At 64.1% G+C, this 110,143-nt stretch carries 109 protein-coding genes and 2 tRNA genes (2 of these 111 only partly in view); 49 read left to right on the forward strand and 62 right to left on the reverse strand.

Translation table 11 applies throughout. The annotated features are described in order from the left end of the window. Positions 1–1,933, reverse strand: the 5' portion of a protein-coding gene (acs, locus tag IVB54_RS00270) for an acetate--CoA ligase (RefSeq protein ID WP_247295805.1). Its footprint begins 14 nt before the window's first position; only the first 1,933 of its 1,947 coding nucleotides appear in the window; it begins with the start codon at positions 1,931–1,933; its stop codon lies off the left edge, out of view. Positions 1,934–2,333: 400 nt separating this feature from the next. On the opposite strand from acs, the gene IVB54_RS00275 reads away from it, so the two are divergent. Further along, positions 2,334–3,503, forward strand: a complete 1,170-nt coding sequence (locus tag IVB54_RS00275) for a DNA topoisomerase IB (protein WP_018459695.1) — start codon at positions 2,334–2,336, stop codon at positions 3,501–3,503. 11 nt (positions 3,504–3,514) lie between these two features. Here the strand turns inward: IVB54_RS00275 and IVB54_RS00280 are convergent, their stop codons facing one another. Next, positions 3,515–3,970, reverse strand: coding sequence for an SRPBCC family protein (locus IVB54_RS00280; RefSeq protein ID WP_018459696.1), 456 nt, complete (start codon positions 3,968–3,970; stop codon positions 3,515–3,517). Positions 3,971–4,071: 101 nt separating this feature from the next. Here IVB54_RS00280 and IVB54_RS00285 point away from each other — a divergent pair, with 101 nt between their 5' ends. Next, a complete protein-coding gene (locus IVB54_RS00285) occupies positions 4,072–5,166 on the forward strand; it encodes an adenylate/guanylate cyclase domain-containing protein (RefSeq protein WP_018459697.1) in 1,095 nt (364 codons plus the stop codon). 81 nt (positions 5,167–5,247) lie between these two features. Here the strand turns inward: IVB54_RS00285 and IVB54_RS00290 are convergent, their stop codons facing one another. Genes IVB54_RS00290 through tsaD form a run of 3 tightly spaced genes read right to left on the reverse strand, consistent with a single transcriptional unit; the run spans position 5,248 to position 7,720 of the window. Then, complete coding sequence (locus IVB54_RS00290) at positions 5,248–5,661, reverse strand: EVE domain-containing protein (protein WP_026233864.1); 414 nt, start codon at positions 5,659–5,661, stop codon at positions 5,248–5,250. Positions 5,662–5,663: 2 nt separating this feature from the next. Then, the gene (locus IVB54_RS00295; protein ID WP_018459699.1) at positions 5,664–6,644 is read right to left on the reverse strand and encodes an NAD(P)H-dependent glycerol-3-phosphate dehydrogenase; all 981 of its coding nucleotides are present in this window, start codon (positions 6,642–6,644) and stop codon (positions 5,664–5,666) included. A gap of 2 nt (positions 6,645–6,646) precedes the next feature. Then, positions 6,647–7,720 carry a tRNA (adenosine(37)-N6)-threonylcarbamoyltransferase complex transferase subunit TsaD gene (tsaD, locus tag IVB54_RS00300; RefSeq protein WP_018459700.1) on the reverse strand — a complete coding sequence of 358 codons (1,074 nt, stop codon included), beginning with the start codon at positions 7,718–7,720 and terminating at the stop codon, positions 6,647–6,649. Between the two features lie 163 nt (positions 7,721–7,883). Here tsaD and IVB54_RS00305 point away from each other — a divergent pair, with 163 nt between their 5' ends. The 4 genes from IVB54_RS00305 (at position 7,884) to IVB54_RS00320 (ending at position 11,974) form a co-directional block, all read left to right on the forward strand. Then, positions 7,884–8,630 (forward strand): uroporphyrinogen-III synthase, encoded by a 747-nt coding sequence (locus tag IVB54_RS00305; protein ID WP_018459701.1) that lies wholly within the window; start codon positions 7,884–7,886, stop codon positions 8,628–8,630. A gap of 69 nt (positions 8,631–8,699) precedes the next feature. Further along, entirely contained in the window at positions 8,700–9,962 is a 1,263-nt protein-coding gene (locus IVB54_RS00310) for a hypothetical protein (protein ID WP_018459702.1), read from the forward strand. A 36-nt stretch (positions 9,963–9,998) separates the two neighbouring features. After that, a complete protein-coding gene (locus IVB54_RS00315; RefSeq protein ID WP_018459703.1) occupies positions 9,999–11,798 on the forward strand; it encodes a heme biosynthesis HemY N-terminal domain-containing protein in 1,800 nt (599 codons plus the stop codon). 100 nt (positions 11,799–11,898) lie between these two features. Further along, positions 11,899–11,974 (forward strand) — tRNA-Thr (locus tag IVB54_RS00320). Between the two features lie 194 nt (positions 11,975–12,168). Here IVB54_RS00320 and IVB54_RS00325 read toward each other — a convergent pair. Further along, on the reverse strand, positions 12,169–14,187 hold the full coding sequence (locus IVB54_RS00325; protein WP_157643122.1) for a hypothetical protein: 2,019 nt from the start codon (positions 14,185–14,187) through the stop codon (positions 12,169–12,171). 523 nt (positions 14,188–14,710) lie between these two features. Between IVB54_RS00325 and IVB54_RS00330 the strand changes: the two genes are divergently transcribed. Then, positions 14,711–15,094 (forward strand): hypothetical protein, encoded by a 384-nt coding sequence (locus tag IVB54_RS00330; RefSeq protein WP_018459732.1) that lies wholly within the window; start codon positions 14,711–14,713, stop codon positions 15,092–15,094. A 75-nt stretch (positions 15,095–15,169) separates the two neighbouring features. Here the strand turns inward: IVB54_RS00330 and IVB54_RS00335 are convergent, their stop codons facing one another. Continuing rightward, positions 15,170–16,216 (reverse strand): polysaccharide deacetylase family protein, encoded by a 1,047-nt coding sequence (locus tag IVB54_RS00335; protein ID WP_247295801.1) that lies wholly within the window; start codon positions 16,214–16,216, stop codon positions 15,170–15,172. Positions 16,217–16,471: 255 nt separating this feature from the next. Here IVB54_RS00335 and IVB54_RS00340 point away from each other — a divergent pair, with 255 nt between their 5' ends. Together IVB54_RS00340 and IVB54_RS00345 are read left to right on the forward strand one after the other, a co-directional pair. Beyond that, positions 16,472–16,783, forward strand: a complete 312-nt coding sequence (locus tag IVB54_RS00340; protein ID WP_018459734.1) for a hypothetical protein — start codon at positions 16,472–16,474, stop codon at positions 16,781–16,783. A gap of 180 nt (positions 16,784–16,963) precedes the next feature. Then, complete coding sequence (locus IVB54_RS00345; protein ID WP_018459735.1) at positions 16,964–17,176, forward strand: hypothetical protein; 213 nt, start codon at positions 16,964–16,966, stop codon at positions 17,174–17,176. A 24-nt stretch (positions 17,177–17,200) separates the two neighbouring features. Here IVB54_RS00345 and IVB54_RS00350 read toward each other — a convergent pair whose 3' ends face one another. Next, positions 17,201–18,889, reverse strand: coding sequence for an MFS transporter (locus tag IVB54_RS00350; protein WP_018459736.1), 1,689 nt, complete (start codon positions 18,887–18,889; stop codon positions 17,201–17,203). A gap of 150 nt (positions 18,890–19,039) precedes the next feature. Here IVB54_RS00350 and IVB54_RS00355 point away from each other — a divergent pair, with 150 nt between their 5' ends. The 7 genes from IVB54_RS00355 to IVB54_RS00385 all read left to right on the forward strand — a co-directional run bounded on the left by IVB54_RS00355 (position 19,040) and on the right by IVB54_RS00385 (position 26,900). Further along, entirely contained in the window at positions 19,040–20,407 is a 1,368-nt protein-coding gene (locus IVB54_RS00355) for a twin-arginine translocation pathway signal (protein ID WP_018459737.1), read from the forward strand. Positions 20,408–20,441: 34 nt separating this feature from the next. Further along, positions 20,442–21,809: a cytochrome P450 gene (locus IVB54_RS00360; RefSeq protein ID WP_018459738.1), complete on the forward strand. Its 1,368-nt coding sequence runs from the start codon at positions 20,442–20,444 to the stop codon at positions 21,807–21,809. Between the two features lie 50 nt (positions 21,810–21,859). Then, positions 21,860–23,269 (forward strand): adenylate/guanylate cyclase domain-containing protein, encoded by a 1,410-nt coding sequence (locus tag IVB54_RS00365; RefSeq protein WP_018459739.1) that lies wholly within the window; start codon positions 21,860–21,862, stop codon positions 23,267–23,269. 287 nt (positions 23,270–23,556) lie between these two features. Next, positions 23,557–24,045: a TerB family tellurite resistance protein gene (locus IVB54_RS00370; RefSeq protein ID WP_085359631.1), complete on the forward strand. Its 489-nt coding sequence runs from the start codon at positions 23,557–23,559 to the stop codon at positions 24,043–24,045. 231 nt (positions 24,046–24,276) lie between these two features. Then, complete coding sequence (locus IVB54_RS00375; protein WP_026233870.1) at positions 24,277–25,056, forward strand: SDR family oxidoreductase; 780 nt, start codon at positions 24,277–24,279, stop codon at positions 25,054–25,056. 127 nt (positions 25,057–25,183) lie between these two features. Further along, a complete protein-coding gene (locus tag IVB54_RS00380) occupies positions 25,184–25,978 on the forward strand; it encodes a glutamine amidotransferase (RefSeq protein ID WP_026233871.1) in 795 nt (264 codons plus the stop codon). A 109-nt stretch (positions 25,979–26,087) separates the two neighbouring features. Next, the gene (locus IVB54_RS00385) at positions 26,088–26,900 is read left to right on the forward strand and encodes an enoyl-CoA hydratase (RefSeq protein WP_018459743.1); all 813 of its coding nucleotides are present in this window, start codon (positions 26,088–26,090) and stop codon (positions 26,898–26,900) included. 108 nt (positions 26,901–27,008) lie between these two features. Here the strand turns inward: IVB54_RS00385 and IVB54_RS00390 are convergent. Then, positions 27,009–27,084, reverse strand: a tRNA-Ala gene (locus tag IVB54_RS00390). A 204-nt stretch (positions 27,085–27,288) separates the two neighbouring features. Here IVB54_RS00390 and IVB54_RS00395 point away from each other — a divergent pair. From IVB54_RS00395 to folD, 3 genes are read left to right on the forward strand one after another with little or no spacing between them, the layout of a single operon-like run. After that, the gene (locus IVB54_RS00395) at positions 27,289–27,579 is read left to right on the forward strand and encodes a YggT family protein (protein ID WP_007598721.1); all 291 of its coding nucleotides are present in this window, start codon (positions 27,289–27,291) and stop codon (positions 27,577–27,579) included. 20 nt (positions 27,580–27,599) lie between these two features. Beyond that, positions 27,600–27,944: a DUF167 domain-containing protein gene (locus IVB54_RS00400; protein WP_247777021.1), complete on the forward strand. Its 345-nt coding sequence runs from the start codon at positions 27,600–27,602 to the stop codon at positions 27,942–27,944. A gap of 10 nt (positions 27,945–27,954) precedes the next feature. Next, the gene (gene folD / locus IVB54_RS00405) at positions 27,955–28,839 is read left to right on the forward strand and encodes a bifunctional methylenetetrahydrofolate dehydrogenase/methenyltetrahydrofolate cyclohydrolase FolD (RefSeq protein ID WP_018459745.1); all 885 of its coding nucleotides are present in this window, start codon (positions 27,955–27,957) and stop codon (positions 28,837–28,839) included. Between the two features lie 37 nt (positions 28,840–28,876). On the opposite strand, the gene ppa is transcribed toward folD, so the two are convergent. Beyond that, entirely contained in the window at positions 28,877–29,413 is a 537-nt protein-coding gene (gene ppa, locus IVB54_RS00410) for an inorganic diphosphatase (protein WP_007604168.1), read from the reverse strand. A 175-nt stretch (positions 29,414–29,588) separates the two neighbouring features. Next, on the reverse strand, positions 29,589–30,098 hold the full coding sequence (locus IVB54_RS00415) for a GNAT family N-acetyltransferase (protein ID WP_007598725.1): 510 nt from the start codon (positions 30,096–30,098) through the stop codon (positions 29,589–29,591). Positions 30,099–30,360: 262 nt separating this feature from the next. On the opposite strand from IVB54_RS00415, the gene IVB54_RS00420 reads away from it, so the two are divergent. Both IVB54_RS00420 and IVB54_RS00425 read left to right on the forward strand, forming a co-directional pair. Then, on the forward strand, positions 30,361–31,248 hold the full coding sequence (locus tag IVB54_RS00420; protein WP_018459747.1) for an alpha/beta fold hydrolase: 888 nt from the start codon (positions 30,361–30,363) through the stop codon (positions 31,246–31,248). A 42-nt stretch (positions 31,249–31,290) separates the two neighbouring features. Then, on the forward strand, positions 31,291–31,698 hold the full coding sequence (locus IVB54_RS00425; protein WP_018459748.1) for a thiol-disulfide oxidoreductase DCC family protein: 408 nt from the start codon (positions 31,291–31,293) through the stop codon (positions 31,696–31,698). A 7-nt stretch (positions 31,699–31,705) separates the two neighbouring features. Here IVB54_RS00425 and IVB54_RS00430 read toward each other — a convergent pair whose 3' ends face one another. The 9 genes from IVB54_RS00430 to IVB54_RS00470 all read right to left on the reverse strand — a co-directional run bounded on the left by IVB54_RS00430 (position 31,706) and on the right by IVB54_RS00470 (position 41,433). Beyond that, the gene (locus IVB54_RS00430) at positions 31,706–32,989 is read right to left on the reverse strand and encodes a type II restriction endonuclease (RefSeq protein ID WP_247375669.1); all 1,284 of its coding nucleotides are present in this window, start codon (positions 32,987–32,989) and stop codon (positions 31,706–31,708) included. Beyond that, complete coding sequence (locus IVB54_RS00435; protein WP_346658287.1) at positions 32,935–33,396, reverse strand: very short patch repair endonuclease; 462 nt, start codon at positions 33,394–33,396, stop codon at positions 32,935–32,937. The genes IVB54_RS00430 and IVB54_RS00435 overlap by 55 nt, the downstream gene beginning before the upstream one ends. Next, positions 33,389–34,651 (reverse strand): DNA (cytosine-5-)-methyltransferase, encoded by a 1,263-nt coding sequence (dcm, locus tag IVB54_RS00440; protein WP_247360614.1) that lies wholly within the window; start codon positions 34,649–34,651, stop codon positions 33,389–33,391. Before dcm ends, IVB54_RS00435 begins: the two co-directional genes overlap by 8 nt. 94 nt (positions 34,652–34,745) lie before the next feature. Beyond that, on the reverse strand, positions 34,746–35,987 hold the full coding sequence (locus IVB54_RS00445; RefSeq protein ID WP_247364509.1) for an NAD(P)/FAD-dependent oxidoreductase: 1,242 nt from the start codon (positions 35,985–35,987) through the stop codon (positions 34,746–34,748). A gap of 125 nt (positions 35,988–36,112) precedes the next feature. Then, a complete protein-coding gene (gene typA / locus IVB54_RS00450; RefSeq protein ID WP_018459751.1) occupies positions 36,113–37,939 on the reverse strand; it encodes a translational GTPase TypA in 1,827 nt (608 codons plus the stop codon). A 256-nt stretch (positions 37,940–38,195) separates the two neighbouring features. Then, a complete protein-coding gene (locus IVB54_RS00455) occupies positions 38,196–38,465 on the reverse strand; it encodes a hypothetical protein (protein WP_018459752.1) in 270 nt (89 codons plus the stop codon). Next, positions 38,462–39,892 (reverse strand): radical SAM protein, encoded by a 1,431-nt coding sequence (locus IVB54_RS00460; RefSeq protein ID WP_018459753.1) that lies wholly within the window; start codon positions 39,890–39,892, stop codon positions 38,462–38,464. The genes IVB54_RS00455 and IVB54_RS00460 overlap by 4 nt, the downstream gene beginning before the upstream one ends. After that, complete coding sequence (locus IVB54_RS00465) at positions 39,873–40,589, reverse strand: prolipoprotein diacylglyceryl transferase family protein (protein ID WP_018459754.1); 717 nt, start codon at positions 40,587–40,589, stop codon at positions 39,873–39,875. Before IVB54_RS00465 ends, IVB54_RS00460 begins: the two co-directional genes overlap by 20 nt. Before the next feature lie 79 nt (positions 40,590–40,668). Continuing rightward, positions 40,669–41,433, reverse strand: coding sequence for a Crp/Fnr family transcriptional regulator (locus IVB54_RS00470; RefSeq protein ID WP_018459755.1), 765 nt, complete (start codon positions 41,431–41,433; stop codon positions 40,669–40,671). A 156-nt stretch (positions 41,434–41,589) separates the two neighbouring features. On the opposite strand from IVB54_RS00470, the gene IVB54_RS00475 reads away from it, so the two are divergent. Beyond that, positions 41,590–41,991 carry a response regulator gene (locus IVB54_RS00475; RefSeq protein WP_026233873.1) on the forward strand — a complete coding sequence of 134 codons (402 nt, stop codon included), beginning with the start codon at positions 41,590–41,592 and terminating at the stop codon, positions 41,989–41,991. A 10-nt stretch (positions 41,992–42,001) separates the two neighbouring features. Here IVB54_RS00475 and IVB54_RS00480 read toward each other — a convergent pair whose 3' ends face one another. Continuing rightward, positions 42,002–43,543: an alkaline phosphatase D family protein gene (locus tag IVB54_RS00480; protein WP_018459757.1), complete on the reverse strand. Its 1,542-nt coding sequence runs from the start codon at positions 43,541–43,543 to the stop codon at positions 42,002–42,004. Between the two features lie 103 nt (positions 43,544–43,646). Then, a complete protein-coding gene (locus IVB54_RS00485; RefSeq protein ID WP_247777022.1) occupies positions 43,647–45,092 on the reverse strand; it encodes a TAXI family TRAP transporter solute-binding subunit in 1,446 nt (481 codons plus the stop codon). Between the two features lie 154 nt (positions 45,093–45,246). On the opposite strand from IVB54_RS00485, the gene IVB54_RS00490 reads away from it, so the two are divergent. Together IVB54_RS00490 and IVB54_RS00495 are read left to right on the forward strand one after the other, a co-directional pair. Continuing rightward, the gene (locus IVB54_RS00490) at positions 45,247–45,549 is read left to right on the forward strand and encodes a 4a-hydroxytetrahydrobiopterin dehydratase (RefSeq protein ID WP_018459759.1); all 303 of its coding nucleotides are present in this window, start codon (positions 45,247–45,249) and stop codon (positions 45,547–45,549) included. Positions 45,550–45,640: 91 nt separating this feature from the next. Then, positions 45,641–46,030: a YkvA family protein gene (locus IVB54_RS00495; protein ID WP_018459760.1), complete on the forward strand. Its 390-nt coding sequence runs from the start codon at positions 45,641–45,643 to the stop codon at positions 46,028–46,030. A gap of 144 nt (positions 46,031–46,174) precedes the next feature. Here IVB54_RS00495 and IVB54_RS00500 read toward each other — a convergent pair whose 3' ends face one another. The 3 genes from IVB54_RS00500 to IVB54_RS00510 all read right to left on the reverse strand — a co-directional run bounded on the left by IVB54_RS00500 (position 46,175) and on the right by IVB54_RS00510 (position 49,584). Beyond that, positions 46,175–47,341 carry a TAXI family TRAP transporter solute-binding subunit gene (locus IVB54_RS00500; protein ID WP_247338184.1) on the reverse strand — a complete coding sequence of 389 codons (1,167 nt, stop codon included), beginning with the start codon at positions 47,339–47,341 and terminating at the stop codon, positions 46,175–46,177. 18 nt (positions 47,342–47,359) lie between these two features. After that, positions 47,360–48,391, reverse strand: coding sequence for a hypothetical protein (locus IVB54_RS00505; protein WP_346658843.1), 1,032 nt, complete (start codon positions 48,389–48,391; stop codon positions 47,360–47,362). Between the two features lie 218 nt (positions 48,392–48,609). Continuing rightward, positions 48,610–49,584 carry an NADPH:quinone oxidoreductase family protein gene (locus tag IVB54_RS00510; RefSeq protein WP_018459762.1) on the reverse strand — a complete coding sequence of 325 codons (975 nt, stop codon included), beginning with the start codon at positions 49,582–49,584 and terminating at the stop codon, positions 48,610–48,612. A 214-nt stretch (positions 49,585–49,798) separates the two neighbouring features. Between IVB54_RS00510 and IVB54_RS00515 the strand changes: the two genes are divergently transcribed. The 6 genes from IVB54_RS00515 to argG all read left to right on the forward strand — a co-directional run bounded on the left by IVB54_RS00515 (position 49,799) and on the right by argG (position 55,706). Further along, complete coding sequence (locus tag IVB54_RS00515; protein WP_018459763.1) at positions 49,799–50,638, forward strand: SDR family oxidoreductase; 840 nt, start codon at positions 49,799–49,801, stop codon at positions 50,636–50,638. A 117-nt stretch (positions 50,639–50,755) separates the two neighbouring features. Continuing rightward, positions 50,756–51,418, forward strand: coding sequence for an invasion associated locus B family protein (locus IVB54_RS00520; RefSeq protein ID WP_018459765.1), 663 nt, complete (start codon positions 50,756–50,758; stop codon positions 51,416–51,418). A gap of 169 nt (positions 51,419–51,587) precedes the next feature. Further along, positions 51,588–52,790, forward strand: coding sequence for a 23S rRNA (adenine(2503)-C(2))-methyltransferase RlmN (gene rlmN, locus IVB54_RS00525; protein ID WP_018459766.1), 1,203 nt, complete (start codon positions 51,588–51,590; stop codon positions 52,788–52,790). A gap of 157 nt (positions 52,791–52,947) precedes the next feature. Beyond that, the gene (locus tag IVB54_RS00530) at positions 52,948–53,442 is read left to right on the forward strand and encodes a hypothetical protein (protein WP_018459767.1); all 495 of its coding nucleotides are present in this window, start codon (positions 52,948–52,950) and stop codon (positions 53,440–53,442) included. A 56-nt stretch (positions 53,443–53,498) separates the two neighbouring features. Beyond that, complete coding sequence (locus IVB54_RS00535; protein WP_018459768.1) at positions 53,499–54,275, forward strand: phosphatase PAP2 family protein; 777 nt, start codon at positions 53,499–53,501, stop codon at positions 54,273–54,275. 93 nt (positions 54,276–54,368) lie between these two features. After that, entirely contained in the window at positions 54,369–55,706 is a 1,338-nt protein-coding gene (gene argG, locus IVB54_RS00540) for an argininosuccinate synthase (protein WP_018459769.1), read from the forward strand. Between the two features lie 77 nt (positions 55,707–55,783). On the opposite strand, the gene IVB54_RS00545 is transcribed toward argG, so the two are convergent. The 11 genes from IVB54_RS00545 to sdhC form a co-directional block, all read right to left on the reverse strand. After that, a complete protein-coding gene (locus IVB54_RS00545) occupies positions 55,784–57,034 on the reverse strand; it encodes an OmpA family protein (protein WP_085395264.1) in 1,251 nt (416 codons plus the stop codon). Between the two features lie 1,104 nt (positions 57,035–58,138). Further along, the gene (locus IVB54_RS00550) at positions 58,139–58,381 is read right to left on the reverse strand and encodes a hypothetical protein (RefSeq protein ID WP_018459772.1); all 243 of its coding nucleotides are present in this window, start codon (positions 58,379–58,381) and stop codon (positions 58,139–58,141) included. Then, positions 58,381–58,866: a pyridoxamine 5'-phosphate oxidase family protein gene (locus tag IVB54_RS00555; RefSeq protein WP_018459773.1), complete on the reverse strand. Its 486-nt coding sequence runs from the start codon at positions 58,864–58,866 to the stop codon at positions 58,381–58,383. Before IVB54_RS00555 ends, IVB54_RS00550 begins: the two co-directional genes overlap by 1 nt. Positions 58,867–58,938: 72 nt before the next feature. Further along, positions 58,939–59,325 carry a VOC family protein gene (locus IVB54_RS00560; protein ID WP_007598770.1) on the reverse strand — a complete coding sequence of 129 codons (387 nt, stop codon included), beginning with the start codon at positions 59,323–59,325 and terminating at the stop codon, positions 58,939–58,941. Positions 59,326–59,347: 22 nt separating this feature from the next. Then, positions 59,348–60,172 (reverse strand): FkbM family methyltransferase, encoded by an 825-nt coding sequence (locus IVB54_RS00565; protein WP_018459774.1) that lies wholly within the window; start codon positions 60,170–60,172, stop codon positions 59,348–59,350. Between the two features lie 127 nt (positions 60,173–60,299). After that, positions 60,300–62,255, reverse strand: a complete 1,956-nt coding sequence (locus IVB54_RS00570; RefSeq protein WP_026233875.1) for an ABC transporter ATP-binding protein/permease — start codon at positions 62,253–62,255, stop codon at positions 60,300–60,302. Positions 62,256–62,308: 53 nt separating this feature from the next. Then, on the reverse strand, positions 62,309–64,480 hold the full coding sequence (locus IVB54_RS00575; protein WP_247295784.1) for a hybrid sensor histidine kinase/response regulator: 2,172 nt from the start codon (positions 64,478–64,480) through the stop codon (positions 62,309–62,311). 189 nt (positions 64,481–64,669) lie between these two features. Then, positions 64,670–65,452: a succinate dehydrogenase iron-sulfur subunit gene (locus IVB54_RS00580; protein ID WP_018459776.1), complete on the reverse strand. Its 783-nt coding sequence runs from the start codon at positions 65,450–65,452 to the stop codon at positions 64,670–64,672. A 42-nt stretch (positions 65,453–65,494) separates the two neighbouring features. Continuing rightward, positions 65,495–67,330, reverse strand: a complete 1,836-nt coding sequence (gene sdhA, locus IVB54_RS00585; protein WP_018459777.1) for a succinate dehydrogenase flavoprotein subunit — start codon at positions 67,328–67,330, stop codon at positions 65,495–65,497. Between the two features lie 4 nt (positions 67,331–67,334). Continuing rightward, on the reverse strand, positions 67,335–67,751 hold the full coding sequence (gene sdhD / locus IVB54_RS00590; protein ID WP_007598776.1) for a succinate dehydrogenase, hydrophobic membrane anchor protein: 417 nt from the start codon (positions 67,749–67,751) through the stop codon (positions 67,335–67,337). Further along, entirely contained in the window at positions 67,748–68,146 is a 399-nt protein-coding gene (sdhC, locus tag IVB54_RS00595) for a succinate dehydrogenase, cytochrome b556 subunit (RefSeq protein WP_018459778.1), read from the reverse strand. Before sdhC ends, sdhD begins: the two co-directional genes overlap by 4 nt. A 522-nt stretch (positions 68,147–68,668) precedes the next feature. Here sdhC and IVB54_RS00600 point away from each other — a divergent pair. Beyond that, a complete protein-coding gene (locus IVB54_RS00600) occupies positions 68,669–69,529 on the forward strand; it encodes a sulfite exporter TauE/SafE family protein (RefSeq protein ID WP_018459779.1) in 861 nt (286 codons plus the stop codon). Here IVB54_RS00600 and IVB54_RS00605 read toward each other — a convergent pair. Together IVB54_RS00605 and IVB54_RS00610 are read right to left on the reverse strand one after the other, a co-directional pair. After that, a complete protein-coding gene (locus tag IVB54_RS00605) occupies positions 69,526–70,035 on the reverse strand; it encodes a hypothetical protein (protein ID WP_204512880.1) in 510 nt (169 codons plus the stop codon). The two genes, IVB54_RS00600 and IVB54_RS00605, sit on opposite strands and share 4 nt — an antisense overlap. Before the next feature lie 28 nt (positions 70,036–70,063). Then, a complete protein-coding gene (locus tag IVB54_RS00610) occupies positions 70,064–71,593 on the reverse strand; it encodes a malonyl-CoA synthase (protein ID WP_018459781.1) in 1,530 nt (509 codons plus the stop codon). Positions 71,594–71,703: 110 nt separating this feature from the next. Here IVB54_RS00610 and IVB54_RS00615 point away from each other — a divergent pair, with 110 nt between their 5' ends. From IVB54_RS00615 to IVB54_RS00630, 4 genes are all read left to right on the forward strand, one after another. Then, positions 71,704–72,465 (forward strand): SDR family NAD(P)-dependent oxidoreductase, encoded by a 762-nt coding sequence (locus tag IVB54_RS00615; protein WP_018459782.1) that lies wholly within the window; start codon positions 71,704–71,706, stop codon positions 72,463–72,465. 300 nt (positions 72,466–72,765) lie between these two features. Then, a complete protein-coding gene (locus tag IVB54_RS00620; RefSeq protein ID WP_018459783.1) occupies positions 72,766–73,320 on the forward strand; it encodes a fasciclin domain-containing protein in 555 nt (184 codons plus the stop codon). 183 nt (positions 73,321–73,503) lie between these two features. Then, the gene (locus tag IVB54_RS00625; protein WP_018459784.1) at positions 73,504–74,133 is read left to right on the forward strand and encodes a cytochrome b/b6 domain-containing protein; all 630 of its coding nucleotides are present in this window, start codon (positions 73,504–73,506) and stop codon (positions 74,131–74,133) included. Positions 74,134–74,147: 14 nt separating this feature from the next. Beyond that, positions 74,148–74,930, forward strand: coding sequence for a molybdopterin-dependent oxidoreductase (locus tag IVB54_RS00630; RefSeq protein WP_204512876.1), 783 nt, complete (start codon positions 74,148–74,150; stop codon positions 74,928–74,930). A gap of 138 nt (positions 74,931–75,068) precedes the next feature. Here IVB54_RS00630 and IVB54_RS00635 read toward each other — a convergent pair whose 3' ends face one another. Beyond that, complete coding sequence (locus tag IVB54_RS00635) at positions 75,069–76,259, reverse strand: YbfB/YjiJ family MFS transporter (protein WP_247777023.1); 1,191 nt, start codon at positions 76,257–76,259, stop codon at positions 75,069–75,071. Positions 76,260–76,391: 132 nt separating this feature from the next. Here IVB54_RS00635 and leuB point away from each other — a divergent pair, with 132 nt between their 5' ends. Continuing rightward, positions 76,392–77,504 (forward strand): 3-isopropylmalate dehydrogenase, encoded by a 1,113-nt coding sequence (leuB, locus tag IVB54_RS00640; protein ID WP_247777024.1) that lies wholly within the window; start codon positions 76,392–76,394, stop codon positions 77,502–77,504. 148 nt (positions 77,505–77,652) lie between these two features. On the opposite strand, the gene IVB54_RS00645 is transcribed toward leuB, so the two are convergent. After that, the gene (locus tag IVB54_RS00645; protein ID WP_018459788.1) at positions 77,653–78,039 is read right to left on the reverse strand and encodes a hypothetical protein; all 387 of its coding nucleotides are present in this window, start codon (positions 78,037–78,039) and stop codon (positions 77,653–77,655) included. Positions 78,040–78,195: 156 nt separating this feature from the next. After that, positions 78,196–78,984, reverse strand: a complete 789-nt coding sequence (locus tag IVB54_RS00650) for a hypothetical protein (protein WP_018459789.1) — start codon at positions 78,982–78,984, stop codon at positions 78,196–78,198. 116 nt (positions 78,985–79,100) lie between these two features. Between IVB54_RS00650 and IVB54_RS00655 the strand changes: the two genes are divergently transcribed. Beyond that, on the forward strand, positions 79,101–80,135 hold the full coding sequence (locus tag IVB54_RS00655) for an aspartate-semialdehyde dehydrogenase (protein ID WP_018459790.1): 1,035 nt from the start codon (positions 79,101–79,103) through the stop codon (positions 80,133–80,135). A gap of 115 nt (positions 80,136–80,250) precedes the next feature. On the opposite strand, the gene IVB54_RS00660 is transcribed toward IVB54_RS00655, so the two are convergent. After that, positions 80,251–80,895, reverse strand: a complete 645-nt coding sequence (locus tag IVB54_RS00660) for a carbonic anhydrase (protein WP_018459791.1) — start codon at positions 80,893–80,895, stop codon at positions 80,251–80,253. Positions 80,896–81,005: 110 nt separating this feature from the next. Between IVB54_RS00660 and IVB54_RS00665 the strand changes: the two genes are divergently transcribed. Both IVB54_RS00665 and IVB54_RS00670 read left to right on the forward strand, forming a co-directional pair. Continuing rightward, positions 81,006–81,887, forward strand: a complete 882-nt coding sequence (locus IVB54_RS00665) for a CoA ester lyase (RefSeq protein WP_018459792.1) — start codon at positions 81,006–81,008, stop codon at positions 81,885–81,887. A gap of 108 nt (positions 81,888–81,995) precedes the next feature. After that, a complete protein-coding gene (locus tag IVB54_RS00670) occupies positions 81,996–83,690 on the forward strand; it encodes a caspase family protein (RefSeq protein WP_247295776.1) in 1,695 nt (564 codons plus the stop codon). Between the two features lie 51 nt (positions 83,691–83,741). On the opposite strand, the gene IVB54_RS00675 is transcribed toward IVB54_RS00670, so the two are convergent. From IVB54_RS00675 to IVB54_RS00690, 4 genes are all read right to left on the reverse strand, one after another. Next, positions 83,742–84,161 (reverse strand): hypothetical protein, encoded by a 420-nt coding sequence (locus tag IVB54_RS00675; RefSeq protein WP_026233876.1) that lies wholly within the window; start codon positions 84,159–84,161, stop codon positions 83,742–83,744. A 225-nt stretch (positions 84,162–84,386) separates the two neighbouring features. Beyond that, the gene (locus tag IVB54_RS00680) at positions 84,387–85,172 is read right to left on the reverse strand and encodes a hypothetical protein (protein WP_018459794.1); all 786 of its coding nucleotides are present in this window, start codon (positions 85,170–85,172) and stop codon (positions 84,387–84,389) included. A gap of 136 nt (positions 85,173–85,308) precedes the next feature. Beyond that, positions 85,309–85,914 carry a 3-isopropylmalate dehydratase small subunit gene (gene leuD, locus IVB54_RS00685; RefSeq protein ID WP_018459795.1) on the reverse strand — a complete coding sequence of 202 codons (606 nt, stop codon included), beginning with the start codon at positions 85,912–85,914 and terminating at the stop codon, positions 85,309–85,311. 106 nt (positions 85,915–86,020) lie between these two features. Beyond that, a complete protein-coding gene (locus tag IVB54_RS00690; protein ID WP_247777025.1) occupies positions 86,021–86,422 on the reverse strand; it encodes a metallopeptidase family protein in 402 nt (133 codons plus the stop codon). Between the two features lie 154 nt (positions 86,423–86,576). Between IVB54_RS00690 and IVB54_RS00695 the strand changes: the two genes are divergently transcribed. The 3 genes from IVB54_RS00695 to IVB54_RS00705 all read left to right on the forward strand — a co-directional run bounded on the left by IVB54_RS00695 (position 86,577) and on the right by IVB54_RS00705 (position 87,896). After that, complete coding sequence (locus tag IVB54_RS00695; protein ID WP_018459797.1) at positions 86,577–86,858, forward strand: hypothetical protein; 282 nt, start codon at positions 86,577–86,579, stop codon at positions 86,856–86,858. A 57-nt stretch (positions 86,859–86,915) separates the two neighbouring features. After that, entirely contained in the window at positions 86,916–87,176 is a 261-nt protein-coding gene (locus IVB54_RS00700; protein ID WP_026233878.1) for a hypothetical protein, read from the forward strand. A 159-nt stretch (positions 87,177–87,335) separates the two neighbouring features. Continuing rightward, complete coding sequence (locus IVB54_RS00705) at positions 87,336–87,896, forward strand: hypothetical protein (protein WP_026233879.1); 561 nt, start codon at positions 87,336–87,338, stop codon at positions 87,894–87,896. A 53-nt stretch (positions 87,897–87,949) separates the two neighbouring features. On the opposite strand, the gene IVB54_RS00710 is transcribed toward IVB54_RS00705, so the two are convergent. From IVB54_RS00710 to ffh, 7 genes are all read right to left on the reverse strand, one after another. Continuing rightward, a complete protein-coding gene (locus tag IVB54_RS00710; protein ID WP_018459800.1) occupies positions 87,950–88,159 on the reverse strand; it encodes a hypothetical protein in 210 nt (69 codons plus the stop codon). Positions 88,160–88,254: 95 nt separating this feature from the next. Further along, positions 88,255–89,661, reverse strand: a complete 1,407-nt coding sequence (gene leuC / locus IVB54_RS00715; protein WP_026233880.1) for a 3-isopropylmalate dehydratase large subunit — start codon at positions 89,659–89,661, stop codon at positions 88,255–88,257. Between the two features lie 323 nt (positions 89,662–89,984). Beyond that, the gene (gene rplS / locus IVB54_RS00720) at positions 89,985–90,368 is read right to left on the reverse strand and encodes a 50S ribosomal protein L19 (protein WP_018459803.1); all 384 of its coding nucleotides are present in this window, start codon (positions 90,366–90,368) and stop codon (positions 89,985–89,987) included. 110 nt (positions 90,369–90,478) lie between these two features. Beyond that, positions 90,479–91,234 carry a tRNA (guanosine(37)-N1)-methyltransferase TrmD gene (gene trmD, locus IVB54_RS00725; RefSeq protein WP_018459804.1) on the reverse strand — a complete coding sequence of 252 codons (756 nt, stop codon included), beginning with the start codon at positions 91,232–91,234 and terminating at the stop codon, positions 90,479–90,481. Between the two features lie 118 nt (positions 91,235–91,352). Then, positions 91,353–91,898, reverse strand: a complete 546-nt coding sequence (rimM, locus tag IVB54_RS00730) for a ribosome maturation factor RimM (RefSeq protein WP_018459805.1) — start codon at positions 91,896–91,898, stop codon at positions 91,353–91,355. A gap of 9 nt (positions 91,899–91,907) precedes the next feature. Continuing rightward, positions 91,908–92,240 (reverse strand): 30S ribosomal protein S16, encoded by a 333-nt coding sequence (rpsP, locus tag IVB54_RS00735; RefSeq protein WP_007598827.1) that lies wholly within the window; start codon positions 92,238–92,240, stop codon positions 91,908–91,910. Positions 92,241–92,326: 86 nt separating this feature from the next. Continuing rightward, complete coding sequence (gene ffh, locus IVB54_RS00740) at positions 92,327–93,874, reverse strand: signal recognition particle protein (RefSeq protein WP_018459806.1); 1,548 nt, start codon at positions 93,872–93,874, stop codon at positions 92,327–92,329. A 330-nt stretch (positions 93,875–94,204) separates the two neighbouring features. Here ffh and IVB54_RS00745 point away from each other — a divergent pair, with 330 nt between their 5' ends. Beyond that, positions 94,205–95,269 carry an MBL fold metallo-hydrolase gene (locus tag IVB54_RS00745; protein ID WP_018459807.1) on the forward strand — a complete coding sequence of 355 codons (1,065 nt, stop codon included), beginning with the start codon at positions 94,205–94,207 and terminating at the stop codon, positions 95,267–95,269. A gap of 88 nt (positions 95,270–95,357) precedes the next feature. Here IVB54_RS00745 and IVB54_RS00750 read toward each other — a convergent pair whose 3' ends face one another. Then, complete coding sequence (locus tag IVB54_RS00750) at positions 95,358–96,077, reverse strand: SIMPL domain-containing protein (protein ID WP_018459808.1); 720 nt, start codon at positions 96,075–96,077, stop codon at positions 95,358–95,360. A gap of 5 nt (positions 96,078–96,082) precedes the next feature. Then, entirely contained in the window at positions 96,083–96,856 is a 774-nt protein-coding gene (locus tag IVB54_RS00755) for a GyrI-like domain-containing protein (RefSeq protein ID WP_026233881.1), read from the reverse strand. A gap of 220 nt (positions 96,857–97,076) precedes the next feature. Here IVB54_RS00755 and dapF point away from each other — a divergent pair, with 220 nt between their 5' ends. Beyond that, positions 97,077–97,952: a diaminopimelate epimerase gene (dapF, locus tag IVB54_RS00760; RefSeq protein WP_018459810.1), complete on the forward strand. Its 876-nt coding sequence runs from the start codon at positions 97,077–97,079 to the stop codon at positions 97,950–97,952. Further along, complete coding sequence (gene mtaB / locus IVB54_RS00765; protein WP_247777026.1) at positions 97,952–99,205, forward strand: tRNA (N(6)-L-threonylcarbamoyladenosine(37)-C(2))-methylthiotransferase MtaB; 1,254 nt, start codon at positions 97,952–97,954, stop codon at positions 99,203–99,205. The genes dapF and mtaB overlap by 1 nt, the downstream gene beginning before the upstream one ends. A 162-nt stretch (positions 99,206–99,367) precedes the next feature. On the opposite strand, the gene IVB54_RS00770 is transcribed toward mtaB, so the two are convergent. Beyond that, positions 99,368–100,477: a DUF2336 domain-containing protein gene (locus IVB54_RS00770; protein WP_247295774.1), complete on the reverse strand. Its 1,110-nt coding sequence runs from the start codon at positions 100,475–100,477 to the stop codon at positions 99,368–99,370. Between the two features lie 136 nt (positions 100,478–100,613). Next, positions 100,614–101,315 (reverse strand): RNA pseudouridine synthase, encoded by a 702-nt coding sequence (locus IVB54_RS00775; protein WP_026233882.1) that lies wholly within the window; start codon positions 101,313–101,315, stop codon positions 100,614–100,616. Positions 101,316–101,375: 60 nt separating this feature from the next. Here IVB54_RS00775 and ftsY point away from each other — a divergent pair, with 60 nt between their 5' ends. Together ftsY and IVB54_RS00785 are read left to right on the forward strand one after the other, a co-directional pair. Further along, positions 101,376–102,323 (forward strand): signal recognition particle-docking protein FtsY, encoded by a 948-nt coding sequence (ftsY, locus tag IVB54_RS00780; RefSeq protein ID WP_018459814.1) that lies wholly within the window; start codon positions 101,376–101,378, stop codon positions 102,321–102,323. A 3-nt stretch (positions 102,324–102,326) separates the two neighbouring features. Further along, positions 102,327–102,929, forward strand: a complete 603-nt coding sequence (locus IVB54_RS00785; RefSeq protein WP_007598838.1) for a septation protein A — start codon at positions 102,327–102,329, stop codon at positions 102,927–102,929. Positions 102,930–103,108: 179 nt separating this feature from the next. On the opposite strand, the gene IVB54_RS00790 is transcribed toward IVB54_RS00785, so the two are convergent. The 5 genes from IVB54_RS00790 to ccmA all read right to left on the reverse strand — a co-directional run bounded on the left by IVB54_RS00790 (position 103,109) and on the right by ccmA (position 106,337). Beyond that, positions 103,109–103,705, reverse strand: coding sequence for a DsbE family thiol:disulfide interchange protein (locus tag IVB54_RS00790; protein WP_018459815.1), 597 nt, complete (start codon positions 103,703–103,705; stop codon positions 103,109–103,111). 24 nt (positions 103,706–103,729) lie between these two features. Next, a complete protein-coding gene (ccmD, locus tag IVB54_RS00795; protein WP_018459816.1) occupies positions 103,730–103,915 on the reverse strand; it encodes a heme exporter protein CcmD in 186 nt (61 codons plus the stop codon). Next, the gene (locus IVB54_RS00800; RefSeq protein WP_018459817.1) at positions 103,912–104,700 is read right to left on the reverse strand and encodes a heme ABC transporter permease; all 789 of its coding nucleotides are present in this window, start codon (positions 104,698–104,700) and stop codon (positions 103,912–103,914) included. Before IVB54_RS00800 ends, ccmD begins: the two co-directional genes overlap by 4 nt. Positions 104,701–104,791: 91 nt before the next feature. Next, positions 104,792–105,460, reverse strand: coding sequence for a heme exporter protein CcmB (gene ccmB, locus IVB54_RS00805; protein ID WP_018459818.1), 669 nt, complete (start codon positions 105,458–105,460; stop codon positions 104,792–104,794). Between the two features lie 274 nt (positions 105,461–105,734). Continuing rightward, positions 105,735–106,337 carry a heme ABC exporter ATP-binding protein CcmA gene (gene ccmA / locus IVB54_RS00810; protein WP_026233883.1) on the reverse strand — a complete coding sequence of 201 codons (603 nt, stop codon included), beginning with the start codon at positions 106,335–106,337 and terminating at the stop codon, positions 105,735–105,737. 242 nt (positions 106,338–106,579) lie between these two features. Here ccmA and acnA point away from each other — a divergent pair, with 242 nt between their 5' ends. Then, the gene (gene acnA, locus IVB54_RS00815) at positions 106,580–109,300 is read left to right on the forward strand and encodes an aconitate hydratase AcnA (protein WP_018459820.1); all 2,721 of its coding nucleotides are present in this window, start codon (positions 106,580–106,582) and stop codon (positions 109,298–109,300) included. Positions 109,301–109,534: 234 nt separating this feature from the next. Continuing rightward, positions 109,535–110,143 carry the 5' portion of a DUF1223 domain-containing protein gene (locus IVB54_RS00820; RefSeq protein ID WP_026233884.1) on the forward strand. Its footprint extends 168 nt past the window's final position, so only the first 609 of its 777 coding nucleotides appear in the window; its start codon is at positions 109,535–109,537; its stop codon lies off the right edge, out of view.

A 110,143-nucleotide genomic window follows, 5' to 3' on the forward strand; every position in this document is an offset into this window, starting at 1 on the left:
TGTTCTGACGGTTCTTGACGAGGTCGTCGACCACGCCGGGATCGGCCAGGGTCGAGGTGTCGCCCAGGCTGCCCGGTTCGTCCTCGGCGATCTTGCGTAGGATGCGGCGCATGATCTTGCCGGATCGGGTCTTGGGCAGGCCGGGCGAGAACTGGATCTGGTCGGGCGCAGCGATCGGGCCGATCTCCTTGCGCACCCAGGTGACGAGCTCCTTGCGTAGATCCTCGGTTGGCTCGATGCCGGCCATCAGGGTCACATATGCGTAAATGCCCTGACCCTTGATGTCGTGCGGGTAACCGACCACGGCGGCTTCCGAGACCTTCTCATGCGCCACCAGCGCGCTTTCGACTTCGGCGGTACCCATGCGGTGGCCGGAGACGTTGATGACGTCGTCGACGCGGCCGGTGATCCAGTAATAACCGTCCGCATCGCGCCGGCAGCCGTCGCCGGTGAAGTACTTGCCCTTGTAGGTCGAGAAATAAGTCTGCTCGAAGCGGGCGTGGTCGCCATAGACCGTGCGCATCTGGCCCGGCCATGACCGCGTCAGGCACAGATTGCCTGATGTCTCGCCGTCCAGCACGTTGCCGTCGGCGTCGACGATCTCAGGCACCACGCCGAAGAACGGCTGCGTCGCCGAGCCCGGCTTGAGCTTCGTGGCGCCGGGCAGCGGCGTGATCAAAATGCCGCCGGTCTCGGTCTGCCACCACGTATCGACGATCGGGCAGCGGTCGTCGCCGACGACGCGGTGATACCACTCCCAGGCTTCCGGATTGATCGGCTCGCCTACCGAGCCGAGCAGGCGCAGGCTGGCGCGCGAGGTCTTCTTCACGGGCGCGTCGCCGCTCCGCATCAGCGCGCGGATCGCGGTCGGCGCGGTGTAGAAGATGTTGACCTTGTGCTTGTCGATGACGTTCCAGAATCGCGAATTATCCGGGTAATTCGGCACGCCTTCGAACATCAGCGTGGTCGCGCCGTTGGCGAGCGGTCCGTAGAGAATGTAGCTGTGGCCGGTGACCCAGCCGACGTCGGCGGTGCACCAGTAGATGTCGCCGTCGTGATAGTCGAAGACGTATTGATGCGTCATCGCGGCGAACACGAGATAGCCGGCGGAGGTGTGCAGCACGCCCTTGGGTTGGCCGGTCGAGCCCGAGGTGTAGAGGATGAACAGCGGATCCTCGGCGTGCATGTGCTCGACCGGGCACTCGGTCGTCACCATCTTGGCGGCGTCGTGGTACCAGAGGTCGCGCGAGGGATTCATTTCGACCGCGCCGCCGGTGCGCTTGACCACGACGACCCAGTCGACGCCGTCTGCCTTGGCGAGCGCCGCGTCGACATTGGCCTTCAGCGGCACCTTCTTGCCGCCGCGCAGGCCCTCATCGGCGGTGATGATCACCTTGGACTGGCAGTCGTTGATGCGCTGGGCGAGGCTGTCGGGCGAGAAGCCGGCGAACACCACGGAGTGAATCGCGCCGATCCGCGCGCAGGCCAGCATCGCGTAGGCCGCCTCCGGAATCATCGGCAGGTAGATGGTGACGCGGTCGCCCTTCTTGACGTTCCGGGTGCGCAGGATGTTGGCCATCCGGCAGACCTCGTCGTGCAGCTCCTTGTAGGTGATGTGCCGGGATTGGGAGGGATCGTCGCCTTCCCAGATGATCGCGGTCTGGTTGGCGCGATTGTGGAGATGCCGGTCGATGCAATTATGGGCAACGTTGAGAACGCCGTCCTCGAACCATTTGATGGAGATGTTGCCGGGCGCGAAGGAGACGTTCTCGATCCTGGTCGGCGCGTGCATCCAGTCGATGCGCTTGGCCTGCTCCGCCCAGAAACCGTTCGGGTCCGAGATCGAGCGGGCGTACATGTCCTTGTACTTGGCCTGGTCGACCCAGGCGCGCTTCGCCCATTCTGCGGGGACGTCGTAGATCTTCTCGGACATGTTTCCCTCCACATACGGCGAGCCGAGCACGGACCACTGGCGAGCCGACTTGATCGTTGAACCGATTATGCGTCGGGCTAACCGGACCCGACAAGGTGCACAAGCTGGACCTTCGGCGAGCAGCCTGCCATGCGGAGGATCAAGCCGTTTCGTGCGACTGTCGCAGTTTTGAAACAGGGCGACGGGCGGCTTTGGGGTCTTCACCCAGATGCTCGGAATGGGCCCGCGCAGAGCGCCATGCATTCAGCAGAGGTATTTAGAAACCGCCTCTCACTGATTCGGGACTCGCAATGCGGTTCGGAACACCCTAAATGGCCAACCCGGGTCCAACGAGACCCCTTGGAACAAAAATCAGAACAGCGGCATTGACCGACAACAGACAGGGCTAAGGCATAAGACTATGATGGATCAGCAGAATCTCGGGACGATACGGCCCGCTTCAGCCGATCCTGCAGCCATCGCGCTGGCCAAAGCCCTCGGACAATGGCCGAAACCGGCCGGTTCCGGCCGTCCCAGCCCGAAGAAAGTGTTCGACGCGGCGCCGTCGACGACGGTCGAGGCCCTCGCCAAGGAACTGGGCCTGCGGCTCGGCGACCAGAACGAGCTGACCATCCGCCGCGTCAGGCGCGGCAAGGGCTATTCGTTCGTGCGGCCTAACGGCGTCCACATCCGCGATGCCCGCACCATTCGGCGGCTGCATTCGATGGCGGTGCCGCCGGCCTATCGCGAGGTGCGCTACTCGGCCGATCCGAGCACGCATCTCCAGGCAGTGGGACGCGATGCCGCGGGCCGGCTGCAATATCGCTATCACGCCGATTGGGAGAAGGTCCGCGAGCAACGCAAGGCGCATCGCCTGGAAAAGCTCGTCGGCGCGCTGCCCAAGATCCGGCGCAAGGTCTCGGCGTTCCTGTCGGGCGACGAGCCGACCCGCGAGTTCGCGCTCTCCGCCGTCATCGAATTGATCGCGCGCACCGCGATCCGCCCCGGCAACGAATCCTATGCCCGTCTCAACGGCACCCGCGGCGCCACCACGCTGCTGAAGTCCAACGTCTCGCTGGAAGACGACAGCTTCGTGCTGACCTTCAAGGCGAAGGGCGGCAAGGCGGTGCGCAAGGAGTGCGACGCGGCCAAGCTCGTGCGCGCCATCGGGATCTTGCAGGGCGTTCCCGGCAAGCGCATGTTCCAGTATCGCGATCCCTATGGCATCGTGCGCGCGGTCAGCACCACGCAGGTGAACGCGTTTCTGCGCGAGATCGCCGGCATCAAGATCTCGCTGAAGGATTTCCGCACGCTGATGGCCTCTGCCGTCGTCGTGGAATCGCTGTCGCGGATCACGCCGGCGACGAGCCAGCGCGGCCGCAAGAAGCAGGTGCTGGAGGCGATCCGCGGCGCTGCCGACCAGCTCTCCAACACGCCGGCGATCTGCCGCAAGAGCTATGTTCACGATACCATCGTCACCGCGTTCGAGGACGGCATCCTGGAACGCTTCGCCGCGACCATGAAGGGCCAGCGCTCGCAGGCCAGGCGCGAGCAGCTTTTGCAGCAGGTGGTGGCGACCGCGGCGGTCTGACCTCGGCGTCGTTACGCCTTGTTGGAAACGCCGTTGTCGGGACCGGGATCGCCGCCCGCGGCTGCCGCCGTGAGCCGTCCCAGATAGTGCGCCCATCCCGTCGCGTGGGCGGCCGCCTGTTCCTCGGTCGGCAGCCCGCTATGGGTCATGCGCAGCAATGTGCCGCCGTCGCGTTCGATCAGGTCGATCTCGATCAGGCTTGAGCCGGGCGGCACTTCCTGGCCGCCCTCCCATCCAAACGTGTAGGCGAGCCGATGCACCGGCACGACTTCGCGGAATGCGCCGCGGGCAACGCCGCCGCGGGGGCCGATGCCTTTGAGCAGATACAGCCCGCCGGGATGTGGCTCCGTGGTCGCGTCGGAACCCATCCAGCTCAAAATCTTCTCGGGGTCGGTCAGGTAGGCGAAAACGGTGGCGCGTGGGGCCGCGATCTGGGTCTCGCGTCGCACTATGAACGGTTCGGTCATCGACGATCACCCCTGGGCTGACACTGGGACATGGCGGCGCTCGAGCGGCCCGTCAAGGATTGCCCGTGACAAAGACCGCCTGCCTTCGTCATGATCGGGCCATGCACCTCTCGCCGACACTCGCCTGGCTTGTCGATGCCGCCGCCGATAGCGCCGGCGCCGACCGCCTGCTCGCGGACCTTGGCGCACATCTGGTCGCCGATGGCGTGCCGCTTGCGGCGGGCAGCCTGACGCTGGAGGTGCCACATCCGCTGATCGCGAAACGGACCTGGTTGTGGCGCGCGGAGAACGGCCGGGTGATCGAAGCGCTCGGCTTCGCACCAGGCGGCCTCGCGCCCGACCCGCCCAACGATGCCGGCCGCCGCTGGCTGCGCGACATCGCGGAGGGTGAAGTGCACGAAGATTTGGTCGGACGGCCCGACGGGCCGTTGCTCGGCTGGATCGGGCCGCGTCCGTTCACCGCGGACGAGACCGAGCAATTGCGCCAGGCCGCGCGCTTTGCCGCCACACCCCTTGCCGTACTTGCCGCGCGTGCAACGTTGCGCGCGACGCTGGATGCCTATCTCGGCAAGCGCAGTGCGGAGCGGGTGCTGGCGGCACCCCTGCGGCGCGACCTCGGCGAGACCATACAGGCCGCGCTGCTCTATGCCGATTTGCGCAACTTCACGCTCCTGTCGGAAACCAATCCGCCTGCCGAGGTCATCGCGGCGCTCGATGCCTGGTTCGATCGCATCGCCGGCGCGGTCCACGCCTTCGGCGGCGAGGTGCTGAAATTCATCGGCGACGGTGTGCTCGCGATCTTTCCGGTGGTCAGGCCGTCACCGCGCCAAGCGTCCGATGCAGCTCTGCGTGCCGCGCGCGCAGCCGAAGCCGGGATGGTGTATCTCAACGCGGAGCGCCGTGCTCAAGGTCTGCCGCCGCTCGCGTTCGGCGCGGCGCTGCATCTCGGCGAGATGCTATGGGGCAATATCGGTGCCGCCAATCGGCTGGATTTCACCGCAATCGGTCCCGCCGTCAATCTCGCCAGCCGGCTCGAAGGATTGTGCAAGCCGCTCGGCAGAACCGTGCTGGTGTCGGGCGCGCTCGCCGCGGAAACCGACATGCCTCTGATCGCGCTCGGATCGCATTCGCTGCGGGGCATCGCCGCGCCATGCGAGATATTTGCGCTGCCGGAGAAACAAGCTCCGATGTCGTAGCCCGGATGAGCGTAGCGACATGCGGGATCGCAGCAGTAGTCCCGGATATCGCTTCGCTCATCCGGGCTACAGCACCCAAGCCTACATCCCGCCCATCTTGCAGACGAGCTTCCATTCCTCGGCCGTCACCGGCTGCACCGAAAGGCGCGAATATTTCACCAGCGCCATGTCGGCGAGTTTCTTCTCGGCCTTGATCGCGGCCATCGTCACCGGAATCTTCAACGGCTTGTCGGCCTTGATGTCGACGCAGACGAATTTCTCGGTCTTGTCGGTCGGATCGGGGTAGGCTTCCTTGATAATCTCCGCGATGCCGACGATCTCCTTGCCCTCGTTGGAATGATAGAAGAACGCCTTGTCGCCCTTCTTCATGGCGACGAGGTTCTGGCGCGCGGTGTAATTGCGCACGCCGGTCCAGGCTTCGCCCTTGGCGCCTTTCGCCACCTGCTGGTCCCAGGACCACACCGATGGTTCGGATTTCACCAGCCAGTACGCCATGTTCATTCCTCCGCCTTGAAAGGTCGCGTCATGAGCCCCGAGATCGCGGCGTCGATCGTGCTTCTGCCGGTCAGGATCGATGCGACGGCTTCCGATACTGGCATTTCGATGTTTTGCGAAGCCGCGAGCTCGATCAGTACCGGCGCGGTGAATTCGCCTTCGGCAAGCTTGCCGGCGGGCGGCTGCTCGCTGCGGCCAAGCGACAGGCCGAGCGCAAAATTGCGCGATTGTGGGCTCGAGCAGGTCAGGATCAGATCGCCGAGGCCAGACAAGCCCGTGAGTGTTTCGCTGCGTGCGCCGAGCGCGCGGCCGAGGCGTGTCAGCTCGGCAAAGGCGCGGGTGGTAAGTGCGGCCTGGGCGGAAGCGCCGAGCTTGCGCCCGACCGCGATGCCGACCGCGATCGCCAGCACGTTCTTGGCGGCGCCGCCGATCTCGACGCCGCGGACATCGGTGGAGTGATAGGGCCGGAACGTCGGCGAGCCCAGCGCCTGCACCAGGTGGCTCGCCAAGGCGTCGTCCTTTGCGGCCAGCGTCACCGCCGTCGGCAGGCCACGCGCGACATCGTCGGCAAAGCTCGGGCCCGACAGGATCGCCGGCTGCGCGTGAGGCGCGGCCTCGGCGATCACGTCGGTCATGAATTTATGGGTGCCGTGCTCGATGCCCTTGGCGCAGGCAATGATCGGCACCGGCTTTTCCAGGTGCGAGGCGAGCATGTTGACAGCACCGCGCAGATGCTGCGCGGGCACTGCGATCAGCAGCATGTCCGCGCGTGCGGCGAGGGCCAGGTCGCTCGTGACGATGATCTCCGGCGCAAGCCGCACGCCCGGCAGCCGCGGATTGTCGCGGCTCGATGCGATTCGCGTCGCGTGCTCGGAATTGCGCGCACACAGCGTCACGTTCCGTCCGGCCCGCGCCGCCACCATCGCCAGCGCCGTGCCCCAGGCGCCCGCGCCGATCACCGCGACAGATCGGAACGCTGTCATTGCTAGAATCCCGCGCGTGTCTTGCCGTATCCGGCCGGTGCCGTCGCGTTCGCATCGAGCAGCCAGCGCGCGCGAGGCTGTGCTTCCATCGTGTCGGTCATGCCGAGCGCGAGACGTTCCGCGCCGGCCCAGGCGATCATTGCACCATTGTCGGTGCAGAGCGCCGGCGGCGGCATGATCAATTGTGTTCCGGCTTTCCTCGCAACGTCATGCAGCGCGCCGCGGATCGCCTGATTGGCGGCGACACCGCCGGCCGCCACCAGCGCACGCGGTGCACCGAACTGCTCGCGGAAGAGTTTCAGGCCGACGCTCAGCCGGTCGGCGGTGGAGTCGAGCACGGCGGCCTGGAAGCTCGCGCAGAGATCGTTGACGTCCTGCGGTGTGATCTCGGCCAACCGGCTTGCTTCGTTGCGCACCGCTGTCTTCAATCCCGAGAGTGAGAAGTTGGCGTCGGGGCGTCCCTGCAGCGGCCGCGGAAACGCAAATCGCGCGGCATCGCCGTTGGCTGCCGCGCGCTCGACCTGCGGGCCGCCCGGATAGGGCAGCCCCAGCATCTTCGCCACCTTGTCGAAGGCTTCGCCGATCGCATCGTCGACGGTGGTGCCGAGCCGCACATACTGTCCGACGCCGGTGACGGCAACGATCTGGGTATGGCCGCCCGAGGCGAGAAACAGGCAATAGGGAAATTCGAGTGCGTCGGTCAGGCGCGGTGTCAGCGCATGCGCTTCCAGATGGTTCACCGCGACCAGCGGCGTGTCGTGCACCATCGCGATCGCCTTCGCGGTGGTGAGCCCGACGATGACGCCGCCGATCAGTCCCGGGCCCGCGGCGGCCGCGACACCGTCGAGCTGGGCGAAGTCGATGCCGGCCTCAGTCATGGCGCGGTCGATGATGCCGTCGAGCAGGTCGACATGGGCGCGGGCCGCGATCTCCGGTACCACGCCGCCGAAACGGGCATGCTCCTCGACCTGCGACCACACGATATTGGACAGGATCTTGCCGCTGCCGTCAGGCGCACGCTCGATCACCGCCGCGGCGGTCTCGTCGCAGGTGGTTTCGATGCCCAGTACCAGCATTGGCGAATTGTTATCCAATTTGCGCCCTTCCCGCCCCCTTGCGCTCATCCGCAAAGCAGAGTTCTGGTACGTCCGGTAGCATTCCGGGGTCGGCCAACGCAATCGTCACGCGCTGCCGTTCCTCGTGAAAGCGCCACCGCCACGTGGTTCGGGAACACAAGCGATGTCCATTCTTGTCACACGGCCGCATCCCGACAATGAGGCGACGTCGGAAAATCTGCGTGCACGGGGTCATGTGGTGCTGCTCGCGCCGGTGCTCAAGTTCGAGCCGGTCGCCTTCCATGACGAGAGTGAAACGAGCTACAGCGCCGTCATTGTCACATCGGCCAATGCGATCCGTGGCGTCGCATCGCAATTACCGGACCTTGGTCTCCTGCAGCTGCCGCTGTTCGCGGTCGGCGAGCACACGGCTGCCGCCGGGCGCGATGCCGGTTTTGCCGAGGTGATCGTCGCCGGTGGCGATGCCGCTGCCCTGCGCGACAAGGTGATGCAGAGCGCGCGCGACAAGCGGCTGAAGAAAAAGAGCACGTTGCTCTATCTCGCGGGCGCGGATCTGTCGCGCGACCTCGGCGGGGAGCTGGGCGCCGAAGGCTTCATCGTCATCACGCAGACGACCTATCGCATGGCGCCAGTCAAGCTGTTGCCGCGCGATGTCTGTGAAGGCTTTGCCGCCCATGGGATCGAGGCGGTGCTGCACTACTCCCGGCGCAGCGCGCGGGCTTTCCTGGAGGCCGCGCGGGCGGAAGGTGTCGAAATCTCGGCTCTGGCGATCCCGCAGTGCTGCCTGTCCGAGCCGGTCGCCGGCGTACTGCGCGAGGCCGGTGCCTCGCAGGTTCTGGTTGCGGCGACGCCGGACGAAAATGCCTTATTTGACACCTTGGAGCGTGCTTTGCGCACCCGTTTGGCGTAAGAGGTCGGGCCGAATCCGACGCAATCGGGTCCGTTCGTTCAGGGCAGGTAAGTGTGAGGAACCGTCACGATGGCCGACGACAAGCCTGAAGACGCAGGATTGGCTCCCGAGTCCGGCCGCGCCAAGCGCATCCCGCCCACCATCGACCTCGAGGCGACGGAAGTCTCGACTCAGCCGCAGCAGGTGACGGGCGAGCCTGAGGCTGGGGCAGCGACCGAACAGGCCGCGCATGAGCAAGCCAAATCTGAAGAGGGCAAGTCTCAAGAGGAAAAGTCTCAAGAGGTAAGGTCCGAAGAAGCTATTGCCGCGCCGCAGCCCGAACCTGCCGAAGAAGAGTCTTCCGTTGCGTCCGCGTCGGTATCGCCGTCGATTTCACCCTGGGTTATCGCTGCGTTCTCCGGCGCCGTCGCAGCCGCAATCGTGATCGCGGTCGGCTGGATGCTGGGCTGGCCTGCCGTGCAGGCGCCGCCGGCTGCTCCGCAAGTGACGGGCGCAACCGTCGAGGCGCTGAGCGGGCGCGTGGCCGCGGTCGAAGCCAAGACGGGCAAGCCGGCCGCCGATCCGGCCATGGTGGCGCGGATCGATGCGCTGGAGAAATCCGCAACGAGCCTGCGCAGCGAGATCGCCAATCTGCGCGCACAATCCGACAAGACTGCCAGCGCCCTAAACGACGCGACATCGGCGCCGCGCGCTGCCGCGCCCGATCTTGCCGCTCTCAACGACCGCCTCGCTCAGCTCGAACGTGCCAGCAAGACCGAACGTGCGGAACTCGCACAGCAAAGCGAGAAGATCGCCGACGCGAAAACGATGGACGACAAGCCGCTGCGCCATGTGGTGGCGGCGGCCCTGCTCGACGTCGCCGTTCGCCATGGCGATGCCTACGAGTCGCAGCTCGCCGCCGCGCGGTCGCTGGCAGCAAAGCCGGAGATGCTGAAGCCGCTCGACACCTTTGCGTCGTCAGGCATTCCGACGCCGGTCGCCTTGAGTCGCGAGCTCCTCAACATCGTGCCAAAATTGTCGCCGCCGGCGGAAGCTCCGGCCAGCGGCACCGGAATCGTCGAGCGCCTTCAGGCGGGGGCGTCGAAACTCGTCCGCATCGAGCGTACCGACGGGGTCGGCAACGATCGCGGCGCGATCGTCGCGCGGGTGACGGCGGCTGCGTTGCGCAACGATTTCGTCGAGGCGCGGCGCGAGTTGAAAACGCTGCCCGAGGCCGATCGTGCACCGGCGCAAGCTTGGCTCGACAAGACCGATGCCCGTGACGCCGCGCTCGCCGCGTCACGCAAATTCGCCGACGCCGCCATGGCGGATCTCGTCAAGCCTGGTCAATAAAGGTTCGCGCAACAATCAGCGCGTATAGGGATCGTCATGCTTCGCATCGTCCTCTTCCTCGTTCTGATCGCACTGGCGGCGGCCGGCGCGGCCTGGGTTGCCGATCAGCCCGGCGACCTCGTCCTGACTGCGGGCGCTTTCCGCGCCACAACGACGCTTCCCCGCTTCGTGTTCTTGCTTGGTCTCTTTGCCGCGGCAGTCGTGCTGGTCTGGAGCCTGCTGACGATGGCCTGGCGCGCTCCGGGGCGTCTGCGCCGCCGTCGTCACGAAAAGCGCCATGCTCGCGGCCGCCACGCCATCACCCACGGCCTGCTTGCGATCGGCCATGGCGACACCGCGCTTGCCCGTCGCCACGCCGATACCGCGCGGCGGCTGGCTGCAAACGATCCGCTCGCGCTTCTCTTGCATGCGCAATCGGCGCAGCTCGAGGGCAATCGCGACGAGGCCCAGCGCGTCTTCCGTGCCATGGCCGAGCGCGAGGACACGCGCCTGCTCGGCCTGCGCGGCCTGTTCATCGAGGCGCAGCGCGCCGACGATGCGGTCGGCGCCGTGATGATCGCCGAGGAAGCGATCAAGCTGTCGCCGTCCTCGACCTGGGCCTCGCATGCGGTGCTCGGCTTCCGCTGCGCGCGCGGCGACTGGAGCGGCGCGCTCGCGATCCTCGATTCGAATCTGTCCGCGGGCCTGATCGACAAGCAGGCCTATCGCCGCCAGCGCGGCGTGCTGCTCGCCGCCCGCGCGCTGGAATTGGAAACAATGGACCGCGACGTCGCGCGCGAGAGCGTGATGCAGGCGGTCAAGCTCGCGCCGACCCTGGTTCCGGCCGCAGTGCTCGCTGCAAAATTCGAGAGCGAGGCGCATCAGGTGCGCCGCGCCATGAAGCTGGTGGAAACCGCCTGGCTCGCCAATCCGCATCCTGATCTTGCGGATGCCTATGCGCATGTGAAGCTCGGCGATTCCGCGCGGCAGCGCCTGCAGCGGGTCGAGACGCTTGCCGCCAAGATTTCTGCCGACAATGCTGGCTATATCGAGGGCCAGCTGGCGATCGCGCGCGCCGCGATCGATGCGTCCGAGTTTGCCCGTGCGCGCGCGGTGCTGGCGCCTTACGTCAACGATCCCACCCAGCGCGTGGCGATGCTGATGGCCGAGATCGAGCGGACCGAGCATGGTGACGGCGGCCGGGCCCGCGCCTGGACCTTGCGCGCGGTGCGCGCCCGCCATGATCCGGCCTGGACTGCGGACGGCTATGTCAGCGACCGCTGGCGTCCGGTTTCCCCGGTCACCGGCCGTCTTGACGCCTTCCAGTGGCAAACGCCAGTCGCGAGTCTTCCTTCCGACAAAGGCGCCATGATCGAATCCTCGGCCTTCGAGGAAGCGATGCTGGCGGCTCCGCCGCCGAAGCGGGTGACGGCGGCCCCGAGCGAGAGCCCGGTGGAACCGGCTGTCATGGCGCCGGATCCGGTGCCCGCTCCGCAGGACAATTCGCCGCCCCTTGAAGCCCAGGAAATCTTAAAGGAAGCCGTCGAGGAGACCGCCAAAGAAACCGTCAAGGAAGAGCCGGTCGTCACGCCTGCCGAGCCGCTCAAACCGGCCCCTGAGATCGCCGAATCATCGTCCGCGGCGGCAACGCCGGTGTTCCGGACCCGCGCCGACCTTGGCAAGCCGGCACCAGCGCCTATTCCCGCCGTCATCCCGATCGTCCGCGCGCCTGATGATCCCGGGATCGATGACGAGGGTCCGAGCGATGAATTTACGGAACAAATCGGCACGCCCAGGGACCACGCAAAGGCCCAGGCCGGCGGCTGGCGCGGATTCTGGTCTCGCTGGGGCGGGTGAGCGGCATTTGGGAGCCGGCGCCACCTTGCCAATTCGGGCCATGCCCGATATCAGGAGCGCGCGTAACGGGACCGGCCTCGCGCGGGCCCCGGCAAGGTTCGCCGCAATAGCTCAGTTGGTAGAGCACGTCATTCGTAATGACGGGGTCGGGGGTTCGAATCCCTCTTGCGGCACCAGCGCCCCAGTGTCCGGCCCGAAGACATGGGTAACGGAACGTACCTAAGACATGGGTGACAGCCTCGCGCCGAACGGGTGTCGAGAGGTTGCAGGCGTCTGCTTCAGGTGCAGCGCGTCTCGCGCGGCGGTTATTAGCTTGCGGTCATCATCCGTCGCCATTGCATCGATCCTCGCTATCACCGCCGGGCATGCACTATCGCTGCGGATGAATTTCAAAGAACGCGTGCAGGCGCTCGGCAGGATCGGCTTTCATTGAGTACGGCCGACGGCCTGCCTTTGATACAGCTTCGTCCAATTGGGCAAACCGTGTTGCCCGCGCTTCAAGGTGATGCTTTTGACTATCTTGGTCGAGATTTGCGGGCAGAGAGATCATGGATCGAACGTTTGCAGCAAACGCTTTTCCGGCTGTCCTTTCACCGGCTCGGGCAATAACTTCTAGATCGACATGTATGTCGGCCAAGTTATAGGCGCTGATCTTTCCCCCGACGTTATCAGCAATTCTTTCGATTGTTTCTGCGCAGGTCTGCGCGATGTCGGGCCAGCCTTTGTCGAGCGCATCGAGTCCAAAGACCGCAAGATTGGCCGTCGCGTCGGACAAGTGGTGTCCCTTTGCAGGACGATCAGCAGGAAAAAATCCTCCCACCCAAGTTATGAGTGGCTTTAGGTCATCCACAACCGTCGAGATAAATTCCTCTGCACCTGAAGGTGGATGCGCGATCTGGCGCATGAGCACTTTCAGAATCGCATCGAGGGAGTCCAGCACCCATTTGGCCAATAGGGTGCCTTGAAAATCGATACTCGACAGGCGTCGGTAATGCCCGCGGACTTCTTCCGCGGCCTCAGATAGATCGGCGAAGGGATCGTTCCATGGCCGCTCTGGATCAACCTTGATCTTTGCCGCGATGCTTTCGACCAGCGCCGGGATGCTAGCTTCAAAGCCGAGTGCGTAAGCCGGGAAAACGTGTAAACGGCGTTTACCTGCGGCGTCAGCCAATATCTCGGACGGAATTAGTTCGGAAATTTGGTCTAACGTCGATTTTAGCGACCCTACTTCGAACAAGTCGTTCTCGATTTCAAAACGGACCGCGAAAAGAATGGCTTCAAACGAGCGGAACACCGAAATCTGATCCGACTTACCGTATCCATCCACAGCAATGTCAAAGAGCGCCTCGTTCGCCTCCATTGTTGTTTCCGTAGAGCCCACATCAGTCGAGCGGTTTTGAAGCACGGCTCCGAAACTGGAAATAGCACGCAATTTTGCGTCGGGCATGTTGGCCGCAAGCACCAAACGCGCCGCGCGGTGAAGGTAAAAGCAAGCACTATAGGCCAGCGGCGCTACTCTCTGCTCTGCCGCGCCGGGCGCGACAACAGACATAGCCTGCAATGTCATCCGGCCCATTGACGAGATTGAATGTTGCACAACTCGCTCGTTCTTGGCGGCAATCGCGTCCTCTATGATGTGCAGTATGCTCTCGTAGATGGGATTCAATACGTCCGATACGTCGCTCAGGTATCCAGCAAATGGAAATTTGGGATCTACATGAAGCGTTATGCTCTTCTTTCGTAGGTCTGAGTATTCGGTAGCGATAGTTTCAAGCGCGCCGAGGGTTTCGATGGTCGCATTCGAGTCGCGGCGAGCAATGAAACGGTGCGCAAATTCCTCAAGTTGCGCAATCGAGTGTTGGAGTCCTTGAGGTAAGCGCGTGCGCACAATTGTTTGTGCGTGGAGTGTCTGATCCATCTTACTCGGCGCGCCGTTAGCAACGACTTGAATTGCGACCACCTTCTCAGCAGCTCGTCCTATCCTGCGAATCTGCGCGCTGCTGACCCGTACGATTTGTCGGATGGCCGACTCTGGTGCAAGCAGGTTAAGTGTTGAAACGTAGAAGCGGCGCAGAGCATCGAATGATATTCCAAGAAGAAGGAATTGCAGCACCAGGGACATCTTCGGATCGAGCCGGACGGACCACCGCGTCCCCAGCAATAGCGAGAGCATCGTAGTCGCCACCAAAATCAAAAAAACGCCGAGAAGAGCACGATCCTTAGCGAACTGCTGCAAAACAGAGATAGAAAATAATTCGGCGGCGCGTTGCGCAGGAATAATTGAAAGAGACAAAACTAGCGCAAGCGCAGCGCCAATTATTTGGGCGGCGGCTAAGTGCATCTCACTTGCTTTGATATCCGTGCTGTCAGCGATGGTGTAGAAGAGCACCGAGATTATCACGGACACAATTGTCGCGAGGAGCGTTGATCCTTTGGAGGCGACTTGCTGGATCGTTCGTTGCAGGCGCAGGTCTGTAGACAGTAGCGCTTTGATGTACGTCGCATGGGCGCGACGGCGGTACCCAAGGGCGACGCGGCCGAATTTGTGCCATCGCGACTCGCTAATTGGGTCGCTCAGCTTTGTGGGTGGTTCAGAGGTTCGCCCTAGCGGACTAGAGCGGGGTGCTTCCGCACGATGACCATCCCGAGCGGCAGTTGACTGCGGGCGAGACGGTGTAGACTCGCCTTCCTTCATATGTGGAAAGACCTTATACATTAGACAATTCGAAGATCAGCGAGGACGGCCAACTATAGTTGTCGTTCGCAGCGTCCACAACTATCGCACAGAGAGCTGCCGTTCCATCGCAACGGACGCGTTCGGGATCGAGCGCCACCCTGAGTGATCGTGATCACATAAACTCGCAATCGGCTCCCCTAGTGTCCAGCTCACGCCAAACACGGGGAGATTTCATATGCGCAAGATCATTTTGGTGACCGCCATGGTGCTGGTCTCTGCCTCTGCCCAGGCCGGAGGCCCGCGCAGCCTGTCGCTGTCCGCGGTGAGCGAGCCGGCTTCGGTTCAGCAAACGACGCCGGCGCTTGCCGCCGCGCCGACGCAGGTGAGCGAAGCAGCGCCTGCCGCCGAAGCTCCGAAATATCTCGATCGCCCGCCGGCGGTGTCGCTCAATGCGCCCGCGGCGGTTGCCACACCCACGACCACGACGGCCTCAGCGCCCGCGACGACGACGCAACCCGCCGCGAAGACAACGGCCAAGGCAGACAAGCCGAAGCACAAGCGCAGCTGGACCGAAGGCCGCATCATCAGCGAGCTGCATCGCCATGGCATCTACTGGTAAGATGCCCGCTCTCAAAAGGATATGGCCGGGACAAGCCCGGCCATCACGCGAGAGTTTTGAATCTGATCGGGCGCGTTACTGCGAAACCGTCTGCACCACGCTCCCGATCGGACGCGCGCTCGAGGTCGGCACCTTTAGGTCCTTCAGCAGCGCCTCGTCATATTCCGGCAGCGACTGGAGGGTCGTCTTGGCCTTCATCTGCACGATCTTGTAGCCGCCGGCCTTCAGCCGCGCGAGCAGCGCGGGCATGGCTTCGCCGGTGTGCTTCTGGAAGTCGTGCATCAGGATGATGCCCTTGCCGAGCTTGTCGAGCCTGGTCATCACGGTCTCGATGATCTTCTCCGGCGTGGCGCCCTTCCTGAAATCGAAGGAGTCGATGTCGGTCGAGAACATCGCGACGTTTCGGGTGCCGAAATAGCTCACGATCGCCGGATTGTGCTGGAGCTGCGGGAAGCGGAAGAACGGCGCCGGGTTGGTGCCGAGCGCGTATTTCACCGCGCTAATGCCCTTTTCGACCTCGTCCTTGGCCATCTGCTCGGTCATCTTCTTGCCGTTCAGATTGACGTGCGACCAGGTGTGCGTGCCGACCGTATGGCCCTGGGCCAGCACCTGGCGCAGGATCTCCGGGTGGTAGGTCGCATGCTTGCCGACCGAGAAGAACAGGCCCTTGGCGCATTCGTCCGCGAGCGCCTTCAGTACGGCGGGCGTGTTGACCGGCCAGGGGCCGTCGTCGAACGTCAGCACGACCTCCTTGTCGGTGAGGAAGTCGAACTGCTTGAAATGATCGAAGCCGAAGCCCGGACCGCCGGTGGTGTCGATCTCGACCACGCGGGAGACGCCGAGCGCGTTGGGATTGGCGCAGGTCGATTTCTGCTGAACCGGCATCGGCGCGGGTGCGGGCGCCGAGGCGGCTGCCGCCGGCTTGGCCGCAATCGCGGCCGTGATCGCGACGTCGTCCTTGGCGGCGAGCTTCGCCTGTGCCGGCAATGGATCGGCGGCACGGGCGGCAATCGTCTTGGGAGCGGCCTGGTCGGCGCGCGAGGAATAATAAAACCAACCGCCGGCGGCAATCACGACCGCCGCAACTACACTGGCCAGCATCAGGCCCAACGCATTACGCATCGCCATTCTTTCCAATTACGCAACCAAACCGGCGGAATTTCCCGCTCGACGAGCCATTAATGCGAAGGAACAGTTAACGTGACACCAACACGACAGCGGATATGGAGGAATTTCAGCGAGGTGCGCCAGCGTGACCGAGGTCACAGAGGGTGAGCCTCCCGTGACCGTCATCACAGTCGGAACTGTTTTGCTGGAGCATGGTCAATCCCATCAACAACGGCGGGCCCGCTTCCGCGGTGCCAATGGGAGCTTCAAATGACCAACTCGCTGAACATCAAGTCCTTAAGTAGCAAGATCCGCGACGTCAGCCTGGCTCTGGGCTTTGCCGCCATCCTCTCGATCGCCTCGACCGGCTCGAGCTTCGCCTTCTCGTCCGAAGCGCAGCAGCAGTGCACCGGCGACGCTTTCCGCCTGTGCTCGTCGGAAATCCCGAACATCCCGAAGATCACGGCGTGCATGATGAAGCATCGTTCGGATCTGAGCGCCGGTTGCCGTGCGGTGATGGACAAGGATCTCGCCAAGGGCGGCGCGTCACGCAAGGTCGCTGACGCCCAGGACAGTCAATAAGAGTCGATCAGTAACAGCAACGATAGCGTCGTTGCGTCGGTTAGCTCCCCTCGCGATGTGCCCCGGCGTGATGCCGGAGCGCCGCGGCGGCGCAAGCCCGTCTGCCAATAAAGCCGTTGCGGCTTCGGGATCGTCGCTCTAGCTTCGCCCGCACATCTTCCGGGTAAGAGGCATTACGCGATGACCAGATTTCTTTGCATCATTCCATTGATCCTGTTTGCATCGACTGCGTCAGCGCAGCAGCCCGGTCACGACGCCTGCGCGCGCGACGTCACGCGCTTCTGCCGTCCGGTGATGAACAATGGCGATGGCGCCGTGCTCGCCTGCCTCAAGCAGAACCGTACGCGGCTCACCAAGGGCTGCGACAAGGTGCTGACGGATCACGGGCAGTAAGACGTCGCTACGGACTCGCAAAACCTAAGTGCTGCTTCCCGCCGCAGTGGCGACCACGGGCAGCACCTCACTTGCTGCCTGGTCCGGCGTCTCCTCTTTCCAGCGCACCGAGCCGAACGGACGCTCGAGCATGCGGCGGATCCGCACCGGATCCGGGCCGATGTGGAAATCGATCGCCTCCTGATGCAGCGCGCGTTCGGACTGGGTCGAGCGGTTGCGCTGGCGCAGATAGTCGAGCCAGGTCGGGCAATGATAGCGCTCGGTCCACAATTCGGGATCGGCGATGTCGCGCGCGATCGACCAGCCATAGGCGCCGTTGCGCTGGCGAGAGAGCTGCACGTCCTGCATCACGTTGTGAAAGGCGCGGGCGTTCTCTTGGGCGACGCGGTATTCGATCTCGACCACCAGCGGCCCGCTGCGCGCCGTGAGCGACAATTTGACTTCCGGATCGGCCAGCAGATCGGCGTCTTCGTTGCGGGCGCCGACGCGCGGCATCGTGAGCCAGATTCCGAGCACCGGCGAGATCAGCATCAGGCCGGCGGCCGTCAGCAGCGCTACCTCGACGCCGGCATAGTCGGTGAGATGGCCCCAGCCCCAGGCGCCGATCGCGATGCCGCCGGAAATCGAAGCCTGAAACGCCGCGAGCGAGCGGCCGGCGACCCAGCGCGGCGCCGAGAGCTGCACGCCGATATTGAACAGCGCGATGGCGGCCATCCAGACCGCGCCGGCGAGCACCAGCGCAGCCGCGGTCAGCACCGGCTCGGTGCTCACGGCGAGAGCGGCCATCGCAAACGCCATCGAGATGGTGCAGGCGCGGATCGCGGCTTCGCCGCTCATGCGCTTGCGCAATTCGTGGATGTTGAGCGCGCCGATCACAGCGCCCATTCCGAAGGCGCCGAGCATGATGCCGTAGGTTTGCGCGCCGCCATGCAGCAGATCACGTGCGACCAGCGGCATCAACGCCATGATGGCACCGCCAATCAGGCCCATCACCAGCGTGCGCAACAGCACGATCTTGATCGGCGGCGAATTGGTGATGTAGCGGAAGCCCGATACCATGGCGCGGTTGAGCTTCTCCCGCGGCAGGCGCGAGGGTTCGGTGTTGCGCCGCCAGAGCAGCAGCACCACCAACAGCGGCAAATAGAGGATCGCGTTACACGCGAACGCCGCGACAGCACCGAGTGCGGCGACGATGACACCGCCGACCGCAGGGCCGAAGCTGCGGGCGATGTTGTAGCTGATGCCGTTCAGCGCGACGGCTGACGGCAGTGCATCGGGCGGCACCTGCTCGCTGACCGAGGACTGCCAGGCCGGACCGAACAGTGCGTTGCCGCTGCCAACCACGAAGCAGAAGGCGAGCAGCGTTTCCGGGGAAATGAAGTTGAGCCAGGCCAGGACCGTGAGTGCGGTCGCGCCAGTCAGCGCGATCATGAGCGCGATCAGGGTGACGATACGGCGGTCATACATGTCGGCGATGGCGCCCGCCGGCATCGAGATCAGCATGATCGGCAGCATCAGGGCGGTCTGTACCAGCGCCACCTTGTCCGCCGAGGCCGCCATCTGCGTCATCGCCCAGGCGGCGCCCACGCCCTGGATCAGCAGGCCGAGATTGGAGAGCAGGCTGGCGAGCCAGATGCGCCGGAACACGGTGTACCGTAGCGGCGCCATGATGCCGTCGGCGTCAATTTTCTGACGGTTCGTCTGCTCGGTCATATCCCCTTCCAAATGGGCTGGCAGAAGTGGCGTCGGCGTGGTCTTTGGGCGATTTCGGCAAGTTCAGTGATGCCCGCGAAAGTCCTTCGCTGTCCAGTGGTTAGGCCGGTATAAGCGGTGCACAGAGATGCTTTTGCCGGGGAGGAACAGATGAAGCTGTCACGACGGATGATCTTGCAAGGTGCCGGCAGCTTGCCCTTCGCAATTGCGAGCTTGCGCACGGGCGCATTGGCTCAATCCGCACCCACTGCGCCGAGCGAGGTGCCGCCAATCCTGTTCGTCCACGGCAATGGCGACTACGACGCGCTCTGGATGACGACCTTGTGGCGGATGGAATCCAACGGCATTGCGCGCGATCGCATGCATGCGATCAATTTCAACGATCCCAATGCGCGAAGTGACGACAAGGTCGAGCAGGCGGGCCGCTCCTCGACCGAGGACCAGCGCCGCGAGCTCGCCGCCGCCATAGCCGAATTGAAGCGCAGCACCGGCGCCGCCCGCGTGGCGCTGGTCGGCAGCTCGCGCGGCGGCTATGCCATCCGCAACGTCATCAAGAACGGCGGCGCCGGCGATGTCAGCCACGCCGTGCTGTGCGGCACGCCCAATCACGGCGTGTTCGCGACTGACGACCAGCCCAACAGCGAGTTCAACGGCCGCGGCGCGTTCCTGCTCGGCCTGAACGAGGGCGAGAGTGAGGTGACGCCGGGTGTTGCCTTCCTGACCTTGCGCAGCGACGGCATGGACAAATACGCGCAGGCCGATGGCCGCTTCATCGGCAAGCCCGGCACGCCGACCGGCGTCAGCGTCGAAGGTCCGGAGTTGAAGGGGGCCACCAACCTCGTGCTGGGCGCACTCGATCATCGCGAGGTGGCGTTTCACCCCCGAGCCTTCCGCGAGATCTATAAGTTCATTGCCGGCCGCGAGCCCGCGCGAATCTCGATTGTGCCGGAGCAGAGCGTCAGGCTGAGCGGCCTCGTGACGGGCACACCGGGCGGTGCGCCGACCAATCGGCCGGTGGCCGGTGCAACCGTCGATATCTTTCGGGTTGATCCTGAAACCGGTGAGCGCAAGGGCAGCGCCGTGCACAGCGCGAAGACCGGTGCCGACGGCCGCTGGGGACCGGCGCAGGTCGAACCTTCCTGGTCGCTCGAATTCGCCCTCGCAGCGCCGGATGCGCCGACGACGCACATCTACCGCTCGCCCTTCCCGCGCTCGTCCGACGTCGTTCACCTGCGCGCCGCGCGCCCGCTCGGTCCCGCGGACAAGGACGCCGGGGCCGTCGTGATCATGTCGCGTCCGCGCGGCTATTTCGGCCTGCCGCGGGACGTGGTGCTGCTCGACGGCAAGGAGCCGGCGGACGTCAAATCGGGTGTGCCCACGGATTCGACAGCAACACTGCGCCTTCCGGCCGGCGAGGTCGGGCGTAACATCGTGGCCGAATTCAACGAAGAACGAATTGTGGCACGCGCCTGGCCTGCCTCCGAGAACAGGATTGCGATTGCCGAGCTGACTTACTAGCTAACTGCCTGCGCCACCCCTCCGGGAGAGAGCCATGAACATCGCCAGCGTGCGTCGGCCCATCGTCCCTCCGACGCCGCCGCGAGCGCCCGACGACATGTCGTTCCTCGGCCGGCTTGCCGTGATCAAGCGGAATATGATCGCGACCTGGGGGCAGCGCGCCTATGAGGAAGACGTCATTGAAGGCCGCTTCTTCTTCCGCAACAGCTTCATCCTGAACCGGCCGGATGCGATCCGGCATGTCCTGCTCAGCAATTACGAGAATTATTCGCGTACTCCGGCGGGCATCCGCATGCTTCGTCCCGTGCTCGGCGACGGTCTTCTGATTGCGGAGGGCCATTCGTGGACGTTTCAGCGCCGCACCCTCGCGCCGGCGTTCACGCCGCGTGCGACAGCAAATCTCGTTCCGCACATGACGGCGGTGCTCGACGAGACCATCGCAAAGCTCGACGGGCGAACGAGCGAGCCGGTCGATCTGCGCGAGATCATGCAGCGCATGACGCTGGAGATCGCCGGCCGCACCATGTTCTCGTTCGGCATGGACCGGCATGGTCTGACCTTGCGCAACTTCGTCATGGAGTATGGAGCCCGACTCGGACGGCCGTACTTGCTCGACATGGTGCTGCCGCTGTCCTGGCCGAGTCCGATGGATTTTGCCCGCGCCCGTTTCCGCAAGCGCTGGACCGAATTCGTCGCGATGCTGATCGCCGAGCGGCGTGAGATGGGCAAGAAAGACGGCGCGCCGCCGCGCGATCTTTTCGATCTCATGGACGAGGCGCGTGACCCTGAAACCGGCAAGGGCTTTTCGGACGAACAACTGGTCGACGAAGTCGCGACTATGATCCTCGCGGGTCACGAGACCACGGCGACCGCGCTGTTCTGGGCGCTCTATCTGCTCGCGCTCGATCCCGATACGCAGGAGGAGATCGCCTCCGAGACCCGCGGCGAGCACCTCGACAGCATGGCCGACATCGATCGGCAGAAGTTCACCCGCGCCGTGATCGAGGAGACCATGCGGCTTTATCCGCCGGCCTTCCTGATCGCCCGGGCCGCGCGCGAGAAGGACAACGCGGCCGGCGTCGCCATCGGCAAGGGCGACATCATCATGATCGCACCGTGGCTGCTGCACCGGCACGAGAAGCTGTGGGATCAGCCGAACGCGTTCATTCCAAAACGCTTCATGTCCACGGAAGCGCCCGATCGATTCGCGTATCTGCCCTTTGGCGCGGGTCCGCGCGTCTGCGTCGGCGCCCCCTTCGCGCAAGCCGAATCCGTGCTGGCGCTGGCCCGGCTGATCGGTGCGTTCCGTGTCGAGCTTGCCGATACCAGCCCTGTCATTCCGCTCGGCGTCGTCACGACCCAGCCGGACCGGTCGCCGCTGTTCCGCATCACGCGTCGGTGACAGGCGTTCGCCTGGCCGACGGCGTGATCCACTCCAGATAGAGTTGCGCCATGAGCGATATCCAGGCCCAGTTTTCCGTTCTGAAGCAGACCGCCGATGCGAAAGTGGTCGACGCGATCGCGCGCCTCATCGAGGACGGCGAAGATCACGAGCTCAACCGCGTCAATGTACTCGATTTCGCGAAGCAGCACGGTCTCGATGAAGAGCACGCGATCTCGGCATTCCTGCATTCGGCGCGGCTCGGCCTGTTCGATCTGGGCTGGAATGTGCTGTGCCCGGGCTGCGGCGGCGTGTTGGGTGCGCACTCGACCCTGAAGGCGCTCAAGCCAGACAATTATCATTGTGCGCTGTGCGCCTGCGGCTACAAGGCCTCCGTCGATGATCAGGTCGAAGTCTCCTTCACCGTCAATTCACGTGTCCGGCGCATTGCGGCGCATGATCCCGATACGCTTCCGGTGTGGGAGTACTTCAAGCAGGTGTTCTGGAGTTCCGGCGTCGACTTCAACAAGGAATCGTTTGCGACGCTCGCCAACGAGGTGACGCTGGACACGATGGAGCTCCCGGCCGGCGAGAAGGCGACCATGTCGCTGCAACTGCCGGACGATTTCATCATCATCTTCGAACCGGTGACGCACGCGGCGCATTTCATCGACGTGCAGGGCGAGCCCACCAAGGACCGTCAGCAGCTCGCCATCATGTACAACAGGGTGCAGGCGCCGACGGGAACCACGACCATGCGGCCGGGCCCGCTGCGGCTGTCGCTGGAGAACCAGGCCGGCGTACGCGTGCTGCCGTCGGTGTTCATCGCGGCCGAGGCGCTCCATCACCTCATCGGCAAGCGCAAGCCGTTCCTGACCGCCAAGCGGATGCTGTCGAACCAGACGTTTCGTGATGTGTTCAAGGCGGACAATCTCAGTCTCGACCAGCGGCTCCAGATCACCTCGCTGACCTTCCTGTTCACCGATCTGAAGGGATCGACCGCGCTCTATGAGCGCGTCGGCGATCTTGCCGCCTTCGACCTCGTGCGCGCGCATTTCCATGCGCTGCTCGAGATCATCTCCTCCGAGAAAGGCGCGGTGGTGAAGACCATCGGCGACGCCGTGATGGCGACCTTCGTCCGTCCCGAGCATGCGATCGCAGCGGGTTTGCGGATGCGCGCGGCGATGGACGAGCTCAACAAAAAGCGCGGTACTGCCGATCTCATCGTCAAGATCGGCATCCACGAAGGTCCGTGCCTCGCGGTGATGCTGAACGAGCGGCAGGATTATTTCGGCCAGACCGTCAACATCGCCGCCCGCGTGCAGAGCCTCTCGACCGCGCAGGAGATTCACATCACCGGCCCGGTGCTGGATGCGCCGGCGGTTGCCGAAGTCCTCAAGCAGCGCGAAATCAGGCCGATCCAGAAGCAGGCCGCACTGCGCGGCATCGCCGACAAGATGGTGGTGTACGAGATACCGTGACTGGTGTCGTCCCGGCGAAGGCCGGGACCATACCGCGTGATTTCCGAAACAGGCTGGATGGTCGTTACCAAAGCCTTCGCCAAACCGCAGCCTGTGGTTATGGGTCCCGGCCTTCGCCGGGACCACATGTGCGCACTTGCCTTGCCCTACTCCAAAATCACAGACTCAGATTGCCGAAACGTAATGCGACGCGCGGAACTGACGCACGTTGCGCCGGTTGAATTTCCTACTCATATAATGCTGGTAGCGGTCGCGCTCCGCGGCTTCATCGATTTCGGTAGGACCTTATGCTCGACGGCCTGCGCCAATTCATCGCCGACATTGTTGCTCCCCATGCCCAGGACCGCGCTTTCGGTGACGGTGATTACCGGCTGGCGGCGACCGCGCTGCTGGTTCACGTGATCTCGCTGGACGGCCAGCCGACGGCTGCCGAGCAGCGCAAATTGCACAGCCTGATCGAAAGCCACTTTGGGCTCGATCGCGGCACCGCGGATCGTCTGATCGCGGATGCGACGGAGGTCGAGGGCGAGGCGGTCGACCTCTATCACTTCACCAGCATCATGATGCGCTCGCTCGACGAAGAGGGCCGCAAGCGGGTCGTCCAGATGATGTGGGAGCTGGTCTATGCCGATGGCCAGGTTACCGAGTTCGAGGATAATGTGGTCTGGCGTGCCTCCGACCTGCTCGGGATTTCGCAACGCGACCGGATCGACCTGAAGCACGCGGTCGCAGATCGTGCCGGTGGTCAGGTCAAGGACAGCGCGGTCGGCGGGTGATCACTGCCAATACCGCCAATTGGCGGTTGTGCGGACCACATGACGAAACTTTAATGTAGCCTCGGGGCTGCCCTGGTTCCGGTTTTCCCCTGTAAAAACGGGGTTTTCCTGCTTCCCCCGTTTCCCGCTCAGGTGGCTATGCGGTGGACGCCGCTTGCCTGTCGCGCACGGCCTATGCTCTCGTTCCAGCATTGCGGCGCCAAAAAAACTTCAATTCAAGAGATCTCGATCGTGACTGAGCGGGTAACGTTGATCACCGGTGCCTCGGCGGGCATCGGCACGGAGCTAGCGCGTGTGTTCGCCGCGAACGGACACCGTCTTGCGCTGACGGCGCGACGCGCGGACCGGCTCGAGGCGCTCGCAAACGAGCTCGCTGCCAAGGGTGGCAAAAAGCCGATCGTGATCGCCTGCGATCTTGAGGATGCGGATGCCGGCGAGAAGATCGCCGCCGCACTCGCTGCCGAAGGCGTCGAGCTCGATCATCTCGTCAACAATGCCGGCTTCGGCGTGTTCGGCGACGCAATTGAGCGCGACCGCGTCGAGCAGGTCGGCATAGTGGATGTCAATGTCCGGGCTCTGACGGATCTGTCGCTGCGCTTTGCCGATCAGCTGATCAGGAACAAGGGTGGCCTTCTCAACGTCGGATCGGTCGCCGGCTATCTGCCCGGCCCCGGCATGGCGGTCTATTACGCGTCCAAGGCCTATGTCATTTCCTTCACCGAGGCCTTGCGGGCGGAGCTTGCACCGCACGGCGTTCGCGTCACCGTACTTTGCCCGGGCCCGGTGCCCACCGAATTCCAGGCGCGCGCCGGCGTTGGGTCCGGACATGATACGGCCCTTCTCAATGTTCCTGCCGCTGAGGTCGCACGACAGGCCTATCGCGGCCTGATGGCCAACAAGCGGGCCGTGCTCCCCGGTCTGGGCATCAAGATTGTGCCATTCGCGCTGCGCTTCTTCCCGCGCGGCTTCATCCTGTCCGCCACCAGCCGGTTTCAGAGACAAAGACGCTAGAGGGAGCTCTCGGTCGGTCGTGGCCCGGAGCTTGCTTTCTATCGGGAGTGTGTGTGCGCAAACTCACACGAAATTAACGATCGCTTAGTTATGCTGGCGGTCAGAACCGATAGCAGTCGCAAAGACCATGTCGTTCCGGACGGACAGATTTGGTGGCGCAGATGTGGTGCCCTTCCCCAGAAGGACGCCTGATGTCGCCGCCTTCGAAACCCGGTTGCCGGTTCTGATCATCCTGCATCAGGAATCCTCGACGCCCGGCCGCGTCGGCAATGCGCTGCGCGCCCTTGGCCACCGCCTCGACATCCGCCGTCCCCGCCTCGGCGATCCGCTGCCTGAGACCCTCGACCAGCATGCCGGCGCTGTGGTCTTCGGCGGTCCGATGAGCGCCAATGATCCCGACGACTACATCCGCCGCGAGATCGACTGGATCGAAATTCCGCTCCGCGAACAGCGGCCGTTCCTCGGCATCTGCCTCGGCGCGCAGATGCTCGCGAAGCAGTTAGGAGCCCGCGTCGCGCCGCATGCCGATGCGCTGACCCAGATCGGCTACTACCCGATCCGCCCGACACCCGCGGGACACGGGCTCTGCCCGAATTGGCCGGCACGGGTCTATCACTGGCATCGCGAAGGCTTCGAGCTGCCGGTTGGCGCTGAACTGCTTGCCGAAGGCGATGATTTTCCGGTGCAGGCGTTCCGCACCGGCAACGCTTTCGGCGTGCAGTTTCATCCTGACGTGACCTACGCCATGATGCATTGCTGGACCACGCGCGGCTATGACGGTCTCAGCGCGCCCGGCGCGCGGCAGCGGCATCATCACTTCGCGGACCGTGCCGTCTACGATGCCGCGGAACGGGCCTGGCTTGATCAATTCATCGACGGCTGGCTGGCGCGTCGGCCGTTGCTGGCGCAAGCCGCCGAGTGATCGCGCCCTCCCAGGCCGTTGGCACAAGCCCTTGTCTCATCCCTTGATATGCTAGGCTCATGTCAACGAGCGCGCGCGAAACTGCGCCGGCAAACAAAGGGAGAGCACCATGGCTTACGAACACATTCTCTATGAGGTCAGCGACAAGGTCGCGACCATCACGCTCAACCGTCCCGATCGCATGAATGCGTGGACGCCGATCATGGAGCGCGACGTGCGCCATGCGATGGAAGCATCGAGCGCCGATGACAATGTCCGCGTCATCGTGATCACCGGCGCGGGCCGCGCCTTCTGCGCCGGTGCCGACATGGACGCATTGAAGGGGCTCGACCCCGATGATGTCAGGCGCGCGTCGAACCTGCCGCCCTTCGACATGAACCGGCGGCCGGACTGGCAGACGCGCCATGGCTTCTACCCGTCGATCGGAAAGCCTGTCATCGCCATGCTCAATGGCGCGACCGCCGGCATCGGCCTCGTCCACGCGCTCTATTGCGACCTGCGCTTTGCCGCCGACAACACCGTGTTCACCACCGCCTTCGCCCGGCGTGGTCTGATCGCCGAGCACGGCATCAGCTGGATGCTGCCGCGAATCGTCGGCCACGCCAACGCGATGGATCTGTTGCTCTCGGCGCGCCGCGTTTCGAGTGACGAGGCGCTGCGGATCGGGCTGGTGAACCGGCTCTGCTCGCCCGAGAAGCTGCGCGAGGAGACCTATGCCTATGCGCGCGACCTCGCCGATTTCGTCTCGCCGAGCGCGATGGCCGTGATCAAGCGGCAGCTCTACGAGGTGCCGTTCCAGACGCTGGCGGAGGCGACGATCGAAGCCAACCGGGACATGATGGTGGCGCTGAACGGCAGCGATTTCCGGGAGGGGGTCGCGAGCTTCATGGAGAAGCGGCCGCCGAGGTTTACGGGGAAGTAGGGAAGCTTAAGGGGCAGTCCGTCTTCGCCCTGCGGGCTACGCCGGACACCACGCTTCGCCCCTCGAGCTCCGCGCGGCTGCGCCACGCGTAGCCCGAAGGGCGAAGCGTGGTGGAGCCAGGCGGGATCGAACCGCCGACCTCGTCATTGCGAACGACGCGCTCTCCCAGCTGAGCTATGGCCCCTTTTGTAGGCCGCTCTGGTCAATGCGGCCGACAACCGGGCGCCATTTAAGTCCCCGCCAAGGTCAAGTCAAGGACGGGTGTAACCCGGTTTTAGCCATCCCGGCACCGACTTCCCTTGTTTGGACCGGGGGGAACCGATATCTAGCAGCAGGCGTCAATCCCGACCGCAGCCAGAATTTTCAAAAGTCAGAGTCTTCAAAAGCCATGCGTGCCGTTCTCGACATCGTCATCATCGTGCTCGACCTCTACGTCTGGCTGCTGATCGCGTCCGCGATCCTGTCCTGGCTGATCGCCTTCAACGTCGTGAACACCCGCAACCAGTTCGTTTCGGCGGTGGCGGAGTTCCTGTACCGAATCACCGAGCCGGTCCTGGCTCCGATTCGCAATTTCCTGCCCAGCCTCGGCGGCCTCGACATCTCGCCGATCATCCTGATCCTGCTCATCATGTTCATCGAGCGGGTGATCCTGTATTACATCTACCCGAACGTGATCTAAGCAAGCTGGAGCGCCCTGGGTTGCCAAAGAACCTTGTCATCAAGGAACCTTGGCGTTACGGGGCCGCAGGTATCAGCATCGCGCTGCGGGTGACGCCGCGCGGCGTCCGCGACGACATCGACGGGATCGAGCAGCTCTCCGATGGCCGCAGCGTGCTCAAGGTGCGGGTGCGCGCTATCGCAGATGGCGGCGAGGCCAACAAGGCCGTTCTGGTGCTGCTGGCGAAATCGTTGGGCGTGCCCAAGGCCAGCCTCAAACTCCTGTCGGGAGCGACCTCGCGGCTGAAGCAGATCGCGGTCGACGGCGATCCGGCGCGGCTCGGCGAAGCCCTGCGCCAGCTCGCATCAGCCAAATCGACAGACTGAGGGAACTGACATGACCGCCAAGATCATCGACGGAAAAGTCATCGCCGCAGAACTTCGCGCCCGCGTCGCCGACGAGGTCGCACGCGTCAAGCGCGAGCACAATCTGGTTCCGGGCCTTGCGGTGGTCCTGGTCGGAAGCGACCCGGCGAGCGAGGTCTATGTCCGGTCGAAACACACCCAGACCCAGGCCGCCGGCATGGCCTCGTTCGAGCACAAGCTGCCGGCCGACGTCTCGCAAGCAGATCTCCTGGCGCTGGTCGCAAAACTCAACCGCGATCCCGCCGTGCACGGTATTCTGGTGCAACTACCGCTGCCCAAGGGCCTCAATACCGAGGCGGTCGTCAATGCCATCGACCCCGCCAAGGATGTCGACGGGCTGCATCCGAACAATGCCGGCCGCCTCGCCGGCGGTTTCGAGGCGCTGTCGCCCTGCACGCCGCTCGGCTGCATCATTTTGACCAAGAGCGTGCATGCTTCGCTTGAAGGCATGAACGCCATCGTCATCGGCCGCTCCAACCTCGTCGGCCGACCGCTGGTGCAGCTGTTGCTGAACGAGAACGCCACGGTGACCATCGCGCATTCGCGCTCGCGTGACCTGCCCGGGCTCGTGAGGCGCGCAGACCTCGTCTATGCCGCCGTCGGAAAGTGCGAGATGGTGCGCGGCGACTGGCTGAAGCCGGGGGCGACCGTGATCGACGTCGGCATCAACCGGATTCCGAGGGACGACGGCAAGACGCGTCTCGTCGGCGATGTTGCCTATCAGGAAGCGCTCGCCGTGGCTGGCGCCATCACGCCGGTACCGGGCGGCGTCGGTCAGATGACAGTCGCCTGCCTGCTCGTGAACACGTTGCGCGCGGCCTGCGCGATTGCAGGGCTGCCGAAGCCGGCGGTGTAGTTCACCTCGCCCCGCAAGCGGGGCGAGGGAGCAGAGCTCAGGCCTTCTTCTTTTTCTCGCGATCGATGCCTTCGAGGATCAGCTTGTGCGCATCTTCGGGGCCGCCCCAGCGCAGGATCTTCACCCACTTGCCGGGTTCGAGATCCTTGTAGTGCTCGAAGAAGTGCTGGATCTGCTGGAGCGTGATGTCCGGCAGGTCGGAATACGACTTCACCTTGTCATAGCGCTGCGTCAGCTTCGACGACGGCACCGCAAGAATCTTCTCGTCGCCGCCGGCTTCGTCTTCCATGAACAGCACGCCGACCGGGCGCACGCTCATGACCGCGCCGGGAATGATGGCGCGGGTGTTGATGATGAGGACGTCGCAGGGATCGCCGTCGTCGGACAGCGTGTGCGGAATGAAGCCGTAGTTCCCGGGGTAACGCATCGGCGTGTAGAGGAAGCGGTCAACCACCAGCGTGCCGGCTTCCTTGTCCATCTCGTACTTGATCGGTTCGCCGCCCACGGGGACTTCGATGATGACGTTGACGTCGTGAGGGACGTTTTTCCCGATCGAGACCGCATCGATACGCATTCAAGGCTCCGTTGTTGCCGAGGTTAAATCGCACCCGGCAGCGATTTTGGCGCTGTCATACGCGGGCTTGGCCCGCTGATCCATCGCGTTTTTGTGAAATAATGAATCCGGCGATCACCGGCTCAAGGCAGCGGTATCGACGGAAGGAAAACGCTGCCGGCGGGACTTCAGCAGCTCAATTGGTCCAAGCGAAGGCAACCTTGTCGAGCGACTTCGGCCCGAAACGCTCCGAGGACCGCGCCACCATGCGGCCGCCCAAGGCGCGGTAGAACTCGGTGGCCGGATCGTTGTCCGAGAGCGCCCACACCACCATGCTCTTCAGGCCGCTCTGCATCAGGTCGCGGCGGGCCGCGGTGAACAGGCGGCGACCAAAGCCCAGGCCCTGGAATTCGGGACGCAGATAGAGCTCGTAGACCTCACCGTCGAAATGCAGGCTGCGGGCGCGGTTGCGGCCGTAATTGGCGTAGCCTGCGATCTTGTCGCCGAACACCAGCACGCTGACGCGGCTGCCCTTGCGGATCGCGCTGTCCCACCATTGCGGACCGCGGCGGTTGATCAACTTCTCCAGTTCGGCGCCGGGAATGATGCCCTGATAGGCGGAGCGCCAGGCTTCGTCATGGGTGGACGCCACCGCAGTTGCATCTGCGGCTTTGGCCGGCCGGACCTCGATCAGGGTTGTGCTCATGGACGTGATCAAACCAAGTCGCCGCGCCGGCGGCAAGACCTATCGTTAATTATCGGTTAACGTGTGGACTTTCTGCATCAGTATTTGAACCATGTTGTACCGAAAAAAGACAAGACGCCGATTCGAATGGCACCGGGGTGCTCTGCGCCGGTGCAAAACTGCTTTGCGGCAACGAATGAACGGCAATGGCAACGCAGAAAGTCTGCCGATATTGATTCGTTCCTACTAGTCTAACTGTCGCTGTTCTCGCCTCCGGCAATTCATGCGGATCCCCAACATCCTCGTGCCTTTGGCTCTGCTGGCCTTGCTGGCTGCGCCGCCGGTGTGCGCTCAGGTTTTTGGTTCGTCCGGAGCGGAGGGCGATCCGTTTCGCCGTCAGCAATGGCGCGTGCCGTCGCCGGATACCGACATCGCCGCTCATGCCCGGCTGTTTCGCCCGCCGGGTGCCGGCCCGTTCCGGCTTGCGGTGATCGCGCATGCTTCGACGCAAAATGGCTTGCGGCGCGCGCAAATGTCTCAGCCGGAATACCGCGCACTCACGGCATTCCTCATCGCGCGCGGCTTCGCCGTGCTGGTGCCCGAACGGCTCGGCCATGGTGCGACCGGTGGCCGCTATGTCGAGGACCAGGGTGGCTGCGACGAGGCGGACTACGTGCGCTCGGGCCGCGCAACGGCCGACGAAATCGCGCTCGCGCTGGACTATGTGCGAAAGCAGGATTTTATCCGCAAGGACGCCGCGATCGTGATCGGCCATTCCGCCGGCGGTTGGGGCGCGCTGGCGCTCGCGAATGCCGATCCGAAGGCGATCTCCGCCATCATCGCCATTGCGCCGGGCCGCGGCGGCCATGCCAATGACGAGCCGAACCGGATCTGCGCGCCGCATACGCTTCTCGCCGCGGCGGCTGAATTCGGCAAGGCCGCGCGCATCCCCATCACATGGCTCGTTGCCGCCAATGACAGCTACTTTGCACCGGCATTTTCGCTTGCGTTGGTCGATGCGTTTCGCGGCGGCGGTGGCAAGGTCGACTTCCGAACGACGCCGGCCGTCGGTAGCGAGGGCCACTGGATGATCGAAACCGAGGCAGGCGTCAAAGCCGCGAGTGCCGAGCTTGCGCGTGGGTTGAAGCCGGCGGCTGCCAAAAAGCCATGACGCCGTATTCCTGGTCACGCACCTGATATTGGACAATCGCTAATGCCCAAATGGCCCGACGATGACGTCATCCTGTTCGACGGCGTCTGCATCTTCTGCTCGCGCTGGGTCCGCTTCGTCGCCAAAAGGGACCCGGCGAAGCGGTTTCGCTTCACGCCGATTCAATCTGACTATGGCGCCCGGCTCGCGCGCACGTTCGGCATCGATCCCGCTGATCCCGACACCAATGCCGTGGTTCACGGCGGCGCGGTGTTCATGAAGTCGGACGCTGCGCTGACGGTGCTGTCGCAGCTCCCCGGCTGGGGCTGGGTGCGCGCGTTGTTCGCTGTGCCCAAGCCGCTACGGGACCCGCTCTACAATCTCGTCGCGCGCAACCGATACCGCATCTTCGGCAAGTATGATTCGTGCTTCGTACCGGATGCCGACTTGCGGGCGCGGGTGATCGAGTAGGACGTGGTCAGCGTTGGATTTTCTCTACAAGAGCCACAAATTCTTGCAGGTCCAAAAGGGCTCTTTGTTGAGTCGACTTGTACGTTTCGTGAAGCTTTTTTGGCAAGACAAGTTGCAACGATTTGGTGCGCATTTCGGATGTTTGATTTTCTGAAATTCCGGGCTCTAACGTCAAGAGATGCTTCGTCTTGATCCGGTTCGCTTCAGCTAACACTTGACGCCACCGATCCTTGCAGGTCGATTTTGCGCCGAGCATTACAAGGCGATTTTCTGAAAACGCTGACGAATTGTATTCCTTCGCCCCCGGGAACAGGAAATCCGGTCTATTGTTATTTTCGGTTCGCGCCCCTCTCTCGAACCTTAGCTTGCGGGCAGAAAAAATTGCAGCGAGATGATGCTCAAGAGCCGATCCGGCGCGCGACTTGCGGCGATTCTGGACGCTCAGCGAAAATTTGATGAAGCCTTCAACGTCAGCCTTCTTGCTGAGCATGAAACCGTCGGCCAGCCTTTTCGAGACAATGTGCCGCTCTAGGGTACGGAACAACCTTTCCTCAAATTCGATCCATGTCATGAGCGCGTGATCAGGATCGTCTCTAACACTCGTCTCGGGAGCATGCTTCCTAGCAAACTCAGAGAAGATGCCCGTTGCGGGGAATTCTGCACCAAATTTCTTTAGGAGCGCGTCGAGCCACTCATCCTCAGTAACGATAGCTTCGATTTCGATGAGCTCAAGAATATAGCGAGCCGTGAAAGAAAGTTCCTGACCGCGCTCTCGGCGAAAGTCTCGCTTATTGTCGTCGAAACGGTCTCCGGTTGCACGCAGACCGAATAGCCAAAAGAGTTGCTGCTCAATTGCGCTGCCCGCGGTGCAACTCATCGCAAGCAGTGGACCAGATTTTGGCTTGCAGAAAAACAGCGTGTCGCCAGCGCGCGCCTTCCGAACGACTTCTTCGGCAGCCGCCGGATAATATAATCGATACTCAGGCTCCCTATGGGGTTGGTTCTTTCGACTGTTGTACCATGTGCCGTCGAGTTCGAGTCGGAGCGGTAGCTCGTCATCCTCAAGTCGGATATAAGTAACGTCAATCTTCTTCTTGGTCTCGGGTGAACCAAGGAACTCGCGGAAAGCGTCAACGCCCTGATACTCGTGACCCCGCGACGTGTTGGGATCGACCTCGGTCGCGGCCAGTGTCTTGGCGGCAACTCCTATGAAATACTCTGAGAGATATCCCCGTTTCATCTTTTCGGTGTCCCGCGCAACTCGGTTGAAGGTCGATTTGAGCGAAGCCAACTTGAACATCTGTCCAAGAGCGAGTGGATGGGAATAGCCCCACGTCCCTTGAGGCTGCATTCCCAAATGATGCAACAACGCCAGCCGGCTTCCTTGAGGGCAACAAGGGCTTTGCGATCGACCTCTCTATTGCGGTTGATCTTCTTGCGCCAGAAATCTGTACGTGTCGTCGGCCATCTGAATAAGTGACAATCATGGCCGTGCCAGAAGCAACCGTGGACGAAGATTGCGGCCCGATATTTGGGAAAGACAAGATCTGGCTTACCTGGCAGGCGCTTGTCGTGCAGGACGTAGCGGAAAGCCCTTGCATGTAGCCCTCGCCGGATAATTAATTCAGGCTTCGTATTCTTCCCTCGGATGCCCGCCATCATCCGGCTTCGAACCTCGACCGATACGACGTCAGCCATAGACGAAGGCCCGGTCAGGCTCCATCGCAAAAGGCAGTTCGGGATGCTTTTGCAGCTTCCTTACGGCGCGGTTTTCGACGGCGCTGATAATATGCGGCTTCATCAACTCTGCGACCGAAGCCACTACTGGAACGACAACCGCATTTCCAAACTGTCTGTAGGCCTGCGTGTCCGAGACGGGGATACGAAAGTCCGATCCGTCAACATGCCTGAAGCCCATAAGCCTTGCACATTCGCGAGGTGTCAGACGTCGTGGCCTCTTGCGCGGCTGTGCGATCAGAACTTCCGATCCATCCTTGAAGTATCGAGCCGAAAGTGTACGGGCTACGTCATCTGGGCCAAACAGGCTATAACCAAAGCCGTTACCTTTGGCGGCATGCTTGTCTTTGTAGTTCTTGAGGTAATTCCAGAGGTGGGCCGTGAGCGTATATTTCGGATCGACGCTTTCGTGCGAATCCAGAATTGATCCAAGCTTCGGGCTATTCTCCGGAACAACAAGGCGGTCGAAATCGAAGCTACTTTCCTTCTTGAATCCTACGATGAAAATTCGCTCGCGCTTTTGTGGGACCCAGGGCGCCGAATTGATGACGCGATGATGAATCTCGTAACCAAGCTCGTTGCGTAGAACGTTGATGATGGTCGCGAATGTCCGTCCCTTGTCATGTCGCTGGAGGTTTTTCACATTCTCCAGCAGGAATGCAGAGGGTTGATGATGTGCGATAATTTGCGCGAGATCGAAAAACAACGTGCCTTGCGTGTCGCAGAGAAATCCGTGAGGTCGCCCGAGCGCGTTCTTCTTCGAGACACCTGCAATCGAAAAAGGCTGGCACGGAAAGCCTGCAAGAAGAACATCATGCGCAGGGATCATTGAAGGATCTTTCGAGTATTCCCTGATGTCCCCGGCAATGGGGTGGTCGTTCCCGAAGTTCTCGCGATAGGTAGCTTGCGAGTACTTATCCCACTCGGACGTGAAAACGCACTGTCCGCCGATGGCATCGAAGCCAATTCTCAGACCCCCGATACCAGCAAATAAATCGATAAATCGGAAAGCGGCGGGCTTGAGGCGCTTCTCGGGTAATCGGGCCAAATGCTCTTGGAGCCATTTGATAGCAATCGGGGACGGTCGTGAGTCACCGTTCTCATATCGAATGACAGTGCGCTCTGTAACGCCCAGGAGATTGGCAGCTTCGGAGCGCGACAACCCCGTTTTCAGCCGAAGGGCTTCGAATTCGACCGAGTGGGGCGAGCGGGTCATATGCGAACTTTCGCTGGGACAAGAATTGGCAAGTTGTCCTTGATTCTTCCCAGAAAGCATAGTTGTTCATGGTATGTTCCGTCAAGCCAAGTCGCTAGGACGTCGCCGTCCCCAGCACTTCCCTCGCCGCCCGCTCCCCTGAGTCCCGCGCCCCATGCGCCGTCGAGAAAAAGTTCGGCGACGTCGCTTCTCCCGCAAAGAACAGCCGCCCATCGGTCGGTGCCGCCAGCACGGCGCGGTCACCGGCGTGGCCGGGCAGGGCGTGCGAGTAGGAGCCTCTCGCGAAGGGGTCGTGGGCCCAGCGCGACTCGTAGAGCGGCTTCAGCTTTCGCCTGATGTCGTTGCCGAGGAAGCCTGCGATCTCCTCGATGCTTTGGGCGGCAATGGCGCCGTCGCCCGCGTCTTCCAGTTCGCGTGCAAAGCTGCCGCCGAAAAAGCCTTCGATGCAGGGCTGGCCGAACGGGCGGATATGATAGGTGCCCATGTCAGTGCGCATCGTGGCGCCGCGCAAATTACCTTCCTTCGGGAAGGCTTCGGCATCGTCGAGCGCCAGCGTCACCTTGTCATCGACACCGAGCGGCAGGCCGGCCGCGGCGTCGACCTTGGCGGGGAGAGGTGGCGAGAAGCGGATCGCCTCATTGGCGATCAGATTGGTCGGCACGGTGACGATCACCTTGTCCGCGGTCAGCGTGCCCTGCGATGTCTCGATGCGGATGCGCTGGTCGGAATGATCGATCAGCGTGACGTTGCAGTTCAGCGCCACCGGGCATGGCGCGCCATAGGCCGCGATCAGCGCGCCGTAGCCGCGGCGGACGCGCCAGTTGAGGTCGCTGTCCTCATACGCGTCCCAGTCCAGCGTCGACATGTCCTTCAGTTCGCAGCCGTTGATGTAGGTCGAGATCGCGTCGATCATGGGATTCCAGCGATTGCCGGGCTCCAGGCTGAAGCTCGCGGGGACATCCTGGCCCTTCTGGGCGGTCTCCCACAGCCGCTGATAGAAGGCGTCCATGGCGTGCATGAAATCATCGCGCTCGGCTTTCGGAAACGCGTCGCCATAGGCGCGCTCGCGCCAGGGCGGGAGGTCCTTGTTGACCTCGAAATCGAGCTGCTTTGCAATCGCGACGAAGGAGTTGTTGTCCGCCGAATGCAGCCAACCGCAGCCGACGTCGAAGGTGACTTCGGGCGAGGCCTGCACCGTCCAGGCCCGGCCACCGAGCCGGTTACGCGCCTCGAGCACGATCACGGAGAGGCCGGAGCCTGCCAGCGCATGCGCCGCGCCGAGACCGGCGGCGCCCGCACCGATGATCGCGACGTCGACGGAGGAGGGGAGGGACATAGCGGTCAATTTCATCGTCATGCCCGGGCTTGTCCCGGGCATCCACGTCATTGACACCAGTATCGAAGACGTGGATGGCCGGGACAAGCCCGGCCATGACGCATTCGTCGTGTGTCCGAGTGGCCTTAAGCCACCGCTTCCTTGGATTTTTCCGCGCGCTTGCGCTCGTTCGGGTCGAGGTGCCGCTTGCGCAGGCGGATCGACTTCGGCGTGATCTCCACCAGCTCGTCGTCCTCGATATAGGCCAGCGCCTTTTCCAGCGTCATGCGGATCGGCGGGGTCAGGCGCACCGCTTCGTCCTTCGACGTGGTTCGGATGTTGGTGAGCTGCTTGCCCTTGAGCACGTTGATCTCGAGGTCGTTGTCGCGGGTATGCTCGCCGACGATCATGCCCTTGTAGACCTTCCAGCCCGGCTCGATCATCATCGGGCCGCGATCTTCCAGCTTGAACATGGCGTAAGCCACCGCTTCGCCCTGGTCGTTGGAGATCAGCACGCCGTTGCGGCGGCCCTGGATCTCGCCCTTGTACGGCGCGTAGCCGTGGAACAGACGGTTCATGATCGCGGTGCCGCGGGTATCGGTGAGCAGCTCGCCCTGGTAGCCGATCAGGCCGCGGGTCGGCGCGTAGAACACCAGCCGCAGACGGTTGCCGCCGGACGGCTTCATCTCGATCAGCTCGGACTTGCGCTCGCTCATCTTCTGCACGACGACACCGGAATGCTCCTCGTCGACGTCGATGACGACTTCCTCGATCGGCTCGAGGGTGGCGCCGGTGGCCTCGTCCTTCTGAAATACGACACGCGGACGCGACACCGAAAGCTCGAAGCCCTCGCGGCGCATGGTCTCGATCAGGATCGCGAGCTGCAATTCGCCACGGCCTGAAACTTCCATCGCGTCCTTGTCGGAGGCTTCGACGACCCGCAGCGCAACGTTGCCCTCGGACTCGCGCAGCAGGCGGTCGCGGATCATGCGGCTGGTGACCTTGTCGCCTTCGGTGCCGGCGAGCGGCGAGTTGTTGACGATGAAGGACATCGACACGGTCGGGGGGTCGATCGGCTGCGCCACCAGCGGGGTGTCGACCGACGGATCGCAGAAGGTGTCGGCGACGGTGCCCTTGGTCAGGCCGGCGATGGCGACGATGTCGCCTGCCTCGGCTTCGTCGAGAGGAGTGCGCTCGATGCCGCGGAAGGCGAGGATCTTGGTGATGCGGCCCTGCTCGATCGTCTTGCCGTCGGCGCCCAGCACCTTCACGGCCTGGTTCGGCTTGATCGAGCCTGAGGAAATACGGCCGGTGATGATGCGGCCGAGATAGGGGTTGGCTTCCAGAATGGTGCCGATCATGCGGAACGGGCCTTCCTCGACGGTCGGCGGCGCGACATGGCGCACGATCAGGTCGAACAGCGGCTGCATGCCGGCTTCCTGCGACCCGTCCGGGCTCTCGGCCATCCAGCCTTGCTTGGCCGACCCGTAGAGGATCGGGAAGTCGAGCTGCTCCTCGCTGGCGTCGAGCGCCGCGAACAGGTCGAACACCTCGTTGATGACTTCGGTTGCCCGCGCGTCGGGACGGTCAACCTTGTTGATCACGACGATCGGCTTCAAACCGACCTTGAGCGCCTTGGAGACCACGAATTTGGTCTGCGGCAGCGGCCCCTCGGCGGCGTCGACCAGCACCAGCGCGCCGTCCACCATGTTGAGGATGCGTTCGACCTCGCCGCCGAAATCGGCGTGGCCTGGGGTATCGACGATGTTGATGCGGGTGTCCTTCCACTGCACCGAGGCCGCCTTGGCCAGAATGGTGATGCCGCGCTCGCGCTCCAGATCGTTGGAGTCCATGGCGCGCTCAGTCACCTTCTGGTTCTCGCGATAGGTGCCGGATTGCTGGAGGAGGCGGTCGACCAGGGTCGTCTTGCCGTGGTCGACGTGGGCGATGATGGCGATGTTGCGAAGATTCATGAGTGGGCTTCTTTGCGGTCGGACAATGGGTTAAGCGCGATCTCGCCGGTCAGACCGGGACCTCTTCTCGAAACAACGCTTGAAGACTGGAAACGGGGCGCTTTCCGCCCAAAAGGGAAAGCCCGGCATATCGACCGGGCACCCTACGCGTTGCGGCGCAATATAGGCAAAAACCGCCAAAAAACAATGTGTTCTTTGGCCGTTGGTTGATTGAATTTTGTCCGGGAATTCCCGGGGGTTAGGCGAAAAGCCGGGCTCAGCCGCGCCGGCCCTTGATCGCGGCCCAGATCAGGGCGACCCCGCCCAGCCCCACGACCAGGCCTACGAACACCAGCGGTGCCACGTCGGAACCCATCCGGCCGCCCTCGATCACCGACATTCCGCCGAACAGCAATGCGCAGGCACCGGGTAGCAGCATGAGGATCCCGAAGATCGCCATGATCGCGGTCAGGCAGCCGCCGCGCTTGTTCGGCGGGGCAGGAGGCGGTCCCGGAGGGGCTGGCGGCGGCGTGTCGCTGATGCTCATGCCTGCAGGACTCCTGCGGTTGACTGCGCCGCCAGTTCGGCGCGGATGCCGTCGATCTTTCCGTTTCGGTAGAACAGATTGTAGGTGTCGAACGGGATGATCGCGCCGTTCTCGGTGACGAAATGGATGCAGCTGCGCTTGACGTTGCCGACGCAGAAATTGAAGCGATCGAGAAACTGCACGATGGTGACGCGGAATACGTTCTCGTACGTGATTCCCTGCGGCACCTCGAAGCTCGGCAGGCAGCACAGCAATTCGCAGACGCGCTCGCTCGTGTTCAGCGGTCCCGAGGACAGCGAGAACAGATCGATGAATTTCTCCCTCAGCGCCGGATGCTTCTCCGGGCTTATCGTATTGGGCAACAATGCGACGAGTTGCTCCTGCGGGATCAGCGAGGTCAGCGGCAGCACTTTCTTGCCGTTGCGCAGGCCGTAACCGATCGAGATGCTTTCGGGATTGCAGGGCAGCGGGATCATGTCCTTGTCGCCGAACACGCCGGTTTCGACCACGCGCTTGCGGATCTCCGACAGCATGATGCGATCGGTGTTCTTGTCGAAATTTTCGTTGCGGCCGGCGTCCTGCACCGGCTGCAGCGTGACGCCGCGAACGCACTTCCAGGTCAGCGCGTGGCGGACGATGTCGCCGATCTCGGCATCGTTGACACCGCGCTTGATGGTCGCCACCAGCGTGGTCGATACGCCGTAATGCTCGAGATTCTCCAGCGCCTGCTGACGGATCTTGCGCAAATCCGCGCCGCGCAGATTGATCAAAGCGTCGCGTTCGAGCGAGTCGAACTGGAGATAGACCTCGAGCCCGCGCTTGTTCTCGGCGAGCCGCGCCACGAAATCCTTTTCGCGGGCGATACGCAGGCCGTTGGTGTTGATCATGACATGGCGGATCGGGCGGGCGCGCACCGCATCGAGGATCGCGAAGAAGTCGGGATGCAGCGTCGGCTCGCCGCCGGAGATCTGCACCAAATCAGGCTCGCCCTCGCTCGCGACCAGCGCGTCCAGCATTCGCTCGACCTTGGCCAGCGGCGTGAAGCTGGTCCGCGCCGGCGAGGAATCGGCAAAGCACACCGGGCAGGTCAGATTGCAATGCTCGGTGATCTCGATCAGCGCGAGGCAGGAATGCTGCTCGTGGTCGGGGCACAGGCCGCAATCATAGGGGCAGCCGAATTCGGTATGCCGTTGAAAGGCCAGCGGCCGGTCGCCCGGCTTGATGAAATCCTTGCACAGGCGCCAATACGCGGCGTCCGTCGACACGAGCGTGGACTGGACGCCATGCTCCTTGCAGCGCTTCTCGTACCAAACCTCGTTGTCGAGGATCTGGATCTTGGCCGGCACCAGCTTCAGGCAGGTCTCGCAGAGAGATTGGGTCTGGCCCCAGAAGATATAGGGACGCGACTTACGCAACGGCGCGTTCATGCATGGGTCTCGCATTGGGCGCCCTCGCCAGCATGACGACGGCGTAGAGCAGGATGGACAGCGACAGCAGGTGAAACAGCGTGAAGGGGCCGATCAGCGTGCCGTAGGGCTTGAGGAATTCCCACAGGAAGCGCTGTGCTCCATAGTAGACGAGGACGAGGTAGAAACCATTGGTGATCACAAACGCGCTCCGGTTCAAGACCGCCACCACGTAGAGCAGCGCGAACACCCCCATCGCGGCGCTTTCGTAGAGCTGCACGGGATGGCGCGGGATGCCGTCGCCGAAATCATGGCCCCAGGGCCATGCCGTCGGCGTGCCGTAGGTGAAATCGTCGAGGCCCGCGAAAAAGCAGCCGAGCCGGCCGATCGCGATGCCGAGCGCCAGCGGCAGCGCAAAACGGGCGCCGGTTCGGACCGTGATCCCTGCGGACCATTTGTAGAGCTCGATCGCCAAGATGCCGCCGACCAGCGCTCCTTCCACGGAGCGCGCGATGCCGCTCTGGCCCGACAGCCACAGATTGGCGGAGCCGAACAGATAGGCGCCGAGCCCCGCGCCGAACACCAAAGCGGCGAGGTAGGACCGCTCAAAGGATTGCGCCGGAAACCGCAAGCCCTGTCGCGACAGCCCGTAGAGCGCCACGGCCGCAGCCAGCCACGCCGCGATGTCGAAGAGAGTGTGAAGGAAAGCCCCGCTCATGCGGGGACATTAGCCCAGGTTCCCCCGCGGCGGGATAGTGCGGCCGCTTCTTATCCCCGAAGAGGAGCGAGTCAGGCGGCTAGCCGGCCTGCCTCTCCTCGGTCGGATAGACGCCGCGCAGCACCTCCTCGAAGTGCATCTTCACGGCCTCGTTGCACAGGCAGGAGCGCAGGCGCAGGCCCTCGCGGTTGCGGACCAGGATCGATCCGCGTCGCGTGTCGAGCACGCCCTCCGCCTTGAACGACTGGAGCACGCGGCTGGCATAGCTGCGGCCGACGCCGAGCAGTGTCGCGAGTTGCTCGTGCGTCAGAGGCACGCTGCTCTCGTCGCCGGTCCGCTCCATAGCGGCCAGCATCCATTTGGCGGTGCGCTGCTCGATCGAGTGAATGGCGTTGCAGGCGGTGGACTGGAAGATCTGAGCCAGCATGCAGTCGGCGTAACGAGCGAAGACATGGCGCAACGAGGGCGAGCGCTGCTTGGCGGCCTCCAGCTTGCTGACGTGAATTCGCGCAAACGGCCCGCCGAATTTCACGCAGATCCGGGTATAGGCCGGCAGATAACCCTCGCTGACGATGCCGCCCACCGCGCCTTCGCGGCCGACCAGGATGGTCTCGACATCGCGGCCGTCCTCATTGGGAACGAGGAAGGTTGCAAGCGACGGTCCGCAGGGGAAGTGGACGACCTGGACGTCGTCGCCGGGGTTGTAGAGCAGCTCATTCGCTGCGGCGCTTTCGAGCATGACATGCGGCGCAAGCAGGGCGAAGTCGGCCGGGCTCAAGCGCCGCAGCAGATTGTTGGTCGGCCGGCTATCGATCTCGGTGGCGTTGCTGGTCCGCGCGTCCATCTTAAACTCCCATCCGCCTCCACATTTAGCGAGTTCCGACGAGGTCCTGTGTGCACAAGTAGACCGACCTAACAACTGTGATGTGGTGGTTTCGTTCCGGGAACCTCCGCGCCGGGTACAGGCGTCGTGACGCGGTATCCCAGTCAGAGAAACCTCATGCTCCAAGTTACGATGATGGCACCCGCTGTTTCCGATGGTTCAAACTGTCCCGCCGATGTGCTCATTGTCGAGGACGATCCGATCATCGCGATCGACTTCGAAGATCGCCTGCTCGGATTTGGCGTGAAGAGCGTCCGCACGGTAGGTTCAGTGGCGCAGGCGCTGACCGCAATCGCGGCGCACGCCCCCGAATTCGCCTTGCTCGACGTCGGTTTGAGTCGCGAGAACAGCTTTGCGGTCGCCGAACGGCTCGCGGCGCTGAAAATTCCCTTTGTGTTCGTCACCGGCTACGGCGCTGACGCGCGCATCCCGCCCGAATTCGCCGGCCAGCCGCGATTGCAGAAGCCGTGTTCGAGCGACGCGCTGGAGGCGGCGCTCCAGGTCCGCGCGGCGAACTAGCGATACGGCGTCAGGCCGGCTTCGGATCGAGCGTGGTTGACCACAGCGCGACGTCGGCGCGGTCGCGCAAGGTCACCGTCATCTGGCCGGAAGCGCCGTCGATCTTGACGTGACCGAAGAACTGCATGCCGGCGGATGGCGGCAGGTTCTGGTTGTCTTTCCCGGGCGCCTTGACGAAACGCACCTCCGGCCCAAACGTATTGTCGAGCGCGTTCGGACCGAATGTGCCCGCGTGAAGCGGGCCCGACACGAACTCCCAGAACGGCTCGAAATCCTGGAATTGCGCCTTGTTCGGATCGTAATAATGCGCGGCCGCGTAATGCACGTCCGCCGTGAGCCACACGGTGTTGCTGACCGGCGCCATCTTGATGAAACGCAGGATGTCGGCGATCTCGAACTCGCGGCCGCGCACCGGGCCGTCGCCCTGCGCAATGGCTTCCGATCCCCCCTTCGGCGTGTCTGACACGACGAGGCTGAGCGGCATGTCGGAGGCGATCACTTTCCAGGTCGCGCGAGAATTCAACAGGCCGCGCTTGAGCCAGGCGATCTGGTCCGGGCCGAGGAAATAGCTGGCCGGGTCGTAAACGGTTTCGAGGTTGGGGCCGTTCGGGCCGCGATAGCTGCGCTCGTCGAGCACGAACACGTCGAGATGGGGACCATAGGAGATCTGGCGATAGACGCGGCCGGGCTCGACGATGCTCTCGCGCATCGGATACATCTCGTGGAAGGCACGGCTTGCGCGGGCCGCAAGCAGTGCGATGTCGCGCTCCTTGTAGGTCGCCGGCAGCTCCTTCGACAGCGACCAGTTGTTGGTCACCTCATGGTCGTCCCACTGCACGAAGATCGGCACTTCGGCATTGAAGGCGCGAAGATTGTCGTCGGTGAAATTGTATTTGTGCGCGGCGCGGTACTCGTCCAGCGTCTCGGCGACCTTGGCCTTCTCGGGAATCGTGACGTTCTTCCAGATCTTGCCGTCCGCGAGCTTCACCTCGGACTGGATAGGGCCGTCGGCATAGATGGTGTCACCGGAGTGCAGGAAGAAATCCGGACGGTGCTTGCGCATCGCCGAGAAGGTGAACATGCCGCCGTCATCAGGGTTGATGCCCCAGCCTTGTCCTGCGACGTCGCCGCCCCAGACGAAGCTGACGTCGCGACGGTCGGCGGGTGCGGTGCGGAAGCGGCCGGTCACCGGCTCGCCCTCCACCGCGGTGTGCGAAAGATCGCGGAAGCGGACGCGATAAAAAATGTCCTGTCCGCCCGGCAGGTTTTCGATCAGCATCTTCGCGGTGAAGTCGCTGTCGGGCAGCGCCGCGATCGGCGGCAGCGCGCGGGCATCCCTGAACGACTCCGTCGTCGCCACCTCGACCAGCATCTGTGCGGGCCGGTCGGTGCGCGCCCAGACCACGCCGCTGTCGACGGTGACGTCGCCCGACTGCACGCCATGGGTCACCGCCGGCCGGTCGGCCGCGCGGGAGAGATGGGGCATTGCGACCGCGCCGAGCGCGCCGGCGCTGGTCGTCAGGAAACGGCGGCGGGAGAATTTGATGTTCATGAAGACGGTCTCGATATCGCGTGAGGCGATCGCCCAGGGCGGTCGCCATGGTGAAGCAGACGCTATATTGAGACAATGTGACGCGGCGATAACGCGCGAGCGCTTACGCGTTGCCAGCGGCCCGGAATTGGGCACCGGCGCGCTGCAGGTTCTGCGGCAGGCTGAACAGCACCGCCTTGCGGTCGGCAACCGCCGCATGGAACTGGTCGAGCGCGATGTTGAAGGCGGTGAGCGCACCTTCCTTGATCGCGCCGTGGTCGTAGCAGCGCAGCGTATCGCGCAGGATCTCGTCGGCCTCGGTCTGCATCTGATCGAGATCTTCGGTCGTTTCGCTTTTTCGAGCGGCGGTGATCATGTCGAGCAGCCGCTCGCGCAGATGGCTGTTGTTGTCGCGCTCGTCCTTCTTCAGATAGCCCGCAAACCAGGCGCCGATCGAGCCCATGGCCGAGAGCGCCATCAGGGTCCACCAGATGTAATCGCTGTATCTGTCGAGGAAGGTCTTTTCTTCGCCGTCGACGAAAGCGGCGGCGCCGGGATGCACGGGAATCACCGCATCCTTGTCGGTGTCGGGCGTTTCGATCTTCGCCGCCAGCGGGAATTCCGTCACCAATTGCTGGCGTACGGAGAAAAGCTGGCGCGTGAACGCCGCGATGGTGGTTTCGGACACTGCTTTGCGCGCCACGATGTGGTGCGAGAAGCTGATGGTCTTGACCTCGTCATCGGGACGATCGGGCGAGCCGCCGTAAGTGCCCGCGGGAATCTCGGCCGCTTCATAGACCGGATGGTTCTGGGCGATCGCATCCGCGGAATCGATCGCGAGAAAGGTCGGCGTGCCGAAATCCTTGGTGGAAGCGGCGATCGCCTCCGCCGTGATCTTGCTGTTGACGGGACCGGCCGCGAGATAGGCATCAGCCCTCTGCGCCTTGATCGCTTCGACGGCTTCGGTTGCCGGGTATTGCACGATCTCGACCTTGGCGGGATCGACACCGTATTGCTGCAGGATCACCTTGAGCAAATTGACGTTGGCCTGGGTGCGGCCGACCACGCCGACCCGATGTCCGGCGAGCTGCGCGATCTTGGTGATCTTCGCGCCCTTCTTCTTGCCCTTGCCGGACACGGACCATAGCGCCACGACGTTCTTGCGCAGGGTCGCAACCGCTTGCGCGTTCTTCGGTACGTCGACGTCGCCGCGCACAATGGCAAGATCGGCCTTGCCTTCCGCGAGCAGATTGGCGCTGGCGGTGGCGCCGTCGGTCTGGATCGGGCGCAACCGCACAGAACTCTTATGCTGCGCGAAGGCCTGGGTCAGTGCCTGCACGACCTTGACGTCATCGCTGTTGGCGGGGCCGACCGCGATCTTCAGCGTCACCGGCCGCATGGCAAAGTAATAGCCGCCGGCGAGCGCGCCAACGATCGCGAGCACCAGCGCGAGAGTCACGAGCGCCGTCTTCCGCGCCGATGATCGCGGCGAGGGCGGGGTGGGCGCTTCGGCCAGGTCCAATCCCCCGGTCATCGATCTCCCGAACATTCGCTTGAGGCTCAGTTTCATCTTGGCCGGCGGTTTACGCCTGCAAGTGTAGCAAATTTCTTGTCCGGCAGGGTTACATCTCCGTCATGGTTAGCGGATGGGGTCCAATCCCGTATGAACCCGGGGCGTCAGTGCGGTGTTAGGGTAAAGTTCCCCTGAAAGGACGGAGGCGAGGATGACAGAACGGCTCTCGGCGGAGGCACGCAGGCAGGCGCTGGGCGAACTACCTGGCTGGACCGAGGCTCAAGGACGCGAGGCGATCGGGAAAACCTTTGTCTTCAAGGATTTCAACGAGGCGTTCGGCTTCATGACCCGCGCGGCACTGGTCGCCGAGAAGATGGACCACCACCCCGAATGGCGCAATGTCTACAAAACGGTGGAGGTGGTGCTGTCGACCCATGACGCCGGCGGCGTCACCGCGCTCGACATCGAGCTCGCCAAGGCGATGAACGCCATCGCCAAGCTGACACCAGGCTGACGTCTTGCAGGGGAAGGCCGCGTCCCCATCTTGTGATCAGCACGGGATGCGGCGATCTGCCACCCAGGCTGGAACGGGGAGTTTGTCGAACATGGCTGCCGAACACAGCGTCGGTTTCGAGCCCGCCGACCGGCTCGCGGAAGATCGTGAGAGCGTGCGCCGCCGCTTCTGGCGCAAGCTGAAGCGTGTCGCCGCGCATCTGCCGTTCGCGGAGGATCTGCTCGCGGCCTATTACTGCGCGTTCGACCGCCAGACGCCACGCCATGTCCAGGCCTCGCTGCTCGGGGCGATCGCCTATTTCATCCTGCCGTTTGATTTCGTTCCCGACGTGATGCCGATCCTCGGCTTCACCGATGACGCCGCCGTACTCGCCACCGCGATCCGCATGGTTGCCAGCCACATCACGAACGAGCATCGCGAAGCCGCCCGCGCCGCGCTGAAGCGCGGGGTGGATGAGGTGGAGCCGGAAGCCGCGCAATAGCTGTCGCCGCATACTCCGCTGTCATTCCTCGCGATGGTGCGGAATCCAGCACGCCGCGGCCTTCCGATTGAACCATAACCGTCTCGGAATGCTGGATCGCCGCCTTCGCGGGCGATGACAGCTGTATGTGTGGATGACTGCTCGCTACTTCTTCTCCGCCTGCGCCTGGGCCTGGGCCTTTTCGGCGTCCCACGCCTGGAATTGCTTGAACAGCGTTTCCTTGTCCGCGTCGGACACTTTTGCGGCCGAGGGGCTCTGTCGCAGGAACGCCTCGAAGCGTTGCCGCGTCACCGGTTCGACGCCGTGGCGGTCGAGCCATTGCTGCGCCACCGGCAATCTGTTCCAGCCCGCCAGGGGCGCCGCGAGCGAGACCTCCTTCCACTTTGGATGGAAGGGCGGGTTCTGCAGCGTCGGGAATTTCGTGAAGAACGCGTCCACGTACAGTGCAAGCTTGCGGTAGCGCTCGGTGTTGGGCGCCCAGTTGTAGGCCGCGAGCACGGCCGGCACCGCGATGGTGTCCACGCTCTCGCCCTCCTTGACCAGGTTCGGATAGTCCTTGGCGGTCAGCGTCGCCGGCAGATAGTCGCTCTGGAGGGGCTTTGCATAATCCACGGTCGCAAGGTGGAAGCGGCCGTCATTGCCGAAGGTCGAAACGGACTTGTACGGTTTGCCGCCGACCACGATGACGGCGTCGATCTCGCCGGCCTTCAGTTTCTCCATCGCGATGCGCTGCTCGACATAAACGAATTTCGCCTTGATCCCGAGCCGCTCGAACACGGTGAGCGCGGTGACGAAGGTGCCGCCGTTGGGCAGATCGACGCTTACAGTTTTGCCTTCCAGATCCTTGAGTGTCGCGACCGATTTTGGCGCGATCACCTGCATCTCTTCGTTGTAGAGCTTCGTCACATAGGTGAATTGCTTCTTGATGTCCTTGGCAAAACCTTTGCGCTCGAGATAGTCGAGCGTATCCGCGCGGACGATTCCGAGATCGACGCCTTGCAGGAACAGGATGTCGGCAACGCTCTGCACCGAACCTCGGCCGACGATTGGCAACACACGAATCCTGTTGCCGTCGTCGAGCACGGAGGCGAGGTCGGCGCCGAATTGCACATAGGTGCCGCCGATCGTGCCGGTGATCAACGTCACGGTGTTGGCGTTCAGCGACTGCTTGGTCGAGGTCGAACCGAACTGGAAGATGGCTTTCAGGCTGTCAGAGACCTTGGCCGGATCATATTCGGTCTGCTCCGCGCGTGCCGCGAAGGCATAGATCATCATGATGGCGGCAAGCGCCATTCTCAAAGCATTACGCATGATATCCCCTAAAGAGTTCTAGTTCTGAAGCTGGGCGAGGCGTTGCCGCGCCTCCGCCGATCCAAGGCCTGCGGCCTTTTGGTACCAGTCGCGCGCGGCGGTCGCGTCGGCAGCAACGCGCCGCGCGTCGCTCGTGCCCAGCACCGCCGGGTCATAGGTTTGCGCGAGCAGAAATGCAGCCGTTGCATCCTGTGCATTGGCGGCCCGTTCGAGCAGCAGGCGCGCCGCGGCAATGTCGCCGACCGCCAACAGACCGTTCGCGCGCGCCATCAGCCCAGCCAGTGTGTCGGCATCGAGCGTCTTAGCGGGCGGTGGGGGCGCAGGCGGCGCCGCGACTGGCCCGGGCGCCTGGGCTTGCAGCGCGGTTTGATAGGCAGTCGCAATCGCTTCGCGGCTCGGAGCTGAGGCTGCGGGGAGATCCTGCGCGTCAGCGCTCGCCAGCCTTGTGTTGCTCAAGCGCGCCGGGTCCTTGTACGCGGTCTGAGGCCTGTCCGGCACGTTGGCCGACGCCATGGCCTGGTCCAGCTCGGCACCCGTCGGGCCGGCAGCGTCGGCGGCGAAGAGATTGCGGAGACTGGGCTGATACAGCGCGGCCGCAACGGCCAGCGTGGATGCGATGAGAACCGCCGCGAGAACACGCGGGACAATTCTGAGCCGGGGACCCAACGCCCGCGCCGTATATTCGCCTGACTCCGGCACACCGAGCGGATCGGACAGGATCAGTGGAATTGGATCTTCCGGTGACAGATCGAGCCGCGCGGCGCGCGCACGGATATAGGACGCGACGGCCGGATGTGATGCAGCTTGATCGGAATCGAACGATCTCGATTCCCTGGACGGGCGGTACGCCGTCGTCTCCATGGTGATGCTCCCCACTACTAACGCAACGCTGGGGCATCCCGGCTTCAGTCTTTTTGTTGTTGTCCAGAAATGCCCCGCAAACTGGAGCCGGTAAATCGCCGTCTGAATCAGCCCAAAAAACGTCGGCGGCTTGCGCGAATCGGGAGATATTTGGGTTTGATTGAGGCGAGGCGGAGGAATGCCCCGCAATTTTGTCGACAATGGTTGACGGGGATTGACCCGGCGGCGGCGCGGACACTGCCTGTCCCGCGCTCGCGGTCATTCCCCGCGAAGGCGGGAAACCAGTACGCCGCGGCTTCTCGATTCAATGACTGACGTCTCGGAGTACTGGTCGCCCGGTCAAGCCGGGCGATGACAGTTGAGCTCGTGGCGAGCGGCCGTACCGACACACGTCGTGCCGCATAGCCTCACGGATGCAGGATCACTTTGCCCATCGCCTGGCGTCCGGCGAGCACCTTGAGCGCATCCGCCGTCTGCGCCAGCGGGAAGACGCGATCGACATGCGAGGAGATCTTTCCTTCCGCTGTCCACTTCACGAGCTTCTCGAGATTGGCGCGGTTCTTTTCCGGGTTGAGCCGGGTCCAGGCGCCCCAGAACACGCCGCGGATATCGCAGCCCTTCAGCAGCGCGAGGTTCAGCGGCATCTTCGGAATGTCGCCGGCGGCGAAGCCGATCACGAGGAAGCGGCCTTCCCAGGCAATCGAGCGCAGGGCCTGCTCGGCATAGGTGCCACCAACCGGATCGAAGATGATGTCGACGCCCTTGCCGCCCGTAAGCTTTCGCAGGCCTTCCTTCAAATCTTCCTTGCCGTAATTGAGCGCGAGTTCTGCGCCGTGCGCCTTCGCGAATTCGAGCTTCTCGTCCGACGAGGCGCAGGCGATCACCTTCAGGCCCATCAGCTTGCCGAGCTCGCACGCGGCAAGTCCGGTGCCGCCGGCGGCGCCGAGCACCGCGAGCGTCTCGCCCGGCTTCGGGCTCGCGCGATCTTCCAGCGCATGCAGCGCGGTGCCGTAGATGATGATGATGCCGGCCGCGCGGTCATAATCGAGATTGTCGGGGATCTTCACGATCGATGCCGCCGGCAGCGCGATCTTTTCGCGCGCGCCGTTGTGGCCGCAGGAGGCGACGACGCGATCGCCGATCTTCAGATCAGTCACGCCGGGACCGATGCTCTCGATCACCCCAGCCACTTCGGCGGCCGGCGAGAACGGGAATGGCGGCTTGATCTGGTACTTGCCTTGAATCATCAGGATGTCGAAGAAGTTCAGCGCCGCAGCCTTGATCGCGATCACGGCTTCGCCGGGACCGGCCACCGGATCCGGCACGTCGGCCAGAACGAGATCGTCGGGCTGGCAATATTGCGAGCAGAGGATGGCTTTCATGGCGGCACCTTCTTGAGAAGTGAAGTACTGGGCGTTTCGAGTGGATTTATAGTTTGCCCGTTTCTGCCGGATTTAGGTGCGGGCGACAATCCGGTTTCTTTGTCAGTTGGAACGCAGGAGCCTATCCTCCCGTCATTGGGAGCGTAGCGAAGCCTATTTCCGCGGTACGGTTTCCCGCTGCGCGCGCAACGACGAAACAAGAAGGATTCAAACCATGTTTGAAACAGGCCTGCTCAAGGACAAGCGCATCCTCGTCACCGGCGGCGGTTCGGGCCTCGGTGCTGCAATGGCGCACCGTTTCCTCGCGCTCGGCGCCGAGCTCGTGATCTGCGGCCGCAAGCTCGATCGGCTCGAGGCGGCGGCGAGCAAGATGCGCGAAGAGAACGGCGGCAAGGTCACCACGATCGCCTGCGATATCCGAGACGGCACCGCCGTCGAGAGCATGATGGACGCGATCTGGCGCGGGGCGCCGCTCGATATTCTCGTCAACAATGCGGCTGCGACTTTCATCGCGCAGAGTGAGCATCTCTCATTCCGCGCCGCGGATGCGATTCTCGCGCCGACCCTGCATGGTGCGATGTATTGCACGCTTGCCGCCGGCAAGCGCTGGATCGACGGCAAGCATGGCGGCGTCGTGCTCTCGATCCTCTCGACCTCGACCATCACCGGTCGCGCCTTCACCGTGCCGTCGGCGATGGCGAAGTCGGCCGTGTTGGCGATGACCAAAAGTCTCGCCGTGGAATGGGGCCCGAAGGGAATCCGCACCGTCGCGATCGCGCCGGGACCGTTCCCGACCGCCGGCGCCTCGGGCCAGCTCCGCCCCGAGGGTCGCGACGAAGGGTGGGCCGCGCGCAACCCGATGGGACGAGCCGGCGAGCACCCCGAGCTTGCCGACCTCGCCAGCTTCCTAGTCTCCGACCGTGCCGGCTACATCAACGGCGAGATGGTGGTGATCGACGGTGGCGCGCATTTGCGCAGCTCCGGCGTCGAGGATTTGTTGCGCTGGACCGATGCGCAATGGGCGGAGCAACGCGCGGCGCGATCCAGGGCCTAGTCGCCGCGACCTTCGCTAACTGCCTTCCCAAATTGGACTTTCCCGGCTATCCCTGCCCCGGGGACAATGCGCGACCGGGCCATCTTCCAGTCACAATATTGAGGGAACCACTCCAGCATGTGGCGGGTGCTGATTTTAGCTTTGATGACGGGCGTGGCGGCCTGTGGAATCATCGATTCCGCGCGGGCGCAGACGGCGCAGCCTGCGCCCAAGACTGCACCGAAAGAGGCCGCGCCGAAACCGGCCGCGCCGGCGGCCAATACGACCGGAAAGACGGCTGCAAAGCCCGAGAGCAAGCCGGCGGCCCCGCACGCGGCGGTTGCCGGCGGCGCGGAGCCAACCCTGATCGGTCAGTTCGGCACCTGGGGCGCCTATTCGGCCGCGCCCAACGGCAAAAAGGTCTGCTTCGCGCTGGCCAAGCCGTCGTCGTCGAAGACCAACCCGCCGAATCGGCCGCGCGATCCTGCCTATGCCTTCGTCTCCACCCGCCCGGCGGAGAAGGTCAACAACGAAGTCTCGGTCATGATCGGCTATGCGCTGAAGCCGGGCTCTGAATCCTCGGTCGAGGTGGGCGGCGCCGCTTTCGCCATGTACTCGCAGGGCGACGGTCTCTGGATCAAGAACGCGGCCGAGGAAGAGCGGATGGTCGAGGCCATGCGCAAATCCGCCGATCTCGTGGTCAAGGGCATGTCGTCCAAGGGGACCGAGACCACCGACACCTTTTCGCTGAAGGGCCTTGCCCAGGCGCTCGACAAGATCGCGCAGGATTGCAGGCGTTAAGCCTGCGGTCGATAAGGTCGCAATCGGCCGTTCCGGTTGCTATATAGGGCGCGTTCCAGATTTTCTCCCGTCATTCCGGGGCGATGCGTAGCATCGAACTCGGAATCTCGAGGTTCCGGGTTTAGTCCTTTGGACCATCCCAGAACGACCACCTAAATCAGGCCATTCCATGCAACCGACGACCGAGCCGCACAACGCAACACTGGTGGAGAAGACTCCGCTCGAGACCTATGTGCCGCCGGCGAGGCCCTCGCTGATCGGCCTGTCGCGCACCGAGCTTGCCGATCGCCTCGGCGAGATCGGCGTTGCACCGGCGCAGCGCAAGATGCGCGTGCAGCAGCTGTGGCACTGGATGTATTTCCGTGGCGCCCAGAATTTCGAAGAGATGACGTCGGTCTCGAAGGGCATTCGTGCCGAGCTCGCGCAACATTTCACCGTCGACCGGCCCGAAGTCGTGGCCGAGCAGATCTCCAACGACGGCACCCGCAAATGGCTGCTGCGGCTGCCGAGCGGCGACAATGTCGAGCGGGCGCATGAAGTCGAGTGCGTCTACATCCCCGAAACCGATCGCGGCACGTTGTGTGTGTCCTCCCAGGTCGGCTGCACGCTGAACTGCTCGTTCTGCCACACCGGCACGCAGCGCCTGGTGCGCAATCTCACCGCCGGGGAGATCGTCGGACAGGTGATGGTGGCGCGCGATCGTCTGAATGATTGGGCCGATCGCGAAGACGGTACGCGCCGCGTCACCAACATCGTGATGATGGGCATGGGCGAGCCGCTCTACAATTTCGACGCGGTGCGCGACGCGCTGCTGATCGTCGGCGACAACGAAGGCATCGGCATCTCCCGCCGCCGCATCACGCTGTCGACCTCGGGTGTGGTCCCGAATATCGTGCGCGCGGGCGAGGAGATTGGAGTGATGCTCGCGATCTCGCTGCATGCGGTGCGCGACGAGCTGCGTAACGAGCTGGTGCCGCTCAACCGCAAATATCCGATCAAGGAATTGCTGCAGGCCTGCCGCGACTATCCCGGCGCCTCGAACGCGCGCCGCATCACCTTCGAATATGTGATGCTCAAGGGCGTCAACGATTCGCTCGACGATGCCAAGCTGCTGGTGAAGATGCTCAAGGGCATTCACGCCAAGATCAATCTGATCCCGTTCAACCCCTGGCCCGGCACCGCCTATGAGTGCTCGGACTGGGACCAGATCGAAAAATTCTCCGAATACGTCTTCAACGCCGGCTATTCCTCGCCGGTGCGCACTCCGCGCGGCCGCGACATCCTCGCCGCCTGCGGCCAGCTCAAGTCGGAGACGGAAAAGCTCTCGGCCCGTGAACGCCAGACGCTGCGGGCCATGGCGATGACGGATTGATATTGATGATGGCGACGCTCTCAACGCCCGTCATGGCCGGGCTTGACCCGGCCATCCACGTCGAGCCACGAGAGAGCAAGTCGTGGATGCCCGGGTCAAGCCCGGGCATGACGATTGTGGATGTGGCGACGCCGTCAGTCACCAATTCGTTCCCATCATGTCCCTGATCGGCCGCCTCGTCGTCATCTTCATCGGCTTCCTCGCCGCCTGTTTCGTCGGCGGCATGATCGTTGTCGTCGCGCTGTTGTTTCCGGAGTTCGCCGATCTCGGCGCCGGTCCCGTCGATCAGGGCACGATCGATATCCTGCTCGGGTTCGGCTTCATCTTCGTCTCGGGCTTTGCGCTGGTGCCGGCGGCGGTGATCGTGGCGATCACCGAGGCGCTCTACATCCGCAGCGCGCTCGCCTATGCCGTGGGCGGAGGCGTCGTGGGGCTCGCCTGCTATCTCGGCCTGGTCCCGTTTCATTCCGACACGCTGCAATTCGAAGGCATTGTGCGGCGGCATCTGGAGATCATGACCGGCGCGGGCATCGTCGCCGGCGTCGTCTACTGGCTGATCGCCGGCCGCAATGCCGGCGCTTGGCGCAATCCGCCGCCTGCGCGCCAACCGCCTCCGCCGCTGCCGTCGAATTCGCGGCCGGATGCGCGGTGACTTTCTGACTTGTCACGGGGTTTTCATCCCTTTCCCACTGGGCTAAACCGCGCGCCATGAACCGGACTGGACTCTTCATCGCCCTGGCGCTGTGGCTCGTGATCGGCGTCGTTTTCGGCCTCTATCCCGAGCTTGATCTCAAGCTCGCCGCGCTGTTCTTCGACCCTGAGACGAAAACGTTTCCGCTCAAGCTGAACGGTTGGGCCGGCTTCGCGCGCGACGCCGCGATGTGGGTCGCCTGGGCGTTCGTGCTGCCTGCGCTGATCGCGCTCGTGGTCAAGATGGTCCGGCCCGACCGCCCGCTGATGGTATCCGGTCGCGCGATCGTCTTCCTGCTGGTCACGATCATCATGTCGGCCGGCATCCTCACCAATCTCGCCTTCAAGTCCTATTGGGGCCGGCCGCGCCCGGTGGTGGTGACGCAGTTCGCCGGCGACCAGCAATTCGTGCCGTGGTGGGATCCGCGCGGGGGCTGCGCGCGCAACTGCTCGTTCTTCTCGGGCGAGGGCGCGACCGCGTTCTGGACGCTGGCGCCGGCCGCACTGGCACCGCCGGCGTGGCGACCGCTCGCTTATGCCGGAGCCGTGGTGTTCGGCCTCGTGACCAGCGGGCTGCGGATGGCCTTTGGCGGCCATTTCTTCACCGACGTGTCGATCGCCGGCCTCGTCACCTTCGTCGTGATCTGGTTTGCCTACGCGCTGATTTACCGCTGGCCGCGGACCCGGTTTTCCGACGAGGCGGTCGATGCCGCCCTGACTCGGCTGAACATGCCCGCTTACCGGCTCCGCCAGCGCCTGTTCGGACGCAAGACGGGTGCCGAGCCGTCAGTTTGAGCCATTAAAGGGGTGCCGAGCCCCGCGAAATTTGATATTCGCGCGGTCAACCCGTGAAACGACATCAGCCCTTCGAGACCGATTGGAAGCCCCATGACCACGATCCTGAAAAGCCTGCCCAAGGGGGAGAAAGTCGGCATCGCTTTTTCGGGCGGCCTCGATACCAGCGCGGCGCTGCTCTGGATGAAGCAGAAGGGCGCGCGCTGCTACGCCTATACCGCCAATCTCGGCCAGCCGGATGAGGCCGATTACAACGAGATCCCGCGCAAGGCGATGGAGTTCGGCGCGGAGAAAGCGCTGCTGGTCGATTGCCGCACGCAGCTCGTCCACGAAGGCATCGCCGCTATCCAGTCCGGCGCCTTTCATATCTCGACCGGCGGCATCACCTATTTCAACACCACGCCGCTCGGGCGCGCCGTCACCGGCACGATGCTGGTCGCGGCGATGAAGGAGGACGGCGTCAACATCTGGGGCGACGGCTCGACCTTCAAGGGCAACGACATCGAGCGCTTCTATCGCTACGGCCTCCTGACCAATCCGGGCCTGCGCATCTACAAGCCCTGGCTCGACCAGCAGTTCATTGACGAGCTCGGCGGCCGCGCCGAGATGTCGGCGTTCATGACGGCGCAGGGCTTTGCCTACAAGATGAGCGCCGAGAAGGCGTATTCGACCGACAGCAATCTGCTCGGCGCGACGCACGAGGCCAAGGATCTTGAAAGTCTCGACAGCGGCATCAAGATCGTCAACCCGATCATGGGCGTGCCGTTCTGGCGTGACGACTGCAACGTCAAGGCCGAGAAGGTTGTGGTGCGTTTCGAGGAAGGCCAGCCGGTCGCGCTGAACGGCCAGACCTTCTCTGATCCCGTCGCGCTGTTCCTCGAAGCTAACGCCATCGGCGGCCGCCACGGCCTCGGCATGAGCGACCAGATCGAGAACCGCATCATCGAGGCCAAGAGCCGCGGCATCTATGAAGCGCCCGGTATGGCGCTGCTGCACATCGCCTATGAGCGCCTCGTCACCGGCATCCACAACGAAGACACCATCGAGCAGTACCGCATCAGCGGCATGCGCCTCGGACGCCTGCTCTACCAGGGCCGCTGGTTCGATTCGCAGGCCCTGATGTTGCGCGAGACCGCGCAGCGCTGGGTCGCGCGCGCCGTCACCGGCGAGGTCTCGCTCGAGCTGCGCCGTGGCAACGACTACTCGATCCTCAACACCGAAAGCCCGAACCTCACCTATGCGCCGGAGCGGCTCAGCATGGAGAAGGTCGAGGACGCGGCGTTCACGCCGGCCGATCGCATCGGTCAGCTCACCATGCGCAACCTCGACATCAACGATACCCGCGCCAAGCTGAAGCTCTACAGCGACACGGGCCTGCTCTCGGGCAGCGAAGGCTCGCAGATCTTCCGGCTGGAGAGCGACAAGAGCTGACACGCTCCATCCGGGCTACGAAACAAAACAAAAAATGGCCGGGATTGCTCCCGGCCATTTTGCATTTGTGTGTCGCCTCAGCGCGGCGGCGCGGTGCCGGGCGGGGGCGGCGGCAGCGAGGCCTGGCCGCCGTTGAGCAACGGCGTGATGTTGCGGACGGTGACGCGCCGGTTGATCGCGCTCGGTCCTTGCGTCTGCTCCTTCAGGTACTGCTCGCCATAGCCTTGCGACGTCAGGTTTTCAGACGGCACACCGAATTGCTGGGTCAGCAATTCGGCCGCGGACTGCGCACGACGGTCCGACAATGACAAATTGTCGACGTCGTTGCCGACCGCGTCGGTGTGACCTTCGATCAGGAACACCACGCGCGGGTTGGCCTGGATCGCACGGTTGAGACCGTCCGCGATCGACTGCAGCTTCGCCGCCTGGTCCGGTGGGATGGTCCACGATCCGGTCTCGAAGTTGATCGTGTTGAGGTCGATGCTCGGCATTTGCATGCGAACATTCGGGCTGTAGCGGATCTCGTCGAGCGTGTAGCGACGGTTGATCCGCTGCACCGGCGGCGCCACCATCGTCTCGTAGATCACGTCCGGCGAGGCCTCCTGGGCGTCGACGATATAGCGATCGTAGGGCATGTTGACGACGGGCGGCGGCGCGTCGACATAGAAACCGCCGACCGACTGCGGATCGCGGTAGCTGTTGTCGATGATGACGAGCTCGCGCCCGGCCGGGTCCCTGCGGATTCGCCGCAGCAGCCGACCGTCCTGACCTACAACGGTAATGATCTCGCTGCCGTCGGGACGGATCACCACGGTGCGGGTATCGGCGCCGACAGTTTCGGTGCGGATGTCGCGGGCGCCATAGCGGAAGCGATAGAGATCGTTGCCGCGGACGTAGGTCTGCCCACCCGGATCGCGGATGATGATGCGGTCCGGCTCGGTGTAGACGGTGCGGCCGCCTTCGACCGACTCGCGGCGCTGGTTGCGGTAGTCGGCGATGGTGGCGCCGATCACGGCACCGGCGACGACACCTGCACCGATCGCGAGCGGCGTCAGGTCACGCTGCGGCGGACGCGGCGGTGGCGGCAGGGGCGTGGTCGTCGTGGGCGCGGCGCGGAACGCCGGCGCAACCGTGGGCGCCGCGTATTGCGCCCTGTTGGGCGGCGGGGTCGCAGCCGCCGAGCCCGGCACGGTGCTCGGTGCAGCGGCGCCGGCGGGGGGAGCCGGCGGCCGGGGCGGGGCGCCTGCCTGCGGCTGGGTCGGCGGAGCTCCGGCAGCGGGTGCACCAGCAGGAGGCGCACCACCCTGGCGTCCAGGGGGCGGTGTCACGGCGCCACCGGGGGCCGGCGTCGTTGTCGGAGCCGGAGTTGCACTAGGCGCAGGAGGCGAACCTGGACGGCCGGGCGGCGGCGTCGGAGTGCCACCGGGAGTCGGCGTGGCCGTCGGCGCGGGCGTGGCGCCTGGAGCAGGTGACCCTGCAGCCGGGGGCGCACCAGGACGTCCGCCGGGAGGCGGCGTACCGGGGCGGCCAGTCGGCGGCGTGCCCGGCGTGCTGCCTGGAGCCGGCGTCGCGGTCGGCGCAGGAGTCGCCGTCGGTGACGGTGTGGCTGCAGGTGCAGCCGGAGCACCCGGTCGCGCGGTCGGAGCGGCCGGCGCAGGCGACGGTGTTGCCGTGGGCGCCGGCGCTGGGCGTCCCTGCGGAGTTGCTGCCGCAGGCGGCGTCGGTGCGTGCTGCGGAGCCGCGGCGGACGGCGGTGCTGGCGGCGGGGGAGCCGGGCGCGCGGAAGGCGGTGCCGGAGGCGGCGGTGTCGGCGCGTGCTGTTGCGGAGCCGCAGCCGGGGCGGCGCAGGTTGCTTCGGGGCGGCGGGCGGCGGTGGGGCGGCGGCGGTGCCGGACGGGCCACAGGTGGCGGCGGCGGCGGCGGCGGTGCCGGACGGGCCGCAGGTGGTGGCGGGGGCGGTGGCGGCGCTGCTGGGCGCGGCGGTGCCGCAGCCGGCGGAGGCGCTGCCGGCGGATGGGGAGGTGCAGCTGCGGGCGGCGGTGCGGCCGGGCGCGCGGGCGCCGCAGGCGGCGCGGCCGCTGGTGGTCCCTTCGGCGGCTGCTTCGGTTTTCCGTCAGGGCCGGTCTCTTGTGGCTGCGCCTGCGCGACGACAAGCGGCGGCGCGCCTTGTGCATGCGATGCGGAGCTTGCGAATTGCATCGCGGTCAGAGCCGTGGTGGCAAGCAGCACGAAACGAAGGTTGGTCATGTGGTGAACTTCCCCGGAAGGTTCTTTGACGAAGTGTTCGGATGAACAGCTACGCGTTAGGCCGGATTGTGGCGGACGAAGCGGACGCGGCCCGATTTATTTCTGCACGCAAATCACCTCACTATGGTGACGTTCATTGCGCATTCAGACGCAGGTTGCAATTGCCTCGGATCTGATGCGTCGCCTCATGCGCGATCCCGCGGCGGACTTGCATCCGTCGCGGGATTCGGCGTGAGCGGTCCGTTCGGTCCGCGTGATGGAATCTCTTCAGGCATGCGGCCCGGCAATTCGTCGGGCGGCGCTGGCGAGCCGGGCTCGCGCACCGGCGGTGCGATTTCAGGCTGCGGATTGCTCGGCGGAATCCCCGGCGGCGGTTCGGTGGGCGTACCGGGCGTCGACGGCGGTATCTCGGGCGGCTCGATCGGCATTACATAGAGACCTTGCGGTTGTCGCCGAGATCGGGGCGCGTGTTCGTCACCGCCGCGGCCGCCATCTTCACATAGGAAATCACGGTGCCGGGCGAGTCCCAGAACTCGGCATCGTCAGGCGTGACCTTGAGCACGCGGATGTTCGGATCTTCCGCAGAGTCCCACCACGCCTTGGCCGGCGTCGAGAACAGCTCCTTGATCTTGGCACGGTCATTGGAGATCATTGCGGTGCCCGTCAGCGACACGTATTTCTGGCTGCCGGCATCTGCGAACGACAGGTTGATGGACGGATTGCGCGCGATCTCCTCGTCCTTGTGACGCCGCGCGTCGGTGAGGAAATAAATCGTGTTCGCGTTGCGGTCGAGATAGGCGCTCATCGGCCGCGCGCGGAGCTTGTCGCCATCGCGCGTCACCAGCATCGCGAATCCGATCGTCTTCATCAGATCCCATACGCGGTCGACGTCGCGGGCATTGTCGTTGGCCATGTCGTGCTCCTTCTTGCAAGGGACGACAACGGCGCGCGCGGAACGAGGTTCCGGCCGAAGGATGGAACTTATCTATTCCGGCGCGTGGCAAACCGCCTCGATGTTGTGTCCATCAGGGTCGAGCACGAAGGCGCCGTAATAGGTCGGATGGTAATGCGCCCGGATGCCCGGCGGCCCGTTGTCGCGCCCGCCCGCTGCAATCGCCGCCTTGTAGAACGCGTCCACCGTGGCGCGGTCCTTCGCCAGAATCGCGACATGCACCGGCTTGTTCAGCGCGCCCTCGCCGCCGATCCAGAAATCCGGCTTGCCGTCGGCGCCGAAGCCGGCGGCTGGATCGTGTCCGGTCTGCTCCTGCGTGACCTCCATGATCAGGCTGTAGCCGAGCGGCGCCAATGCCTTGGCGTAGAACGCCTTGGCGCGCTCATAGTCGGAGACCGGGAAGCCCATATGGTCGATCATTCGTAACATCCGTTGTTCGTCGTCAGCGCGACAGGAACGTATTGCTCCGCGTCTTGCGCGCAACCACGAAACCGCGCGCGACCATGTCGGCGATACAATCGTCCCGCCATTCCTTTTGCGACAAATGCTCGATTACCACCGCGCGCGGCCATAGCAATTGCGGCGCGTCGCGGAAGAAGCCGATCAAAACGCGATCCTCGAAGCCCTCGACGTCGATCTTCAGCGCGTCCACCTTGGTGACGCCGGCCTCGCCGAGAATGCGCGTCAACCGCAGCGAGGGCACCTTGATCGCCTCGGCGCTGGCCGTGCCGGTGACGACATGCGTGGCACCGAGATTGTCGCCGCCGCTCTCGATCATCAGCTCGCCGTCGCTGTCGCCGGCGGCCGCCTGCACCAGGCGCACCTGCGTCGCTTTCGACGCGGCCTGGTTGAACGACAGCCGTCCAAACGTCATCGGATGCGGCTCGATGGCGATCACTTTGCCTGATGGCCCGACCTGTCGCGCCATCACCAGCGCGAAGGTGCCGACATTGGCGCCGACGTCGACGAACACGCCGCCCTCCGGGGTGTGCTGGCGCAGGAAGTCGAGCTCGTCGAGATTGTAATCGGGATTGAACAGCGCGCCGCGCTCGGTGGCGCTGCCCTGGTGATAGAAGCGGAACGATGCGCCCTGGTATTGCACGTCGATGGGACCACCGCGCAGCAGGTTCACCAATCGCGACAGCCAGGGCCGGAACGCGCCGCGCTTCAGCCCCGATTGTGTCGCGAGGCGAATGATCGCGGCCTGCGCCGCGTTCGGCGCAAACGCGCCGAACGGCGCGGACGAAGGGGCATTATCGGTCGCCAAGTCAAAGTCCTCGTTGCAAGCGGCGCATGCATAGCCGGTTTTGCCGGGGACTCCAACGCTCGATCCGGGCAACAATCTCTGGGTCGTCCCGGCCTTCGCCGGGACGACGAAGAAAAGAGACCGCCCCTCACGCCGCCTTTTTCGGCGCCTTGCGCTGGCGCAGGAAGCGGCCGAGCAGCTTGCGCTTGCCCTTGCGCGGGATCAGGTCGATATCGCTGACGAGTTTTGCGCCGCCCTTGCGGCGCTCCAGCACGATCTTGCGGCTGTGGAAGGCTTCCAGCTCGACACGATGCGCGACGCTGACGATGGTGGCCTTCGGCAGTTCGTCGGTGATCATCTTCATCATCTTGTCCTGGCTCTTCTCGTCGAGCGCCGAGGTCGCCTCGTCGAGCACGACGATATCCGGGTTGTGCAGCAACAACCGCGCGAAGGCGAGGCGCTGCTTCTCGCCGCCGGACAGCGTCTGGTCCCAGGGTGCTTCTTCCTCGATCTTCTCCTTGAGATGGTCGAGGCCGACCTTGTGCAGGGCCTCGCCGATCTCCTCGACCGTCCAGTCGTCTTCCGCGCCGGGATAGGCGACGGCACGACGCAAGGAGCCCGACGGCACGTAGGGTCGCTGTGGCAGCATGAACAGCCGCCGGTCGGGATGGAAATTGACGCTGCCGCCACCCCATGGCCAGAGCCCGGCGATGGCGCGCACCAGCGTGCTCTTGCCGGTGCCGGATTCGCCGGCCACCAGCAGCCGCTCGCCACGCTCGATCACCACCTCGGTCTCGCCGACCACGGCGGTGCCGTCATCGAGCGTGACGGAGAGATCCTTCAGCTCCAGCATGGCGTCATTGCTGGTCTCGCCGCGCTTGATGCGGCCGAAGCCGTCGCCCAGCTCGGCGCGCTCGAGGCCGTCGAGCGACATCATCAGCGAGGCGATGCGGCGAGCGCAGGCATTCCAGTCGGCGAGCCGCGGATAATTGTCGACCAACCAGCCGAACGCGCTCTGCACGATGGTGAAGGCGGAAGCCGCCTGCATCACCTGACCCAGCGTCATGCTGCCGTCGAGGAATTTCGGCGCGCACAGCAGAAGCGGCACGACCGGCGCAACGAGGCTCGATCCCTGCGACACCAGCGTGGTGCGCATGTGCTGACCCGCGAGCCGCGCCCATTGCCGCAGCACGTTGGTGAAATTGCGGTCGATGCCGTCGCGCTCCTCCTCCTCGCCGCCGAGCAGCGCGATGCTCTCGCCGTTCTCGCGCACGCGCGTCAGCGTGTAGCGGAAATCGGCCTCAGCCTGGTTCTTGTCCTCGGAGACCTGCACGAATTGGCGGCCGATCACCAGGATCGAGCCCGATGCGATTCCCGCATAGAGCATCGCGGCGATCACCAGGAAGCCGGGAATGGTCACCGACGATCCCGCAAGGGTGACGGTGAGCGCGCCGCCGATCGTCCAGAGCACGACGATGAAGGTCACGGCCGACAGCAGCGCGGACGTCACGCCGGCGAGAAAATCCACCGGAGAATCGGTCGCGACGCGCAGATCCTCCGCGATCCGGTATTCCGGATTCTTGTGGTCGCCGCTGACGAGATTGAGCTGGTAATAGCGGCCGTTGCCAAGCCAGCGCGTCAGCACGCTTGCCGTCAGCCACGCCCGCCAGCGCCGCTGGATGCCCATGCGCGCGAACACTTGTGCCACGCCGAGCACGATGCTGCCGATCGCGAGCGGGAAGAATACCGCGGTGAGATGGAAGACGGTGGACGCCTCGCGCTTCTCGATCGCGTCGAAGATCGCCCGATTCCAGACATTGATGCCGTATTGGAAGCCGACGGTGAGGACGATCAGCAGGCCGAGGCCGACGGAGTAGAGCCACGCAAGCCGGTCGCCGTTGCCGCCCCAGAAGCCGCGCGCGCTGATCCAGAAGCGGGTGAGGAGATAGTCCTTGCGGGCCTGCTCGGCCTCTTCAGGCGACAGCTCCGGGTCGGGCTCGACCAGCTCGGGCGGCGGCGGAGCCACTTCCCCGCCGGTCTCGCCGATGATTTCGACGATGGGCGGCTTCTTGCCCGATTCGCGTTTTCTGACCGGCTTTTGCATGGCCGGATAACGCAAGCTAAATCAAAAGGTTCCCGTAGGTTCCGGGCGTCAGCTCACTCGGCGGCGCCGTCGCGCACCCGGCGCCGCGCGACCCGGTGCAGCACGCGCGATAGCTGATCGATCGCGTAGGGCTTCTGCACGAGCTCGAAATCGACCTTGCCGTCCTGGGACAGCGCCTCGCTGTAGCCGGTGGTCAGCACGACCGGCACGCCGATGCCGCGGTCGCGGACCGCCTGCGCGAGATCGAGCCCGGTCATGCCGGGCATCACGATGTCCGAGAAAACGACATCGAAGCGATCGGCATCCATGACCAGCTCGGCGAGTGCATCGGTTGCGTTGTCGATCAGCGTGACGCTGTAGCCGAGCTCGGTGAGGCCGTCGGCCGCGAAATTGGCGAGTTCGATATTGTCCTCGACCAGCAGCACCGACATGCCGCTGCCGGCCACGGCCGGGGCCGTATTCGGTGCCTGCCGCTGCGGCAGCAAATCCGGCGCCACGCGCGGCAGGTAGAGCGAGAAGGTGCTGCCGTGGCCGACCTCGCTGGTGACTGTCACCTCGCCGCCGGACTGCCGGGCGAAGCCGAACACCTGCGATAGGCCGAGACCGGTGCCGTGGCCGATCTGCTTGGTGGTGAAGAACGGTTCGAAGATGCGCTCGAGCCGCGTAGCCGGAATGCCGATGCCGGTGTCGCTGACGGCAATGCCGACGAAACCGTGTTTGCCAGCAAGGTCACGGCCGCCTGAAAGATCAGGGTTGCCCGAGACGGGAGCCCGCGTGTCCGCAATGGTCGCCGCGGCCTCGACGTTGAAGACGATCCTGCCCTTGCCGTGCATGGCATCGCGCGCATTGGTCGCCATGTTGATCAACGCCGTCTCGAACTGGCTTGCATCGGCATTGACGAGGCAGGGCTCGGCCGGCAGCCGCATCGCGATTTCGATCGCGGGTCCGAGCAGCGTCGCGAGCATGTCGTGCAGCGACTGCAACCGCGCGCCGACGTCGAACACCTCCGGCTTCAAGGTCTGGCGGCGCGCGAAGGCGAGCAGCTGCGATGTCAGCTTGGCTGCGCGCCCGACCGCGTCTGCGATGGCCGTGATGTAGCGCTGGCGCCGCTCCTCGCTCAGCTGCGGCCGGTTCAGCAGGTCAACGGAGGCGCGAATCACGGTCAGGAGGTTGTTGAAGTCGTGCGCGACGCCGCCGGTGAGCTGGCCGAGCGCCTCAAGGCGCTGGCTGTGCTTGAGCGCCTCCTCGGCTTCGCGCCGCGCGGCGGCCTCGGCCTGGAGATGCTGGGTGCGCCGGAACGCGAACGCCAGCAGCAGAAACAGCAGCGCGGTGGCGGGAATGCCGAACACCAGATGCTGGCCCATGGTGGCGAACCAGCGCGCGCGGATCGCCGAGGTCTCCAACCCCGCGCTGACATAGATCGGGTATTCGGCGATGCGTCGGTAGCCGATGCGGCGCTCGACCTCGTCCCATGGCCAGGCAATGGTGATGAGGCCATGCTCGGGGTGAGCTGCGATGCTGCGGCCGACCGGCCCGTTAGGATCGAGCCTGAGGTCGCGATCCAGCCGCGGAAGATGCGCCAGCACCACGCCGTCGGTGCGTCCCATGGCGAGGAAGCTGCCAGGGTCGGAGCCGATCCGGGCATAAAAGCTCTCGAAATATTCCGGGAGGACAGAGGCCTGGATCACGCCGATGAAGCTGCCGTCGTCGGAGCCGCGGCGGCGGCTGACCCCGAAGAAGCGCGCGCCCTGATAGGGCTGGCGCGGCGTCAGGGGAACACCGATGTAGCTGCCGATGGTCTGGTCGACATGGGCGGCAAAGTAGTCGCGGTCCGCAAAGCTCTGCGCCGGCGGCGGCGAGGCCAGGCTGTTGACCAGCGACTTTCCGTCCGCATCGAAGATCCATGCCGATTTGAGCTGCGGCAGCGAATCGGAGAGTTGCTTCAGGCGGCGGTGCAGGGCCGGCTCGCGCGAGCGGATGATGTCGTCGGGCATGCCGCGCACCACCTCGTTGATCTCGGCGAGGCTGCGGTCGATGGTCTCGAACACCTTGAGCGCATGCTCATGCGCGACATCGAGGGTGCGCTCGATCTCGCGGTCGGCGATATCTTTCGTCGAGGTGTAGGAGATCGAGGCGGCGATCGCGAACAGCGCAATCGGCAGCGCCAGGGACGCAGCCATCATCCACTGCAGCAATCTCAGCGAATTGCGTTGTGCGCCCTGCACGGTCGCTCCGGTCCCACGCCGGAGAGCTTACTTGAATTTCGCGCCGGGAAGGAAGCGGCTTGTGGCGGGAACCAGAGGTTGCAACCCGCCTGCTTGCGCGCGCAGGGGTGCAGGCAAAATCTACTCGAACACCTGCCCGTCGTAGAATGCCCCGGCCGTTCCGGCCGGGGATCGCAGCATGAATGACGCCTAGATCTGGCGCTCGACCATCTTGAGCTTGAGCTCGGCGATGGCTTCCGCCGGGTTGAGGCCCTTCGGGCAGGCCTTGGCGCAGTTCATGATGGTGTGGCAGCGATAGAGGCGGAACGGGTCCTCGAGATTGTCGAGCCGCTCGCCGGTCGCCTCATCCCGCGAATCCGATACCCAGCGGTTGGCCTGGAGCAGCGCGGCGGGACCGAGGTAGCGCTCGCTGTTCCACCAATAGCTCGGGCAAGAGGTCGAGCAGCAGGCGCAGAGGATGCATTCATAGAGGCCGTCGAGCTTCTCGCGGTCTTCGTGGCTCTGCTTCCATTCCTTCTGCGGCGTCGGCGAGGTCGTCTTTAGCCACGGCTCGACCGAAGCGTATTGTGCATAGAAATTGGTGAGGTCGGGGATGAGGTCCTTCACGACAGGCTGGTGCGGCAGCGGATTGATCTTCACCGCGCCGTCCTTCACGTCGTGCATCGAGCGGGTACAGGCCAGGGTGTTCTGGCCGTCGATGTTCATCGCGCAGGAGCCGCAGACGCCTTCGCGGCAGGAGCGGCGGAAGGTCAGCGACGGGTCGATGTTGTTCTTGATCCAGATCAGGCCGTCCAGCACCATCGGCCCGCAATCATGGGTGTCGACGTAATAGGTGTCGACGCTGGGAGTCTTGCCGTCGTCCGGATTCCAGCGATAGACGCGGAATTCACGGACCTCAGTCGCGCCCGCGGGCTTCGGCCAGGTCTTGCCGCCTGATATCTTGGAGTTCTTCGGAAGTGCGAATTCAACCATTTCGATAAAGCTTTCGCTGTTCGCTCAGTACACGCGCGCCGTTTAGTAAACGCGAGCTTTGGGCGGGATGTACTGGACGTCGTTGGTCATGGTGTAGTCGTGAACGGGGCGGTACTCGATCTTGACCTTGCCGGAATCTTCCAGCCAGGCCAGCGTGTGCTTCATCCAGTTCTTGTCGTCGCGCTCGGAGAAGTCCTCGCGGGCATGCGCGCCACGGCTCTCGGTGCGGTTGGCGGCCGAGTTCATCGTCACCACCGCCTGCGAGATCAGATTGTCGAATTCGAGCGTCTCGATCAGGTCGGAATTCCACACCAGCGAGCGGTCGGATACGGCGATGTCGATGATGCCGCTATGGACCTTCTCGATCAGGTTCTGGCCTTCGCTCAGGATGTCGCCGGTGCGGAACACCGCGCAATTGTTCTGCATCACGTGCTGCATGCCTTCGCGCAGCTTCGCGGTCGGCGTGCCGCCGGAGGCGTAGCGGTAGTGGTCGAGCCGGCCGAGCGCCAGGTCGGACGAATTCGCCGGCAATTCCGGCTGGCTGGCGTTCGGCGTGAGCTTCTCGGCGAGGCGCAGCGCCGCGGCGCGTCCGAACACGACGAGGTCGATCAGCGAGTTGGAGCCGAGGCGGTTGGCGCCGTGCACGGAGACGCAGGCGGCCTCGCCGATCGCCATCAGGCCGGGGATGATGGCGTTGTCGTCGCCGTCCTTCTTGGTCAGGACTTCGCCGTGATAGTTCGTCGGGATGCCGCCCATGTTGTAATGCACGGTCGGCACAATTGGGATCGGCTCGCGCGTCACGTCGACATTGGCGAAGATCTTTGCGGATTCCGAGATGCCCGGCAGGCGTTCGGCCAGCACCGCGGGATCGAGATGGTCGAGATGAAGGAAGATGTGGTCCTTCTTCTTGCCGACACCGCGACCTTCGCGAATCTCGATGGTCATCGCACGCGAGACGACGTCACGCGAGGCCAGATCCTTGGCGGAGGGCGCATAGCGCTCCATGAAGCGCTCGCCCTCGGAGTTGACGAGATAGCCGCCTTCGCCGCGCGCGCCTTCGGTGACGAGACAGCCCGAACCGTAGATGCCGGTCGGGTGGAACTGCACGAACTCCATGTCCTGCATCGGCAGACCGGCGCGCAGCACCATGCCGCCGCCGTCGCCGGTGCAGGTGTGCGCCGAGGTGCAGGATGCATAGGCGCGGCCATAGCCGCCGGTGGCGAGGATCACGGTCTGGGCGCGGAAGCGGTGCAGCGTGCCGTCATCGAGCTTGAGCGCGATAACGCCGCGGCAGGTGCCCTGGTCGTCCATGATCAGGTCGATGGCAAAGAACTCGATGAAGAACTCGGCCGCGTGACGCAGCGACTGGCCGTACATCGTGTGCAGCATGGCGTGGCCGGTGCGGTCGGCGGCGGCGCAGGTGCGCTGCGCCTGGCCCTTGCCGTAGTCCATGGTCATGCCGCCGAACGGGCGCTGGTAGATCTTGCCGTCTTCGGTGCGCGAGAACGGCACGCCCCAATGCTCGAGCTCGTAGACCGCCTCGGGCGCGTTGCGCACCATGTATTCGATCGCGTCCTGGTCGCCCAGCCAGTCCGACCCCTTCACGGTGTCGTACATGTGCCAGCGCCAGTCGTCCTTGTGCATGTTGCCGAGGGACGCCGAGATGCCGCCCTGCGCCGCGACGGTGTGCGAGCGGGTCGGAAACACTTTGGTGATGCAGGCGGTACGAAGACCGGCTTCGCTGCAGCCGACCACGGCGCGCAGGCCTGCGCCGCCGGCGCCGACCACGACGACATCATAGGTGTGATCTTCGATCGGATAGGCTTTGCCGTTGGTGGCGGGAGCGCCGTTGCCCTTGCCATTGGTCTCTGTGGCCATGGGTTTAGACTCCGGAGGAAAGTTTCAGGATCGCGTAGGTCGAGGCGAGCGCCACGGCGAACGAGAAGAAGTTGTTGAGCATGATCGAGATGAGCTTCAGCTTCTCGTTATGGATGTAGTCCTCGATCACGACCTGCATGCCGATCTTCATGTGCCAGGCGCTGGCGAAGATGAAGAGCAGCAGGATCACCGCGATCGGCAGCGAGCCGAGAATCTGTGCGGCGCCGGCCTGGTTGCGGCCGAGCAGCATCATCACGATCACGATCACGGGGATCATCAGCAGCGTCATGGCGACGCCGGTGATGCGCTGGCGCCAGAAATCGGAGGTGCCCGAATGCGCCGCGCCGAGATTGCGCACGCGGCCGAGCGGGGTGCGCATGGAGGAGCCCTTCGGGGCGCCGTGGGATTCGTCGAAACTCATCGTCCGCCTCCGATCGCGTAGGCGATGATCCAAATGAGGACCGTGAGCACGATGCCGCCGATCAGGGCGCCCCAGGTCAACGCTTCGCGCTCATTGGCCTTGAAGCCGTAGCCGAGGTCCCAGACGAAATGCCGGATGCCGCTGAGCATGTGGTGCATCAGCGCCCAGGTGTAGCCGAACACGATCAGGCGGCCGATGATGCTGCCGGTGAAGGCTTGGACGTGGCTATAGGCGGCGGGGCCGGAGGCCGCCGCAATCAGCCACCAGGCCAGCAGCAGCGTTCCGGCGTAGAGGGCAATTCCGGTGGCGCGATGGACGATGGAAAGCGCCATCGTCAGGGTCCAGCGGTAGGTCTGAATGTGCGGCGAAAGCGGTCGTTCGATCCGTGCGGTCATGGGCTTCAATTGCTTTATTGCGGCCCAGCATGGGGCGCGCGGGGATCGCGAAAGGTCGGCTCTATTTACGGAGTCGATTTCACCTGCGCAATCACCAAATCGCCATAAACCGAACTTGAGTTCAGCTCTAGGCCCTTGATGTAACAAGGCCAATCGGAGACTTGGTATACCAGAGGGGTGGCGCACCGGCTAAAGATAGAATATAAATTCACCTCTTGTAATGAGACCCGAGACGCATTGAAATTACTATTGGAACGGCTCCAAGCCGCTGCGGGCCGGCCAGGGTTCGAGCCAGTCAGTTCATGACGTTCGAACCGGTAGGGATGGTCGGCAAGCAATCTCCAAGTTCCGCGAAGCGCGCCGATTTTTCGCGAGACGGGCCGATATGCGCAGTCCGCATCCCACCCCGGACCGGAGATGCGGCGGTCGACCCGACAAATCAGATCGCCTAGAGCATTGCGGGCAGCCGTTTCCGAGCGATGCATCGGAGAAGTTGCGACCCATCGCCGGGGCAGGTCAGGGGTGATTGCAGGACTTGATATCAAGGAGATCGCCGAACTCGCGCTGCTGCTGATCGCAACCGGCGCGCTCTCCGGATTTTTGGCCGGCGTGTTCGGCATCGGCGGCGGCGCGATTCTGGTGCCGGTGTTCTACGAGTGCTTCCGCATCGCCGGTGTGCCGCTCGAGGTGCGCATGCCGCTCTGCATCGGCACTTCGCTCGCTGTCATCATTCCGACCTCGATCCGTTCGTTCCAGGCGCACTACAGGCGCGGCGCCGTCGATCTTGCGATCCTCCGGGTCTGGTGGCTGCCGATCCTGATCGGCGTCGTCGCCGGCAGCGTGGTCGCGCGTTACGCGCCGGAGCGACTGTTCAAGATCGTGTTCGTCGCCGTCGCTTGGTCGGCCGCGGTACGGCTGATCTTCGCGCGCGAGAGCTGGAAGCTCGGCGATGATCTGCCGAAGGGCCCCTTGATGCGAATCTACGGCTTCTGCGTCGGCATTTTGTCGACGTTGATGGGCATCGGCGGTGGCCTGTTCTCGAACCTGCTGATGACGTTCTACGGCCGCCCGATCCACCAGGCAGTGGCGACATCGTCGGCGCTCGCGGTCTTGATCTCGATCCCCGGCGCGCTCGGCTACATCTATGCCGGTTGGCCTGCGGCGGTGAGCTACCCGGCCGTTGCAGCCCTGCAGGTCCCGTTCGCGCTCGGTTACGTCTCGCTGATCGGCGCGGTCCTGGTGATGCCAATGAGCCTTGTGACGGCACCGCTCGGTGTGAAGGCTGCGCATGCAATGTCGAAGCGGACGCTGGAAGTCGCGTTCGGGTGCTATCTGTTCATCGTCGGCAGCAGGTTTGTGATGAGCCTGGTGGGTGGGCACTAATTGACGGACCGGTCCTTCAATCTCACTTCGCTGTGGCCCCACATTTGAAGATTGCCTTGCGCCTCCAGGAGGTCGGCCTCAACCAACGCCTGAATGCGGGCCGCAAAGACCTCAAAATCGACGGGAGCCGCTAGCGCTTCTTCCTTTTCGACCCTCTCAACCGCGCAGTACAGGACCATTGCGAACTTCTGCCATCGCGACTTCATGACAGAGAAAATGACGCGATCCAAATCGGTCTCCAGCACAGAGGACGGAAGTGAAACGTCTTCCCACCGGAGTGTGCTGTCGATGGTGGCAGGCCGTCCCGGCGGTTCAAGATCCGGAAATCGCTTGTAGATCAATCGCAGAAGCTTGAATTGCAAATGGAAAACCGCCGTTACGAGCGGATCTGCAAACAGCTTTCGGCCGTCATCGCCAACATCGACGATCGCGGCCTCCGCTCGCCGGAATGCTGCGGCGGCATCGAGCAGGTGCTTGTGTATCTTCTTAGCTTGCTCTCGGTTCATGTCCCCCCAGCCCGGAGCAGTTGCGCCCCTATTTCTTCGCGTAAAGATCCTTGTACGTATCCCGCAGCACGTTCTTCTGCACCTTGCCCATGGTGTTGCGCGGCAGCTCGTCGACCACGAAGACCCGCTTGGGCATCTTGAACTTGGCCAGCCGGCCGTCGAGCGCCTTCAGCACCGCGGCCTCGGTCACATCGGCGCCCTTGTTGCAGACCAGCACCGCCGTGACGCCCTCGCCGAAATCAGCGTGGGGCACGCCGATCACGGCGGATTCGATCACGCCGGGCATGGCGTCGATCTCGCTCTCGATTTCCTTCGGGTAGACATTGAAGCCGCCGGAGATCACGAGATCCTTGCCGCGGCCGAGAATATGGACGTAACCCTTGGCGTCGATCTTGCCGAGGTCGCCGGTGATGAAGAAGCCGTCGTCGCGGAATTCCGCCTTGGTCTTCTCCGGCATGCGCCAATAGCCCTTGAACACGTTCGGGCCCTTGACCTCGATCATGCCGATTTCGTCACGGGGCAGCTCCTTGCCGGTCTCGGGATCGGTGACGCGTACGGACACGCCGGGGAGCGGAAAGCCGACCGCGCCGGGCACGCGCTCGCCGTCATAGGGATTCGACGTGTTCATGTTGGTCTCGGTCATGCCGTAGCGCTCGAGCACCGCGTGCCCCGTGCGCGCCGACCATTCGCGATGGGTTTCGGCGAGCAGCGGCGCCGAGCCCGAGACGAACAGCCGCATGTGCTTTGTGGTTTCGCGCGACAGCGCAGCGTTCTGGAGCAGACGGGTATAGAACGTCGGCACGCCCATCAGCACCGTGGCACGCGCCATCAGCTTGATGATCAGATCCGGGTCGAGCTTCGGCAGGAAGATCATCGATGCCCGCGCAAACAGCGTCACGTTGGTCGCCACGAACAGGCCGTGGGTGTGGTAGATCGGCAGTGCGTGGATCAGCACGTCCTTGTCGGTGAAGCGCCAGAAGCCGACGAGCGAGAGCGAGTTCGACGCCAGATTGTCGTGGGTCAACATCGCGCCCTTGGAGCGGCCGGTGGTGCCGGACGTGTAGAGGATCGCGGCGAGATCGTCGTTTGCGCGCGCCACCGTGGTGAATTCGCTGCTCGTCTTGTCGGCGGCGTCCGTCAGCGAGCCCTTGCCGTCAGGCCCGAGCGTCTCGACTTTGGCCTTCACCTTGGCGGCGATGGGGGCGAGGCCCTCCGCCTTGGCGGGATCGCAGACCACCAGCGAGGGCTCGGCATCGCCGATGAAGTAGTCGAGCTCGTTGAGCGTATAGGCGGTGTTGAGCGGCAGATAGACTGCGCCGGCCCGCACCGTGGCCAAATACAGCACGATGTTGGTCACGGACTTCTCGACCTGCACCGCAACGCGGTCGCCGGGCTTCACGCCGCGCGCGACCAGCACATTGGCCATCTGTCCGGCCCGGGCGATCAGATCACCATAGCTGATGCGGACCCCGTCATGCGTCTCGATCGCGAGGCGCTTCGGATCGTCGAGGCCGTCGAACAGGCGGGAAAACAGATTGGCGTTGGCAGCTTGGTTCATGCAAGATTTCCTCGACCGCAAGGCTTGACCGCAACGATCGTCAGAGGCCGGTCAAAACCGAGGGCTGGATTAGCAAAAACCGCCCCGATGAAGCAACGGAGACAGTTTGCATGACCAAAAACGGGAAACGCGTGGCCTGGGTGACAGGCGGGGGCAGCGGGATCGGGGAGGCCGGCGCCGAGGCGCTGGCGGCCGACGGCTGGACGGTGGTGGTTTCGGGCCGGCGCAAGGACGCCCTGGATACCGTGGTCGCGAAGATCGCCCAGACGGGCGGGGCCGCCGAGGCCATCGCGCTGGACGTGTCGGTCGCCGCCGCGGCCCAGAAGGCGGCTGATCAAATCGTTGCGAAGCACGGCCGGATCGACCTGCTGGTGAACAATGCCGGCATCAATGTCCCTAAGCGGAGCTGGAAGGACATGGAACTGGAGGGCTGGGACCAGCTGGTCCAGGTCAATCTCAACGGCGTGCTCTATTGCATGCGCGCGGTGCTGCCGACGATGCGCAAGCAGCAGGACGGCTCCATCATCAACGTCTCGTCCTGGGCCGGCCGCCACGTCTCGAAAATGCCGGGCCCGGCCTACACCACGACCAAGCATGCGGTGCTGGCGCTGACGCATTCCTTCAACATGGACGAATGCGTCAACGGCTTGCGCGCCTGCTGCCTGATGCCGGGCGAGGTGGCGACCCCGATCCTGAAGCTGCGCCCGGTGGTACCGAGCGAGGAGGAGCAGGCCAGGATGCTGCAATCCGAAGATCTCGGCCGCACCATCGCGTTCATCGCGAGCATGCCGGCGCGGGTGTGCATCAATGAACTGCTGATCAGCCCGACGCATAATCGCGGGTTTATCCAGACGCCGCACAACAGGGATTGAGCGGCAGGTAGATCGTCGAGGCGCGTCATTGCGAGCGAAGCGAAGCAATCCAGCGGTGCATCCGCGGTGGCAGCCTGGATCGCTTCGTCGCTTCGCTCCTCGCAATGACGCCCCCCACGGAGAACCACGCACTTAGTTTCACCCATCACAAAGAAGTTTTGTTCGAAACCGCTTCGCAAACGCTCCCGTAGTTCGAGCCAACGACGGCGCTGCTGCTTCACACTCGCAGGTCGCAGCCACTGTTGTTGCCCAACTCGAACGCCGGCAATCGCCGGTCACAATCCAATCGGGAGACCCTCCATGTCGAAGCGTATTGCCTATCTCACCGCTGCGGCCTTCAGCGCGCTGGCCATCACCGCGACCGTCGTCGCGCCCGCCCGCGCCGAGGAAAAGACCGTCATGGTCGGCGGCGCCGCGATGTTCCCGTCCAAGAACATCGTCCAGAACGCCGTCAACTCGAAGGACCACACCACGCTGGTGGCGGCGGTGAAGGCGGCCGGCCTGGTGCCGACGCTGGAAGGCAAGGGTCCGTTCACGGTGTTCGCGCCGACCAACGCCGCCTTCGGCAAGCTGCCGGCCGGCACCGTCGACACTCTGGTGAAGCCCGAGAACAAGGCGACGCTGACCAAGATCCTCACCTACCATGTCGTGCCCGGCAAGCTCGAGGCGTCCGACCTCACCGACGGCAAGAAGATGAAGACCGCCGAAGGCGAGGAGCTGACGGTGAAGAAGCAGGACGGCAAGGTCTGGATCCTCGACGCCAAGGGCGGTACCTCGATGGTGACGATCTCCAATGTCAACCAGTCGAACGGTGTAATCCATGTGGTCGACACCGTGCTGATGCCGGCGACGTAAACACCGCGCCGTCCGGCTTCATCCCCGAACCGGATGCGACGAAATGGCGAGCCGGGGGTACCCGGCTCGCTTTATTGTGACCACGATAGCCAGCCGACATGGATTCGATGCCGAACAGGGCGTAACGAAAGCGGAAGCATCGGCGTATAATTGCTGTCAGACGATGTTCAGGACGGAACCGCCATGTCGAGCCTCACAGTCACCGACGAGCAGGTCAGCGCCACCCCGGCCAAAGTGATCCAGCCGGCCTGGGTCCGGGTCATGCACTGGATCAACGCTTTCGCCATGATCCTGATGATCCTGTCGGGTTGGCAGATCTACAACGCCTCGCCGCTGTTCGGTTTCAGCTTTCCGCGCGAGTACACGCTCGGCGGCTGGCTCGGTGGCGGCCTGCTCTGGCACTTTGCGGCGATGTGGCTGTTGATGATCAACGGCCTTGCCTATCTCGTCACCGGCCTTGCCACCGGCCGCTTCCGGAAAAAACTGCTGCCGATCACCCCATCCGGCGTGCTCCACGACGTCAGGGCTGCGCTGACCTTCAAGCTCGGCCATGCCGATCTCTCCGTCTACAATTACGTCCAGCGCGTGCTCTATGCCGGCATCATATTGATCGGCGTGATCATCGTGCTGTCGGGGCTGGGAATGTGGAAACCGGTGCAACTGCACTGGCTCGTGTCCCTGTTCGGCGACTATCCGACCGCGCGCTACATCCATTTCTTCTGCATGGCCGCGATCTGCGCCTTCCTGGTCATTCATGTTTTACTCGCGCTGCTGGTGCCGAAGAGCCTGCGCGCGATGATCATCGGCCGTTGAGTGGAGAGAGAGTCATGGCGAAGCGCTCATTCCTGATCCCGGGCGTCGACAAGCGGCTGCTGATCAAGGATTCCATCAAGACGATGCCAGAGGTCAGCCGCCGCCGCTTCATCGCGGGCGGCGCAAGCCTCGGGGCGCTGACGCTGCTCACCGGCTGCGACGTGATCGACTCGTCCTCCGCGGAGGAGATGCTGAAGTCGGTTTCGAAATTCAACGATGCCGTGCAGGATTTCATCTTCAATCCCGACGCGCTGGCGCCGACGTTTCCCGAGAGCGCGATCACAAAACCGTTTCCGTTCAACGCCTATTACGATCTCGACGACGCGCCCGATGTCGACGGTGCCGACTGGAAGCTCGAAGTCCGCGGTCTCGTCGAGAACAAGAAGTCGTGGACGCTTCCCGAGCTGTACAAGCTGCCGCAGGCTACGCAGATCACCCGTCACATCTGCGTCGAGGGCTGGAGCGCGATCGGCAGCTGGACCGGTACACCCATGCGCGACTTCCTTAAGCTGATCGGCGCCGACACCCGCGCAAAGTATGTCTGGTTCCAGTGCGCCGACAAGGACGGCTACAATTCTCCGCTCGACATGCGCACCGCGCTGCATCCGCAGACCCAGATGACGTTCAAATATGCGGGCGAAATCCTGCCGCGCGCCTACGGCTTCCCGATGAAGATCCGCGTGCCGACCAAGCTCGGCTTCAAGAACCCGAAATACGTGGTGTCGATGGAAGTCACCAACGACTACAAGGGCGGCTATTGGGAAGACCAGGGGTACAATTCGTTCAGCGGAAGCTAGCTGTTGTCGTCCCGGCGAAGGCCGGGGCCCATACCGCGAGGTCTATCGATTTTCGCTAGATGCCAATCCCGAACGACCAGTCTTCCCCAAAATGCTCCCTGTGGTTATGGGTCCCGGCCTTCGCCGGGACGACACTTGTTATGAGGCCGGCTCCACTTTCCGCTGGCACAGCGCGGCAACCGCGCCCAGCGCCAGCAGCGCCGCCGACACATTCAGCGCGTAACTCAAGCTCCCCAGCGCGTCCGTGATCGCGCCGACCACGATCGGGCCCAGCGTCTGGCCGACGCCGAACGAGATCGTCATCGCCGCGATCGCGGTCGGCCACACCTCGGGCGGATAGTTGAAGCGCACGAAGGCGGTGGTCGAGCCGACTACGGCGAAGAAGGCGACGCCGAACACGATCGCCGAGACCGCGAGCCATGCCGGCGAATGCCCGAGCATCGGCAGGGCGGCGCCGAGCGCGTTGGTGCCGAGGATGATGGCGGTGGCAAGACCACCGTGATCGAGCGCGAGCACGCGGCGCCAGGCCCACGGCGTGACGAAGGCGCTCAAGCCAATCAGGCTCCAGAACGCGGCCTGCGCTGCGGCCCCGCCGCCGCCGTCGCGCACATAGGCGATCATGAAGGTCATGTAGGCGATGTAACCCGCGCCAAACAGGAAGTAGCCGGCGAGGTAGATCAGCACCGGAAAAATGGCGAAGGCGCCGTGGCCGCCTTGCGAGAAACGCACGCCGCTCTCGATGCGGACCAGGAACAGCGGCACGGTCATGACGACAGACAGCAGCGTCATCGCCCACCACACGATCCACCACGAGCCCGGCCCGAAATATTGCAGCGTGAACGGGGCGATCAGGCCCGAGGCGAGAATGCCGATGCCAGGTCCGGCATAGAACAGGCTCAGCAGGAAATTGGCCCGCTCCGGGCGCGACTGCGCAATGGAAGCGGCCAGCGCGCCGCCGGCGACGAAACCGGCCGCGGCGCCAACGCCCAGCACGAGACGGGCCAGGCTCAGCGCAACGAAGTTCCCGGTCAGCGCGCAAGTCGCAAGCGCGGCGACGCAGGCCAGGGTTCCGCCACGGATCGCGGCCGACCAGCCGACCCGTTCGATCAACCGGGATGCCACAAGCGCGCCCGCGAGGTAGCCGACGGCGTTGATGGTGTTCATGAAACCGGCCGCCGAGTAGGACCAGCCGAGGTCCTCCCGCATGTCGGGCAGCACCAGCGAATAGGCGAAGCGGCCGATACCCAGCCCAACCGTCGCAGCCAGCGACAGGGTCAGGATCAGCCGCGCGGGATGGGCGTCGGGCGGGGGACGTTCAGGGGCGTGCAAATGGGTACTCCGGCATGCGCAGTGTGGCAGGCCCTGCCCGCGTTGCACAGAACCGAAGCGGCAATGGTGTCTTGCCAAGCACGCAACGCCGCTCTAGCACTCCGGCCGAAATCGACCTCAGAGGAAACGACCATGGCGACCCACAAACTGCTGCTGCTTCCCGGCGACGGTATCGGCCCCGAGGTGATGGGCGAGGTGAAGCGGCTGATCGACTGGCTCAGTTCGGCGGGGATCGCCAAGTTCGAGACCGACACCGGCCTCGTTGGCGGTTCGGCCTATGACGCACACAAGGTGTCGATCTCGGAAGGCGACATGGCCAAGGCCAAGGAGGCCGACGCCATCATCTTCGGTGCGGTCGGCGGTCCCAAATGGGACGCGGTGCCCTACGAGGTGCGCCCCGAAGCCGGCCTACTGCGCCTGCGCAAGGATCTCGGTCTGTTCGCCAACCTCCGTCCCGCGGTCTGCTACCCGGCGCTGGCGGAGGCCTCCAGCCTGAAGCGCGAGGCGGTCGAGGGCCTCGACATCATGATCGTGCGCGAACTCACCGGCGGCGTCTATTTCGGCGAGCCCAAGACCATCACCGATCTCGGCAACGGCCAGAAGCGCGCCATCGATACCCAGGTCTACGACACCTATGAGATCGAGCGCATCGGCCGCGTCGCCTTCGAGCTTGCGAAGAAGCGCAAGAACAAGGTGACGTCGATGGAGAAGCGCAACGTCATGAAGTCGGGCGTGCTCTGGAATGAGGTCATGACCCAGGTCCACAAGCGCGAATATCCCGACGTCACGCTCGAGCATCAGCTCGCCGATTCCGGCGGCATGATGCTGGTGAAATGGCCGAAGCAGTTCGACGTCATCGTCACCGACAATCTGTTCGGCGACATGCTGTCCGACATTGCTGCGATGTTGACGGGATCGCTCGGCATGCTGCCCTCGGCCTCGCTCGGCGAGGTCGACGTCAAGAGCAAGAAGCGCAAGGCGCTGTACGAGTCCGTGCACGGCTCGGCGCCTGATATCGCAGGCCAGGGCCTCGCCAATCCGATCGCGATGATCTCGTCCTTCGGCATGGCGCTGCGCTACTCCTTCGACATGGGCGCGCTCGCCGACAAGGTCGACGCCGCGATCGCCGCGGTGCTGGCCAGCGGCCTGCGCACCGCCGACATCAAGTCGGAAGGCACCACTGCCGCCTCGACCACGCAGATGGGCGAAGCGATCTTGAAGGAATTGCAGAAGCTGCACGCTTAGAGCCGTAGCCCGGATGGAGCGAAGCGAAATCCGGCGTTCTTCCCGCGTGTCGAAAATCCCGGATTGCGCTTCGCTCCATCCGGGCTACAAGACAAACAAAAATGGCCGGGCGCGAGCCCGGCCATTTGATTCGGTCGATATGTCCGCCTCAGTACAGCGGGAAATTCTGCGGATAGCCGCCAACATCCTGCGGCGTGCTCAGCGGCTGGCGATCGATCGGGCGGTTGAGATTTTCGCGCGCGAAGGTCGGATAGCCTACCGCCGGCGGGAAGGCGTAGTCGGAGAACTTGCGGTCGCCCGGATTGACCTCGGTGCCGCCGTCGAGCCAGGAGCGCTTGCTCACATAGATGCGGGTGCGGCCCTGCTGATAGCTCGAATTGGGGCCGCTCGGGCCGTAATAGTGACGGCCGCTGTCATAGCGCTGCTTCTTGGTGTCGGCCGAGGCGGGTGTCGCGAAGGCTGAGGACATGGCAATCACGGCGCCGGCCGTAAGCCACATCGCCAGTTTGTTCGCGGCAGAGAAATTCGAGCTCATCACGTCCCCTTCAGGCGGCAAGCCGCCAATCAATTTCACGCTCATACTAACCCGGCCGGGGCGGCTGCAACTAGGTCTATTGGGTCACACCAGCGCTGAATAATCGTGCGCGCCGGCAAAAGTTGCATGGATACAGCCACTTGAGCTTGATGCCGATCAGAGCGCGCCGCGCAACTGCGCATTGGCGGCGCCGAGCAGCCAGTCCGACGCGCCCGGGGGCGCGCAGGGGCGGCGCTTCAGCTCCGCATGGGCGAACAATTCGGCCAGCTTCGGCTCGTTGCCCGAGGTCAGCAGCGTTAGCCGGTTCAGCGTGCAGGCGATCGCGGCGCGCCGCGCAGGCAGGCTGTCGCCCTGGCAGGAGAATCCGGAGATCTGGAGCGCCGGCTCCTCGCTGCGCTTGAGGTAGCCGAGGCAGGCCCGCGCGCCCTCCGCCGGACCGGTCGGCTGGAATAGGGCGACGGGGCCGAATTTCGTGTCGATCAGGCCGGCTTGCTCCAGCGGGGTCGCGGTGCCCAGTCCCATCCGGACGGCCAGATCCATTGTTGCTGGACGCGTCACGTCGAATTCGCCGCCTTCCCGGTAAATCTCGAGCTCGGCCACGGTCCTGTCTGCCTCGCTGGCCCAGCGCATCACGTCCCTGCGGCCGCCTTCGGGATGCCTGAAGATCGCGTAAGAAGCTGTTTTTTCTGACGAATCGAGCCGGCTAAGGGCGAAGGCCGGAGGCGACCGGTCGGCCACGCTCCAATCGGGCTTCAGCGCCGGATCATCGTCGCGCAAGTTGGGCAGCTGGCCGAGTGCGGCAAGGCCGAGGATGGCAAACAGTACCAAAATCCCCACATAGGCGAACAGGCGCGCCAGCGTGCCGACGACCTCGTCGGCGAAGGCTGCAAGCGCCAGATGGATCTGGGTGGGGTTTGCGGCCGTGCTGGCCTCGGGCGAGTGCATCCACGTCCCTAAGGCATGGTCCAACGTTGTCTTGAGGCCGGTTCTCGCATAGAAGCGCTGCTCTTCCTGTTTAAGCCTCAGCTTCAGGAAAGAGCTTTTTCGTCGGAGAGTGAACGATGGGTTACAAAGTCGCAGTCGTCGGCGCGACCGGCAATGTCGGACGGGAAATGCTCAACATCCTCGACGAGCGCAAATTCCCTGCGGACGAGGTGGTGGCCCTGGCGTCACGCCGCAGCATGGGCGTCGAGGTCTCCTACGGCGACCGCACGCTGAAGGTCAAAGCGCTGGAGCATTACGACTTCTCCGACGTCGACATCTGCCTGATGTCGGCCGGCGGAGAGGTGTCGAAGGAATGGTCGCCGAAGATCGGCGCCGCCGGCACGGTCGTGATCGACAATTCCTCGGCCTGGCGCATGGACCCGGACGTGCCGTTGATCGTGCCGGAAGTGAATGCGGACGCGACTGCGGGCTTCAAGAAGAAGAACATCATCGCCAACCCGAACTGCTCGACCGCGCAGCTCGTGGTCGCGCTCAAGCCCCTGCACGACAAGGCGACGATCAAGCGCGTCGTGGTCTCGACCTATCAATCGGTGTCGGGCGCCGGCAAGGACGCGATGGACGAACTGTTCTCGCAGACCAAGGCCGTCTACACCAACCAGGAGCTGATCAATAACAAGTTTCCGGCGCGCATCGCCTTCAACGTCATCCCCCAGATCGACGTCTTCATGGAGGACGGCTACACCAAGGAAGAGTGGAAGATGATGGCGGAGACCAAGAAGATTCTTGATCCCAAGATCAAGCTCTCCGCGACCTGCGTGCGCGTGCCAGTTTTCGTCGGCCATTCCGAGGCCGTCAACATCGAGTTCGAGAACCCGATCAGCGCGGACGAAGCACGCGACATCCTGCGCAAGGCGCCGGGTTGTCTCGTCATCGACAAGCATGAGCCCGGCGGCTACGCCACGCCGTATGAAGCCGCCGGCGAGGACGCCACCTATATCAGCCGTATCCGCGAGGACGCGACGGTGGAGAACGGTCTCGTGCTGTGGTGCGTCTCGGATAATCTACGCAAGGGCGCCGCGCTCAACGCGATCCAGATCGCGGAAGTCCTGATCAACCGCAAGCTGATCAGCGCGAAGAAGAAGGCGGCGTAAGCCGTGCTGCCGTAGGGTGGGCAAAGACGCGAAGCGCCGTGCCCACCATCTTTCCACAATTGCTAGAAAAGTGGTGAGCACGCTTCGCTTTGCCCACCCCACAAGAGCTGCGGACCTACGCCATCTCGCGCGCGTTCCTGAATTCCTTCGCCGCCTTGTCCAGCACGAACAGTGATCCCTCCGCGACGCCGAAATAGGCGCCGTGGGTCTGCATCTGGCCGCTCTCGACCGCCTTCTGCACGAACGGGAAGGTCATCAGGTTTTCCAGGCTGCGGAACACCGCGGCCTTCTCGATGCGCTCGACGAATTGCGCCATGGTCTCGTGGTCGCGCTGCTCCACCACTTCGCCCGGCTTGATGAACATCTGCATCCATTTGCCGATGAAGTCGCCCGGCGTGAGCGGCTCGATCTTGTCGACGAAGGCGCGGATGCCGCCGCACTGGGCGTGCCCGAGCACCACGATGTGCTTCACCTTCAGCACCGTCACGGCATATTCCAGCGCCGCCGAGACGCCATGCGCGTTGCCGTCGGGCTGATACACCGGCACCAGATTGGCGATGTTGCGGACGACGAAGAGTTCGCCCGGCCCGACGTCGAAGATCACTTCGGGCGAGACGCGGCTGTCGCAGCAGCCGATCACCATCACTTCAGGGAACTGCCCCTTCACCGACAGCTCGCGGTAGCGGGTCTGCTCGGTCGGCAGCCGCTGGGTGGCGAAGGCCTTGTAGCCTTCCAGCAAATGCTCTGGGAATGTGGTCATGGCCTATGCCTAATCATATACCGCTGGGACGAACAAGCCTTTCGAATAGGCAGGCCAGATGCTATCGGCTTCGGTCGGAATGAGATGAGGAAACCGGAAGGAACGCTTGCATGACCCGCCCGCGCCGCAGCCATCTGTTCATGCCCGGCTCCAACCCCCGCGCGCTGGAAAAGGCGCGCAATCTCGCCGCCGACGGCCTGATCCTCGACCTGGAAGACTCCGTCGCGCCCGATGCCAAGGCAGTGGCACGCGATGGCATCGCGGCCGCGATCGCGGCCAAAGGGTTCGGCAAGCGCGAGATCCTGATCCGGACCAACGGCCTCGACACGCCCTGGTGGGCCGACGATGTCGCGATGGCGGCGAATGCCTCGCCCGACGGCATCCTGGTTCCAAAGGTTTCACGCGTGGAGGAGCTCGACACGATCGGCCGCCGTCTCGCCGAACTCGGCGCGGCGCCGACCGTAAAGGTCTGGGCCATGATCGAGACCGCGCGCGCGGTACTGCATGCCGAAGAACTCGCTGCCGCCGGGCGCGATCCAGCGCGGCGCCTGTCAGGCTTCGTGTTCGGGCCCAACGACATCTCGCGCGAGACGCGCATCAAGATGCTGCCGGGCCGCGCGGCGATGATCCCGATGATCTCCCATTGCATCCTGGCGACGCGCGCCCATGGCCTCGAAATCCTCGACGGCCCCTATAGCGACATCGCCAACTCCGATGGTTTCGCCACCGAATGCGCGCAAGGCCGCGATCTCGGTTTCGACGGCAAGACGCTGATTCACCCCTCGCAGATCGAAGCCTGCAACGCGATCTTCACCCCGCCGGAGGAGGAAGTCGCGCGCGCGCGAAAGATCATCGCCGCGTTCGAGCTGCCGGAGAACGTCTCGCGCGGCGCGATCCGTCTCGACGGCGCCATGGTGGAGCGGCTGCACGCCGACATGGCGCGGCGCACGATCGAGATCGCGGACGCGATTGCGGCGATGGGGAAGGGCTGAGGGCAGGCGGTTGCGCTCAAGCCGAACGAACATTGACGCGGTTACCGGTATGCTCGGGGAGCCGCGGTTCTCTGAACGACCACGATCCCGGCTTTTCCCGTTGCGGTGGTGAAAGACAATGCTACCCTCACGCTCGATATTGATCCGGGCAAGCATTTGATGCGCATTTTTTTCCTAGCAGTCCTTCTCGTTACGTCATTTCCATTCGCCACGCCGGCGCTTGCGCAGCAGGTTCGGGTTGCGCTCGTCATCGGTAACGGCGCCTATGAGAAGGTAGCCGAGTTGCCGAACCCGACGCGCGATGCGGCCGACATCGGCCGCGCGCTGGAGCGGCTCGACTTCAAAGTCACCCAGGTCAAGAACGCGACTGCGCAAGAGATGAGGAAGTCTGTCGTCGAGTTCGGCCGCTCTGCGGAGGGAGCAGACCTTGCGGTCGTTTTCTATGCCGGACACGGCATGGAGGTCAGCGGCGAGAACTGGCTGATTCCGGTCGGCGCAGAGCTGCGCAGCGATACCGACATCGAAAGCGAGGCCATCAGCCTGCGCTCGGTGAGCCTTCAGGTTTCGAAGGCACGAAAGTTGGGCCTTGTGATACTGGACGCATGCCGCAACAATCCTTTTGCCGCAAAGATGAGACGCTCGCTGAGCACCCGGGCCGTGGCTCGCGGACTCGCTCCGACGGAGCCATCCGATAACGTTCTGATTGCGTACGCCGCCCGGGACGGTACTACGGCAAGCGACGGGGATGGCCGGAACAGCCCATTCACGGCATCGCTCCTTCGCCACATTGAAACGCCGGGGCTGGAGATATCGTTTCTGTTTCGTCGTGTTCGTGACGACGTGATGGCGGCCACCAGACGCGAGCAGCAGCCTTTCGTATACGGCTCTTTGTCGAAGGAAGAGATTTACCTGAGAGCTCCGGTGGCGAGCGCTCAAGCGCCAGTCGCGTCGGCTCCCGCGCCTGCAGATGCCGCGGAGGACGAGAAGTTTTGGCTGGCTATCCAGACGTCCACGGTGGCAGGCCTCTACGAGGAGTTTCTGACCAGGTACCCCCGCAGCAGCCACGCCGCAGAAGCGCGCCAGCGGGTGAAGAATTTCAAGGCCAACGAAGTTGCGGTGCTCTCATCCCCAGCTGCCCCTCCGAAACCGGACGCAAAAACCGTCGTCCGAAATCTATTTGCGCCCGAAGATAACCAGAAAGTTGCAGCCATCGCGGCAGCTCAGCAACTCAAACTGCCAAGCTACGCTATATCGCCTGATCAGAATGATCCGCTCAATGCTAACTCCAGATTTGTCGGCGTGTGGTCCAACAAACGTGGATGGACGAATGGCAAAGGACGGTATGCCATGCTGATCGTTACGGAAGTCTCTGCCACCGGGTTAGCCAAGGGACACTACCTCTGGGGACCGCCGACAAAGGCATCGTGGGTGAAGGATGAGGCGGGGTACCGGTCGTTTGCCGAATACATTGTGAACGACAAATTTTCCATCAGCGGAACACCCGTCACCGTCAGGATGGACAAGAACGTCCTTACGCTGTCGTCCGTCAACAAGGAAAATCCAACTGAGAAGGCGAACATAGAGCTCCGCCCTGTCTGGAAGCTCGTGCCAGCGCCGGAGGATGCTTCAAGCAAGCGCGAGAAAACCTCGCAGCCTCGTGCCGCCAAAAAGGAAAGCGCGGCCGAACCGAGCCCGTCAGGCAATGTCAGTGGGACGAGCATGGAAGAGCGCTATCGTGCTTGCAGAAAACTCGTCAAAGGATTTGCCCGGCGCGAGGCTTGTGCCCGTACGGGCGTGATCTAGCACCGGCGGGACATCCTGCCGCTAAACTAATCCTTTGATAAGGGCAACGCCTTAGCGATGCGCGTGATCCGCACGGTCGAGCGACTCCAGTGTCGAGGCATTGGCGCAGAAGCCGTGATAGTTCTCCGCGGCGGTGCCGTCGGCCAGCTCGCGATCGCACTGGCCCTTGTGGCTGCAAAGCGCGCACACCCGCTCCATGTCGCGCAGCAGCAGCGGATGCGCGCGGCCGAGCCCTTCGGCACTGATGCCGAGCTGCTCCAGCATCTTCGGCAGCTCGTCGGCGGCGTGCTTGCCGTGACGGACCAGATCTTCCAGATCGTCAGGCGCGATCCGCAGGTCTTGCGCGATCCGGTCGAAATCGGCGCGGTCGAGCTGCCGGATCTCGTTCAGCTCGCGGCGATGCTTCAGCCAGCTTGCAAAGGACTCGATGAGGTCCTGGACAATGGGATAAGGCCTGGTTGCGGTGCTCATGCGAAGCTCCATTCGAACGACGGAATTGGAGCGAGATTAGGCACAATGGTGCAGGTGCGCGTTGCGCTGGATCAAATACAGCTCTCGTGTCCCGGACGCGCTGCAGCGTGAAGCGCTGCTCGCAGAGCCGGAGCCATCTCGCCGCATCGCTGGGCCCCGGCTCAGCAACGCACCGCTTCGCGCTGCGCTGCGTCCGGGCGCGAGAGCGCCGCACAGCGGAGAAAATTATGCGAACCGCTCCGCCGCCCACGCATACAGGCTGCCCGGGATCGGCTTCTCACCGCCGCGGCCCTTGGGCGAGATATGCAGGCCGATGATGTCGCGGTCGGTGACGAGGCCGAGATAGCTCGAGGGATCGAAGAACAGTTTTGGCTCGGCATGCACGGCGTAGAACGATTGCTTCGGCAAGGCGCAGTGCAGCTCGCCGGTGCGGCGCGCGAGCGCGGTGAGTGCCGCCGGCCCGAAGATCGCGACGCGGATGTCGGAGAGGCGGTTCGAGCCGCCGCGCAGGCGGCGCATCGCAAACGTGACGCGATGGCGCAGCGACAGCCAGTTCGGCGTCAGCTCCTCCTGCTCCATCAGCTCTTCGAAAGCGGCAACGATGCCGTGTTCAGGTGGAAGGTAAATCACGGAGTTGCCGAGCTGGCGCGGCCGCTCCCACGCGAAATAGGGCTTTGCCGGATCGATCTCGACGGGCCTGAGCAGCAGCACGTCGGCGTCGAGCCAGAGGCCGAGGTCCTTCGCCATCAGCTTCATGCGGAAGAAGTCGCTGAACTGAAGCGTGGTCCAGTCGCGCCAGCTGCCGTCTGGCTGCGGCGGTCGCAATCGTTCGGAGAACGCATGTGGCAGGATAGCTTCGGCATCGGCATTCTCGACGCCTGCGGGCAGGCCGGGAATGGTGTCAAAACTGTAGACCGTGACCTTGTGGCCGGCAGCCAGCTGCGAGCGCAGACAGGTCTGGCGCAAGGCGTCCATCGGGCCGTGCCAGAAGGTGACGATGTCGGGCAGCATGCGCGGAGCTTAGAGCATGATCCGGAAAAGTGTGCAGCGGTTTTCCGACAAGATCATGCTCGAAAGATACGGGATAATCAGAACAAAGAAAAAGCCCCGGCGCTTGTAGCACCGGGGCTTGAACAAAAACTTGAGATCAGGCCCAGGCGCGTTCGCGCTTTAGCTTGTCCTCATAGGTGTCGATCGAGGCCTTCTTCTCCATCGTCAGGCCGATGTCGTCGAGGCCGTTGATCAGGCAGTGCTTGCGGAACGGGTCGATCTCGAACTTGACCTTGCCGCCGTCGGGACCGCGGATCTCCTGGTTCGGCAGGTCGATCGTCAGCGTCGCGTTGGCGCCGCGCTCGGCGTCGTCGAACAGCTTGTCGAGGTCTTCCTGGGCCACGCGGATCGGCAGAATGCCGTTCTTGAAGCAGTTGTTGTAGAAGATGTCGCCGAACGAGGTCGAGATCACGCAGCGGATGCCGAAGTCGAGCAGCGCCCAGGGCGCGTGCTCGCGGCTCGAGCCGCAGCCGAAATTGTCGCCGGCGACCAGCACCTTCGCGTTGCGATAGGCGGGCTGGTTGAGGACGAAATCGGGGTTCTCGCTGCCGTCGTCCTTGTAGCGCTGCTCGGAGAAGAGCCCCTTGCCAAGGCCGGTGCGCTTGATGGTCTTGAGGTACTGCTTCGGAATGATCATGTCGGTGTCGACATTGATGATCTTCAGCGGCGCCGCGACGCCTTCCAGCGTGGTGAACTTGTCCATGGTTGCGCTTTCCCGGGATGGTCTAGGGAACCGGTATTTATCGCGATCGGGGCGGAAATCCTAGGCCGAATTCGGCAGATCTCGTCTGCCTAACCGGGCTCTCTGCTCAACCCGGCTCTTGAGCCTCGATCGCGGACATATCGTCGTCCGACAGGCCGAAATGATGGCCAATCTCGTGGATCAGGACGTGGCGAACGATATGGCCGAGGCTTTCGTCGTGCTCGGCCCAGTAATCCAGGATCGGCCGGCGGTAGAGCCAGACCATGTTGGGCAGCCGCGCCACGTCGGCAAAACTCTGCTGCGGCAGGCGGACGCCCTGGAACAGGCCGAGCAGGTCGAACTCGCTCTCGCATGCCATCTCGTCCAGGACTTCCTCGGTGGGGAAGTCGTCGACGCGGATGATCACGCCCTCGCACAGCCTACGAAACTCCGCCGGCAGGCGTTCGAACACTTCATGCGCCATCGCTTCCATCTCGGCCAGCGAGGGCGCTTTCAATTCCGTCCACATGGGCTTCTCATAGCGTGGGTTTCGCGGCGATGCATCCGGCTTTATAAGCGCGGCGAGGTTGACGAGCGCCGTCAAAACGGGGAGCGTAGGCCTCGAAGTGGACGTTCAGGTGGGCAGAAAAATGCGAGCGAAAACAGCGCTGACGCTACTGTGCATGGGGTTGTTTTCGCAGTTTTGCGTTGGCGCGGAGGCCCAGACCGCGGCTCCCGGGATCAGGCTGGCCCAAGCGGCCTCGCGAGACGATCTGCCGCCGCCGCGCAAGCGGACCCCGGCGCGCCTGCGCGTCACGCCCTATTACAGTCCGGATGGCGTCTATCCCCGCTACAATCCCGGTCCCGATGCGGTCCGCGAGTGCAACGCCACCTATGTGCAGGAATATCGCCCGAGCGGCACGGTGATCGTGCCGCATATGAGCTGCTACTGGCGCCGGGGCTGATACGAGCGCGATGCCGTCGCGCGCCGATGAAGCGCCATGTTGCAGGCAGAGGCCGTCATGATGAGATGGATCGCGTTGGCCGTCGCTGCCGGACTTGCCGCAGGCCTGCCTCACGCTTTTGCAGCGCATAGGGTGACGAAGCTGCCGGATGCCTCGGCAGGGCGCGCGGCGTTCGACGGAGGGCGACATGTGCGGCCCGACATCATGCATTACGCTCCGCGTCCTGATCCGCATTATTACGCGCGGCCGGTCTTCTACCGCCCCTATCCCTATGCCGTGCCGGCGCCATTCGTGTTCGGCTATGGACCGTGGCGGTGATGCACTAGCCTGCAGGCGCTTCCGCGGAATGCCGTTCATTCATGATGGGTTCACGTCGCTGTCCGTAATTTAATCTCGGGAGCGACCGCCAATGAACACGGATGACGCGAGCCGGGAGCGAGCGTCGCAACTCCGCTGTCCAGATTCAGGGAGAAGTCGATGCTGAGGATATTGGGTCTCAAGGCAAGCCGGATGCGCTTGCTCGGAATTGCGGCCGCCGCGACGCTGATGTTGTCGGCCGGCACGACGCGCCGCGCTGAAGCGATGACACCAGTCAATCCGACCGCGTTGCCTGCGGCGAAGGCCGCAAGTGACGACATGATCCAGGTTCGCCACGGCGGCGGCGGTGGTGGTGGACATGGCGGCGGCTTTCATGGCGGCGGCGGTTTCCACGGTGGAGGCGGCTTCCACGGTGGCGGAGGACATATCGGTGGCTTCCGCGGCGGTGGTTTCCACGCTGGTGGCTTCCGGGCCGCACCCGCCTTTCATGGCGGCGGCTATCGTTACGGCGGAGTTCGCCACTATGGCGGAGGCGGATTCCATCGCTACGGCATCTATCGTCCCGCCTATTACGGCCATCGCCATTTCCACCGGCGCTACTATGGCGGCTACTATCCCTATTACAGCCATCCGCGCCGCTGCCGGGTCATCTGGACCTATTACGGCCCGCGCCGCGTCTGCCGCTGGCATCGCTGGCACCATCCGTATCGCTATTGGTAAGCACGACCGAAATGAAAAGGGCGCCTCGACGGCGCCCTTGTTCATCCGGTGGCCTAAAGCCAATCCTTCAGTTTCCACGTCGCCGACGTCCAGCGCGTGAGGTTCTCCAGCTTCCATTGCTTGAACATCGCCGGCGGCCAGCGGCTGAGCTTCGAGGCCTCCTCGACCTCGGGCTTGGCGACCATGCGCAGCGGTGCCGCGCGCCGCCGGTGCTGGGGCGTCGCCGCGCTGATCAGATCGACATATTCAGGCTTGCTGGCCATGAGCTGGTGTCCTCGCGAAACGCTCGCGAGGACACAGTGTCGGCGCTGCCGATTAACGGCGGTTTGCCGCAATCACTCAAATTGCAGGGAGCAGCTTACCGCCACTCCCTGATGTCGACGAAGTGACCCGCGATCGCAGCGGCTGCGGCCATCGCCGGCGACACCAGATGGGTGCGGCCCTTGAAGCCCTGGCGGCCCTCGAAGTTGCGGTTCGAGGTCGAGGCGCAGCGCTCTTCCGGAGCCAGCTTGTCGGGGTTCATCGCGAGGCACATCGAGCAACCGGGCTCGCGCCATTCGAAGCCGGCCTTGATGAAGATCTTGTCCAGACCTTCAGCCTCGGCCTGCTCCTTCACGAGGCCGGAGCCCGGCACGACCATGGCGTTGACGCCGCCTGCGACCTGCTTGCCTTCCGCGATCTTGGCGGCGGCGCGCAGATCCTCGATCCGGCCGTTGGTGCAGGAGCCGATGAAGATGCGGTCGAGCTTGATGTCGGTGATCTTCGTCCCCGCGGTCAGGCCCATGTATTTCAGCGCGCGGTGCTTCGACAGGCGCTTGGCCTCGTCCGCGATCTTGTCGGGATCGGGCACGCTGCCGGTGACCGAGATCACGTCTTCAGGGCTCGTGCCCCAGGTCACGATCGGCGGCAGCTTCGCGGCATCGAGCCGCAGCTCGTGGTCGAAATGCGCGCCCTCGTCCGAGCGCAGCTTCTCCCAGTAACGCATCGCCGCGTCCCAGTCGGCGCCCTTCGGTGCCTTCGGGCGGCCGCGCAGGAAGTCGAACGCCTTCTGGTCCGGCGCGACCAGTCCGGCGCGTGCACCGCCTTCGATCGACATGTTGCAGACCGTCATGCGGCCTTCCATGCTGAGCGCACGGATCGCGTCGCCGGCGTATTCGAGCACGTAGCCGGTACCGCCCGCGGTGCCGATCTCGCCGATGATGGCGAGGATGATGTCCTTGCCCGTCACGCCATCCGGCAATTTGCCGTCGACAGTGACGCGCATGTTCTTCGCCTTCTTCTGGATCAGCGTCTGCGTCGCCAGCACATGTTCGACTTCCGACGTGCCGATGCCGTGCGCGAGCGCGCCGAACGCACCATGCGTCGAGGTGTGGCTGTCACCGCAGACGATGGTGGTGCCGGGCAGCGTAAAGCCCTGCTCGGGGCCGATGACATGGACGACGCCCTGACGCTTGTCGAACTCGTCGTAATATTCGATGCCGAATTCCCGGGCGTTGTCGGCCAGTGCCTTGATCTGCTCGATGCTTTCAGGGTCGGGGTTCGGCTTGGTGCGGTCGGTGGTCGGCACGTTGTGGTCGACGACGGCCAGCGTCTTCTCCGGCGCGCGCACCTTGCGTCCGGTGGCGCGCAAGCCTTCGAACGCCTGCGGTGAAGTGACCTCGTGCACCAGATGGCGATCGATATAGAGCAGGCAGGTGCCGTCCTCGGCTTCGTGCACCAGATGGTCGTTCCAGATCTTGTCGTACAATGTGGTCGGCTTGGACATGAGCGTCAGCTCCAGGAATGTTGTGTAGAGCGGGTTGCGCGGATAGCGCGCGGGCAACAAAATCGTCAGCGCAGCTTTTAGGCTGCGCGCGTAAGCTCTGACGTTGCCGAGGTCGCGAAGCGTCCGAAGAACCGGCCAGGCAGCCGCGAGCGATCGTCGATGACGACGCGCTTGACGGGCGAGAGGCTGGTCAAATCTGGAAACATTCCAAGAATATATAGCAGGCCGAACCGGAATCGCGAGGGCTTTGACGCGCACGGCTGACGCAACAAAAAAGCGCGGGGTTGGCCCCGCGCTTTTGGAAACTCGCCTGTAAGCGGAGCTTACTCGTTGACGGCAGCCGGACGGTCCTGCTTCTTCTCGACGATGCGGGCCGACTTGCCGCGAAGGTTGCGGAGATAATAGAGCTTGGCGCGACGCACCTTGCCGCGGCGCACCACCTTGATCGAGTCGATCATCGGCGACATCACCGGGAACACGCGCTCCACGCCTTCGCCGTACGAAATCTTGCGCACCGTGAAGCTCTCGTTGAGACCGCCGCCGGAACGGCCGATGCAAACGCCTTCATAGGCCTGCACGCGGGTGCGGTCGCCTTCGACGACCTTCACGTTGACGATCACGGTATCGCCGGGGCCGAATTCCGGAATCTCCTTGTTGGCGGAGAGCTTGTCGAATTGCTCTTTTTCGAGCTGTTGGATCAGGTTCATGGGTAAATCTCCATCGGCGCGCCCAGCCTTGGAAAACGGGGGCTGCGCGAAATTCGTTTATCCAGCCATTGCGGATGTGGCCGCTGCTATAAGGCAAGCCGGAGCGTTTGTCACCCGTCTGTCTTGTTTTTTGGCGTTTTTTGGCGTCCGCCCCGATTCGGGACTTTGCTCGGGATCCGGGCCCACAAATCCGGTCGCCGGGCCGCGGTCAGGGCCTCGGATTCCTCCCGCCGCCAGCTGGCGACCTTGGCATGGTCACCGGAGGTCAGGATCTCCGGAATCGGGGTTCCCTCGAACCGCTGCGGCCGGGTGTATTGGGGGTATTCGAGCAGGCCGTCCGAGAAGCTTTCCTCGGTTCCCGAGGCCTCCTTGCCCATCACGCCCGGAAGCAGCCGAACACAGGCGTCGATCAGGGCCAAGGCCGCGATTTCGCCGCCGGAGAGGACGTAATCCCCAATCGAGACCTCCTCCAGGCCCCGCCCGTCGATCACGCGCTGGTCCACCCCCTCGAACCGCCCGCAGACGATCAGAGGACCCGGGCCCTTGGCGAGTTCGAGAACCCGGGCCTGGGTCAATGGCCGACCCCTCGGGCTCATCAGCAGTTTCGGCCGGTCCGGCCCGATCCCGGCGGCATCGATCGCGGCCGCCAGAACATCGGCCCGAAGCACCATGCCCGGTCCGCCGCCGGCCGGGGTGTCATCGACACTGCGGTGGCGGTCGGTGGCCGAGGCCCGGATGTCCCGCGCCTCCAGCTCCCAGAGCCCGCCAGCCAGCGCCCGGCCGGCCAGGCTCACGCCCAGCGGCCCCGGAAACATCTCCGGAAACAGCGTCAGCACCGTCGCGCGCCAGGGTGAGGGGTTGGTCATCGGATCTCAGTTATTGTCGTCCCGGACAAGCGGAGCGCAGATCCGGGACCCAGAACCACCGCACTTCGTTTGGCGACGGCTGGCGCGATCAGCTTAGCTAAAAATTCTGGCACTGTGGTTATGGGTCTCGGCCTTCGCCGGGACGACCCGGGGAGGGATCCTCGCCCGCGATCTCCTGCGGCAGCGCGATCACGACGCGGCCGCCGGCGATGTCGACCTCCGGCACCACCGCATCGGTGAACGGCAGCAGCATCGTGGTGCCTGTGGGCGGCGCAATCTCGATGATGTCACCGGCGCCGAAATTGTGGATCGCGAGCACGCGGCCGAGCGCATCGCCGGCCATGGTGACGGCGGCGAGCCCGATCAGATCGGTGTGGTAATATTCGCCCTCGTCCGTCGCGGGCAGCTTTTCGCGCGCGACGTAGAGCTCGATGCCGTTGAGGCGCTCGGCCTCATCGCGAGTCGTGACGCCCTTGAACGTTGCAACCAGATGATCCTTGGCCGCGCGCGCCGTTGCGACCTCGAACTGGCGCTTGCCGTCCTTGGACGAAAGCAGACCGTAGCTCCGCACGGCAAACGGATCTTCCGTGAAGGTCCACAGTTTGACCGCGCCGCGCACACCATGCGCGGCGCCGATCCGCGCGACGCAGACCAGCGCCGGCATGATCTGGCCTTAACCCTTCGCGGCGGCTTCGGCCTGCGCCTTGCGCTCCTTGCGCGGCACGGCCTTCTCGGGGTTGTTGCGCACTTCGCGCTTCTTGACGCCGGCGGCGTCGAGGAAGCGCGATACACGGTCCGACGGCTGCGCGCCCTTGGCGAGCCAGGCCTTCACCTTGTCCATGTCGAGCTTCAGCCGGGTCTCGTTGTCCTTCGGCAGCAGCGGGTTGAAATAGCCGAGACGCTCGATGAAGCGGCCATCGCGCGGAAAGCGCGAATCGGCGACGACGACGTGATAGACGGGACGCTTCTTGGTGCCAGCGCGGGCGAGACGGATAACGACGGACATCTAAGTTCTCCTTCAAAGTACGTTTTGTTCGGTTGATTGGTATTCCGCGTTGCGCGAGACCGCTGCGATCTCCCGCGACGAATTCCTCATTTCTTCTTGCCAGGGAAACCGCCGAGACCCGGCAGCATCGGCTTGCCGCTCAGCCCGGTCAGGCCCGGAACGTTCGGCAGACCCTGGCGCAGCCCGGCAGGTAGATCCTTCGGCAGGCTGGGCAGACCCTGTCCGCCGCCACCCTGCATCTTCTCCTGCAGCGCCTTCATCTCTTCCGGCGAAGGCGGCTTCATGCCGCCGCCAAAGCCCATCGCCTGCGCTATGCCCGCGAGCGGACCGCGCTTGCCGGAGCCCATGGCCTTCATCATATCGGCCATGTTCCGGTGCATCTTGAGCAGCTTGTTGACCTGCTCGACGCTCTGGCCGGAACCTGCGGCGATGCGCTTCTTGCGGCTGGCCTTGAGCAAATCGGGATGACGGCGCTCGTCGCGCGTCATCGAATCAATCACCGCGACCTGGCGCTTCAAAATCTTGTCGTCGATGCCGGCGGCCGCGATCTGGTTCTTCATCTTGGCGATGCCGGGCATCATGCCCATCAGGCCGCTGATGCCGCCCATATTGGCCATCTGCAACAGCTGCTCGCGCATGTCGTTGAGGTCGAACTGACCCTTGCGCATGCGCTCGGCGGTGCGCGCGGCCTTTTCGGCATCGATGTTGGCGGCAGCGCGTTCGACCAGCGAGACCACGTCGCCCATGCCGAGGATGCGGCCGGCGATACGATCAGGATGGAAATCCTCCAGCGCATCGGTCTTTTCGCCGGTGCCGAGCAGCTTGATCGGCTTGCCGGTGACCGCGCGCATCGACAGCGCGGCGCCGCCGCGGCCGTCGCCGTCCACGCGCGTCAGCACGATACCGGTGAGGCCGACGCGCTCGTCGAAGGCGCGAGCGAGATTGACGGCGTCCTGGCCGGTGAGGCTGTCCGCCACCAGCAGCACTTCATGCGGATTGGCGGCGGCTTTGATCGCTGCCGCTTCCGCCATCATCTCTTCGTCGAGCGTGGTACGGCCGGCAGTGTCGAGCAGCACGACGTCGTAGCCGCCGAGCTTGCCGGCCTCGAGCGCGCGCTTCGCGATCTGCGCCGGCTGCTGGCCGGCGACGATCGGCAGCGTCGGAATGTCGAGATCGCGGCCCAGGACGGCCAGCTGCTCCATCGCCGCGGGACGGTAGATGTCGAGCGACGCCATCAGCACCTTGCGCTTGTCGCGCTGGACCATGCGACGGGCGAGCTTTGCGGTGGTGGTGGTCTTGCCGGAGCCTTGCAGACCGACCATCATGATCGGCACCGGCGGCACGGAATTGATGTCGATGGTCTGGCTTTCGGCGCCGAGCGTGTTGATCAGCTCGTCATGGACGATCTTGACCACCATCTGGCCTGGCGTCACCGACTTGACGACGGTGGCGCCGATCGCCTGCTCGCGGACCCGCTCGGTGAAGCTGCGCACCACCTCTAACGCGACGTCGGCTTCCAGCAGTGCGCGGCGCACTTCGCGCATCGCGGCGTCGACGTCCTTTTCGGTCAGCGCACCGCGCCCCGTCAGACGATCGAGAATGCCGCCAAGCCGTTCCGACAGATTGTCGAACAATGCCGTTGTCCTTTTTTCACCTCTCCCCGCAAGCGCGGGGCGAGGGAGCAGAAATCCAAACACCTTCACGCCCGAGGGCGCATCGCGCTGTCGGGCGTTGGCCTCTGGCCTCTGGGACCAGTCGGCGGGTCGAAAAGAAAGCCTTTCCGAGAAGTGCCGGGGTTAAACGCCGCTGACGCCCGAAAGTCAAGGAAAGTTAGGGTGGCCGGGGCTGCTTTGGAAGGCAAAGCCTTGAAAAGATGAACTTTCCGGCGGCGGGTTCCTTTTCCGCAGACCCCGCCCATATAGCGGTGATGTCCTCCCCCTCCGACCATCTTTGAAGCCAGTTCCGTGCCGATCACCCGCCGCCGCCTTTTCGGACTGCTCGCCGGTGCCGGCGCATTGGTCGGCGTGCCCTCCCTTTGGATGTCCCGCATGAAAACCTATGACGGCCCGGTCTCCGACCATTTCGACGGCCTGAACTTCTTCGATCCGGACGGCGTGCCGCCGAAATCGCTTCGTGAGGTCCTGCGCTGGCAATTCGGCGGCAAGCGGCAGCGCGCGACTTGGCCGGATTGGGCGCCGAGCCCCCATGCCGACGCCCCGCCCGACCGCGTCCACGGCGACAAGGTGCGGCTCTCTTTCGTCGGCCACGCCAGCTGGCTGATCCAGACCGGCGGCCTCAATATTCTCGTCGATCCCGTCTGGTCGACGCGGGTCTCGCCCGTCAGCTTCGCCGGGCCGAAACGGCACAACGATCCCGGCATTGCGTTCGACAAGCTGCCGAAGATCGATGTCGTGCTGGTCTCGCACGGCCATTACGATCATCTCGACATGGCGACGCTGTCGCGGCTCGCCAAGAATTTTGCGCCGCGTGTGGTGACCCCGCTCGGCAATGACGTCACGATGCGCAGCACCGATGCGACGATCAAGGTGGAAGCGTTCGACTGGCATGATCGCGTCGAGCTCGGCGGCGGTATCGCCGTGACCCTGGTGCCGACCCGGCACTGGTCGGCGCGCGGCATGTTCGATCGCAACAAGGCGCTGTGGGCGAGTTTCGTGCTGGAGACGCCTGCGGGGAAAATCTACGTCGTCTGCGATTCCGGCTACGGCGATGGCGGGCATTTCCGCCGCGTCGCCGAGAGGCACGGGCCGCTCCGCCTGGCGATCCTCCCGATCGGCGCCTATGAGCCGCGCTGGTTCATGCACGACCAGCACATGAACCCGGAAGACGCGGTGAAGGCGCTCGCGGATTGCGGCGCGCAAGCCGCACTCGGGCATCACCACGGCACGTTTCAGCTGACCGATGAAGCAATCGATGCGCCGGCGAAAGCGCTGGTCGAGGCGCTCGATGCCGCGAAGGTTCCGCAGGAAAGATTTGTGGCGATGAAGCCGGGGCAGGTGGTGGAGATCTAGCTTCGCCGTCGCTTCGAACCCGCTGTCGTCCCGGCCTAGTGCGCAATTGCGGCCGGGACGACAATGGAGTCTGTAGCGGCAGCTGCCCCTACTGCTCTTTCGCCTTGATCGCCCAGCTCACATTCACCGTCACCGCTAGCGTTTCCTCGCCCGGCGCGACCGCGGCCTGCGGTACGGCCATGGGAGCTGCGGCCATGCGTCCCTTGAACAGCGGCATCGGGGCGCCGCCTTCGGAGACGCTGAGCGGTGCACCCAGCGTGACGCCGGTCGCCTTGGCGTAGATCTCCGCTTTGCGGCGGGCGTCTGCGACAGCTTTCTCGCGGGCATCGTCGAGCAGTTTCGAGGCCTGCGTAACCTCGAAGGAGATGTTGCCGATATCATTGGCGCCGGCGCCGACCAGCGTGTCGATGATGGCGGCGACCTTGGTCACGTCGCGGATCTTCACGGTGACGCGGTTTGAGGCGCGGAAGCCGACCACGGGCGAGGCGCCGGTGGATTTGTTCTGGCCGTATTGCGGCTGCAGCGACAGCCGCGAGGTCTGGTAGTCCTTCTCGTCAATGCCTGCGCCCTTCAGCGCCAGCAGCACCTTGCCCATCGCGGCGTTGTTGGCGTCGGAGGCTTCCTTCGCAGACTTGGCGTCGTTGGCGACGCCGGCGTCGATCTGCGCCAGATCAGGCGCGGCGGAGATCGTGGCTTCGCCGCTCACCGAAATCGCGGACGGAAAATCGTCGGCGAGCGCAGGCGTTGCCAGCATCGTGGCGGCAAAGGACGCAACAAGGGAGGTCAAAAGGATGGCAGGCTTTTTCATCGGTTTCACTTCAGCGGCACGAAAACATTGATCACGAGCTTGTCCTCCGCCGTCTTCAGGGGATCGGTGAGGTATTCCTCGATGAAGGTGTCCTTGGCTTCCAGCTTCTTGTCGTCGAGATGATTGGTGATCGCCTCATAGGTGTTGTCCATGTTGTCGTAGGAGCCGCGATGAACGAATTTCAGCGCCTTGCCCTCCGGCGATTTGCCGACGCTCATGTCCTTGGGCAGGTTCTTCGGGTCCTGCTCGACCGGGATCTCGGCTAGGAAGGTGAAGCCGGTGTCGTCGGTCGAGGTGTAGACGATCATCGAATTGCCGGCGTGCTTGATGCCCTGCTTGTCCAGCAGCGTGTTCAGCGCCTTGAAGGCGTCAATCAGCGTGTCGAAGGCCGAGTCCCAATTGGCAGTGCCCTTGACCATCAAAACCTTCTTGGACTCGAGCGTGGTCTCCTGGCCGAAAGGATCGGCCGTCTGCACGGGAGCCGGCGTCGCGGCGGCAGCCGGGGGCGGAGTGGCCGGGCTGGGTGACGCACTGGCGGCTGGCGAGGGCGAGGTTGCAGGGGACGTTGCAGGGCTTGGCGTGGCGCTGGCCGCCGGCGAGGGCGTGGCGACGGGGGCAGCGCTCGCGGCCGGGGCGGGCGAAGCCGACGGGGCCGGCGAGGGGCTCGCTGATGCGGCCGGTGCCGGGCTCGGCGTTTGGGCCAGCGTGGCGGACAGACTAAACGACAAGGCCGCTGCCGGGATCAGCGCGGCCAAAACGAGACGACGAAACCTGAACATTTTTATTCTCCCCAATAGCTTATCCGCCAAGGCCTTACGTCCCCGAAGCCTTAGCCCGGCCGCATGTCCCGGATCGCGCGAATTGCGCCGTTCTAACACGCGAGCGCCGAATTCGTCCCATGACAGATGCGTCATGGCAGCGTCCTGGCTCTTGTCGGCAAATCACTGGCCAAGAGGGCCAAGGATCGCCATATAAGGCAGGCGAAATTCGGGAATTTTCATGAGCGCGCTGGCCAACCACGCATTTGCCAAGATGAACGGCATCGGCAACGAGATCGTCGTTGTCGACATGCGCGATTCCACCTCAAAGGTCACCCCGGACGATGCCCGCGCGGTGGCATCGCCGCGAGGCGGCGTGCCCTACGACCAACTCATGGTGCTGCAGAAGCCGCGCTTCGACGGCACCGAAGCGTTCATCAGCATCTACAACAGAGACGGCTCCGAGGCCGGCGCCTGCGGCAACGGCATGCGCTGCGTCGTGCGGCGCATCTTCGAAAAGACCGGCCAGAGCACGGCAACGTTCGAGACGGCCGCGGGCCTGCTCAATGCCTGGCAGGGTCCGGCGCCGGATCTTTATACGGTGGACATGGGCGCGCCGAAGTTCGGCTGGCAGGACATTCCGCTCGACCAGGAATTTCGTGACACCCGCTACATCGAATTGCAGATCGGCCCGATCGACAATCCGATCCTGCATTCGCCCTCGGTGGTCAGCATGGGCAATCCGCATGCGATCTTCTGGGTCGATGACGTCAACGCCTACGACCTCGAGCGTTTCGGTCCGCTGCTGGAGAACCATCCGATCTTCCCGGAGCGCGCCAACATCACGCTAGCCCATATCGTCGATCCCCAGCACATCACGATCCGCACCTGGGAGCGCGGCGCCGGCCTGACCAGGGCCTGCGGCTCGGCCGCATGTGCCACGGCGGTCGCGGCGGCGCGGCTGAAGCGCGCCGAGCGCAATGTCGAGATCACGCTGCCCGGCGGCAAGCTCGGGATCGAATGGCGCGAGCGCGACGATCACGTGCTGATGACGGGCACGGCGACCTTCGAATATGAAGGCCGTTTCGATCCGGCGCTGTTCGCGCCGGTCGGGTGATGAGCGTCGACATCGTCACCTTCGGATGCCGCCTCAATGCTTTCGAGGCCGAGGTGATCCGCCGCGAGGCCGAGGGCGCGGGCCTTTCAGATGCCATCGTCATCAACAGCTGCGCCGTCACCAACGAAGCGGTGGCGCAGGCGAGGCAGTCGATCCGCAAATTGAAGCGCGAGCGGCCGGGAGCGCGCATCGTCGTCACCGGTTGCGCGGCGCAGACGCAAAGCGGCATGTTCGCCGAGATGGCCGAGGTCGATCGCGTCGTCGGCAATGACGACAAGATGCGGTCGTCTGCGTGGCGCGAGGCGCGTACGGCGTTCGATCTCGGTACGAGCGAAAAAATCGCCGTCAGCGACATCATGGCGGTGAAGGAGATGGCGCCGCATCTCATCGACGGCTTTGCGAGCGGGCTGCCCCGCGTGTTCGTGCAGGTGCAGAACGGCTGCGACCATCGCTGCACCTTTTGCATCATTCCGTTCGGGCGCGGCAATTCGCGCTCGGTGCCGATGGGCGCCGTGGTCGATCAGGTCCGGGCATTGGCCGAGCGCGGCCATGCCGAGATCGTGCTGACGGGCGTCGACCTCACCAGCTACGGCACTGACCTGCCGGGCACGCCCAAGCTCGGCATGCTGACGAAGCAGATTTTGCGGCATGTGCCGGAGCTGAGGCGCCTGCGCATCTCCTCTATCGATTCGATCGAGGCGGACAGCGATCTGTTGGATGCAATTGCTGAGGATTCGCGGCTGATGCCGCATCTGCACCTGTCGCTGCAGTCCGGCGACGACATGATCTTGAAGCGCATGAAGCGGCGGCATACGCGCGGCGACGCCATCGCGTTCTGCGACCAGGTCCGCCGGCTGCGCCCGGATATCGCGCTGGGGGCCGACATCATCGCGGGCTTTCCGACCGAGACCGAGGAGATGTTCTCGCGCTCGCTCGATCTGGTCGAGCAATGCGGCCTGACGTTCCTCCACGTCTTCCCCTATTCGCCGCGTCCCGGCACGCCGGCCGCGCGGATGCCACAGGTGGCGGGCGGTGCAATCAAGGAGCGTGCGAAGCGGCTGCGCTCGGCCGGTGAGACCGCGCTCCTGCAGCGGCTGCAAGCCGAGATAGGCGCCACGCGTGAGGTGCTGATCGAGAGCGACGGTCAGGGACGGACGGAGCATTATCTGCCGGTGGCGATTGCGGGCGAGCGTGTGGGGAGTGTGGTGTCGCTGCGGATTGCCGATCGCGATGGCGCGCGGCTGACGGTGTGATGCTTCCTTCCCTTCTCCCCTTGTGGGAGAAGGTGGCGCGAAGCGCCGGATGAGGGGTTGCTTCCGCGTACTCAACTCAATGTGGACTCGCGGAGAGAGACCCCTCACCCGTCTCGCCGCTGCGCGGCGAGCCACCCTCTCCCACAAGGGGAGAGGGAAAAACTACAACGCCCGCACCTGCCAGAAGCGCAGCGTCCGCCGCGCATTCTCCGGGGTCATGCGCGCGTAATGGCTTTGAGCCCTTGCGATATCGGCCGGCTTCATCGCGCCGCTCGCAAAGCGGCTTTCGAGCACGGCGGCGGTGGTTTCCCAGCTGAGCTGCGCTGCCTTGCACGGCACCAGCAGGCCGTCCTCGCGCAGGCTTTGCATCAGCGGGCGGATGACTTCGACAGTCGATCCCGACAATGCCGCCAATGCGGCCACCGCTTCTTCATAACGGCGCTGTGTTGCGAAGCCGAGCAGCGTCGCTTCGCTGAGCTGGCCGGTCGCCCTGAGACCTGCGACGGCGCGCTTGGCGCCTTCGAAATCGCGGACACCCGACATCTCGCGCTCGACACCGACGGTGACTGCGGCGATCGCGCTCTGGATCTCCTCGAACAGATGCGGCGGCGCGCGCGACAACAGGCGGGTCCGCACGGCCTCGCTCGCCGAGCGCAGCAATTGACGGCGCAGGTCTGACGGCAAATCGACGCGGACGCCGACGCTGACAGCGAGCTCGGGATCGGCCTCCGCCTGTCCGACGATGACGGCAAATCCGCTTCCGGAGACGCGCGCGCCGGGATTGGCGGCGAGCCGCCGGCTGACGCTGGGATAACGTCGCGCCAGCAATGCATCGGTGACGATCTCCTTCAGCCACCAGCGTCCGGCGACCGCGAGCAGATGCGGCTCGCCCTTGGATGATGCGATCTGCACCAGCGCGCCGTCGTCGAGGCGCGCGGATTCCTGCAGCACGGGACCAGCGATGCGGATTTCGTCATTGTTGGCGAGGCGGCGAATGACCGATGGCGGCGCCTGCGCGATCGGCGCGAGCTGCGCGCTGATCTCGGCGAGCGCTACGCGCGCGCCCATGTCGGCGATGGCGCGGAGCTCGATGGTGCCGATCAGGCGATCGAGCACGTCGTCAAACAGTGCGATCTGCTCGTCGTCGAAACTGCCGGCGGAGGACAGGAACAGGTCGGTGACGCGGCGGGCTGTTGCCAGGCCCTTTTCCGCCGAGCCAGTCCGAAGCGCGGACTCGACCTCGTCGATGATCGATAACTCGGCCGTGGACATGACGCGCAGCTCGTCCTGAGCAGATTGACGGAAGCTTGTTCTAAGCAACCGCTATCATTAGAGACGAGCACTGAACGTTTCGTAAACTATAGGGGGCGCTGCGCGGCCTCCTCACCATGAGGGGCGAGCAGTCGGGCTACTCCCCGTTCCACCCGCAGGCGCGGAGCCGCTCGTGCATGTGGGGCGGGGCAGGCGCCACCACGCGGACCGGCTCCTTGTTGCGGGAGATCGGTACCACGATCTCGCGGGAATGCAGGTGCAGCTTCGGCTCGCCGAAGCGCGGGCCGTTGCCGTAAATGTTGTCGCCGAAGATCGGCCAGCCGGTCGCCGACGAATGCACCCGCAATTGATGGGTCCGCCCGGTCACCGGTTCCATGGCGAGCCAGGTCAGGCCATCGCCCCGGCCCATCACCTTCCAGTTGGTGATGGCCTTCTGGCCCTCGGGATCGGGCTTCTGCCACCAGCCTCGCTCGGCGTTCAGCCGTCCGAGCGGCATGTCGATGGTGCCTTCGTCCTCGGTGGGGCCGCTCTCGACGATGGTCCAGTAGGTCTTGCCGATCTTGCCATGCTTGAACAGCAGGCCGAGCGACGCCGTCGCCTTGCGATGGCGGCCGAGCACGAGGCAACCCGAGGTGTCCTTGTCCAGCCGGTGGGCCAGCACCGGCGGCCGCGGCAGGCCGAAACGAAGCGCCTCGAAGGAGGTTTCCAGATTGGCACCGCCCTTGGGTCCGCGATGCACCGGCAGGCCGGCCGGCTTGTCGATGACCAGCATCAATCCGTCGCGATGGAGCACGCGCGCCAGGATTTCGTCGGCCGTCAATTCGGGAACATCGAGCAATTGCAGGACTTTCGGTCAAGACTTTCGTTTGCGAGCCGGAACGGCTAACACACCGCCACCATGAACGATACCACCCCCGAGACCCCCAAGCTGAGCTGGTGGCGCCGCCTGTCCGACGGGCTGAAGCGCACCTCGTCCTCGCTCGGGACCGCGGTCGCCGACCTCGTCACCAAGCGCAAGCTCGACCGCGCCATGCTCGACGATATCGAGGACGTGCTGCTGCGCGCCGACCTCGGCACCTCGGTCGCGGTGCGGATCGCGGATGCGGTTGGCACGGGACGCTACGACAAGGCGATCTCGGCGGACGAGGTCAAGGACGTCGTCGCGACCGAGGTCGAGAAGGTGCTGGCGGCGGTGGCGAAGCCGCTCGAGATCGACGCCGGCAAGAAGCCGTTCGTCATCCTCGTGGTCGGCGTCAACGGCTCCGGCAAGACCACCACCATCGGAAAACTCTCGCAAAAATTCGCGTCCGAAGGCCGCAAGGTGATGCTGGCCGCCGGCGACACCTTTCGCGCGGCGGCGATCGAACAGCTCAAGGTCTGGGGCGAGCGCACCAGGACGCCCGTCATATCAGGCGCGCAAGGCTCGGATTCGGCGAGCCTCGCCTTCAACGCGCTGACGGCGGCGAAGGAGCAGGCCGTCGACCTGCTCCTGATCGACACCGCCGGGCGGCTTCAGAACAAGGCCGAGCTGATGAACGAGCTCGAAAAGGTCGTGCGCGTCATCCGCAAGGTGGACGCGACTGCACCGCATGCGGTGCTGCTTGTGCTGGACGCCACTGTCGGCCAGAACGCGCTGTCGCAGGTCGAGGCCTTCCATCGCACCGCAGGGGTCACCGGTCTCGTGATGACGAAGCTCGACGGCACCGCCCGCGGCGGCATTCTGGTGGCGCTCGCGGAGAAATTCAAACTGCCGGTGCATTTCATCGGCGTCGGCGAAGGCGTCGACGATCTCGCGCCGTTCACCGCGCGTGATTTCGCCCGCGCCATTGCCGGAATCGAAAGCTGAAGAATGGACAAGACCCAGCCGCATCCGCTGTTCAAGCTTGCGACCGAGCTCGGCCCGCTGCTCGTGTTCTTCTTCGTCAATGCGAAGTTCAATCTGTTCGCAGCGACCGGCGCCTTCATGGTCGCGATCGTCGCGGCGATGATCGCCTCCTATGTGGTGACGCGCCACATTCCGATCATGGCGATCGTGACGGGCGTCATCGTGCTGGTGTTCGGCACGCTGACCTTGGTGCTCCACGACGAGACCTTCATCAAGCTCAAGCCGACCATCATCTACGCTTTGTTCGCCGCGATCCTCGGCGGCGGCCTGTTGTTCGGCCGCTCCTTCATCGCCGTCATGTTCGACCAGATGTTCAATTTGACGCCGCAGGGCTGGCGCATCCTGACGCTGCGCTGGGCGCTGTTCTTCGCCGGCATGGCGGTGTTGAACGAGATCGTCTGGCGCACCCAGAGCACCGACTTCTGGGTCAACTTCAAGGTGTTCGGCGTCACCCCGATCACCATGATCTTCGCCATCGCCCAGATGCCGCTGACCAAGCGCTATCACCTCGAGCCGGCGTCGCTGGAAGCGAGCGAGGCCGAGGCGGGCGATGTGAGGAAGGGTTGAGCTCTCAACTCATCATTGCCGGTTGCGGCCACACACTCAACTGTCATCGCCGGGGCGATCCAGTATTCCAGAGACGGTTGTGAGATACGGAGAGGCCGCGGCGTACTGGATGCCCCGGTCAAGCCGGGGCATGACAGCGGTGTTTGGGGTTGGGTCCTTCGCTCACACTGACGACAGAGCTAGCTCCCCGCCGCCTTCAACGCGTTCTCCATCTGCGGCAACAGCACCGTCCGCAAATTCTCCGGCGTGATCGGTCCCACCAGCTTGTAGACGATGGTGCCTTCGCGACCGACGACAAAGGTCTCCGGCACGCCATAGACACCCCATTCGATCGAGGCGCGGCCGTTGGCATCGACGCCGACGTGGCCGAACGGGTTGCCGTAGCGCCCCAGGAAGCGCCGCGCATTGTCGGCGGCATCCTTGTAGTTGATACCGACGAGCTGGAAGCGCTTGTCTTTTGCCAATTCGGTCAGCAGCGGCGCCTCGTCGTGGCACGGCACGCACCAGGACGCCCAGACATTGACGAGGCTGACCTTGCCCTTGAACGCGGCGGGATCGAGGCCGGGGATCTGCACATTGTCAGCCTGCAATCCCTCGAGCGGCGGCAGCGTGGTTTGCGGCGCGGGGCGTCCGATCAGCGCAGACGGAATTCGCGAGGGATCGCCGCTGCCGAGCCGGAACCAGAACAGCAGCGCCAAGCCGATGAAGGCGATCAGCGGCAGCACCATCAGGAAGGTGCGGCGCTGCGGCGGAGCGGACGTCGATTGCTCGCTCATGATTGATCTCTCATGCTCGATCTCTCATGGCCGATCCGTCGCGCTACGGCCGGAGCGGCGGGTCACGCCGCTGCGCTCGAGCTCGCGCAGGCGCTGTGTCTGGCTACGATGATCGAGCACGATCCAGCCGATCAGGATCACGACCACAAGGGCGGCCGCGGCATAGGATGTCACGATGAAAGACGCATAGGGACCGAGCGACATGATCATGCAGCCCCAGCTTCTTTTGACGTGCTGCCTTCACGCGAGCCGGTGCCGACTTCTGCAAACGCCACACGGCTCGCCTGCATCATCTGCAGGGACCGCACGCGCCGTCGCAAAATCTCGTTGCGCATCGCAGCCAGATGCAGCGTGACGAACAGCAGGGTAAACGCGACCGCCATCACCAGCAACGGAATCAGGAATGATCTGTCGAGCGACGAGCCGCCCATCCGCATCACCGAGGCCGGCTGGTGCAGCGTGTTCCACCAGTCGACCGAGAACTTGATGATGGGCAGGTTGATGGCGCCGACTAGGGTCAGCACGGCGGCGGCGCGCGCCGCGCGGGAGGGCTCGTCGACCGCGCGCCACAGCGCCATCAGGCCGAGATACATCAGGAACAGGATCAGCACCGAGGTCAGCCGCGCGTCCCATTCCCAATAGGTGCCCCACATCGGCCGGCCCCACAGCGAGCCCGTGAGCAGCGCAAGGAAGGTGAAGCTGGCGCCGATCGGGGCGGCCGCTTTGGCGGCGACGTCGGCAAGCGGATGCCGCCACACCAGCGTGCCGAGCGAGGCAATGCTCATCACGCCCCATACGAACATCGACAGCCAGGCATTAGGCACGTGGATGAACATGATCTTTACCGTCGCGCCCTGCTGATAGTCGTCGGGTGCGGTGGCAGACTGATAGAGCCCGATCGCGAGCAGGATGATGGTCGCGGCCGCAAGCCATGGCAGCAGCCGCGCCGTCAGCGCGAGGAACCGTGTGGGGTTGGCGAGGTCGATCAGCGTCATGGTATCCTGATAATCACCGGTAAGCGCTCACGCAATCAGCACGAAAGTCCGCAGCGAAAGTTGATCGGGGTCAAGGTCAGTCCAGCCCATCTCAATCCAGCCCATGCTTCAGGCTCGCCGCAGCCGCGAAGGGGCCGATCACGAGACTGACCAGCGACAGCGCGCACAGGATCGAGAACGGCGCGCCGAACGTCATGGGTCCGACGATCGCCGCCTGCGAGGCTGCGACGCCGAAGATCAGCACCGGTATCGACAGCGGCAGCACCAGGACAGCTATCAGCAAGCCGCCACGATGCAGCGTCACCGCCAGCGCCGCACCGACCATCCCGGTAAATGTCAGCGCCGGGGTGCCGGCGAGCAGTGTCAGCGCCACAGCACCGGTTGCGACCATGTCGAGGTTGAGCAGCAGGCCGAGCACGGGGGTTGCGACGATCAGCGGCAGGCCGGCGGCCAGCCAATGCGCCAGCGCTTTCGACGCGCAGGCGAGTTCCAGCGGGGTCCGGCTCATCGTGATCAGGTCGAGCGAGCCGTCCTCGTGGTCGGCCATGAACAGCCGGTCCAGGGTCAGCAGGCTCGCCAGCAGCGCCCCCAGCCACAGGATGGCGGGTCCGAGCCGCGACAGCAGTGCCAGGTCCGGCCCCACAGCAAACGGCATCAGCACCACCACGGTCAGAAAGAACAGCACGCCAATCAACGCCCCGCCCCCGACGCGGAGCGCGATCCGGATATCCCGGCGGATGAGGGCAGACAGGGCGGTCATGCCACTGCTCCCAGAGGTGAGGAGGCAGCGTCGGCCGGTTGCGCCGGGCGAGCTGCGCTCCCTCCCCCCTTGTGGGGGAGGGCGGGGGAGGGGGGTAGCCCCGAGGAAGATGGTTCTTGGGTGCGGGCTGCTAGCAACGGAGCGCCCGCCTGCCGAACGCGAGAACCGAGAGAGTGCGCCGTGTGGCACCCCCCTCCCTGACCCTCCCCCACAAGGGGGGAGGGAACGGAGAGGGCGGAGTTCGGCCGCTTGGAAACCTGAGGGTCGACCCGAATCACGCCGCACCCCCGATCCGCAGCTCCCGCGAATCGATCCCGAGCGGGGCATGGGTGGCGGCGACGATCAGGCCGCCGCGCGCCAAGTGCCCGCGCATCAATCCGGAAAACATGTCCTGTCCCGCGACATCGAGCGCCGTGGTCGGCTCGTCCAACAGCCAGACGGGGCGGCGGACGGTGAGCAGGCGGGCCAGCGACAGCCGGCGGCGCTGGCCGGCGGACAGGAAGGCGGCGGGCAGATCGGCGGCATGGTCGAGCCCGACGGTGGCGAGTCCCTTGCCGGTGTCGAAACGCTCGCCGCCGAGAAAATCGGCCCAGAACGTCAGATTCTCCGCCACGCTCAGGGCTGGCTTCAGGGCGTCGCGATGACCCAGATAGTGGCATTGCTCCGGCAACGTCAGCTCGGCGTCACCCCCGTCCAGCGCGATCGTGCCGCTCGCCGGAATGAGCAGGCCCGCGATCAGCCTCAGCAGCGAGGTCTTGCCCGATCCGTTGCGGCCGACGACCGCCACGGCTTCGCCGGAGCCGGCCTCGAAATCGAGCGCGGAAAACACCTCGCGCCCGCCCCGCACGCAACTGACCCCGCGTCCGGAAAGCTGCATCTTGCCTCGTATCGATCCGCTCAAAGCCAGGCCTCAGGAAAACTTGGGGTAGCGTATGGGAATTTTTGGCTCGCGGATTGCCGCGGCACGATTGTGGCTGTGGCGGCGCGGTTAGAAAGCTTCTATAAGCCCGGAACTACTTGATGCGGCAACTCAACCTGCCCCTGCAAGTGACTCAGCCTGCCTACGCTGACGGTGTTAAAATACCCTGCCGGGTATAACTGACAATTGGGATTTCCTACATGACCTCGCTCGACAGCTTCAAATGCAAAAAGACCCTCAAGGTCGGCGCCAAGACCTATGTCTATTACAGCCTGCCCACGGCCGAGAAGAATGGTCTGAAGGGAATTTCGAAACTCCCCTACTCGATGAAGGTTTTGCTCGAGAACCTGCTCCGCAACGAGGACGGCCGCTCGGTCAAGAAGGAAGACATCGTCGCGGTGTCGAAGTGGCTGCGCAAGAAGTCGCTGGAGCATGAGATCGCCTTCCGCCCGGCGCGCGTGCTGATGCAGGACTTCACCGGCGTGCCCGCCGTGGTCGATCTCGCCGCGATGCGCAACGCGATGCAGAAGCTCGGGGGCGACGCCGAGAAGATCAATCCGCTGGTGCCGGTCGATCTCGTCATCGACCACTCCGTGATCGTGAACTTCTTCGGGGACAACAAGGCCTTCGGCAAGAACGTCACCGAGGAATACAAGCAGAACCAGGAGCGCTACGAGTTCCTGAAATGGGGCCAGAAGGCGTTCTCGAACTTCTCCGTCGTGCCGCCCGGCACCGGCATCTGCCACCAGGTCAATCTCGAATATCTCTCCCAGACGGTGTGGACCAAGAAGGAGAAGATGACGGTCGGCAAGAAGACCGGCACCTTCGAGGTCGCGTATCCCGACTCGCTGGTTGGCACCGATTCCCACACCACCATGGTCAACGGCCTTGCCGTGCTCGGCTGGGGTGTCGGCGGCATCGAGGCGGAAGCCTGCATGCTCGGCCAGCCGCTGTCGATGCTGCTGCCCAACGTCGTCGGCTTCAAGCTGAAGGGCGCGATGAAGGAAGGCGTCACCGCGACCGACCTGGTGCTGACGGTGACGCAGATGCTGCGCAAGCTCGGCGTCGTCGGCAAGTTCGTGGAGTTCTTCGGCCCCGGCCTCGACCATCTCTCGGTCGCAGACAAGGCAACCATCGCCAACATGGCGCCCGAATATGGCGCGACCTGCGGCTTCTTCCCGGTCGATGCCGCCGCACTGGATTATCTCAAGACCTCCGGCCGCGCCTCGGCGCGCGTCGCGCTGGTGCAGGCCTATGCGAAGGCGCAAGGGCTGTTCCGTACCGCCAAGTCGCCCGATCCGGTGTTCACGGAAACGCTGACGCTCGACCTCGGTGATGTCGTGCCCTCGATGGCCGGCCCGAAGCGCCCCGAAGGCCGCATTGCGCTGCCGTCCGTGGCCGAGGGCTTTTCGCTCGCGCTCGCCAGCGAATACAAGAAGGCCGAGGAGCCGGGGAAGCGCTTCGCCGTCGACGGCAAGAACTTCGACATCGGCCATGGCGACGTCGTGATCGCGGCGATCACCTCCTGCACCAACACCTCGAACCCGAGCGTGCTGATCGGCGCCGGTCTTCTGGCGCGCAACGCCGCCGCGAAGGGCCTCAAGGCAAAGCCGTGGGTGAAGACCTCGCTCGCCCCGGGCAGCCAGGTGGTGGCGGCCTATCTTGCCGATTCCGGTCTCCAGGCCGATCTCGACAAGGTCGGCTTCAACCTGGTCGGTTTCGGCTGCACCACCTGCATCGGTAATTCAGGTCCGCTGCCCGAGGAGATCTCGAAGTCGATCAACGACAACGGCATCGTCGCGGCTGCGGTGCTCTCCGGCAATCGCAACTTCGAAGGCCGCGTCTCACCGGACGTGCAGGCGAACTATCTGGCTTCGCCGCCGCTCGTGGTCGCCCACGCGCTCGCGGGCACCGTCACCAAGAACCTCGCCGTCGAGCCGCTCGGTGAAGGCAAGGACGGCAAGCCGGTCTACCTCAAGGACATCTGGCCGACGACCAAGGAGATCAACGCCTTCATGAAGAAGTTCGTGACCGCGTCGATCTTCAAGAAGAAGTATGCCGACGTGTTCAAGGGCGACACCAACTGGCGCAAGATCAAGACGGTCGAGAGCGAAACCTATCGCTGGAACATGAGTTCGACCTATGTGCAGAACCCGCCCTATTTCGAAGGCATGAAGAAGGAGCCGGAGCCGGTCACCGACATCGTCGAGGCCCGCATCCTCGCCATGTTCGGCGACAAGATCACCACCGACCACATCTCGCCGGCCGGTTCGATCAAGCTCACCTCGCCCGCCGGCAAATATCTCAGCGAGCACCAGGTGCGTCCGGCCGACTTCAACCAGTACGGCACGCGGCGCGGCAACCACGAAGTCATGATGCGCGGCACCTTCGCCAATATCCGCATCAAGAACTTCATGCTGAAGGGCGCCGACGGCAATATTCCGGAAGGCGGTCTCACCAAGCACTGGCCCGACGGCGAGCAGATGTCGATCTACGACGCCGCGATGAAGTACCAGCAGGAGCAGGTGCCGCTGGTGGTGTTCGCCGGCGCCGAATACGGCAACGGCTCCTCGCGCGACTGGGCCGCGAAGGGCACCCGTCTGCTCGGCGTGCGCGCCGTGATCTGCCAGAGCTTCGAGCGCATCCACCGCTCCAATTTGGTCGGTATGGGCGTGCTGCCGCTGACCTTCGAGGACGGCACCTCCTGGTCGTCGCTCGGTCTGAAGGGCGACGAGAAGGTCACGCTGCGCGGCCTCGTTGGCGACCTCAAGCCGCGCCAGAAGCTGACCGCGGAGATCGTCTCCGGCGACGGTTCGCTGCAGCGCGTTTCGCTGCTCTGCCGCATCGATACGCTGGACGAACTCGAATACTACCGCAACGGCGGCATCCTGCACTACGTGCTACGCAAGCTCGCGGCGTAAGCGCGGATTTGTGAACGGTGGCTCACTGCGAAGTGAGTAGTAGGTTACACGAAGGCGGCCTATCACAAGGCCGCCTTCACGCGTTTGCGGCAGGCTTCAGATGGGCCCGCCCGGCACAGAACCTCCCCTTGTACGGTTCTTGGACGGACAACAAATGTGTGAGGCCCGTAAGATTACGGTGACCATCCGGCGGTAAGATTTCCCTCTCACGAGCAATGGTGTGCGGCGTTCGACATGACAACAATGACGGCTTCTCATCTGGTTTCACGCTGGTCCGGTGCCCTCTGGTCGGGAGCTCTTGGTCTCTGTGCAATCGTCGCCGTCATCCGCCCTGCCGAGGCTGATCCCCGCGCCGTTGTCGAGTTGTTTACCTCGCAGGGCTGCTCCTCCTGCCCGCCGGCCGACAAGATCATCGGCGACCTCGCCCGCGATCCCTCGATCATCGCGCTGAGCATGCCGATCGACTATTGGGACTATCTCGGCTGGAAGGACACATTGGCCGATTCGCGCTTCTCTGCACGGCAGCGTGCGTATTCGCGCATGCGCGGCGACCGCGAAGTCTACACGCCGCAGGTCGTGGTCAACGGCTCCACGCATGTCGTCGGCAGCGACCGCACCGGCATCGAAAGCGCCATCGGCAAAACCGAGACGGGCACTGGTGTGATGAGCGTGCCGGTGACGATGTCGCTCGCGGGCAAGCAGATCAACGTCTCGGTGGCCGCGAGCAAGGAGCCGACGGCGTCCCACGGCGAGGTCTGGATCTGCTCGATTGCGAGGTCGGTGCCGATCGCGATCAGTCGCGGCGAAAATCGCGGACAGCAAGTGATCTATCACAACGTGGTG

It is taken from the genome of Bradyrhizobium sp. CW1, from assembly GCF_023100665.1.
In the GTDB taxonomy this organism is placed as follows: Bacteria; Pseudomonadota; Alphaproteobacteria; order Rhizobiales; family Xanthobacteraceae; genus Bradyrhizobium; species Bradyrhizobium canariense_D.

Excerpts from the sequence above, each read along its gene's own strand:
- IVB54_RS00275 (WP_018459695.1), top strand. The coding sequence starts at position 2,334 with ATGATGGATCAGCAGAATCTCGGGACGATACGGCCCGCTTCAGCCGAT.
- IVB54_RS00280 (WP_018459696.1), bottom strand. The coding sequence starts at position 3,970 with ATGACCGAACCGTTCATAGTGCGACGCGAGACCCAGATCGCGGCCCCA.
- IVB54_RS00285 (WP_018459697.1), top strand. The coding sequence starts at position 4,072 with ATGCACCTCTCGCCGACACTCGCCTGGCTTGTCGATGCCGCCGCCGAT.
- IVB54_RS00290 (WP_026233864.1), bottom strand. The coding sequence starts at position 5,661 with ATGGCGTACTGGCTGGTGAAATCCGAACCATCGGTGTGGTCCTGGGAC.
- IVB54_RS00295 (WP_018459699.1), bottom strand. The coding sequence starts at position 6,644 with ATGACAGCGTTCCGATCTGTCGCGGTGATCGGCGCGGGCGCCTGGGGC.
- tsaD (WP_018459700.1), bottom strand. The coding sequence starts at position 7,720 with ATGCTGGTACTGGGCATCGAAACCACCTGCGACGAGACCGCCGCGGCG.
- IVB54_RS00305 (WP_018459701.1), top strand. The coding sequence starts at position 7,884 with ATGTCCATTCTTGTCACACGGCCGCATCCCGACAATGAGGCGACGTCG.
- IVB54_RS00310 (WP_018459702.1), top strand. The coding sequence starts at position 8,700 with ATGGCCGACGACAAGCCTGAAGACGCAGGATTGGCTCCCGAGTCCGGC.
- IVB54_RS00315 (WP_018459703.1), top strand. The coding sequence starts at position 9,999 with ATGCTTCGCATCGTCCTCTTCCTCGTTCTGATCGCACTGGCGGCGGCC.
- IVB54_RS00330 (WP_018459732.1), top strand. The coding sequence starts at position 14,711 with ATGCGCAAGATCATTTTGGTGACCGCCATGGTGCTGGTCTCTGCCTCT.
- IVB54_RS00335 (WP_247295801.1), bottom strand. The coding sequence starts at position 16,216 with ATGCGTAATGCGTTGGGCCTGATGCTGGCCAGTGTAGTTGCGGCGGTC.
- IVB54_RS00340 (WP_018459734.1), top strand. The coding sequence starts at position 16,472 with ATGACCAACTCGCTGAACATCAAGTCCTTAAGTAGCAAGATCCGCGAC.
- IVB54_RS00345 (WP_018459735.1), top strand. The coding sequence starts at position 16,964 with ATGACCAGATTTCTTTGCATCATTCCATTGATCCTGTTTGCATCGACT.
- IVB54_RS00350 (WP_018459736.1), bottom strand. The coding sequence starts at position 18,889 with ATGACCGAGCAGACGAACCGTCAGAAAATTGACGCCGACGGCATCATG.
- IVB54_RS00355 (WP_018459737.1), top strand. The coding sequence starts at position 19,040 with ATGAAGCTGTCACGACGGATGATCTTGCAAGGTGCCGGCAGCTTGCCC.
- IVB54_RS00360 (WP_018459738.1), top strand. The coding sequence starts at position 20,442 with ATGAACATCGCCAGCGTGCGTCGGCCCATCGTCCCTCCGACGCCGCCG.
- IVB54_RS00365 (WP_018459739.1), top strand. The coding sequence starts at position 21,860 with ATGAGCGATATCCAGGCCCAGTTTTCCGTTCTGAAGCAGACCGCCGAT.
- IVB54_RS00370 (WP_085359631.1), top strand. The coding sequence starts at position 23,557 with ATGCTCGACGGCCTGCGCCAATTCATCGCCGACATTGTTGCTCCCCAT.
- IVB54_RS00380 (WP_026233871.1), top strand. The coding sequence starts at position 25,184 with ATGTCGTTCCGGACGGACAGATTTGGTGGCGCAGATGTGGTGCCCTTC.
- IVB54_RS00385 (WP_018459743.1), top strand. The coding sequence starts at position 26,088 with ATGGCTTACGAACACATTCTCTATGAGGTCAGCGACAAGGTCGCGACC.
- IVB54_RS00395 (WP_007598721.1), top strand. The coding sequence starts at position 27,289 with ATGCGTGCCGTTCTCGACATCGTCATCATCGTGCTCGACCTCTACGTC.
- folD (WP_018459745.1), top strand. The coding sequence starts at position 27,955 with ATGACCGCCAAGATCATCGACGGAAAAGTCATCGCCGCAGAACTTCGC.
- ppa (WP_007604168.1), bottom strand. The coding sequence starts at position 29,413 with ATGCGTATCGATGCGGTCTCGATCGGGAAAAACGTCCCTCACGACGTC.
- IVB54_RS00415 (WP_007598725.1), bottom strand. The coding sequence starts at position 30,098 with ATGAGCACAACCCTGATCGAGGTCCGGCCGGCCAAAGCCGCAGATGCA.
- IVB54_RS00420 (WP_018459747.1), top strand. The coding sequence starts at position 30,361 with ATGCGGATCCCCAACATCCTCGTGCCTTTGGCTCTGCTGGCCTTGCTG.
- IVB54_RS00425 (WP_018459748.1), top strand. The coding sequence starts at position 31,291 with ATGCCCAAATGGCCCGACGATGACGTCATCCTGTTCGACGGCGTCTGC.
- IVB54_RS00435 (WP_346658287.1), bottom strand. The coding sequence starts at position 33,396 with ATGGCTGACGTCGTATCGGTCGAGGTTCGAAGCCGGATGATGGCGGGC.
- dcm (WP_247360614.1), bottom strand. The coding sequence starts at position 34,651 with ATGACCCGCTCGCCCCACTCGGTCGAATTCGAAGCCCTTCGGCTGAAA.
- IVB54_RS00445 (WP_247364509.1), bottom strand. The coding sequence starts at position 35,987 with ATGTCCCTCCCCTCCTCCGTCGACGTCGCGATCATCGGTGCGGGCGCC.
- typA (WP_018459751.1), bottom strand. The coding sequence starts at position 37,939 with ATGAATCTTCGCAACATCGCCATCATCGCCCACGTCGACCACGGCAAG.
- IVB54_RS00455 (WP_018459752.1), bottom strand. The coding sequence starts at position 38,465 with ATGAGCATCAGCGACACGCCGCCGCCAGCCCCTCCGGGACCGCCTCCT.
- IVB54_RS00460 (WP_018459753.1), bottom strand. The coding sequence starts at position 39,892 with ATGAACGCGCCGTTGCGTAAGTCGCGTCCCTATATCTTCTGGGGCCAG.
- IVB54_RS00465 (WP_018459754.1), bottom strand. The coding sequence starts at position 40,589 with ATGAGCGGGGCTTTCCTTCACACTCTCTTCGACATCGCGGCGTGGCTG.
- IVB54_RS00470 (WP_018459755.1), bottom strand. The coding sequence starts at position 41,433 with ATGGACGCGCGGACCAGCAACGCCACCGAGATCGATAGCCGGCCGACC.
- IVB54_RS00475 (WP_026233873.1), top strand. The coding sequence starts at position 41,590 with ATGCTCCAAGTTACGATGATGGCACCCGCTGTTTCCGATGGTTCAAAC.
- IVB54_RS00480 (WP_018459757.1), bottom strand. The coding sequence starts at position 43,543 with ATGAACATCAAATTCTCCCGCCGCCGTTTCCTGACGACCAGCGCCGGC.
- IVB54_RS00485 (WP_247777022.1), bottom strand. The coding sequence starts at position 45,092 with ATGAAACTGAGCCTCAAGCGAATGTTCGGGAGATCGATGACCGGGGGA.
- IVB54_RS00490 (WP_018459759.1), top strand. The coding sequence starts at position 45,247 with ATGACAGAACGGCTCTCGGCGGAGGCACGCAGGCAGGCGCTGGGCGAA.
- IVB54_RS00495 (WP_018459760.1), top strand. The coding sequence starts at position 45,641 with ATGGCTGCCGAACACAGCGTCGGTTTCGAGCCCGCCGACCGGCTCGCG.
- IVB54_RS00500 (WP_247338184.1), bottom strand. The coding sequence starts at position 47,341 with ATGCGTAATGCTTTGAGAATGGCGCTTGCCGCCATCATGATGATCTAT.
- IVB54_RS00510 (WP_018459762.1), bottom strand. The coding sequence starts at position 49,584 with ATGAAAGCCATCCTCTGCTCGCAATATTGCCAGCCCGACGATCTCGTT.
- IVB54_RS00515 (WP_018459763.1), top strand. The coding sequence starts at position 49,799 with ATGTTTGAAACAGGCCTGCTCAAGGACAAGCGCATCCTCGTCACCGGC.
- IVB54_RS00520 (WP_018459765.1), top strand. The coding sequence starts at position 50,756 with ATGTGGCGGGTGCTGATTTTAGCTTTGATGACGGGCGTGGCGGCCTGT.
- rlmN (WP_018459766.1), top strand. The coding sequence starts at position 51,588 with ATGCAACCGACGACCGAGCCGCACAACGCAACACTGGTGGAGAAGACT.
- IVB54_RS00530 (WP_018459767.1), top strand. The coding sequence starts at position 52,948 with ATGTCCCTGATCGGCCGCCTCGTCGTCATCTTCATCGGCTTCCTCGCC.
- IVB54_RS00535 (WP_018459768.1), top strand. The coding sequence starts at position 53,499 with ATGAACCGGACTGGACTCTTCATCGCCCTGGCGCTGTGGCTCGTGATC.
- argG (WP_018459769.1), top strand. The coding sequence starts at position 54,369 with ATGACCACGATCCTGAAAAGCCTGCCCAAGGGGGAGAAAGTCGGCATC.
- IVB54_RS00550 (WP_018459772.1), bottom strand. The coding sequence starts at position 58,381 with ATGCCGATCGAGCCGCCCGAGATACCGCCGTCGACGCCCGGTACGCCC.
- IVB54_RS00555 (WP_018459773.1), bottom strand. The coding sequence starts at position 58,866 with ATGGCCAACGACAATGCCCGCGACGTCGACCGCGTATGGGATCTGATG.
- IVB54_RS00560 (WP_007598770.1), bottom strand. The coding sequence starts at position 59,325 with ATGATCGACCATATGGGCTTCCCGGTCTCCGACTATGAGCGCGCCAAG.
- IVB54_RS00570 (WP_026233875.1), bottom strand. The coding sequence starts at position 62,255 with ATGCAAAAGCCGGTCAGAAAACGCGAATCGGGCAAGAAGCCGCCCATC.
- IVB54_RS00580 (WP_018459776.1), bottom strand. The coding sequence starts at position 65,452 with ATGGTTGAATTCGCACTTCCGAAGAACTCCAAGATATCAGGCGGCAAG.
- sdhA (WP_018459777.1), bottom strand. The coding sequence starts at position 67,330 with ATGGCCACAGAGACCAATGGCAAGGGCAACGGCGCTCCCGCCACCAAC.
- sdhD (WP_007598776.1), bottom strand. The coding sequence starts at position 67,751 with ATGAGTTTCGACGAATCCCACGGCGCCCCGAAGGGCTCCTCCATGCGC.
- sdhC (WP_018459778.1), bottom strand. The coding sequence starts at position 68,146 with ATGACCGCACGGATCGAACGACCGCTTTCGCCGCACATTCAGACCTAC.
- IVB54_RS00605 (WP_204512880.1), bottom strand. The coding sequence starts at position 70,035 with ATGAACCGAGAGCAAGCTAAGAAGATACACAAGCACCTGCTCGATGCC.
- IVB54_RS00610 (WP_018459781.1), bottom strand. The coding sequence starts at position 71,593 with ATGAACCAAGCTGCCAACGCCAATCTGTTTTCCCGCCTGTTCGACGGC.
- IVB54_RS00615 (WP_018459782.1), top strand. The coding sequence starts at position 71,704 with ATGACCAAAAACGGGAAACGCGTGGCCTGGGTGACAGGCGGGGGCAGC.
- IVB54_RS00620 (WP_018459783.1), top strand. The coding sequence starts at position 72,766 with ATGTCGAAGCGTATTGCCTATCTCACCGCTGCGGCCTTCAGCGCGCTG.
- IVB54_RS00625 (WP_018459784.1), top strand. The coding sequence starts at position 73,504 with ATGTCGAGCCTCACAGTCACCGACGAGCAGGTCAGCGCCACCCCGGCC.
- IVB54_RS00630 (WP_204512876.1), top strand. The coding sequence starts at position 74,148 with ATGGCGAAGCGCTCATTCCTGATCCCGGGCGTCGACAAGCGGCTGCTG.
- leuB (WP_247777024.1), top strand. The coding sequence starts at position 76,392 with ATGGCGACCCACAAACTGCTGCTGCTTCCCGGCGACGGTATCGGCCCC.
- IVB54_RS00645 (WP_018459788.1), bottom strand. The coding sequence starts at position 78,039 with ATGAGCTCGAATTTCTCTGCCGCGAACAAACTGGCGATGTGGCTTACG.
- IVB54_RS00650 (WP_018459789.1), bottom strand. The coding sequence starts at position 78,984 with ATGCACTCGCCCGAGGCCAGCACGGCCGCAAACCCCACCCAGATCCAT.
- IVB54_RS00655 (WP_018459790.1), top strand. The coding sequence starts at position 79,101 with ATGGGTTACAAAGTCGCAGTCGTCGGCGCGACCGGCAATGTCGGACGG.
- IVB54_RS00660 (WP_018459791.1), bottom strand. The coding sequence starts at position 80,895 with ATGACCACATTCCCAGAGCATTTGCTGGAAGGCTACAAGGCCTTCGCC.
- IVB54_RS00665 (WP_018459792.1), top strand. The coding sequence starts at position 81,006 with ATGACCCGCCCGCGCCGCAGCCATCTGTTCATGCCCGGCTCCAACCCC.
- IVB54_RS00675 (WP_026233876.1), bottom strand. The coding sequence starts at position 84,161 with ATGAGCACCGCAACCAGGCCTTATCCCATTGTCCAGGACCTCATCGAG.
- IVB54_RS00680 (WP_018459794.1), bottom strand. The coding sequence starts at position 85,172 with ATGCTGCCCGACATCGTCACCTTCTGGCACGGCCCGATGGACGCCTTG.
- leuD (WP_018459795.1), bottom strand. The coding sequence starts at position 85,914 with ATGGACAAGTTCACCACGCTGGAAGGCGTCGCGGCGCCGCTGAAGATC.
- IVB54_RS00690 (WP_247777025.1), bottom strand. The coding sequence starts at position 86,422 with ATGTGGACGGAATTGAAAGCGCCCTCGCTGGCCGAGATGGAAGCGATG.
- IVB54_RS00695 (WP_018459797.1), top strand. The coding sequence starts at position 86,577 with ATGGGGTTGTTTTCGCAGTTTTGCGTTGGCGCGGAGGCCCAGACCGCG.
- IVB54_RS00700 (WP_026233878.1), top strand. The coding sequence starts at position 86,916 with ATGATGAGATGGATCGCGTTGGCCGTCGCTGCCGGACTTGCCGCAGGC.
- IVB54_RS00705 (WP_026233879.1), top strand. The coding sequence starts at position 87,336 with ATGCTGAGGATATTGGGTCTCAAGGCAAGCCGGATGCGCTTGCTCGGA.
- IVB54_RS00710 (WP_018459800.1), bottom strand. The coding sequence starts at position 88,159 with ATGGCCAGCAAGCCTGAATATGTCGATCTGATCAGCGCGGCGACGCCC.
- leuC (WP_026233880.1), bottom strand. The coding sequence starts at position 89,661 with ATGTCCAAGCCGACCACATTGTACGACAAGATCTGGAACGACCATCTG.
- rplS (WP_018459803.1), bottom strand. The coding sequence starts at position 90,368 with ATGAACCTGATCCAACAGCTCGAAAAAGAGCAATTCGACAAGCTCTCC.
- trmD (WP_018459804.1), bottom strand. The coding sequence starts at position 91,234 with ATGACCAACCCCTCACCCTGGCGCGCGACGGTGCTGACGCTGTTTCCG.
- rimM (WP_018459805.1), bottom strand. The coding sequence starts at position 91,898 with ATGCCGGCGCTGGTCTGCGTCGCGCGGATCGGCGCCGCGCATGGTGTG.
- rpsP (WP_007598827.1), bottom strand. The coding sequence starts at position 92,240 with ATGTCCGTCGTTATCCGTCTCGCCCGCGCTGGCACCAAGAAGCGTCCC.
- IVB54_RS00750 (WP_018459808.1), bottom strand. The coding sequence starts at position 96,077 with ATGAAAAAGCCTGCCATCCTTTTGACCTCCCTTGTTGCGTCCTTTGCC.
- IVB54_RS00755 (WP_026233881.1), bottom strand. The coding sequence starts at position 96,856 with ATGTTCAGGTTTCGTCGTCTCGTTTTGGCCGCGCTGATCCCGGCAGCG.
- dapF (WP_018459810.1), top strand. The coding sequence starts at position 97,077 with ATGAGCGCGCTGGCCAACCACGCATTTGCCAAGATGAACGGCATCGGC.
- mtaB (WP_247777026.1), top strand. The coding sequence starts at position 97,952 with ATGAGCGTCGACATCGTCACCTTCGGATGCCGCCTCAATGCTTTCGAG.
- IVB54_RS00770 (WP_247295774.1), bottom strand. The coding sequence starts at position 100,477 with ATGTCCACGGCCGAGTTATCGATCATCGACGAGGTCGAGTCCGCGCTT.
- ftsY (WP_018459814.1), top strand. The coding sequence starts at position 101,376 with ATGAACGATACCACCCCCGAGACCCCCAAGCTGAGCTGGTGGCGCCGC.
- IVB54_RS00785 (WP_007598838.1), top strand. The coding sequence starts at position 102,327 with ATGGACAAGACCCAGCCGCATCCGCTGTTCAAGCTTGCGACCGAGCTC.
- IVB54_RS00790 (WP_018459815.1), bottom strand. The coding sequence starts at position 103,705 with ATGAGCGAGCAATCGACGTCCGCTCCGCCGCAGCGCCGCACCTTCCTG.
- ccmD (WP_018459816.1), bottom strand. The coding sequence starts at position 103,915 with ATGATCATGTCGCTCGGTCCCTATGCGTCTTTCATCGTGACATCCTAT.
- IVB54_RS00800 (WP_018459817.1), bottom strand. The coding sequence starts at position 104,700 with ATGACGCTGATCGACCTCGCCAACCCCACACGGTTCCTCGCGCTGACG.
- ccmB (WP_018459818.1), bottom strand. The coding sequence starts at position 105,460 with ATGACCGCCCTGTCTGCCCTCATCCGCCGGGATATCCGGATCGCGCTC.
- ccmA (WP_026233883.1), bottom strand. The coding sequence starts at position 106,337 with ATGCAGCTTTCCGGACGCGGGGTCAGTTGCGTGCGGGGCGGGCGCGAG.
- acnA (WP_018459820.1), top strand. The coding sequence starts at position 106,580 with ATGACCTCGCTCGACAGCTTCAAATGCAAAAAGACCCTCAAGGTCGGC.